The organism is Gilliamella sp. B3892 (assembly GCF_026536305.1).
Lineage (GTDB): Bacteria > Pseudomonadota > Gammaproteobacteria > Enterobacterales > Orbaceae > Gilliamella.
The window spans coordinates 1-115343 of record NZ_JAFNOK010000001.1 but is presented as its reverse complement, the minus strand read 5'-3'; the positions used below and the strand labels follow the sequence as shown (position 1 = coordinate 115343).

General features: G+C 36.5%; 95 protein-coding genes and 1 tRNA gene (1 of these 96 running past the window's edge). 30 read left to right on the top strand and 66 right to left on the bottom strand.

Annotated features, from left to right (window positions below):
- The 3 genes in view from mukB to mukF are tightly spaced (at most 43 nt apart) and all read right to left on the bottom strand, a layout consistent with a single transcriptional unit that may run on beyond the window.
- Positions 1-2954 carry the 5' portion of a chromosome partition protein MukB gene (gene mukB, locus J3U74_RS00480; RefSeq protein WP_267329909.1) on the bottom strand. 1465 nt of this gene lie to the left of the window's left edge, so 2954 of the gene's 4419 nt are visible here — the first part of the coding sequence; its start codon is at positions 2952-2954; its stop codon lies off the left edge, out of view.
- 2 nt (positions 2955-2956) lie between these two features.
- Positions 2957-3685: a chromosome partition protein MukE gene (gene mukE, locus J3U74_RS00475; protein ID WP_366518671.1), complete on the bottom strand. Its 729-nt coding sequence runs from the start codon at positions 3683-3685 to the stop codon at positions 2957-2959.
- A 43-nt stretch (positions 3686-3728) separates the two neighbouring features.
- Complete coding sequence (gene mukF / locus J3U74_RS00470; RefSeq protein ID WP_220218069.1) at positions 3729-5051, bottom strand: chromosome partition protein MukF; 1323 nt, start codon at positions 5049-5051, stop codon at positions 3729-3731.
- A gap of 394 nt (positions 5052-5445) precedes the next feature.
- Between mukF and J3U74_RS00465 the strand changes: the two genes are divergently transcribed.
- Positions 5446-6168, top strand: coding sequence for a DUF4198 domain-containing protein (locus tag J3U74_RS00465; RefSeq protein WP_220218070.1), 723 nt, complete (start codon positions 5446-5448; stop codon positions 6166-6168).
- A 67-nt stretch (positions 6169-6235) separates the two neighbouring features.
- Here J3U74_RS00465 and J3U74_RS00460 read toward each other — a convergent pair whose 3' ends face one another.
- Genes J3U74_RS00460 through rbsK form a run of 3 tightly spaced genes read right to left on the bottom strand, consistent with a single transcriptional unit; the run spans position 6236 to position 9792 of the window.
- Complete coding sequence (locus J3U74_RS00460) at positions 6236-7624, bottom strand: MFS transporter (RefSeq protein WP_267329908.1); 1389 nt, start codon at positions 7622-7624, stop codon at positions 6236-6238.
- Positions 7621-8577: a nucleoside hydrolase gene (locus J3U74_RS00455; RefSeq protein ID WP_267329907.1), complete on the bottom strand. Its 957-nt coding sequence runs from the start codon at positions 8575-8577 to the stop codon at positions 7621-7623. Before J3U74_RS00455 ends, J3U74_RS00460 begins: the two co-directional genes overlap by 4 nt.
- 21 nt (positions 8578-8598) lie before the next feature.
- Positions 8599-9792: a ribokinase gene (gene rbsK, locus J3U74_RS00450; RefSeq protein ID WP_267329906.1), complete on the bottom strand. Its 1194-nt coding sequence runs from the start codon at positions 9790-9792 to the stop codon at positions 8599-8601.
- Between the two features lie 364 nt (positions 9793-10156).
- Between rbsK and J3U74_RS00445 the strand changes: the two genes are divergently transcribed.
- Together J3U74_RS00445 and pntB are read left to right on the top strand one after the other, a co-directional pair.
- Complete coding sequence (locus tag J3U74_RS00445; RefSeq protein ID WP_220218074.1) at positions 10157-11689, top strand: Re/Si-specific NAD(P)(+) transhydrogenase subunit alpha; 1533 nt, start codon at positions 10157-10159, stop codon at positions 11687-11689.
- 15 nt (positions 11690-11704) lie between these two features.
- Positions 11705-13093 (top strand): Re/Si-specific NAD(P)(+) transhydrogenase subunit beta, encoded by a 1389-nt coding sequence (gene pntB / locus J3U74_RS00440; RefSeq protein WP_220218075.1) that lies wholly within the window; start codon positions 11705-11707, stop codon positions 13091-13093.
- Positions 13094-13462: 369 nt separating this feature from the next.
- Here the strand turns inward: pntB and fabR are convergent, their stop codons facing one another.
- A complete protein-coding gene (gene fabR / locus J3U74_RS00435) occupies positions 13463-14107 on the bottom strand; it encodes an HTH-type transcriptional repressor FabR (RefSeq protein ID WP_220218076.1) in 645 nt (214 codons plus the stop codon).
- Between the two features lie 28 nt (positions 14108-14135).
- Positions 14136-15065 carry a DNA-binding transcriptional regulator OxyR gene (gene oxyR, locus J3U74_RS00430; RefSeq protein WP_220218077.1) on the bottom strand — a complete coding sequence of 310 codons (930 nt, stop codon included), beginning with the start codon at positions 15063-15065 and terminating at the stop codon, positions 14136-14138.
- A gap of 418 nt (positions 15066-15483) precedes the next feature.
- Here oxyR and pcnB point away from each other — a divergent pair, with 418 nt between their 5' ends.
- From pcnB to sppA, 6 genes are all read left to right on the top strand, one after another.
- Positions 15484-16812 (top strand): polynucleotide adenylyltransferase PcnB, encoded by a 1329-nt coding sequence (pcnB, locus tag J3U74_RS00425; protein WP_324099775.1) that lies wholly within the window; start codon positions 15484-15486, stop codon positions 16810-16812.
- A gap of 75 nt (positions 16813-16887) precedes the next feature.
- Complete coding sequence (gene lptD, locus J3U74_RS00420; RefSeq protein WP_267329977.1) at positions 16888-19236, top strand: LPS assembly protein LptD; 2349 nt, start codon at positions 16888-16890, stop codon at positions 19234-19236.
- A gap of 88 nt (positions 19237-19324) precedes the next feature.
- The gene (surA, locus tag J3U74_RS00415) at positions 19325-20638 is read left to right on the top strand and encodes a peptidylprolyl isomerase SurA (protein ID WP_220218079.1); all 1314 of its coding nucleotides are present in this window, start codon (positions 19325-19327) and stop codon (positions 20636-20638) included.
- Positions 20631-21428: a 16S rRNA (adenine(1518)-N(6)/adenine(1519)-N(6))-dimethyltransferase RsmA gene (gene rsmA, locus J3U74_RS00410; protein ID WP_267329905.1), complete on the top strand. Its 798-nt coding sequence runs from the start codon at positions 20631-20633 to the stop codon at positions 21426-21428. The genes surA and rsmA overlap by 8 nt, the downstream gene beginning before the upstream one ends.
- Positions 21429-21432: 4 nt before the next feature.
- Entirely contained in the window at positions 21433-22251 is an 819-nt protein-coding gene (apaH, locus tag J3U74_RS00405; RefSeq protein ID WP_220218081.1) for a bis(5'-nucleosyl)-tetraphosphatase (symmetrical) ApaH, read from the top strand.
- A gap of 29 nt (positions 22252-22280) precedes the next feature.
- Positions 22281-24098 carry a signal peptide peptidase SppA gene (gene sppA / locus J3U74_RS00400; protein WP_267329904.1) on the top strand — a complete coding sequence of 606 codons (1818 nt, stop codon included), beginning with the start codon at positions 22281-22283 and terminating at the stop codon, positions 24096-24098.
- 38 nt (positions 24099-24136) lie between these two features.
- Here the strand turns inward: sppA and J3U74_RS00395 are convergent, their stop codons facing one another.
- The 5 genes from J3U74_RS00395 to moaC form a co-directional block, all read right to left on the bottom strand.
- The gene (locus J3U74_RS00395; protein WP_267329903.1) at positions 24137-25966 is read right to left on the bottom strand and encodes a sulfatase-like hydrolase/transferase; all 1830 of its coding nucleotides are present in this window, start codon (positions 25964-25966) and stop codon (positions 24137-24139) included.
- Between the two features lie 179 nt (positions 25967-26145).
- On the bottom strand, positions 26146-26874 hold the full coding sequence (locus tag J3U74_RS00390; RefSeq protein WP_220218084.1) for a Bax inhibitor-1/YccA family protein: 729 nt from the start codon (positions 26872-26874) through the stop codon (positions 26146-26148).
- 56 nt (positions 26875-26930) lie between these two features.
- Positions 26931-27374 carry a molybdopterin synthase catalytic subunit MoaE gene (moaE, locus tag J3U74_RS00385; RefSeq protein WP_220218085.1) on the bottom strand — a complete coding sequence of 148 codons (444 nt, stop codon included), beginning with the start codon at positions 27372-27374 and terminating at the stop codon, positions 26931-26933.
- A 4-nt stretch (positions 27375-27378) separates the two neighbouring features.
- Entirely contained in the window at positions 27379-27624 is a 246-nt protein-coding gene (moaD, locus tag J3U74_RS00380; RefSeq protein ID WP_220218086.1) for a molybdopterin synthase sulfur carrier subunit, read from the bottom strand.
- Between the two features lie 17 nt (positions 27625-27641).
- Complete coding sequence (moaC, locus tag J3U74_RS00375; RefSeq protein ID WP_220218087.1) at positions 27642-28121, bottom strand: cyclic pyranopterin monophosphate synthase MoaC; 480 nt, start codon at positions 28119-28121, stop codon at positions 27642-27644.
- A 244-nt stretch (positions 28122-28365) separates the two neighbouring features.
- Here moaC and priA point away from each other — a divergent pair, with 244 nt between their 5' ends.
- The gene (priA, locus tag J3U74_RS00370) at positions 28366-30534 is read left to right on the top strand and encodes a primosomal protein N' (RefSeq protein WP_267329902.1); all 2169 of its coding nucleotides are present in this window, start codon (positions 28366-28368) and stop codon (positions 30532-30534) included.
- A 43-nt stretch (positions 30535-30577) separates the two neighbouring features.
- Here priA and J3U74_RS00365 read toward each other — a convergent pair whose 3' ends face one another.
- From J3U74_RS00365 to accD, 21 genes are all read right to left on the bottom strand, one after another.
- Positions 30578-30883, bottom strand: coding sequence for a ComEA family DNA-binding protein (locus J3U74_RS00365; protein ID WP_267329901.1), 306 nt, complete (start codon positions 30881-30883; stop codon positions 30578-30580).
- Between the two features lie 162 nt (positions 30884-31045).
- Positions 31046-32899, bottom strand: a complete 1854-nt coding sequence (locus tag J3U74_RS00360; protein ID WP_267329900.1) for a SurA N-terminal domain-containing protein — start codon at positions 32897-32899, stop codon at positions 31046-31048.
- A 136-nt stretch (positions 32900-33035) separates the two neighbouring features.
- The gene (gene lon / locus J3U74_RS00355; RefSeq protein ID WP_267329899.1) at positions 33036-35471 is read right to left on the bottom strand and encodes an endopeptidase La; all 2436 of its coding nucleotides are present in this window, start codon (positions 35469-35471) and stop codon (positions 33036-33038) included.
- Positions 35472-35657: 186 nt separating this feature from the next.
- Positions 35658-36932 carry an ATP-dependent protease ATP-binding subunit ClpX gene (gene clpX, locus J3U74_RS00350; RefSeq protein WP_267329898.1) on the bottom strand — a complete coding sequence of 425 codons (1275 nt, stop codon included), beginning with the start codon at positions 36930-36932 and terminating at the stop codon, positions 35658-35660.
- A gap of 10 nt (positions 36933-36942) precedes the next feature.
- Positions 36943-37545: an ATP-dependent Clp endopeptidase proteolytic subunit ClpP gene (gene clpP / locus J3U74_RS00345; protein ID WP_324099773.1), complete on the bottom strand. Its 603-nt coding sequence runs from the start codon at positions 37543-37545 to the stop codon at positions 36943-36945.
- A gap of 92 nt (positions 37546-37637) precedes the next feature.
- Entirely contained in the window at positions 37638-38939 is a 1302-nt protein-coding gene (gene tig, locus J3U74_RS00340) for a trigger factor (protein WP_267329897.1), read from the bottom strand.
- A gap of 108 nt (positions 38940-39047) precedes the next feature.
- Positions 39048-40076, bottom strand: coding sequence for a UDP-3-O-(3-hydroxymyristoyl)glucosamine N-acyltransferase (gene lpxD, locus J3U74_RS00335; protein WP_220218094.1), 1029 nt, complete (start codon positions 40074-40076; stop codon positions 39048-39050).
- Positions 40076-40564 carry an OmpH family outer membrane protein gene (locus J3U74_RS00330; RefSeq protein WP_220218095.1) on the bottom strand — a complete coding sequence of 163 codons (489 nt, stop codon included), beginning with the start codon at positions 40562-40564 and terminating at the stop codon, positions 40076-40078. The genes lpxD and J3U74_RS00330 overlap by 1 nt, the downstream gene beginning before the upstream one ends.
- Positions 40565-40605: 41 nt before the next feature.
- Positions 40606-43026 (bottom strand): outer membrane protein assembly factor BamA, encoded by a 2421-nt coding sequence (gene bamA, locus J3U74_RS00325; RefSeq protein WP_267329896.1) that lies wholly within the window; start codon positions 43024-43026, stop codon positions 40606-40608.
- 25 nt (positions 43027-43051) lie between these two features.
- A complete protein-coding gene (rseP, locus tag J3U74_RS00320) occupies positions 43052-44374 on the bottom strand; it encodes an RIP metalloprotease RseP (protein WP_267329895.1) in 1323 nt (440 codons plus the stop codon).
- A gap of 13 nt (positions 44375-44387) precedes the next feature.
- Positions 44388-45230 carry a phosphatidate cytidylyltransferase gene (locus J3U74_RS00315; RefSeq protein ID WP_267329894.1) on the bottom strand — a complete coding sequence of 281 codons (843 nt, stop codon included), beginning with the start codon at positions 45228-45230 and terminating at the stop codon, positions 44388-44390.
- Positions 45224-45955: an isoprenyl transferase gene (locus J3U74_RS00310; RefSeq protein ID WP_267329893.1), complete on the bottom strand. Its 732-nt coding sequence runs from the start codon at positions 45953-45955 to the stop codon at positions 45224-45226. The genes J3U74_RS00315 and J3U74_RS00310 overlap by 7 nt, the downstream gene beginning before the upstream one ends.
- 59 nt (positions 45956-46014) lie before the next feature.
- Positions 46015-46647 (bottom strand): cAMP-activated global transcriptional regulator CRP, encoded by a 633-nt coding sequence (gene crp / locus J3U74_RS00305; RefSeq protein WP_220219656.1) that lies wholly within the window; start codon positions 46645-46647, stop codon positions 46015-46017.
- A gap of 87 nt (positions 46648-46734) precedes the next feature.
- The gene (locus tag J3U74_RS00300; RefSeq protein ID WP_220219657.1) at positions 46735-46941 is read right to left on the bottom strand and encodes a YheU family protein; all 207 of its coding nucleotides are present in this window, start codon (positions 46939-46941) and stop codon (positions 46735-46737) included.
- Positions 46942-47197: 256 nt separating this feature from the next.
- Positions 47198-48232 (bottom strand): hypothetical protein, encoded by a 1035-nt coding sequence (locus tag J3U74_RS00295; protein WP_267329892.1) that lies wholly within the window; start codon positions 48230-48232, stop codon positions 47198-47200.
- A 118-nt stretch (positions 48233-48350) separates the two neighbouring features.
- Positions 48351-51041 carry an inverse autotransporter beta domain-containing protein gene (locus J3U74_RS00290; RefSeq protein WP_267329891.1) on the bottom strand — a complete coding sequence of 897 codons (2691 nt, stop codon included), beginning with the start codon at positions 51039-51041 and terminating at the stop codon, positions 48351-48353.
- Positions 51042-51502: 461 nt separating this feature from the next.
- Positions 51503-53020 (bottom strand): amidophosphoribosyltransferase, encoded by a 1518-nt coding sequence (gene purF, locus J3U74_RS00285; RefSeq protein WP_267329890.1) that lies wholly within the window; start codon positions 53018-53020, stop codon positions 51503-51505.
- Between the two features lie 17 nt (positions 53021-53037).
- Positions 53038-53523: a CvpA family protein gene (locus J3U74_RS00280; protein WP_366518669.1), complete on the bottom strand. Its 486-nt coding sequence runs from the start codon at positions 53521-53523 to the stop codon at positions 53038-53040.
- Between the two features lie 76 nt (positions 53524-53599).
- Complete coding sequence (locus tag J3U74_RS00275) at positions 53600-54175, bottom strand: SPOR domain-containing protein (protein ID WP_267329889.1); 576 nt, start codon at positions 54173-54175, stop codon at positions 53600-53602.
- Between the two features lie 12 nt (positions 54176-54187).
- The gene (gene folC / locus J3U74_RS00270; protein WP_267329888.1) at positions 54188-55462 is read right to left on the bottom strand and encodes a bifunctional tetrahydrofolate synthase/dihydrofolate synthase; all 1275 of its coding nucleotides are present in this window, start codon (positions 55460-55462) and stop codon (positions 54188-54190) included.
- A gap of 6 nt (positions 55463-55468) precedes the next feature.
- The gene (gene accD, locus J3U74_RS00265) at positions 55469-56359 is read right to left on the bottom strand and encodes an acetyl-CoA carboxylase, carboxyltransferase subunit beta (protein ID WP_220218106.1); all 891 of its coding nucleotides are present in this window, start codon (positions 56357-56359) and stop codon (positions 55469-55471) included.
- A 292-nt stretch (positions 56360-56651) separates the two neighbouring features.
- Here accD and tmaR point away from each other — a divergent pair, with 292 nt between their 5' ends.
- Positions 56652-56972, top strand: coding sequence for a PTS system regulator TmaR (gene tmaR, locus J3U74_RS00260; protein WP_220218107.1), 321 nt, complete (start codon positions 56652-56654; stop codon positions 56970-56972).
- Between the two features lie 61 nt (positions 56973-57033).
- On the opposite strand, the gene yciH is transcribed toward tmaR, so the two are convergent.
- Genes yciH through tmk form a run of 7 tightly spaced genes read right to left on the bottom strand, consistent with a single transcriptional unit; the run spans position 57034 to position 63897 of the window.
- Positions 57034-57354 (bottom strand): stress response translation initiation inhibitor YciH, encoded by a 321-nt coding sequence (gene yciH / locus J3U74_RS00255; protein WP_267329887.1) that lies wholly within the window; start codon positions 57352-57354, stop codon positions 57034-57036.
- 7 nt (positions 57355-57361) lie between these two features.
- Complete coding sequence (pyrF, locus tag J3U74_RS00250) at positions 57362-58066, bottom strand: orotidine-5'-phosphate decarboxylase (RefSeq protein WP_267329886.1); 705 nt, start codon at positions 58064-58066, stop codon at positions 57362-57364.
- Positions 58067-58094: 28 nt separating this feature from the next.
- Positions 58095-59270 carry an SGNH/GDSL hydrolase family protein gene (locus J3U74_RS00245; RefSeq protein WP_267329885.1) on the bottom strand — a complete coding sequence of 392 codons (1176 nt, stop codon included), beginning with the start codon at positions 59268-59270 and terminating at the stop codon, positions 58095-58097.
- A complete protein-coding gene (locus J3U74_RS00240) occupies positions 59263-60789 on the bottom strand; it encodes a GDSL-type esterase/lipase family protein (protein WP_267329884.1) in 1527 nt (508 codons plus the stop codon). The genes J3U74_RS00245 and J3U74_RS00240 overlap by 8 nt, the downstream gene beginning before the upstream one ends.
- A gap of 18 nt (positions 60790-60807) precedes the next feature.
- Positions 60808-62208 (bottom strand): MBOAT family O-acyltransferase, encoded by a 1401-nt coding sequence (locus tag J3U74_RS00235; protein ID WP_267329883.1) that lies wholly within the window; start codon positions 62206-62208, stop codon positions 60808-60810.
- Positions 62209-62260: 52 nt separating this feature from the next.
- Entirely contained in the window at positions 62261-63259 is a 999-nt protein-coding gene (gene holB / locus J3U74_RS00230; RefSeq protein WP_267329882.1) for a DNA polymerase III subunit delta', read from the bottom strand.
- Positions 63256-63897 carry a dTMP kinase gene (tmk, locus tag J3U74_RS00225; RefSeq protein WP_220218114.1) on the bottom strand — a complete coding sequence of 214 codons (642 nt, stop codon included), beginning with the start codon at positions 63895-63897 and terminating at the stop codon, positions 63256-63258. The genes holB and tmk overlap by 4 nt, the downstream gene beginning before the upstream one ends.
- Before the next feature lie 343 nt (positions 63898-64240).
- On the opposite strand from tmk, the gene J3U74_RS00220 reads away from it, so the two are divergent.
- Together J3U74_RS00220 and frdD are read left to right on the top strand one after the other, a co-directional pair.
- A complete protein-coding gene (locus J3U74_RS00220; protein ID WP_267329881.1) occupies positions 64241-64663 on the top strand; it encodes a hypothetical protein in 423 nt (140 codons plus the stop codon).
- Positions 64664-64678: 15 nt separating this feature from the next.
- On the top strand, positions 64679-65035 hold the full coding sequence (frdD, locus tag J3U74_RS00215) for a fumarate reductase subunit FrdD (RefSeq protein WP_267329880.1): 357 nt from the start codon (positions 64679-64681) through the stop codon (positions 65033-65035).
- Between the two features lie 67 nt (positions 65036-65102).
- Here the strand turns inward: frdD and J3U74_RS00210 are convergent, their stop codons facing one another.
- The 5 genes from J3U74_RS00210 to J3U74_RS00190 form a co-directional block, all read right to left on the bottom strand.
- Positions 65103-65942, bottom strand: coding sequence for a hypothetical protein (locus tag J3U74_RS00210; protein WP_267329879.1), 840 nt, complete (start codon positions 65940-65942; stop codon positions 65103-65105).
- 64 nt (positions 65943-66006) lie between these two features.
- Entirely contained in the window at positions 66007-67731 is a 1725-nt protein-coding gene (gene yejF / locus J3U74_RS00205) for a microcin C ABC transporter ATP-binding protein YejF (RefSeq protein WP_267329878.1), read from the bottom strand.
- On the bottom strand, positions 67731-68759 hold the full coding sequence (locus J3U74_RS00200) for an ABC transporter permease (protein ID WP_267329877.1): 1029 nt from the start codon (positions 68757-68759) through the stop codon (positions 67731-67733). Before J3U74_RS00200 ends, yejF begins: the two co-directional genes overlap by 1 nt.
- Entirely contained in the window at positions 68759-69847 is a 1089-nt protein-coding gene (locus J3U74_RS00195; RefSeq protein WP_267329876.1) for a microcin C ABC transporter permease YejB, read from the bottom strand. The genes J3U74_RS00200 and J3U74_RS00195 overlap by 1 nt, the downstream gene beginning before the upstream one ends.
- 1 nt (position 69848) lies before the next feature.
- Complete coding sequence (locus J3U74_RS00190) at positions 69849-71801, bottom strand: extracellular solute-binding protein (protein ID WP_267329875.1); 1953 nt, start codon at positions 71799-71801, stop codon at positions 69849-69851.
- Positions 71802-72727: 926 nt separating this feature from the next.
- On the opposite strand from J3U74_RS00190, the gene J3U74_RS00185 reads away from it, so the two are divergent.
- From J3U74_RS00185 to J3U74_RS00150, 8 genes are all read left to right on the top strand, one after another.
- Positions 72728-74209: a type VI secretion system Vgr family protein gene (locus J3U74_RS00185; RefSeq protein ID WP_267329874.1), complete on the top strand. Its 1482-nt coding sequence runs from the start codon at positions 72728-72730 to the stop codon at positions 74207-74209.
- An 18-nt stretch (positions 74210-74227) separates the two neighbouring features.
- Positions 74228-75154 (top strand): DUF2345 domain-containing protein, encoded by a 927-nt coding sequence (locus J3U74_RS00180; RefSeq protein ID WP_267329873.1) that lies wholly within the window; start codon positions 74228-74230, stop codon positions 75152-75154.
- A gap of 2 nt (positions 75155-75156) precedes the next feature.
- Positions 75157-76065, top strand: a complete 909-nt coding sequence (locus J3U74_RS00175) for a hypothetical protein (protein ID WP_267329872.1) — start codon at positions 75157-75159, stop codon at positions 76063-76065.
- Between the two features lie 20 nt (positions 76066-76085).
- Positions 76086-80132, top strand: a complete 4047-nt coding sequence (locus J3U74_RS00170; RefSeq protein ID WP_267337927.1) for a toxin VasX — start codon at positions 76086-76088, stop codon at positions 80130-80132.
- A gap of 27 nt (positions 80133-80159) precedes the next feature.
- Complete coding sequence (locus J3U74_RS00165) at positions 80160-80984, top strand: DUF6708 domain-containing protein (protein ID WP_267337926.1); 825 nt, start codon at positions 80160-80162, stop codon at positions 80982-80984.
- A 48-nt stretch (positions 80985-81032) separates the two neighbouring features.
- Positions 81033-81863: a DUF6708 domain-containing protein gene (locus J3U74_RS00160; RefSeq protein WP_267328900.1), complete on the top strand. Its 831-nt coding sequence runs from the start codon at positions 81033-81035 to the stop codon at positions 81861-81863.
- Positions 81864-81911: 48 nt separating this feature from the next.
- Positions 81912-82736 (top strand): DUF6708 domain-containing protein, encoded by an 825-nt coding sequence (locus J3U74_RS00155; RefSeq protein ID WP_267337925.1) that lies wholly within the window; start codon positions 81912-81914, stop codon positions 82734-82736.
- Positions 82737-82939: 203 nt separating this feature from the next.
- On the top strand, positions 82940-83083 hold the full coding sequence (locus J3U74_RS00150; RefSeq protein WP_267329869.1) for a hypothetical protein: 144 nt from the start codon (positions 82940-82942) through the stop codon (positions 83081-83083).
- Positions 83084-83148: 65 nt separating this feature from the next.
- Here J3U74_RS00150 and J3U74_RS00145 read toward each other — a convergent pair.
- The 9 genes from J3U74_RS00145 to J3U74_RS00105 all read right to left on the bottom strand — a co-directional run bounded on the left by J3U74_RS00145 (position 83149) and on the right by J3U74_RS00105 (position 92952).
- Positions 83149-83224, bottom strand: a tRNA-Ala gene (locus J3U74_RS00145).
- Between the two features lie 125 nt (positions 83225-83349).
- Positions 83350-84348 carry a protein translocase subunit SecF gene (gene secF / locus J3U74_RS00140; protein ID WP_220218136.1) on the bottom strand — a complete coding sequence of 333 codons (999 nt, stop codon included), beginning with the start codon at positions 84346-84348 and terminating at the stop codon, positions 83350-83352.
- A gap of 9 nt (positions 84349-84357) precedes the next feature.
- Positions 84358-86214, bottom strand: a complete 1857-nt coding sequence (gene secD, locus J3U74_RS00135) for a protein translocase subunit SecD (protein ID WP_267329868.1) — start codon at positions 86212-86214, stop codon at positions 84358-84360.
- A gap of 60 nt (positions 86215-86274) precedes the next feature.
- A complete protein-coding gene (gene yajC, locus J3U74_RS00130; RefSeq protein WP_220218138.1) occupies positions 86275-86607 on the bottom strand; it encodes a preprotein translocase subunit YajC in 333 nt (110 codons plus the stop codon).
- A gap of 190 nt (positions 86608-86797) precedes the next feature.
- Complete coding sequence (gene nuoN / locus J3U74_RS00125) at positions 86798-88744, bottom strand: NADH-quinone oxidoreductase subunit N (RefSeq protein WP_267329867.1); 1947 nt, start codon at positions 88742-88744, stop codon at positions 86798-86800.
- Positions 88745-88750: 6 nt separating this feature from the next.
- On the bottom strand, positions 88751-90295 hold the full coding sequence (locus J3U74_RS00120) for a complex I subunit 4 family protein (protein WP_267329866.1): 1545 nt from the start codon (positions 90293-90295) through the stop codon (positions 88751-88753).
- A 17-nt stretch (positions 90296-90312) separates the two neighbouring features.
- A complete protein-coding gene (locus tag J3U74_RS00115; protein ID WP_267329865.1) occupies positions 90313-92160 on the bottom strand; it encodes an NADH-quinone oxidoreductase subunit L in 1848 nt (615 codons plus the stop codon).
- Positions 92157-92459: an NADH-quinone oxidoreductase subunit NuoK gene (nuoK, locus tag J3U74_RS00110; RefSeq protein ID WP_220218142.1), complete on the bottom strand. Its 303-nt coding sequence runs from the start codon at positions 92457-92459 to the stop codon at positions 92157-92159. Before nuoK ends, J3U74_RS00115 begins: the two co-directional genes overlap by 4 nt.
- Before the next feature lies 1 nt (position 92460).
- On the bottom strand, positions 92461-92952 hold the full coding sequence (locus tag J3U74_RS00105) for an NADH-quinone oxidoreductase subunit J (protein ID WP_267329864.1): 492 nt from the start codon (positions 92950-92952) through the stop codon (positions 92461-92463).
- 349 nt (positions 92953-93301) lie between these two features.
- On the opposite strand from J3U74_RS00105, the gene ppc reads away from it, so the two are divergent.
- A complete protein-coding gene (ppc, locus tag J3U74_RS00100; RefSeq protein WP_220218144.1) occupies positions 93302-95944 on the top strand; it encodes a phosphoenolpyruvate carboxylase in 2643 nt (880 codons plus the stop codon).
- Positions 95945-95980: 36 nt separating this feature from the next.
- Here the strand turns inward: ppc and J3U74_RS00095 are convergent, their stop codons facing one another.
- The 5 genes from J3U74_RS00095 to aspS all read right to left on the bottom strand — a co-directional run bounded on the left by J3U74_RS00095 (position 95981) and on the right by aspS (position 101461).
- Positions 95981-97042 carry a tetratricopeptide repeat protein gene (locus J3U74_RS00095; RefSeq protein ID WP_220218145.1) on the bottom strand — a complete coding sequence of 354 codons (1062 nt, stop codon included), beginning with the start codon at positions 97040-97042 and terminating at the stop codon, positions 95981-95983.
- A gap of 227 nt (positions 97043-97269) precedes the next feature.
- Positions 97270-98733, bottom strand: coding sequence for a 4-hydroxy-3-polyprenylbenzoate decarboxylase (gene ubiD, locus J3U74_RS00090; protein ID WP_267329863.1), 1464 nt, complete (start codon positions 98731-98733; stop codon positions 97270-97272).
- A 77-nt stretch (positions 98734-98810) separates the two neighbouring features.
- Positions 98811-99230, bottom strand: a complete 420-nt coding sequence (locus J3U74_RS00085; RefSeq protein ID WP_267329862.1) for a hypothetical protein — start codon at positions 99228-99230, stop codon at positions 98811-98813.
- Entirely contained in the window at positions 99217-99693 is a 477-nt protein-coding gene (nudB, locus tag J3U74_RS00080) for a dihydroneopterin triphosphate diphosphatase (protein ID WP_267329861.1), read from the bottom strand. The genes J3U74_RS00085 and nudB overlap by 14 nt, the downstream gene beginning before the upstream one ends.
- 10 nt (positions 99694-99703) lie before the next feature.
- Entirely contained in the window at positions 99704-101461 is a 1758-nt protein-coding gene (gene aspS / locus J3U74_RS00075; RefSeq protein ID WP_267329860.1) for an aspartate--tRNA ligase, read from the bottom strand.
- Between the two features lie 286 nt (positions 101462-101747).
- Here aspS and J3U74_RS00070 point away from each other — a divergent pair, with 286 nt between their 5' ends.
- The 6 genes from J3U74_RS00070 (at position 101748) to dusC (ending at position 106732) form a co-directional block, all read left to right on the top strand.
- The gene (locus J3U74_RS00070) at positions 101748-102293 is read left to right on the top strand and encodes a cysteine hydrolase family protein (protein ID WP_220218149.1); all 546 of its coding nucleotides are present in this window, start codon (positions 101748-101750) and stop codon (positions 102291-102293) included.
- A gap of 52 nt (positions 102294-102345) precedes the next feature.
- A complete protein-coding gene (locus tag J3U74_RS00065; protein ID WP_267329859.1) occupies positions 102346-103131 on the top strand; it encodes a DUF3100 domain-containing protein in 786 nt (261 codons plus the stop codon).
- Positions 103132-103133: 2 nt separating this feature from the next.
- Entirely contained in the window at positions 103134-103583 is a 450-nt protein-coding gene (locus tag J3U74_RS00060; protein ID WP_220218151.1) for a hypothetical protein, read from the top strand.
- A 20-nt stretch (positions 103584-103603) separates the two neighbouring features.
- Positions 103604-104923: an amidohydrolase gene (locus J3U74_RS00055; protein WP_267329858.1), complete on the top strand. Its 1320-nt coding sequence runs from the start codon at positions 103604-103606 to the stop codon at positions 104921-104923.
- 76 nt (positions 104924-104999) lie between these two features.
- Positions 105000-105773, top strand: a complete 774-nt coding sequence (locus J3U74_RS00050) for a molybdopterin-synthase adenylyltransferase MoeB (RefSeq protein WP_267329857.1) — start codon at positions 105000-105002, stop codon at positions 105771-105773.
- Positions 105770-106732, top strand: coding sequence for a tRNA dihydrouridine(16) synthase DusC (gene dusC / locus J3U74_RS00045; protein WP_267329856.1), 963 nt, complete (start codon positions 105770-105772; stop codon positions 106730-106732). The genes J3U74_RS00050 and dusC overlap by 4 nt, the downstream gene beginning before the upstream one ends.
- Here dusC and J3U74_RS00040 read toward each other — a convergent pair.
- From J3U74_RS00040 to J3U74_RS00015, 6 genes are all read right to left on the bottom strand, one after another.
- The gene (locus tag J3U74_RS00040) at positions 106721-107716 is read right to left on the bottom strand and encodes a hypothetical protein (RefSeq protein ID WP_267329855.1); all 996 of its coding nucleotides are present in this window, start codon (positions 107714-107716) and stop codon (positions 106721-106723) included. The two genes, dusC and J3U74_RS00040, sit on opposite strands and share 12 nt — an antisense overlap.
- 320 nt (positions 107717-108036) lie before the next feature.
- Entirely contained in the window at positions 108037-108927 is an 891-nt protein-coding gene (locus J3U74_RS00035) for an L-ribulose-5-phosphate 3-epimerase (protein WP_267329854.1), read from the bottom strand.
- A gap of 68 nt (positions 108928-108995) precedes the next feature.
- Positions 108996-109640, bottom strand: a complete 645-nt coding sequence (locus J3U74_RS00030; RefSeq protein WP_267329853.1) for a 3-keto-L-gulonate-6-phosphate decarboxylase UlaD — start codon at positions 109638-109640, stop codon at positions 108996-108998.
- A 19-nt stretch (positions 109641-109659) separates the two neighbouring features.
- On the bottom strand, positions 109660-110352 hold the full coding sequence (locus J3U74_RS00025; protein ID WP_267329852.1) for an L-ribulose-5-phosphate 4-epimerase: 693 nt from the start codon (positions 110350-110352) through the stop codon (positions 109660-109662).
- A gap of 3 nt (positions 110353-110355) precedes the next feature.
- Positions 110356-110829 carry a PTS sugar transporter subunit IIA gene (locus J3U74_RS00020; protein ID WP_220218159.1) on the bottom strand — a complete coding sequence of 158 codons (474 nt, stop codon included), beginning with the start codon at positions 110827-110829 and terminating at the stop codon, positions 110356-110358.
- Between the two features lie 21 nt (positions 110830-110850).
- A complete protein-coding gene (locus tag J3U74_RS00015) occupies positions 110851-112617 on the bottom strand; it encodes a PTS ascorbate-specific subunit IIBC (RefSeq protein ID WP_220218160.1) in 1767 nt (588 codons plus the stop codon).
- Positions 112618-113065: 448 nt separating this feature from the next.
- Here J3U74_RS00015 and ulaR point away from each other — a divergent pair, with 448 nt between their 5' ends.
- Both ulaR and ulaG read left to right on the top strand, forming a co-directional pair.
- Complete coding sequence (gene ulaR / locus J3U74_RS00010) at positions 113066-113827, top strand: HTH-type transcriptional regulator UlaR (RefSeq protein ID WP_220218161.1); 762 nt, start codon at positions 113066-113068, stop codon at positions 113825-113827.
- A gap of 25 nt (positions 113828-113852) precedes the next feature.
- Complete coding sequence (gene ulaG, locus J3U74_RS00005; RefSeq protein WP_267329851.1) at positions 113853-114920, top strand: L-ascorbate 6-phosphate lactonase; 1068 nt, start codon at positions 113853-113855, stop codon at positions 114918-114920.
- The last annotated feature ends 423 nt before the right edge of the window (positions 114921-115343 follow it).

Sequence of the window (115343 nt, the reverse complement as noted above, 5' to 3'; positions counted from 1 at the left end):
TCATTTAACATTCCCGCTGAATCTTCGTAACTAAAATGCGCCCGGCGCTGCATCACTTCGGTTAATGCAAAGACTTGTTGGCGAAGAGTTTGTTGCTCAGCTTTAACAGTGTTGTATTGTTCACGTAAGGCATCATTTTGCTGCGGATCGCTTTGTAAAACAGCAACAATTGGCTCAAGCTCACTAATTGTATGTTGATGACGGCTAACGTATTGGGCGGCGTCTTGTGCTTCGGCTGCTTGTTCACGTAAATCATCGACCCTATCAGCTAAGTCATCATCAGCCAGTAAATGCATATGAGCAACTAACCGATTGACGGTTGCCAGTTGCTCTTTACAATTAGCCACTTGCTGTTGATTTTGTTTATCAATGGTTTCTTGTGATGATAATTGACGTTCAATATCATTACGTCTTGCCGCTAATTTTTGTGCTTGAGCTTCCGGATCAATATCAAAGGCGACTGATAGGTATTGTCCTATAAATTGACCTACGTTTTGCTCAATTCGTTGCAATTTTTGCAAATCAAATGAGATAGTCGCATAACGTTCATGCAGTTCGTCTCGTTCAGCGGATAGTTTTTCAAGGTGAACTTCTCGAGCCGCACGCCCAAATAATGGCACTTTTGGAAAACTTGAGAAACGCCATTGGCGATCACCCGTTTTGACCAATACGGCTTTGTTCATCTCTTCACTATCAAATACGCTATCATCGAACGATGACGGATCACCTTCAATAAAATAGATATCTTCAGGATAGTCTTCTTCACTTGCGGTTAAGTTTTCAAGTTGTGCTTTAACTTGTGATAAATCCGGCACCACAATAGCTTGTCGAGACGGACCATATAACGCTGAAAAGTAAGGTGCGTCATCAATGGTAACATCTTCATAAATTTCAGAAAGTAATACGCCATTAAATCGTTCTGCTAATGCCGATAAACGACCATCATCAACGCCACTTGGTTGATTTAGTTGCTCAATTTGGCTATCTAATTGCGTCCGTTTGAAATTGATTTGATCTCGCTCTGTCACTAACGCCCTTTCTTGTTCAAGCAGTTGTTGCATGTGTTGGGTGACAGCTTGGCTGTGTGTAAAACTTTGCCCGGTTTGTTCTTGCAAAGCAATTAGCGCATCTTGCGCTTTTAACCACATCGGTGCTTTTTGGCGATAGTCGGCAATCTTTGATTGGATTTGTTCAAGTTCTTGTCTAAATTCAATGCGTTTTTCACTCGATTCATTTGCCATTGCCGCATTTTCATCAAGTTGCATTTCAAGCTCTTGTTTCAACTCGTCAAGCTCATCATACTCAACCTGACGTCCAATACGTTTACAAAATTGGCTTAACAGTGACTCGGCTTCTTTTTGTTCAAAAAAGCGTTGTTCCAGTTCATCAAGTTGCAGTTGTAATTGTTCAGCTTGCTGAGCTTGGTAACATTGAGAAGGCCATTGTCTTAATGCTTCTTTAGCCGCACGCCATGCTTCACTACGTGCCACATCGCCGACCAGTTTAACAACTAATTGATAAGCACGGTCAAATTGATTAATCGCCGCATCAGAGACGCTTACTCGTTGTTCCAACTCTAAAACTTGCTCAGTAATCTGTTTTTGTTTCTCTTCAAAAATCGCAAAGTGATTTTCGATATTACTGATACCTAATTTAGGCAACTGACATAAAGACTGGGCGTTTTTCAATGCTTGTAAAGCTTGTTGATATTGAATGGCTCGAGTTTGCTGTACATCAAGCGCTTGCTGATAATCTGCTAACTGAGTTTTAATTTCATCAACTTCTTGTTCGGTATGTTCAGCCTGATCACGATAGGTTTGATATTGTTCATTTGCTTCAATGACAACTTCATTTTGCTCTTCAAGTTTAACATTCAAATCGTCTAAATCCGCTTGATAACGGTCGATCTTCTCTTGTTGGCGCAGCGCTGTTTGCGCTAAATTAAGGTGATCATTCGCCGCTTGTAAGTCGGTCTCTAAGTCGTTTTGTGCATCTTGATACTCTTTGAGTTCTTTTGCCATTTCAACTTGTCGGAACTGATTACTAATAAGCAAATCTTGTGTTTTAAACATATCACGACGCAAACCCAGTACCGATTCGATATGCACTCGACGTTCGTTAGCATGGCGCATATAATCGGCCGCAACATAATCGGTTGATTCAGTGATAAGATGTTTAAATAAGTCTCTGTCAGATTGTGTAACACGAATAGCTTCTAGCGTCATTCGGTTTTCACGTAGAGCGGCTTCCATATCCTGAAAAGCTTTACGAACACCACTGTTTTCCGGTAGTAAGTAATCACGTAAAGACCGGGTAATGGCACTAGAAATACCACCATAAAGCGATGCTTCAATCAATCGGTAATACTTGCTACGATCAGAAGATGAACGTAAACGCTTAGGCAGTACACCAAAGTCAAACATAACCGAATGATAATCAGTGATTGAGTTAAATTGTTTAAAGATAACGCCTTCCATTGATTCGACTTTATCTTTTAATTCCGGTAACGACAAAATTCTTGCCTGTTTGTCATTTAATCGCTCAGTGACCAGTTCAGTTGGGCTGATTCCTACCGGTAAACCTTGTATTAAAAAAGGTTTAATATCCACTTTTTTATCACGACCGGCAACTTGCTGTAAGCGGACGCCGCAAATAATTCGTTGGTTACGTGAATTAATCACATCCAGCATTGAATAACAAACACCCGGTTTTAATTTACCATGTAAACCTTTATCTCGTGAGCCGGATGTTGCACCAGCTTCGGTGGTGTTGCGAAAGTGTAATAACGTTAAATCCGGAATGAGCGCTGTGACAAAAGCTGCCATAGTGGTTGATTTACCTGCCCCATTCCCCCCCGATAGTGTGGTAACGAGCTGATCTAACTCAAATGTTCTGGCAAAAAAACCATTCCAGTTAATTAGGGTTAATGAGTGAAACTTACCGTGTCCAATCATAATTATTCAATCTCCTCATTAACATCGTCTTCTTGTTCTTCATTATTATCATCGAGCATAAGCGATGATTCGATTTTGATTGCTTCGCCATCTCGGATCAAGCGTAATTGCGCTTCTTGTGCATCATCACTACTGCGCACATCAGCACCAAAACGGAAAATCGATTCATTGATGCGAAAACGGCTACTGTCATTGCCCACAATAAAAAATATCATTCCTAATCGACGTAAACGATTAAGCGCCGTTTTAACTTTATCGAAAAGTTTTTGTCGATCTAAATCCGAACCGGTTGAACGTTGATTAACTAATTTAAGTAATTTACTTTCATCGGCTAACGAAACAAGCTCATCAAACAGTTCTTGTAAGGTAAAAATACCTTCATGCGCAAGCCGTTCAGGACTTAAATATAAATAGCAAAGTACTTTACCAACCAGCATATCGAGTTCAGATAAAACCGAACGTGGAATTAAGGTTGTTGAACGTGGGCGAAGATAGAAAAAACCTTCCGGCGCACGAATCAATTCAACATTATAGCGTTGATAAAATTGTTCAAGCTCGAGTTGAAAGTCCATTAAAAATGCATGATTATCAAGCTCATCTATGCCAATATGGCGCCCGGAACGTAATAAGCTATCAAGCTCTGGAAAAAGAGGATTAGCAATTGCTTGCGCCAATTTAACTGGCATATATTTATCGATAGCAGCTTGAGAGCTGGCCGCAATGCGCCCCATGACTTCATCAAGATGATGAGCAGTTTGTTCTATTTCTAAATCTTTAATATCTGTTGATGACATGTGCTTGTACCTTAGCTCCATAATCGTTAATAGGTTTCCATTCAGCAGGAATACCGAGCAAATCTTTTTCGGCAATACCTAGACGAATAGCCTGATCGATAAATAACCTCGCAATATCAAAATGTTGTTCGCGAGGAAACTGTGCTAAATAACTATGAATGGCAATACTCATATCGAGTGGTTTATTTTCTTGTTTAAAGATCAATAAGTTTTGTTCAATGTGAGCAATAATATGTTCTTGAATCTCTTCTATCATTTCAAATTCAAGTTCGGACGGCAATTCTCCGGTTACTTCAGCTTCGTGTAGTGCTAACTCTTCATCCCGCATATCAAGTAGCCGTTCAGCATTGGCAAAAGTGAGCGACCATGGTAAATCAAAATAGCTTTGTATCGATTTACGTAAACGCTGAGAAAAGACCCTATTTTTATCTAAATCGATTGCTGTACGGATAAATTTATGAACATGCCGATCGTAGCCTATCCAAAGGTCAATGGCTTTTTGCCCCCAACCAATAATTCGATCTAATTTACCTTGTAAATCAATAACCACATTGTTAATTTTATCCAGCTCCGGATTATCAAGCGTTGCATCTTGAATCAGTAACAAACTGGCTTGAAGTTTATCGCCGGCAGCAGCTAATGTATCTTGCAGTTCACGTAAGGTTTGTGATGTTTCAGTCAGTAGGCCTTCACAACTACTAATAGCCGCTTGCCAATCTTGACTTAGTAAGGCTGAGATATTTTGTTTTACATCAGCCTGCTGCTCATCCATTACCCGTTGGGTAATATCAATGCTATCAAAAATTTCCGCTACCGAATATTTTAAAGGTGCAAAAACATTGCGATGCCAATGAAGATCATCGCCACCCTCAAGCGCTGCATCGGCCGCTCGTTTTAACTCTTGAGCAACGATAGAGAGCTGTATTGATAAGCGTAATGTCGAAAATTCTCGCTGACGGATATAGTAATCTGAAATACCTATTCCTAAAGGCGTTAAACGATAGATAGAATAGCCGTCAGTCATCTCACTGGCAAAACGAGTAATCAAACGCTGGCGAACTAAGTCGTTAATCGCATTATTAGCACGCACCGAGATAGTATCTTCGCTTTGCTCGAATATTTGTGATACATGTCTGAAAGCATCTATTAGCTCAGATTCCGTCATTTCACCATCGAAACGTTCGCTATTTAATACGGCAATGGCTAATAAAAAAGCAAGACGTTCGACTGGTAAAGCGATCGAAAAATCATTCTTTTTTGCCCAAGAGACCAGTTCTGGCACTGATTGGGAAAAATCCATCATAAGGGTTCCTTATTTAAAGATATTAACGCAGCTGAAATATCTTAAAAACAATTTGATAAACACAATATATAGTGTTAAAAACAAAATATTTCCGATTATATAACAATTTGTAGTAGTTAAAAATAGCTAACTTTAACAATAGTTAGTCTATAATAGGGTGAATTTCATGAAAAAAGTTTTTAATCATTTAAAACTTTAGTTTTATTTTACAAGTTTAGTCATTTTTTCTGTAGGAAAGATTTTAAGTACCATAAAATTTAGCAAATGATACCTGATATAAACTTTAAATGATTTTCTCGTCTAAATAAATACCCGCTCAATAAATATACAAATTTCTTGACTTTTCTTTGGCATTCAAATAATAATGATTCTCATTTTCAAAAAGGAAGGTTATATGCGTAAATTAATATTCGTGGCATTATCAGGATGCCTAACTTTAATGGTTTCAAATTCCGTATTGGCGCATGGTATTTGGATTGCTAATCGTGTTGATCAAAAGCAGATTGTTTTAGGTGAAGGCCCTTTAGATAATGGTTATAACCCCCAAAATGTCCAAAAAGTTCGAGCTTACAATAGTAATTGGTCACCGCTGTCTATTTCACAAAAAGCCAATAAAAATTTTGTCACCATAACCCCGTCTGAAAAAACAGCCGTTGTGGCAGTTTGGTTTGATTATGGCTATTGGACTAAAAATTCGCAAGGAAAATATGTCAATCTTCCAATGAATAAAGTAAAAGGCGCAACTGCTGGCACACATGCAATCAAATACAGCGTTAATTATTTATCTTCAGTTGAACAGCCGAAAATGATTGAAGACATTCCGTTACAAATAGTTCCGGCTTTGGATCCGACCCAATTAAAACGGGGTGACAATTTACCGATAACTGTTTATAAAGATGGTAAACCGCTAACTAACACGCCTGTTATTGTCGATGTTATTAATAATTTAGATAAAACGGTCAATACCGATGATAAAGGTCAAGCAACAATCACCATTCCAAATCAAGGATTGAATGTCATTGGTGTGGAAATTGGTTTTCCACTTGAACCAAACAAGTTAGCCACTCAAGATAAGTTTTTCACAACCTTAACCTTTACCCTACAGCCGGAAGAGTAAAAAGCGTGTCTGTTTAGCATTAACCGCAAAAAAGCGGGATAAGTATTATCCCGCTTTTTGAGTTAAATTAAACCTCAGCATTCGTCGGTCTTGGAATCAGAAAACTACACAGTAATGCTAAAATAGTAATAATTAATCCTAACAACATACCATTGAAGTATCCATCCATTGAGTTTCCATTCATCATTTGAATTGCAGGCAATAACGCAAAACTCAAACCGGCACCTAAGTTAAATGCACCAGCATTCATACCCGGTAAGAATCCCGGGTTTTCTGCTGGAGATAAAACAACGCCTAATCCATTTAATATGATATTAGCCATTCCGGCATAGAAAATGCCTAGTACAATCACACCTACCGATAAAATAGGTAAAGAGTGAATACCATAAAACATAATTAGCAAAATACCGATAATACAACCGACTAAACCTAATTTAAGTACTTTGTTATAGCCCATTGTTGGTGCTAACCTTCCGGAAAATGGCCCGACAAACCAACCAATTAAAGCATAAGGGGTAAGAAAGATTAATGATGCCCAATCCGCTTCTAAGCCAAAACCTATCTCGTGATTTTGAGCAATTGACATGACTAAACCATTAACAATGGCAAAAACCCCTGTCATGGTTAATGTGGTGGTTAATAATAACGCCCAAGTGGCACGCTTTTTCAAGTGATTGGTGGTAACTAAAGGTTGTTTATTGCTTTTTTCCACCTGCCAAAACAGGAAAAAACAGAAGATAGCAAATAGTGTTAATCCACTAATAATCAACCAATTAGCATTACCGAGTTTACCCGCTTCATTAAGCGCAAGTAATAATGCTGCTATGGTTAAAACGATTAACAACACGCCTAACCAATCCATTTTGGTACCTTCAGATGGCTTAGATTCTGACGCAAAACGATGAACACATAAAGTTGAGATTGCGGCAACAACTGCAATAACCCAAAATACAGACCGAAAACCGAAATAAGTAGCAAGGAATCCGCCTGCAATAGCATCCACACCAGCAATACCGCCATTAACGGCTGTGATTATGCCCATTAACATACCGTATTGTTTTACATCTTTAACTTCATAACTTAGCATTATCAAACATAATGGCACAACTGGTCCCGATACCCCTTGAATGATACGTGCGGCATATAAAACTTCAATATTTGGCGCAATAGCGGCTAAAACCGTACCAATAGTCATGATAAGCAGCATGCCGGTTAGTACTTTTTTTCTTCCTTTTATATCACTTAATCGTGGCAAAAATAGCGAAAATAGCGCTGCTGCGGTAAAAAAAGAAGTTTGGGAGAGCCCTACCGCCGCATCATTTGTTCCTAATTCTTTGGCAATGGTAACTAATACGGGGCTTAACATACTTGCATTGAGTTGGAAAGCAACACATGCAGCCAGTAAAGCGAGCATTAGGGTAAATATATTTGATTTAGCTTTACTCTGTTCAATCATACATTTACCTCACCAATTCGTTTTAGGGAATCAACAATTAAATCCCAAAAACCGGTATGATCAAGTTCTGTTGCAACTTGTGTATGGCAACGCTCATCAGCAGGAAAACGAAAATCAGCAACTGTCATTCCCAACGTTAATGTCCCTGTCAATTCAATATCAACCGGTACTCGTTTAGTTTTGATTAATTCAGGATTAATGACATAAGCCACGGCACAAGGATCATGCACTGGAGGATAAGTAAAACCTTGAGCTTGTTTATACATTTTTCCGAAGAACTCTAACATCTCCAACACAAATTTAGCTGGTTTGGTTTTGATTGCAGCTATTTTCTCAATTACTTCAGGCGTGGCTAGTGCTTGATGAGTCAGATCTAATCCAACCATCGTCAATGGCCATTTTTCATTAAATACGATATGCGCTGCTTCAGGATCTATTTTGATATTAAATTCTGCTACGGCGCTCCAGTTACCGACATGGTACCCGCCTCCCATTAACACAACTTCTTTTACACGTTCAGCAATTTTAGGTTCTTTACGTACCGCCATTGCAATATTGGTTAAACCACCAGTTGGAACTAGCGTAACTGTTTTAGGCGGATGAGACATGATTGTGTCAATGATTAAATCAATAGCATGCCTGTTATCCAACTCAATGGTTGGTTCAGGTAATACCGGGCCATCAAGTCCAGAGTCGCCATGGATATCCGGTGCAATTTCAATATTTCTCACTAAAGGCCTTACTGCACCAGCCGCAAAAGGTACATTAGTGATATTTGCAATTCGTGCAACAGATAATGCATTACGTGTTACTTTATCTAATGTTTGATTACCAACAACTGTGGTTACCGCTAGCAATTCAATATTAGGATTGCCATGAGCTAACAATAGTGCGATAGCATCATCATGACCGGGATCGCAATCAAGAATAATTTTTTTTGGCTGATTTATCATAAATCGGTTCCTCTACTAAATTTATTTATTTGCCATTCGTTTGAGCACATTTTGATGAGATGGCATATTTGATGCACCTTCACGCTCAACAGCTAAAGATGCAAAAGCCGAAGCATATACTGCGGATTGATAAAGCGTCTCGCCTTTAGCCAATGAAGCACAAAAAGCCCCATTAAAAGCATCACCTGCACCGGTTGTGTCAACAGGAACAGCTAAGAAAGGCTTAATATGTTGATGTTGTTTACCATCAAATATGAGTGCGCCTTTACTCCCCAAAGTAATAATGACGGTTTGTATTCCAAATGAGTATATTTTTTCCGCTGCAAGCTTAGCTTTATCCAAATCATTAACTTCAATTCCAGACATTAAACTTGCTTCAGTTTCATTGGGCGTAATGATATCAATATAAGTTAATAGCTGTTGAATATCTTGAGAATAAGGGGCCGGGTTAAGCACAACTTTAACCCCGATAGCTTTAGCTAATTTCATCGCATTTAAAACAGCATCAATATTATTTTCAAGTTGCACTAATAGAATATCAGATTGTTTAAGATAACTTTCCAACATTACAATTTCTTTATCAGTAATTGTTAAATTTGCACCAGGATAGATAGCAATCATATTTTCGCCATTTTCTTCAGATACATAAATAACTGCACTGCCCGTTGGCTCTTTATCGGATTGATACAAAGTAAACGAATTAATTTTTGACGAGGATAGATGTTCATGGGCAAATTGACTAAATTGGTCAGTGCCAACTTTTGCAACAAAATGTACCTTAGCATCGGCGTAACTTGCGGCAAGCGCTTGATTTGCCCCTTTACCACCAGGACCAATCATACTTTTTTGCGCAAGGATTGACTCTCCCCCTTTTGGAAATCTTGCTACTTGAGCAACAATATCAATATTAAATGAGCCTAAAATACAAACGTTACCGTTCATTACTTCTCCTCGTATTTTACTTTTCTGTTTTTCATATCCCGTCAGTAACGAGGAAATACATTCTTTATCAGTAATATTACTCACTAATCTGTGCCTTTTAATAATGGCACCACCGTGACAACGAATAACGAACAATTGCTGAGCGAGCGTTGCAAGATCTTTTCTAATCGTCTCTTTAGATACTTTAAATATTTCTGAAAAATATTGGACACTACCTTTTTCATGTTTATCTAAATAAGCTAAGATAGCTTTTTGTCTTTCTTCTAAGAACATCAAGTAATCCTCTAAATGATTGATTCAAAGTATAGCTTGCTTGAATCATAAAAAGAGTGATGATAATCATATCTTATGAGATAAAACAGAAGCAAACGGAACCATGGCAGGTCACGATCGAGCGCTCTAAAAATAATAAAATTTAATAAAAAACCATTAATTTTATTACTGCCTAATCGATTATTAATCGTTATCAACAAAACAACGCTATTTTAAATTTAAATGATAAATGTGCAGCAAGTTATCATAAAAAATTATAATAAGATTTCGATAATAAAATATAAATTCCCTACTCGCACTGACGCTAATTTATGCTAAAATCGGAAAACATGAACAAACTCACTTAACATAAGGATGTAACGCAATGCATATCGGTATACCTAAAGAACGGTTAGCCAATGAAGCAAGAGTTGCAGCAACACCACAAACTGTTGGACAACTGTTAAAACTTGGATTTACAGTTTCAGTAGAACAAGGTGCTGGACATGCTGCCAATTTTGAAGACCAAGCTTTCATTGATGCAGGAGCCACAATCGAAAACACCCAAGATATTTGGAAAAATGATTTAATCTTAAAATTTCATGCACCTAATGATGATGAAATCGCTCTGATGAAAGAGGGTTCAACCCTTATCAGCTACATCTATCCTGCGCAACACAAAGATCTGTTAGAAAAATTAGCTAATAAAGATATTAACGTTATGGCAATGGATTGTGTTCCACGTATTTCCCGTGCGCAGTCTCTTGATGCTTTAAGTTCAATGTCTAATATTGCTGGCTATCGTTCTGTTATTGAAGCAGCTAACCAATTTGGTCGATTCTTTACCGGTCAAGTTACCGCTGCCGGTAAAGTACCACCAGCGAAAGTATTAGTCATTGGTGCCGGCGTAGCTGGACTTGCTGCTATTGGGGCAGCTGTGAGTTTAGGCGCTATTGTTAGAGCTTTTGATACTCGACCTGAAGTTGCCGAACAAATTAATAGTATGGGCGCTGACTTCCTCGAGCTCGATTTTGAAGAAGAAGCAGGCTCTGGGGACGGTTATGCTAAACAGATGTCAGCTGCTTTTATTGAAGCTGAAATGGCACTATTTGCTGAGCAAGCAAAAGATGTTGATATCATCATCACAACGGCTTTAATTCCGGGTAAACCTGCGCCAAAATTAATTTCTAAAGAAATGGTCGAATCAATGAAACCAGGCAGTGTTATCGTTGATTTAGCGGCTTTAACTGGCGGTAACTGTGAATTAACAAAACCAGGTGAAGTGTTTGAAACAGATAATAATGTGAAAATTGTTGGTTATACTGATTTAGCTAATCGCATGCCAGCACAAGCATCTCAATTATACGGTACTAACATTGTTAATCTTCTAAAACTGTTAACCAAAGAAAAAGACGGCAATATCGATATTAATTTTGATGATGTTGTTCTTCGTGGTGTGACGGTCGTGAAAGATAAAGAGATCACCTGGCCAGCGCCGCCAATTCAAGTATCTGCTCAACCGCAACAAAAAGCGGCTGCGCCTGTTGCTAAGCCTGAACCAAAACCAATGGATCCGCAAAAAAAATACGGCATTTTAGCCTTACTTATTTTTGCTTATTTTTGGCTGGCAGACTCAGTGCCTGAAAGCTTCTTAGGTCACTTTACTGTCTTTGCCCTGTCTTGCGTAGTTGGTTACTATGTTGTTTGGAATGTGACACACTCATTACATACACCACTTATGTCAGTAACAAATGCGATATCGGGTATTATTTTAGTCGGCGCTATATTGCAAGTCGGCGATGATAATGGCCTAACGACAGCGATTGCCTTCGTTGCTATTTTAATTGCTAGCATCAATATTTTTGGTGGTTTCTTTGTTACCCAAAGAATGCTGAAAATGTTCCAACGTGGCAAGTAAAGGAGGAGATCACTAATGTCAGGAATTATTCAAGCAGCTTATGTTATTGCTGCATTACTATTTATTTTCAGTTTACGCGGTCTTTCTAATCAAGAGTCAGCCAAATCGGGGAATATCTACGGTATGATTGGTATGGCAATTGCGCTTATTGCAGCAGTTGCAAGTATCAAAGGTGGATTACACTGGATCATTATTGCAATGATTATTGGTGCGGCAATTGGCTTATATCTTGCCAAAAAAGTTGAAATGACACAAATGCCGGAACTTGTGGCGTTACTGCACAGTTTTGTCGGTATGGCTGCGGTACTAGTCGGTTTCAATAGTTTCTTGGATCTCAATACCCATTTTATTCCAAAAAATGAATTAACCGTACATCTTGTTGAAATATTTGTTGGTGTCTTTATCGGTGCGGTAACTTTTTCCGGCTCGATTGTTGCCTTCGGTAAATTAAACGGTCGCATTAGTTCAAAGGCATTATCTATTCCAAATAAACACTACTGGAATTTAGCCGCTATTGTTGCTTCTGTTATTTTAATGTTTATTTTTATCAAACAAGAAAATGGCGCAGGTGCGAGTTTTTGCTTAATTGCAATGACGGTGATCGCCTTTGTGTTTGGTTTCCATTTGGTTGCATCTATCGGCGGTGCTGATATGCCGGTTGTTATATCAATGCTTAACTCATATTCTGGTTGGGCTGCTGCTGCTGCCGGCTTTATGTTAGAAAATGATCTGTTAATTGTGACCGGTGCTTTAGTTGGTTCTTCCGGTGCGATCCTTTCATACATTATGTGTAAAGCAATGAATCGTTCATTTATCAGTGTTATCGCTGGTGGATTTGGTAGCGACGGTACTTCAGCAAGCGCTTCTGATGAAGAGCAAGGTGAATATCGTGAAATGCAACCAGCTGAAGTTGCTCAAACATTAAAAGAAGCACGTTCAGTAATTATCGTACCGGGTTATGGTATGGCTGTTGCTCAAGCACAAGGTGCAGTAAGCAATATTACTGAAAAACTTCGTGGTATGGGTATAGAAGTCCGTTTTGGTATTCACCCGGTTGCAGGGCGTTTACCTGGGCATATGAATGTATTATTAGCCGAAGCTAAAGTACCTTACGATATTGTATTAGAAATGGATGAAATCAATGATGACTTCCCTGATACAGATGTTGTTTGGGTAATTGGTGCAAATGATACCGTTAACCCAGCGGCAGAAGAAGATCCAAATAGCCCTATCGCTGGTATGCCTGTTCTTGAAGTTTGGAAAGCAAAAACAGTTATTATTTCTAAACGTTCAATGAATACGGGCTATGCCGGAGTACAAAATCCACTATTCTTTAAAGAAAATAGCTATATGTTATTTGGTGATGCTAAAGATAGTGTTGAAAAAGTTCTACAAAATCTTTAATAACATTATATTGTTTATAGCAAAAATTACTGCGGTTTATCCGCAGTAATTTAATAAAAAGATAATTGTCTCAAGGCAAATTGTGCTCAGTTTAAAAATTCAAAATTAACTCTATTGCTTTGTAATATATCTCGTTTTTGCTTTTACTCGCATCAGCCTAATAAATAATGCCCTTTCCTTTCGATGCTTGCTTTAAATTCTCTATTGCTTCTGTTTTACCAACTTGTATAAAACCAAAGTGAATTACATCTGAAATAACAGGCTAAGATGATCACAACTTTCATAAAAATCGTTGTAAATAGTCTATCTTAATCAAGGTGATATAATGAGGTGATTGTAAATTAAGCTACCGATTTCAACTTATAATAATTATTCATTATCATTTTTGATTTTTTCTTTATGATAAAGATAAAACGCACCACGTGAAACCATACGAAGTTGGAATATCAGATCTTCAATCAGTTCTTGACGTTGTACAATGTCAAAATCAATTGCTTCCGCACCAGCATTAAATGCAATAGTTACCATTGCTTCGGCTTGAGCTTCATTATAATGATGTGGCATTTGATTAGCATTATCTAAATAATCAACAAGCTCGACAATAAAGTGCTGTATTTCACGTGCGATTGCCGATCTGAATGCGGAAGAAGTCCCGGCTTTTTCTCTAAGCAGTAATAAAAATACTTTAGGGTTTTTATCAATAAATTCAATAAATGTGGTTACTGAAGTTCGAAGAACACTTCCCCCTTTTTCAATACGCTTTCGAGCTTGTCGCAATAATTGACGAAGTGTTAAACCACTTTCGTCAACCATCGCTAAACCTAACTCATCCATATCACGAAAATGGCGATAAAAAGAAGTTGCGGCTATCCCCGCTTCTCGAGCAACTTCACGTAAACTTAAACTTGCAAAACCTTGCTCAGCATTGAGTTGGTTAAAGGCCGCATCAATCAACGATCGACGAGTCCTTTCTTTTTGCTGAGCTCGAACTCCACAGTTTTTTACATTTTTCATGCTGTTACTTTAACTTAAGTAGATTTAATTATTTGTTGGTTTGCTCTAATAATCGCTCTTTTTCGGCGAACACTTTTGGCATATGATCTCGAATTGTTTTGGCGATAGTTTCATAACGCGCACGTAATGGAGACCCAGGTCGATAGATAAGCGCTATACTACGGGTTGGCACAGGATCGGTACAAGGAATATAACAAATATTATCCCTAATACGTTCATTTGGTGCAGCAAGTTCAGGGAATAATGTAATACCTCTTCCTGCTGATATCATACTTCTTAAAGTTTCAAGACTGGTCGCTTTAAATTGCTTATCTTCATCAATGCCTACTTGGAAACAATATCCCATAGCATGTTCACGTAAACAGTGGCCGTCTTCTAACATTAAAAATTTCTGACCTTTTAGCGACGAAAGTTTAACTGTTTTTTGGTTAGCTAATTCACTGTTAGCCGGAACAGCTAAAAACATTGGCTCATCAAATAAAGGAAGTTCGATAAATTGTGATGTTTCTTTTACTTGAGCAACAATTGCACAATCGAGCTTACCGCTTTCTAATTGCGCAACAATATTGGCTGTTTGCGCTTCATGTAAATAGAGTTCTAATTGTGGAAAAGACTCATGTAATACAGTAATTACGTGAGGTAACAAATAAGGGGCGATTGTGGGTATTAATCCAATATGCATCGGACCAGACATCTCTTCACCTTGACGACTGGCCATCTCTTTTAATATTTGAATATTACGTAAAATTTCTTTAGCTTGTTCAACAAGCATCATTCCAGTTTGTGTAAATAATACCTTGCGACTAGTACGTTCTAATAGCATCACGCCTAGTTCATCTTCTAGCTTTCTAATTTGACCACTTAATGTTGGTTGACTTACATTACAAGCATCAGCTGCTTTACGAAAGTGCCGAAATTCAGCTAACGAAACAAAATATTCCAAATCTCGAATATTCATAATGTCCCCAATAAGTTATCGTTAATGGTATATACTTAAGTAACTTATATCTAAGATTAAAGTAATAAATAACATCAAATATTTTTAAACTAAGTGAGTTTTAAAAAAATTATCAAATAAGAATACTTAGAGTATATGTGTTGTTAATTTTTAATTAGCTAGTTAAATTACAGATAAAATATATGCAATATCGATTCTGTTACCTTAAAGCCAATATGGTCAATTGTACTATATAAATTGCTATTGTTGATAATTATGTTCAAAAAATCAAATAGAATATTTAAGTGATCTAACAAAAACTGACCATTGCAACCACCGCTTAAACGGCGGTTAACAAGAAAAATGGAAAGTTAAAAGTAATTGCGATATAATCCCGCGCTAGATTGCAATTAAGACAATTAAAATTCTGAGGTGAACTATTTTTAAACAAGTTTCTCGATTTTGTCGTAGAATTTTTCGCAATGAACAACAATCAGACTATGTTTCCATATCCCGTAAAGAACACAATATCTCTCGTAAAGACATAAGTGAAAACGCGCTAAAAGTTCTTTATCGATTAAATAAACAAGGATATGAAGCTTATCTAGTCGGAGGTTGTATTCGAGATCTTTTATTGGGTAAAACCCCCAAAGATTTTGATATTGCAACAAACGCTACGCCAGAACAAATTCAAAAAACATTTCGTAATTGCCGATTAGTTGGTCGACGTTTTCGTCTTGCCCACATTATGTTCGGAAAAGAAATTATTGAAGTAGCGACTTTTCGTGGTGATCATGGTGCTCAAAACGAGCAAACGAATGTATCTAAACGTTCGCAATCTGGAATGTTATTAAGAGATAATGTTTACGGAACAATTGAGCAAGATGCTATCCGTCGTGATTTTACGATGAATGCGCTTTATTATAGTATTAAAGACTTCACTATACGTGATTATTGTGGCGGTTTAAACGATTTAAAAAATGGCATAATCCGCTTAATTGGTGACCCTCAAACTCGCTACCGTGAAGATCCGGTGCGAATGCTCAGAACGATTCGTTTTGCCGCTAAACTCAACATGAAAATTGATAAAGCGACACTTGAACCAATCGAATCACTGGCACCATTACTCAAAAATATTCCTTCAGCACGACTTTTTGATGAATCGCTAAAATTATTACAGTCTGGAAACGGTTTCAAAACCTATGGCTTATTAAAAGCGCATCATCTGTTTGAGCAGCTATTTCCGGTGATTGAGCGATTCTCAACTCAAAATCAAAATAGTTATTTAGATAAAATCGTCGAACAGGTTTTAAAAAATACTGATTACCGTATAGCAAATAATCAAAGAGTGAATCCGGCCTTTTTATTTGCATCATTTTTCTGGTATCCAATTATCGAACAAGCGCAATTAACTTGCCTTGAAAGTGGCTTACAGTTTCATGACGCTTTTGCAATGGCAATCAATGATATTTTATCTGAACAGTGTCGTATCATTGCTATACCAAGACGTTTAACAACCATTATGGGTGATATTTGGCGTTTACAATTACGGATGAAAAGGCGAGAAGGTAAACGAGCTTTCACAATTTTAGAACACCCAAAATTCAGAGCAGCTTATGACTTACTGGAAATGCGAGCTTCCATTGAGAAAGGTGAACTGCTTGATCTGGCTAAATGGTGGGATGAATTTCAACATACATCGGTTGAAAAAAGAATAACAATGGTTAAACATTTAAACAAAACAAACAAGCGAAGAGTCAAACGTTAATTTTTCATTCGCACTTTTATAAATAACCGCTATAATATCGTAATTAAAATAATCATAAAGACATTTTAATCATTGATGAAAAAACTAGCGCCTTCACTTATTGCTATAGCGGTTACATTTTCTTTATATGCTTATAACCATCCCAGCTATGCAATAGGCTTACCTAAAAATGATACCACTAACCCTAAGTGTCTAATCAATATACCTCGATTTGAAGGGGCTTTAGCCAATGGCGACATCAATTCCCTACCCGTCAATGCCGAAGCCGATCGTTTTGAAGGAATTTATCCGGATATGGCAATTTATGAGGGTGATGTGTCTGTAATACAAGGCAATCGTACCGTCCTTGCTAATAAAGTTACCATTGATACTAAAGATAAAAATAATCGCATCGTCACCATACACGGCAATGTTACTTATCAAGATAATTTGATTAAAATGAAAGGTGAAGATGCATCAATGAATTTAAATAACAATGATGCCAATATCAAACCGAGTGAATATCATCTTGTCAATCGACTTGGACGTGGTAATGCCGATGAAGTAAAACTGGAGAAAAGCCGGTATATTATTTTAAAAAATGGCAGTTTCACCGCTTGCCCGGTAGATGATAGTAGTTGGAGTATACGAGGAACAACAGTTATTCACGATAATCAAGAAGAGCTTTTAGAAGTTTGGAATGCAATATTTAAAGTGGGTAACATTCCGGTATTATACTCCCCTTACCTACAATTACCGACAGGTGATAAAAGGCGTTCAGGTTTGTTGATGCCAAATTTTGGGTATGACAGTGTTGATGGCGTGGATTTTTCTTTGCCGGTATATTGGAACATTGCACCGAATTACGATGCGACGATTACCCCAAGATTACTACAACATCGAGGATTACAGCTACAAACTGAATTTCGCTACTTAAACGAATTAGGCTTAGGTACGTTAGCATTTGATTGGTTACAAAATGATAGTCGGTATCGTCATGATAGAAAAAAACATTTAAACGGTTACAATTATGACAATAACAGTAATCGATGGTTATTCTATTGGAAAAATGATGAGTTAATTAACTACAATTGGCGTTTTTACACAGATGTTACAAGGGTAAGTGATAATAAATATTTAACCGACTTAAACTCTCGTTATGCTTCGCAAACGGCTGGATATTTAACACAATTTTATAAAGTTGGTTACAATGATGAAAATTGGGATATCGCCTTAGGTTATCGACACTTCCAATCATTTTATACTGGCGCCATGCTGTATCAAACTGAGCCTCAGTTAGATATCAATTACTATAATTATGATTTTGGACCATTTAAATTTAAAACTTTTTCTCAAATTTCGCATTTTATCAGTTCAGAAAAAGGCCTTCCAAAAGCTTGGCGGGTACATTTGGAACCAACCTTAAATTATACTTATACAAATTCCTGGACAACCTTATCGACGGAAGCCGGTTTTATGGCTACGCACTATAATCAGGATAATATCAAAAAATTCCATGAATTAGATAAAACGGTAAACCGATTTTTACCTAAATTTAGTATTGACGGTAAAGTGGTTTTCGAACGTGATACCCACATCAATGGCTACACTCAGACATTAGAACCTAGGGTGAAATATATTTACATCCCTTACCGGGATCAATCGAATATAGAAATCTATGATTCTACATTGCTACAATCAGATTATATAGGGCTATTTAGAGATCTACCTTATAGTGGTTTAGATCGCATTGCTTCAACGAATAAAATAGCCGCAGGTATTACAACTCGCCTATACGATAGCAATAAAGTCGAAAAATTCAATTTGTCAATCGGGCAAATTAACTATTTCTCTAAATCAAAATCAACAGCGAATAACTCCGAATTAGATAAAAATTCAGATACAGGTAGCATTACTTGGGCTGCTGATAATTTTTGGCGTATATCTGATGACATTATCTTCCGAAGTGGTATCCAATACGATACTCGGATTAATACCGTTTCTTTAGCTAATACCGCATTAGAATATCGCCCGACAGGCAACAAATTATTACAATTGTCCTATCGCTATGCTAATCATAAATATATTAACACCGTTGATTATCGACCATTAGACAAACGCTATAAACAAGATATTTCACAAGCGGGAATTACTGTTGCTTGGCCTATTTCTGATACGCTTAGTGCAGTAGGTACCTATTATCACGACGTCAAATTAGGGCAAATGGCTGATAGTTCAGTTGGCTTGCATTACAGTGATTGTTGTTGGGGTGTGTCTGTGCAATATGGTAGAAAATTAACCGATTGGAATACTATTTCAAATGAAAGTAAATTTAAAAATAAACTTTCAATCAATTTTGAATTACGGGGCTTAGGATCGAATCGTGATGCCCAAGCAAAAATGCTCAATTTTGGTAAATTACCCTATAACACCATTTTTGAATAAAATATAATAATAATAACTTACTATTACATTTAATGTACATTTAATACAGCCAGTTTGATGCTGTAATAACACAATGAGTTGATCAAATATGAAATTATTAAAACTTTTTATTGCTTTAAACTTAAGTGTAAGTATAGGACTTATTACACCTTTATCAGCGACTGCGGCGCCTAGAGTTGTCGAACAAGTTGCGGCAGTTGTTAATAATAACGTTATTTTAGAAAGTGACGTTAATGACATGCTCAAAACGATTAAAGCAAGCACCGATCCCAGTAATCTACCTAATGATAAAGTGCTTAGACAACAAATTATCGATCGATTAATTACTGAAAATTTAATCTTGCAAAAAGCAGCAAAAGCCAAAATCACAATTAGTGATGAAGATGTAACTAATGCTATTGGTAGAATCGCTGCCGAAAATGGTATGACCATTGATGAGCTAAGAAGTAGACTATCAACAATGGGGATAAGTTATGCTAACTACCGTGAACGTATTCATAAAGATATGTTGATTGAACAAGCTCGCATGAATGAAGTGAGACCAAGAATCAAAGTATCTGAAAAAGAAGTTGAAAATTTAACTAAGACAATTGCAAAACAACCAACCAATAATATTGATGTCAAAATCAGCCATATTTTGATTTCAATCCCGGAAAAAGCAACTAAACAACAAGTTGATAATGCAACTAGCAAAGCCAGAGATATTATTAACCGTGCGAAAAAAGGGGAAAATTTTGCTAAACTTGCAACTTCTTTTTCAAATGATGATCTCGCTTTAAAAGGTGGCTCCATGGGCTGGAATAAACTGAGTGAGTTACCAACTATTTTTGAAGAGCGACTTTTGCGTGCACCTAAAGGAAGTGTTATTGGACCAATTCGTTCAGGTGTTGGCTTACATATCATAAAAGTTGATGATTCCCGAACTGAAGCACCGAAAAAAATTACACTCCAAGAAGTTAATGCTCGCCACATTCTAATCAAAACAAATGTATTAGTGACTGACCAAGTTGCAAAACAAAAATTAACTGATATTCGAAAAGCGATTACCAGCAAAGCCACAACATTTGCAGCCGCTGCTAAAGCAAACTCAGACGATCCCGGTTCAAAAGATAAAGGCGGAGAATTAGGTTGGAGCAGACCCGAAATGTACGACCCAGGATTTAGAAATGGCTTAATGCAACTGAAAAAAGGGGAAATCAGCCAACCAGTGAAATCTTCTTATGGCTGGCATTTAATTCAGCTAATCGATTCAAGACAAACTGACGGCACGGAATTAGTTCAAAAAGATCAAGCATACCGACTTATTTTTAATCGTAAATTTGCTGAAGAAGCGCAAGTGTGGATCCAAGAAATAAAAGGCGATGCATATATTAAAATTACAGGTGAAAACAAAAATGAATAACCGTGTTCACCAAGGACATTTTGCCCGTAAACGTTTCGGGCAAAATTTTTTACATGATGATTACATTATCGAAAGTATTGTTGCAGCAATACAGCCTAAACCAGACCAAGCGCTTGTTGAGATAGGACCCGGTCTTGCAGCCTTAACCATTCCGGTAAGTAAACATGTTGATCATCTTACCGTCGTTGAAATTGACCGTGATTTAGCGAGTCGATTAATTGAAAACCCATTTTTGAAAGATAAAGTCACTGTCATTGAACAAGATGCTTTAACATTTGATTTCAATCAACTTTCTGAGCAATTGGGAAAACTGTTACGGGTTTTTGGTAATTTACCTTATAACATATCAACCCCGTTAATGTTTCATCTGTTTGAATTTGCCAATACCATTACAGATATGCATTTTATGTTACAAAAAGAAGTTGTCACTCGATTAGTGGCCGCTCCAAATAGTAAAGATTACGGCAGGCTTAGTGTCATGGCTCAATACTATTGTCAGATTATTCCTGTGCTTGAAGTGCCACCGACATCATTTAAACCAGCTCCTAAAGTAGATTCAGCTGTTGTTAAACTTATACCATACCAACAAAAGCCTTATCCTGTTAATGATGTAAAAATACTTTCACGTGTTACCACAGAAGCATTTAATCAACGCCGTAAAACAATTCGAAACAGCTTAAGCAATATGTTTACTGCTGAACAATTAGTTCAATTAAATATCGATCCTAATTTACGTGCTGAAAACTTAACAGTCGAGCAGTACTGCCAACTGGCAAACGCATGGAAATAGTGTTATGGCAAACCTACTTATCGGAGATATTCATGGTTGCTATGATGAGTTTATGCGCTTACTTGAAAAAGCTAAATTCTCATCATCTGATACATTGTGGCTTACTGGCGATCTTGTCGCCAGGGGTCCAAAATCATTACAAGTGCTTAGATTTGTAAAAGAAAATATCAACCAAATCAGATTGGTATTAGGCAATCACGACCTTCATTTGCTCTCGATTTATGCCCGTGTTACGCCACCCAAAAAGAAAGATAATCTTGAAGAAATTATTCAAGCACCGGACTATGATGAATTGATGAATTGGCTGCGTAAGCAACCTCTTGTTCAAATAGATGATGAATTAAAATTGATTATGACCCATGCGGGGATTTCCCCACAATGGGACTTGCCAACCCTAAAAAAATGTGCGCATGACTTACATGTGATGCTGGCCAGTGATTCTTACCCGCTCTTTCTTGATAAAATGTATGGTAATTTCCCTGATGAATGGTCACCCCAATTACAAGGTTTAGACCGTTTACGCTATATCGCCAATGCATTAACTCGTATGCGTTTTTGCTATGAAGACGGCAGGCTGGATTTTTATTATAAAAAACCACCCGATCAAGTGCCTACAAAACTTAAACCTTGGTTTTTACTACCAAGTAAGATCCCGGCAGAATATAGTGTCGCTTTTGGTCATTGGGCAGCGTTAAATGGAAAAGGTACCCCAGAAAATATTTATGCCCTTGATACAGGATGTTGCTGGGGAGGAAAGTTGACATGTTTAAGATTTGAAGACAAAAAATATTTTAAAAAACGAAATAATGCGGCTAAAAATTAGAAAATCAAAACTTATAAGGACTATTTATTATGTCTGTACTTAACGTTATAAAATCAATTTGGAAAATCATTAATCTGATAAGAGAAATATTTCTCAATCTAATATTCTTAATCATTATTATTTTAATTTTCAGCGTCATTGCATTAATTAAAGAAGCACAAACTGAAGAGATTACTCCGCAACAAGGCGCTTTACTTGTCGATCTTGAAGGGGTAATTGTTGATAATACATTCTATAGCGATGAAATTTACGCCTTACAAAACAAAATTTATGGCAAAAAGGTGAATACGTCTCGCGAAAATAGTTTATTTGAATTAACCGAAAAAATAGCACAAGCAACAACTGACCCCAACATTGACAGTATAATTCTTAAACTGGATAATTTTGTGGGGACTGACATGAGTTCGCTTCAATATATTGGAAAATATTTATCCAAATTTAAAGAAGCTAAAAAACCTATCTACGCTATTGGTTCTAACTTTAATCAGAGTCAATATTATTTAGCAAGTTATGCTGACAAAATCTATTTAACCCCTCTAGGGGCGGTGAATGTATATGGTTTATCCGCTAACAATTTATACTATAAAACGTTACTGGATAATTTAAAGGTTAACACTCATGTTTTCCGTGTTGGCACCTATAAATCAGCAATAGAACCATTTATTCGTAATGATATGTCGGATGAAGCAAAAAGCAATACCAGCCGTTGGCTTAATTTAATGTGGGATAACTACCTAGCTGATATCTCAACATTAAGAAAAAAAGCGGCTTCACAATTAGTGCCTGAGCCTGAAGTTATGTTGTCACAAATAAAAGCAGCTGGTGGCAGTATGACAAATTATGCTTTATCTAATGGCTTAATCGATAACATTGCAAGTTATTACGAGTTTGAGGGTGAAGTCGATAGCCAAGACACAGTAAGCATTTATGATTATAAACTTAAAAACAATCAACAACAGACAGCTAAAAAACCACGCATAGCCGTTGTATTTGTTAATGGTACGATTACTGATAGTGGCAATAGTAGTGGTGTTGCAGGTAGTCAAGATATTGTTGAACAACTCAGATATATTCGTCAAGATTTGAATAAAAACAACATACAAGCTGTCATTTTACGGGTAAATAGTCCGGGCGGTAGTGTCGATGCGTCAGAAGCGATTCGTAGTGAACTCGAAGCATTACAGGATTATGAAATTCCTATCGTTGTTTCAATGGGTGGCATGGCTGCTTCCGGAGGGTATTGGATTTCTACAGCGTCGAATTACATTGTCGCAAGCCCAAATACGATTACCGGCTCTATTGGTATTTTTGGTATTATCCCAACATTTGAAAACTCGTTATCACATATTGGTGTTTACAGCGACGGGGTATCAACATCACCTTTAGCTAACCAAAATATGGCTCAAAATCTTCCTGATGAATTAAATCAACTTATGCAACTCAATATCGATAATGGCTATAACTCATTTATTTCTTTGGTTGCTAAAGCACGAAATATGACAACCGAACAAGTCGATAAAATTGCTCAAGGACAAGTTTGGTTAGGTGTTGAAGCCAGCAAAAATGGACTAGTTGATAAATTAGGTGATTTTGATGATGCCGTTGAAATGGCAGCTACATTGGCGAATTTAACCGATTATGAAATAGATTGGCAAAAACCGGAAGGGAGCTGGTTTAGTGATTTCTATACAGGCTTAATAGCAATGTTACCTAAATCGACAGCAGAAGTAGTATTTGAACAATTGCCACAAGCTAAACAGCTACGAGAACAAATTTCTTTATGGGATAAGTTCCACGATACTCAAAACCGTTATATTTATTGTTTAAATTGTGCCGATGTGCGCTAATGGTTGTTTGAATATATCCACCCTATTGGGTGGATATATTAGTCACGCTTTTCGGAAGATCGGAAAAAATAACGCATACTTTTCATCGCTTCTTGAATATAATGATAATTAGGTGTTTGATCCACCTCATTATTATGCACATCCATATAATGGCTTACACCAATGCGGTTGACAAAATAGATATTATCGGGCGTTCGAACTGCATAAGAGCTGTAGTTTGACATCAATAGCCAATTACGATTGAGTATAGGGCTAAACAGATCATATCCAGTTGAGTAATCACTGATATCATTTTTTACATGCAGATAATGCTTCATTAATGTTGGCACCACATCTTCATGACTCGTCAGTTTATTGGCATTATTTTTAAGATTTTCCAGTTCATTAGCACCTATAATAATAAACGGCACTTTTGTTTGTGCATCGGTGTAGTTACCATTATGCCCCCAAAAACCCAGTTTATTATCATTCATTTCCTGCGAATGGTCACCGGTAATGATTATAAGTGTATCATCTAAAGTTCCCGACTTTTCTAATTCTTCATAGATGTTTTGCAATAAGAAATCAACATAATATACACTTTGTTTATAACGATTAAAAATAGGTAAAGGATCGGTCTCATTATTTAGCGTCATATAATTTAGATCGCCTATTGGTTTAAATTTAACCGGGAAGTCATCCGGAAAATCATAAGCATGTGGCGCATCATAAAATAAGAATGAAAAGCTTGGTTTAGATGCATCACGATTTTTATACCAAGCCAACCAATCATCGGTAATTTGTTGGTCACGACTTGCAGCTGTCCCATCTTTACTACTAATTCTTAAGTTTTTAATTGTGACAAAAGCCGTTCTATCAAATTCCGGCGCAGTAATTTTAGCTGAAGTAAAAATGCCAATATTATAATTTTCTTTTTGCAATGTTGTGACAAATAATGATGGTATACTATTACGTAAAAATGCATCCCAATACGTACCAGCTATACCATAAAATAAACCAAAAATACCGGTACGTGTTGCATTACCCGTTGAGTAATGATTATCAAAAATAACACCATTATGTTTTAACGCAAAACGATAACTATTTGGAGAAATAGTTTCATTGAACGTATCATACCGCCAAGAATCAAGCACAATAAACACAATGTTCTTCAATTTTTGATTTTCAGGATTGATAACCAGCGTCTTTTTTGGATAGCTGATGCTATCATGTTTGTTATCTATTTCGAAAATAACTTTACGCTGACCTTGCTTATCAAAAAAACCCATTATTTTTTTGGAAGTAAATGGACGATACAACGGAATATACTCTTTTACCACCATAATTGGAGAATAAGCATAATAAAAAGCTACCATATGAACAAGATGGCTAATAATTAATGAACTCGATAGGAAAAGAGTAAAAAACAAAACGGCTTTCGATCGCCTTTTTTGGCGTGTTGTTTTTTTATCAAGCAAGTAAAGAAGAAAGTATTCAAGACTAAAAGAGACAATGATCAAGCTAAACATCAGCAAGTAAGTAACTAATGAAAAATCGACAACCTGACCAGAAAACACCATAGATAATACCGACTCATTGACATGAAATCGGTATTGCTCAAAGACAATAGTATCAATGTATAACCCTATCTGAAACAGACCAAACAATATAGCAAGTAGGATATTTGCAAAAAATTTCTTTAACTTAACTAAAGGCAGGCAAATAATGAAAAGTAACAGGTAGGCTAAGAAAAAATGACCAAATACGGCAAATATTGAAAAAACGCTACTTATTACGGAAAGTGATGCTCCCGGCACTAAAAAGAACCGAACAGAAATCAGCGATGAAATAAATACATTTATTAAAACAAAACAATAGAGTTTTTTCATTATTATTCTCTAATAGAGAGAGCGGCAATGGATATATCATAAAATGATATAATATTTTATATTGAAACATAGTGCTTTTCTGAAACTTTTTAACAAAATAACACTATATTGTGATGATGCTTAAATAATTAATAAAAAGGGCTCATAAAAAGAGCCCTTCAAGTCATTTATAAATCAATTTATCGTCTATCAGCAAAGATTCTTAATAGCAAAATAAATAAATTGATAAAATCAAGATATAGCGATAACGCACCTAAAATAACATAGCGTCTAAATACATTTGCATCATCCTGTGATAGATGTTCGCCAAACTCTTTTAACTTTTGGGTGTCATATGCAGTTAAACCTGCAAAAATAAATACACCAATATAGGTAATTGCCCACATTAATGCCTGGTTACCCATAAAGAAATTAACAATCGAGGCAATAATAATTCCAATTAACCCCATATATAAAAAACTACCCCAACTCGTTAAGTCACGTTTAGTGGTATAACCGTAAAAAGCTAAAGCAGCAAACATTCCTGCTGTAATAAAAAATACACTTGCAATAGAAGAGTGTGTATAACAAATAAAAATCGAACTTAATGTTATACCATTTAATACTGAATATAGCATAAATAGGGTCGTGGCGGTTTTTCCTGAAAAACGATCAATCATAGGTGATAAGCAAAATACTATGGCCAATTCTGCAACTATTAACGCTATAGATAAAAATGAAAGAGAGACTTGCCCTCGGCTATTAATATCAAATAGTAGATTTAATAAAGATGAATTGGCTGTATACCAACTAACTAAACCAGTTAATAATATACCTACTGCCATCCAACCATATACATGACTCAAATATGTTTGTATTTTGCTATTTGATTTTTCAATAATTGAGCCATTTGGCGTAAAACTTGTCATTTTTACCTCTCATCAAAAAATTAGACAATTCGTAACTATTATATAGTAAATAGTTATTAATACCATTTTTTCAACAATTCTGTATCAGATTTTTTAACTTCAACCCATTTTTCACCATTAATCGTTCGCTCTTTCTTCCAAAAAGGCGCTTGATTTTTTAATATATCCATGATGAATTCAGCCGCGGCAAAGGCATCTGAACGATGCGAACAACTCACACCAACAAATACAATTTTTTCATTAGTTTTGATATCGCCAACCCGATGAATAACGGCAACCTTGCCAAGTTGCCATTTACTGCGTGCTTGAGCAATAATATTGGTTAATACCTTTTCGGTCATACCAGCGTAGTGCTCTAAATAAAGCCCAATTGTCGGTTGTTCTAAACAACGAACTTTACCCATAAATGTCACTACAGCACCGTCTTGGGAGCGCTCACTAAGCCAATCGATATATCTTTCGACATCAATAGAATCTTGACTAACTTCAATAATGTTCATCAAGTTAACCTCCTGTCACGGGTGGAAAAAATGCCACCTCATCACCCGGTTGAATAAGATAATTAAAATCAACCAGTGATTGGTTAACCGCACAAAGCACCACTTTTTCTTTTAATGCTAAAGACCATTTATCACCCCGTTTGCTTAGTTGTTCAAGAAGATCTGCAACCGTTAGTTGTTGAGCATCTAAAAGAAGGGAATCAGTATCAATTAACTCTCGAATTTGAGCAAAAAACATAATTTTATTCATTTTGTCACAACTATTATTTATTTAGCAGAATAATCACCCGATTTACCACCGACTTTGGTCAGCAATCTTACTTGTGTAATAACCATATCTTTTTGAACCGCTTTACACATATCATATATTGTTAATGCCGCTACCGATGCGGCAACTAAGGCTTCCATTTCAACACCGGTTTGCCCATTTAACCGACATAGGGACTTAACCCTTACACAATGGTTATCAATGTCTGCTGTGATATCCACCTCTATTTTACTCAAAAGTAGTGGATGACATAGGGGAATAAGTTCCGAAGTTTTTTTTGCGGCTTGAATGCCGGCAATTCTCGCTGTTGCAAACACATCACCCTTATGATGTTTACCTTCAAGAATCATGTTAAGTGTTTGAGCATTCATTAATACCAATGATTCAGCACTTGCTTCACGAGTGGTAATTTGTTTATCTGAAACATCTACCATGTGCGCATCACCATGTTGATTAATATGCGTGAATGAATCTGACATCTTAAGTTCCTATGAAAAATGATAATTTATTTTCAATATTCAAGATAACAAATTTTGCATTGGGATACTACCGCCAGTCAATAAAGTTATGCAATGTAATTAACCTTGAAGATTGAGTTTAACAAAACCAATTTTCAAAGCTCAATCTATCTAAAAATACCACAATAATTAGGTAAGATTTTGCGAGTTAGTAAAAAACTGCGTACAATAGAGATAATATGTTAACTGCAATTGTGACCGTTTAATGCTTATTGCTCATATCGCTTTACCTGTTCCACTTTATCAACTTTATGATTACCGTTTAACACAACCTGCCGAAGTAGGTATGCGGGTAAAGGTGCCTTTTGGTAAACGTGATGCTATAGGCGTTATTGTTAGTATTGATCAACAAACCGATGTCCCAATTGAATGCCTAAAAGATATTAGTGAAATCATTGATAATGAGCCACTATTTACACCGGCTGTTTGGCAGCTGCTTAATTGGGCTGTAAGTTATTATCATTTTCCAATTGGTGAAGTCATATTTCACGCTATGCCTGTATTAGTTAGACAAGGAAAACAAGCAAGCAAAGCTGAGATCAAACAATGGCAATTAACCGAGCTTGGTAAGAATTGTGATTTGAAATCATTGTCTCGATCATATAAACAACAATTACTGTTAACTTCATTGAAAAACAATATGTTTTCTGAAAATGATTTCAGCGCCAATATTTTTCATCAATTAGAAAAGAAACAATTAATAAAACAAGTCAGTGTCACTCCTGATACAGTTGAATGGCAAAGTCATTTTTCAACCAATCCAACATCAATTAGACTAAACGAAGAACAAACCAAAGCCATAGCTTCGGTTAATCAACAAAATCAACAGTTTAACGTATTTCTACTAGAAGGTATAACCGGTTCAGGTAAAACCGAAGTCTATTTAAATATCCTTTCCGATATATTATCTGCTGGCAAACAAGCATTGATACTTGTGCCGGAAATAGGTTTAACACCCCAAACAATCAAACGTTTTAAACAGCGTTTTAATGCGCCAATAGATATTTTGCATTCCGGGCTAACCGATAAACAACGGTTTGAAGTCTGGCTTAGAAGCCGGTCTGGAGAAAACGCCATTGTTGTCGGCACTCGTTCTGCGCTTTTCACGCCATTTAAACATTTAGGCATGATTATTATTGATGAAGAGCATGATAATTCTTATAAGCAACAAGAAGGCTGGCGTTACCATGCCCGTGATCTTGCTATTATCCGGGCGAAAATTGAAAATATTCCCATTATATTAGGTTCAGCAACGCCATCACTTGAAACGTTAAATAATGCACAAAATCAAAAATATCAGTTATTACAGCTAACCCAAAGAGCTGGTGATGCTTCGCTTGCTCAACAATCTATTTTAGATATTCGTGGGTTAGTGCTTTGTGCTGGTCTATCTCAACCACTCATTGATCAGATAAAAAAACATCTATCAAACAACAATCAGGTCATGCTATTTTTAAATCGACGTGGTTTTTCACCGTCTATCATTTGTCATGATTGTGGATGGATTGCCGAATGCCCTCGCTGTGATATGCCTTATACTTATCACCAAAAACAGCATAAACTGATATGTCACTATTGTGATACACCAAGAGCCCTGCCTCATCAATGCCCAAAATGTGGGTCGACACATTTGATTCCAATTGGGTTTGGTACCGAACAACTTGAAAAGCAACTTGAAATTCTGTTTCCTAATATCAAAATTAGCCGTATTGATCGTGATACTGTGAGTAAAAAAGGCGCATTGGATAATTACTTAAAAGAAATACAACAAGGCGGCGCTCATATTCTAGTTGGCACACAAATTTTAGCGAAAGGTCACCATTTTCCCGATGTCACATTAGTCGGTATTGTCGATGTTGACGGTGCATTATTTTCCAGTGATTTTAGAGCGACAGAGCGGTTTGCTCAGATTTATACACAAGTATCAGGTAGAGCGGGTCGGGAAGCGAAAACCGGCGAGGTGATTTTACAAACTTATCATCCCGATCATCCTTTGCTTAATGTCTTACTGTCGAAAGGCTACCAAGAATTTGCTAAATTTACACTTCAAGAGCGCAGGCAGACACATTTACCACCTTTCAGTTATCAAGTTATGATAAGGGCTGCAGATCGCAATAATCACCATGCGCCAAATTTTTTACAACAAATCCATGATTGGTTAAAAAGTTTAGATGATCATCGCTTATGGCAACTAGGCCCAATGCCATCAAATCAACCCAAAAAAGCGGGGTATTATCGCTGGCAACTACTTTTACAACATACGCATCGCCAGCAATTACAACAAATTTTAGACCAATTAATCATATCTATCGACAAATGGAGTGAGACATCTAAAGTCCGATGGAGCATAGATGTTGATCCTATAGATAATTAGATGCAGGTAATATCCACCAATATTTATTGGCGGATAACACTTACTATAAAGTTATTTTTCCTGCATTTTTATCTAATATTGCTTGCCCGATGCCAGAAACTTCCTTCAATTGTTCAATTGATACAAAAGGTCCAAATTTTTCCCGATATTCGACAATTTTTTGCGCTTTATTTGCGCCAATTCCATTTAATGCTTTTGTTAGCTCTTCTGCTGTTGCAGTGTTAATATTGACTTGATCTAGCTGCTTTTGTTGTTGCTGTGCAGTAGCGGGAGGAGCAGATTGAGCATAACTAAAACCGGAAAAGGTAAAGCTTAATAATAAAATACTTAAAATTGATAATAATTTCATATATTTAACCTCAAAAGTTGTTTAAAATAAATAGGCAAGTAAGTTTGCGCTATCACTATCTCACTTCATCAGTTAAAAATGTTTTATGACTTACAGAAATGCGAAAAGCCACCTAAGTGGCTTTTCATTTTTACTTAAATTACAGTAATTTTTCGAAATTCATCACAAATTAGAATCTGGCATGATTTCAATTTTCGCCTTGGAACGAATATCAGCTGTAAGATAATAATAAGTATTGTTAATAAATAACGGTGTTAATTCCGATGAAATATCTTGGCGCTCCGGCGTATCAACTTTGATTAGCGAGACAATATAAGCTTGATTTTTTTTGAAAATTTCAGCACCAAATTCATTTTTATTTTTCTGTGGCGGCTCTAATGAGAAAATCATATCAATGACAGCCGGCTCAAAATCGGTTGAATTTCGTGTTACAGTATAGCGTTGGCCAAATGAGACCTTATCTGAACGACCAGATTTTCTTAAATCATCTAATACATTATCCACTGTTGATTTAAAGCGATTATCTACAATTTCATTGACCATTTTTTGATGAATATCATCTTTGACTTCTTCAAATGGCGCTATACCTTCCGGACGATAATCAGTCACTTGAACAACAAATTCATACGTACCATAATTTCGTTCAACCGGAATTAACTCAGATATGTTATTTGTTGCATGATCATCAACAATCATTTCATTACTAAAAACAACATCCCTAACTTCAGGATGAGAAAGAATTGTGGACGGTTGATTATAGTAAGTCCAATCAGTTGTAAATACCTCAAGACCTGTCTCCTCAGCTATCTCTTCGATAGATTTAGGAGAATGACTTAAAGCTGCTTTGATTTTATCTTCGATAGCCTCAAAATCTTGTTGTACTTTCTGATTTATAAGTTTTTCATATATTTTAACTTTAGCGAAGTCAAAATCCATCACTTCTGATTTCTTCATACCATCAAGTTTGATAAAAACATAACCGCCATCAGCTGCAATTGGCGCAGAAACTTGACCAATTTGTGTTAAATGAGCTTCTTTAAACACTTCTGGTAGTGAATCATCTTCAACAAGCCAACCAATAGAACCATTTTTACCATATGGCGAAACTTTATTATCTTGATTCATCTTTTTGGCAATCGTATCAAAATCGACAGAAGAAGCAAGATCACTCGCTATTTTATCTGCCTGTTCCTTATCGGTCACGTAAATTACACTATAGGCATTTTTAGCAGGATATGTATAGGTTTTGATCTCTTTTTCATATTCTTGTTTAACTTCATCATCACTCACTTTAACACTTTTTCTAACTGCCTCTAAAGTATTACGAATGAACTTAAGTTTTACGCGTTCTTTTTTGAAAAATTCTTTTGAGTGTTCATCATAATATTTTTGCTCATCTTCTGATGTTATGTTTATATCATCAACATTATCTATAGATGAATCAACTAACGTTGCGTAAACCGTACGAGTTTGATTTTTAAGTGAGGATATATCAGAATCAACAGGCAATACAAAACTGGTTTTAACTAATGCCTCGATAACTTGCTCTTGCTGTAATGCCGATCTCAAGACTTCTGCATAACTTTCCGGTGTGAATTTATTTTCAGCAAGTAAAGCTAAATATTTTTCTTTATCAAACTTACCGTTAGTAAAAAATACTTTTTGTTGCTGGATATATTTTTTAATATGTGAATTGCTAACAGCTGATTTAATTTTTTGCGAAAACTGATAAGCTAAGTAATTATCAATCTGTTTTGTTAGGACATTACGACGTACTGTTTTAATAAACGAACTATCGCCTAAAGAATTCGCTGTTGCCATTTTTGCTTCTGCTTCAAATTGTTCTCGGCTAATACCTTCACCATCAACTTTGGCAATGTATAGTTGCGCATCACTCGCACTATTACTACCAAAGCCTAAAAAACCAACGCCTGTAAAAATGAAGCTTACCATAATTATTGCAAAAATAATTTTAACAACAATATTGTTTGCAGCTGTTCGGATTGTCTCCATCATTGTTTAAGATTCTCCATATACCTAATGTTGAATCACGCAAGTATAGCATATTTAGCTAAATTGGCTATTGCCTGAGTGTGACGTATAAAAAAAAAGATCAACATAGTTATGTTGATCTTTTAAATAAAATTGAAATTTAATTTAAGCTGGTTGGTATTTCAACACTTGTTTTTACTTTTTTTAGCGCTTTTTTGGTAGGTTGTTTTAAAGCAACTTCTCCGGTAATAACTTCCATACCAAACGGATTATTCTGTAAAGCAATAGCAATCACTTCATCAATCCATTTGACCGGCCGAATGTCCAGTTCAGCTTTTACATTATCCGGAATATCTTCCAGATCCTTCACATTATCTTTCGGTATTAGTACCGTTTTAATTCCACCTCTATGAGCAGCTAACAGTTTTTCTTTTAAACCACCAATCGGTAGGACTTCGCCTCGTAATGTAATTTCACCTGTCATTGCGACATCAGAACGTACAGCATTACCGGTTAAAGTCGATATTAAAGAGGTACACATTGCAATGCCGGCACTAGGACCATCTTTTGGTGTGGCACCGTCTGGAACATGCACATGAATATCTCGTTTTTCATAAAAATCACTATTAATACCTAGCTTTTCCGCACGAGAGCGTACGACTGTTAAAGCTGTTTGGATAGATTCTTGCATGACATCACCAAGCGAGCCGGTATAAGTCAATTTACCTTTGCCCGGTACACTTACCGACTCAATTGTAAGTAAATCACCACCAACTTCTGTCCAAGCCAAACCGATAACTTGCCCTATGCGGTTTTCATTATCTGTTTTACCATAGTCAAAACGTTGTATACCTAAATAATCTTTTAAATTATCTTGATTAACAGTCACTTTTTTCAATTTAGGATCTAAAGCCAATTGTTTGACAACTTTACGGCAAATTTTGGCAATTTCTCGCTCTAAACTACGAACACCTGCTTCACGGGTGTAATAACGGATAATTCCGATGATTGCAGAATCATCAATGCTTATTTCTTTGGCTTTTAAGCCGTTATTTTCGATCTGCTTAGTGATTAAATGTTGCTTAGCTATATTCAATTTTTCATCTTCGGTATAGCCAGAAAGCCGAATCACTTCCATTCTGTCTAATAATGGCGCAGGTATATTCATCGAATTTGCAGTCGCAACAAACATGACATCCGATAAATCATAATCAACTTCTAAATAATGATCACTAAATGCATTATTTTGTTCCGGATCAAGCACTTCTAATAATGCTGATGCAGGGTCGCCACGCATATCAGATGCCATTTTATCAATTTCATCTAATAAAAATAATGGATTTTTAACGCCAACTTTTACCATACGTTGGATTAATTTACCCGGCATTGATCCAATATAAGTCCGTCTATGGCCACGAATTTCAGCCTCGTCACGCACGCCACCAAGTGCCATACGCACATATTGGCGACCGGTTGCTTTAGCAATAGACTGACCTAGTGATGTTTTACCAACACCCGGTGGCCCAACCAAACATAAAATAGGCCCTTTAACTTTATTAACTCGACCTTGTACGGCGAGATATTCTAAAATACGGTCTTTTACCCGCTCAAGCCCATAATGGTCTTTATCCAAAATCTTTTGCGCTGCACCAATATCTTTTTTAACTTTACTGCGCTTATGCCAAGGTACCTGTAACATCCAATCAATGTAACCACGAACTACCGTTGCTTCCGCCGACATTGCTGGCATCATTTTTAATTTATTAAGTTCTGCTAATGCTTTTTCGGTAGCCTCTTGAGGCATTTTAGCTTTAGTAATTTTTTCTTTTAACTCTTCATACTCATCAGGTTTATTATCGATATCACCTAATTCTTTATGAATGGCTTTAATCTGCTCATTAAGATAATACTCTTTTTGAGCTTTTTCCATTTGCTGTTTAACACGTTGTCGAATATTTTTTTCAACTTGCAGTAAATCAATTTCTGCTTCCATCAACGAAATAAGCAGTTCAAAACGCTTTTCCAGATTCGTTGTAAACAAAATTTCCTGCTTTTGATCAACTTTTAAAAATAGCGTTGCTGCTATTGAATCGGCTAATTGTGATGGTTCTTTAATTAAGTGAATTGAATCAACAACTTCTTGTGTGACTTTTTTATTCAGCTTTGCATACTCATCAAAATTAGATAAAACAACCCGAATCATTGCTTGACTAACGTCATTGGTTCTTTTCGATTCCTTTGACGGTGCAATATTTGCAATTAAAAAATCATCTTCTTTACGTTCAACAATATCGACAATTTTTGCTCTCTCTACGCCTTCAACCAGCACTTTTACCGTTCCGTCAGGCAATTGAAGCAGTTGTAAAATGTTCGCAATCGTACCCACTTTATATAAATCATTCACATCTGGTTCATCTTGAGAAGGATTTTTTTGCGTAACAAGAAAAACTTGCTTATCCATTTCCATTGCGCTTTCAAGGCAACGAATCGATTTATTTCGACCTACGAAGAGAGGAATTACCATGTGCGGAAAGACAACAACATCACGTAATGGCAAAATAGGCATAATTAATTGGTTAGTTTGTTTTGTTTTCATTTTATTCTCTCTACTAGTACAAACCCATTAAATAAATATGAGGGTCATTTTTAGATATTCAAGCCTATTTTTTCAGTTAAACATGCACTATTACTAAAACATGACAATATTTATGAGAGCTTTTATTTTTATATTAATATGGGGCAGTGCAACTTGCCATCTTACTACAGATGGCAAGGTAATTTATCAAGCAGAAAGTTCCGCATTTTGCCGATGAATCAACTTCGGTGCTTGATTTTTATCAACAGTATTTTTTCGAACAATAACTTTTTCAACATTATCCATTGATGGTAAATCATACATTGTGTCTAATAGTATATTTTCAACAATTGAGCGTAATCCTCTGGCACCGGTTTTACGCTGCATCGCTTTTATCGCTATCGCTTCAAGCGCTTGTTTGTCAAACTCTAATTGAACGCCATCAAGTTCAAACAATGCTTCGAATTGTTTAGTTAATGCATTTTTCGGTTCAGTTAAGATATTAATTAAAGCATCTTTATCAAGTTCAGATAACGTACCAATTACTGGTAATCGACCGATAAATTCAGGTATTAAACCAAATTTAACTAAATCCTCAGCTTCAATTTGCGCCAATAATTCAGATTCTGTCGCTTTATTTTTAGCGCTTTTTACATTAGCACCAAAACCAATTCCTGTATTAGTTGAAATACGGTTTTCAATCACTTTATTCAGACCACTAAATGCACCACCACAGATGAAAAGGATTTTAGAGGTATCAACCTGTAAAAACTCTTGTTGTGGCAGTTTTCGTCCACCTTTTGGTGGAACTGAAGCAATTGTGCCTTCAATAATTTTTAATAAAGCTTGCTGCACTCCCTCTCCCGAAACATCTCGAGTTATAGAAGGATTGTCCGATTTTCGTGAAATTTTATCGATTTCATCAATATAGATGATACCACGTTGAGCTTTTTCAACATCGTAATCACAATTTTGCAATAATTTTAGAATGATGTTTTCTACATCTTCGCCAACATAGCCCGCTTCAGTTAAGGTTGTGGCATCAGCCATTGCAAAAGGTACATCTAAGAATCTAGCCAAAGTTTCGGCTAATAATGTTTTACCACTTCCTGTAGGGCCAATTAATAAAATATTACTTTTACCTAACTCAACATTATTACGACTGGCATAATTGCGTAAGCGTTTATAGTGATTATATACTGCAACAGATAATACTTTTTTTGCTCGATCTTGACCTATTACATATTCATCAAGGTGTTGTCGAATTTCATGTGGGGTTGGTAATGGTTTTCCCATAAACTCTTCATGAGAAAGGAAGTTTTTTGACTCTTCTTTCAAAATATCATTACATAATCCAATGCATTCGTTGCAGATATAACTAGATGACGGTCCCGCAATGAGTTTATGAACTTCACGCTCACTTTTACCACAAAAAGTACAATAGTGTAATTTTTCTGAATTTTCATTATTCACTTTTATCACCTACCTAAATTTAAGATCGTTTATCATATATGGCATCAACTAATCCATATTCAACCGCTCTTTCCGCTGACATAAAATTATCACGATCTGTATCTTTTTCAATTACACTAATATCTTGCCCAGTATGGAATGCCAAAATATTATTTAATCGACTTTTAACTTGTAAAATCTCTTGAGCATGAATTTGGATATCAGAAGCTTGCCCTTGGAAACCACCTAAAGGCTGATGAATCATAACTCTAGCATTAGGTAAACAATAACGCTTGCCTTTTGCTCCAGCGGTTAAAAGCAAAGATCCCATAGAACAGGCTTGTCCTAAGCAGATTGTACTTACATCCGGTTTAATAAATTGCATTGTGTCATAAATTGCCATACCGGCCGTTACCACACCACCAGGAGAATTAATATACAAATAAATGTCTTTTTCGGGATTTTCAGCTTCTAGAAATAACATTTGAGCAATAATAAGATTAGCCATATTATCTTCAACCTGACCGGTCAAAAATATAACACGCTCTTTTAATAGTCGAGAGTAAATATCGTAAGCTCGTTCGCCACGAGAATTCTGCTCAACAACCATTGGAATAACACCCATGTATGGTTCTAAAGGCATTTTCATCTCCTAATTAAATAAAACAGCCCAAACAATTAATCCTTATTTGGGCTTTAATAACAATATTTTGATTAATTAAAACAGCGAGTGAACTAAGATGCTTGCTGGTTCATTAATTCAGAAAACGAATAGTTTTTATCTGTTACTTTAGCACTCTCTAATAAAAGATCGACAACTTGATCTTCTAACGCAACAGACCGAATATTATCCATTGCTTTTTTATCGTTACGATAATATTCAGAAACTTCATTCGGGTCTTCGTATGCAGTTGCAATGTCATCAATTAATGATTGAACACGTGCATCATCGGCTTTAAGTTTATTGCTTTCAATGATTTCACTAAATAATAAACCAACTGATACACGACGTTTAGCTTCTGCTTCAAATAACTCTTTAGGAAGATCCATAGATTGCTTCACATTACCGCCAAAGCGTGACACTGCTTGCTGACGTAATACATCAACTTCACGGTCAACTAATGCTGAAGGAATATCGATTTCGTTGTTTTTAATTAGACCGTCGATAACTTGCGCTTTAATTTTATTACGAATAGTTGCTTTAAGTTCACGAGCCATATTTTTACGAACTTCGTTACGTAAGCTGTCAATTGTACCGTCTGCAATACCAAATCTTTTAATGACTTCTTCAGTCAATTCCGGAAGTTCTAACTCTTCTACTTTTTTCAACGTTGCTGCAAATACTGCTGGTTTACCTTTTAAATTCTCAGCATGGTAATCTTCCGGGAAGGTAACGTTAATATCAAACTGATCTGAAGCTTTGTGCCCGATAATAGCATCTTCAAAACCAGGAATCATTCGACCTTGACCTAACACTAAAACAAAATCGTTTGCTTTGCCGCCTTCGAATTCTTCGCCATCTACTTTACCAACAAAATCCAATGTTACTCGATATTGTTCTTTAGCTGGTTCATTAACTTCTTTCCAAGTGCCTTGTTGTTTACGTAATGTTTCAATCATAGTATCAACATCGGCATCAACAACTTCAGCAACTGGTTTCTCAACTTCGATTTTATCTAAATCTTTAACTTTTATTTCAGGATAAACTTCAAACTCAACAGTAAAAGTGTAATCTTCTCCATTTTTATATTCTTTTGGAGTATAAACAGGTGCACCTGCCGGGTTTAATTTTTCTTGAATAATTGCTTCAACGAAATTTCGTTGCATTAAATCACTTAATGCATCTTGTAAAATAGAAGCGCCATAACGTTGTTCAACAATTTTTAAAGGTACTTTTCCTTTACGGAAACCATCAATACGCACTTTTTTGGCGGTATTAATAAGCTCTTTATCAACCGCTTTTGTAATGTCTTCTGATTTAATTGTAATTGATAAACGACGACCTAAACCTTGTGTTGTTTCAACCGAAACTTGCATCTTTATACCTCGAAATTATTGAATAATATCTGCTCATAATTATTTTAGAATGATAATTGAGCTAAAAAAATTTATAAAATAGGCAAGCATTATACTCACCGTTAACGCCTACGTCGAGACATTTAATAGTTTCTTCTCAAGCGCCTTCAAGCGTTTATTCATTTGATCAATATGTAATACTAACGAAGCCGTTTTTCGCCATACTTTATTTTCTTGCAGTGGAATACCTGAAGAGTAAACACCCGGCTCTGTTATCGGTCGCATTACCATTCCCATACCGGTCACAGTAACTTGATCACATATTTCCATATGCCCGTTAATCACACTCGCTCCACCGATTAAGCAATGGCGGCCAATGGTTAGACTACCGGCCATAATAACGCCACCAGCAACTGCTGTATGGTCACCAATGATATCGTTGTGAGCAATTTGACATTGATTATCGATAATAACCCCATTACCGATAATGGTGTCATCTAATGCCCCGCGATCGATAGTTGTCGATGCACCAATTTCAACATCGTTGCCAATCACAACTCGACCTAATTGAGGTATTTTAATCCATTTACCTTTATCATTAGCATAGCCAAATCCATCAGCACCAATTACTGTAGAGGATTGAATCAGGCAGTTATCACCTATCACACAGTTATGATAAACGGTGACATTAGCCCATAATTTTGTATTGGCACCAATTACAGTATTTTTACCAATAAAACAACCCGCACCAATAATACAATTATCGCCTAGCACTACACCGCTTTCGATAACTGCATTTGCACCAATAGAAACATTGCGACCTAACTTAGCCGTAGAATCAATAACAGCCGATACAGCTATATCTTCAGCCGGCTTGGGCGTGGTATCAAGAAGTTGAGCTAATTTTGCATAAGTAAGATAAGGATTTTTTACAACCAGTGCAGCGCCGTGCCAATGGTTAAGACTGTCTTCAGTCATGACAACAGCAGAAGCGTTACATTGTGATAATTGATTTTGTAATTTTTTATCAGACAAAAAAGTAATTTGTCCGGGTGCGGCACTTTTCATTGATGCAATACCAGTGATGGTTAAATTACCATCACCATGTAACGTTGCATCAAGTTGCTTAGCTAGTTGCTCTAAACGAAAAGCAAACATTATTTTTTAACCTTTTCCAATACTTTATCTGTAATATCAACAGCATCTGAAGCAGATAATGTCGCTTCAGCTTTTAATACAAGATCGTATTTTTCTGTTTCAACAATCTCTTTGACGGCATCTTGAATTTTTTTCAACAATTTGTTAGCTTCTTCGGCTTCAACTTTACGATACTCTTCAGTAAATGCTTTAGCTTTATTTTCAAAATCAGAAACAACTTTGTTTAGTTTTGTTTTTTCAGAAGCTGACAATGTTAAACCGTCTTTTTTAAGACGTGCTAATGCATCATTAGCTTTCTTTTCTTCTTCCGCTAATGCCTTGGCTCTTGATTCAAATTTCTTGTTCAGATCATTGCTAACTTGTTCACGCTGCGGCATTTTTTGCAAGACAGTCATTACATCAATTACGCCAATTTTAATTTCAGCATTTGCCATACCAGTAAAGAGTAATGCAAAACTAATCCCCAAAATACTAATAATTTTTTTCACTTTTTTCACCTATGTGTATTTTATTTACTTATAACATGGAATTACCATGTTGAACCTATATTAAATTGAAATTGTTGTGCTGAATCACCATTATATTTCTTCAATGGTTGAGCATATGAGAACACCAATGGCCCTAATGGAGACATCCACTGAACAGCAACACCTGCTGACATTCTAATATCAGAAGGAGAACTATAGTCAGGAAGATTACGTCCTTTCAAGTCCCATTGAGTATCCCACACAGTGCCAGCATCAAAGAAAACTGATGTTCTTAAACTATCCGAATACTTCTCGCCTGCAAATGGAGTCGGCACAATTAATTCCGTACTTAAAAATGCAATCGCATTACCGCCTACGGCATCTTTTGAGCTTTCACACCCTTTGGTATCACCTAAATTACGACAACCATTGCGATTCAAGTAAACAGCTTTAGGACCAACTGTATTGGACTTAAATCCACGTAAAACGGTTGAACCACCAGCATAGAAGTTTTCGTAGAATGGTAACTCTTTACCACCGAATCCACCACCATAACCTAATCGACCACGAGTTAAAAATATCCAATTATGATCATTATCAAGTGGATAATAGTAAGATGCATCACTTATGAATTTATAGAATCGGTTGTCGAAAACTGGCACAGTCACTTTAGCACTTGCCGTCATTTTCAAACCTTCCGTAGGGAAAAAGCCACGATCTAATGAATTATATGTCCAATAAGCATTTAATAATAAATCGTTGGTATCAAAAGATAATGAATTTTTATCTTTGGTTTTTTCGCCCATTTTATCGAAATAACGCCACATACCATACTGAGGTCTCATATCAGATAATTTATGGTTAGCATATTCAGTACCAAAGCGAAGGAAATTATTTTCACTGATTGGAAAACCTAAGTTTGCTGAAGCGCCCCAGGTTTTACTTGAATATTCAGATTCATCATCATCATCATCGGCTTTATAAGTGTTATAATAAACACTTCCACCTAAGCTAACGCCATCGATAGTAAAGAATGGATCAACAATAGATAATGATGCTGTTTTATCACTACTGGTGGTATTTATATCGAATGAAACGCTATTACCTGTTCCTAACCAGTTGTCTTGAGTGATACCGGCATTAAAACTAATACCACTGTCTGAACCAATACCGACACCTAATTTGATACTACCGGTATTACGCTCCGAGACTTTATAAATGACATCTACTTGATCATCGATGCCTGGTACACGTTCAGTACTTGCTTCAACACTATCGAAAAAGCCTAAACGATTTAACCGATCTTTACCCAGTTCAACTAAACCATTACTTAACCAAGAACCTTCCATTTGGCGCAGTTCTCGCCGAATTACCGTTTCGCTCGATATGTTGTTTCCGCTAATTTTAATATTACGCACATAATAACGTTGACCAACATCAACCATAACGATTAAATTAACCGTATGGTTCTCATCATTCATTTCCGGTTGAATGGAAACATGAGGATAAGCGTAACCAAAGTTAGCAAGTAAGCGTTTGATACTATCTTCAATTTCAGTGATTTTTTTACCATTATACAGTTCACCGATTGATACCTTATCTTGCGCTATTTTGGCAATCGCATCTTTATGGCCGGCAAAATTACCCTTAAAATCCAATTCGGATAGTTTATATTGTTCACCTTCATGAATATTTATTGTAACGTAAATGCCTTTTTTATCCGGCGTTAAACTGACTTGAGTCGATTCAATATTAAAACGTGCATAACCACGATTTAAATAAAAACTTTGTAATTCATCTAAATCAGATGCTAATTTTTGTTTTTGATATTTGCGATCACCAAGCATGTTCCACCAAGGCACTTCATCTCTTAAAGAGAAACGTGAAATTAACTCTTCAGATGAGAAAGCTTTGGCGCCAACAATATTAATTTGATCAATCAAAGCTGATTTGCCTTCAGCAATCTCTAGCTTTAAATCAACGCGATTACGAGATAACGGTGTGACAACAGCCTTAATTCGGGCATTATATTTACCCACACTGTAATAAAAATCTTCTAGCCCTTTTTCGATAGCGGAAAGCATTGTACGATCTAATGCATCCCCTTCCCGAATTCCTGTGCTATCAAGATTTTTCTTGAGCATGTCATCTTTAACAGATTTGTTACCCACGAATGTTATACTTGAAATTGTTGGACGCTCTTCAACAGTAATAATTAATCTATCTCCATCACGAGATACAGTAATATTGTCGAAGTTACCACTTGAGTAAAGTGACTTAATAATATGCCCTAAATCGGATTCGTTAACATAGTCACCAATTTGGATTGGCATTTCAAGCATTGCAGCGCCGACAGTAACACGCTGTAATCCTTCAAATTTAATATCTTTTACAACAAAATCATCCATACAAAATGCATTGGAACTATACACAGCTGTTGTACTAAACAGCAAAGATGCTATAAGTAATTTATTTATTTTCATCGTAAATGTTTATAACCTCATCCCATCACAATCGTAAAAAATCATTAAATAGTGCAATTCCCATTATTACCATTAATAAAACCAAACCAGCACGAAGAAAACGCTCTTGTGCTTTATCTGATAGGGCTTTTCCTCTTATCTTTTCAAAAAACAGAAACATAAGATGCCCACCATCTAACATTGGTAATGGAACAAGATTGATAACCCCTAAGCTTATACTAATAAATGCTAGAAAATATAAGTAAGGAGTAAATCCATAACTTGCTGTTTGCCCTGCGCTTTTTGCTATTGTTATTGGTCCGGATAGATGTTTTAAACCAATAACACCTGTTACTAATTGATAAAGTGAACGTACAGTTAACTGGGTTGTTAATGCTGTTTGTCCTAATGCTTTATCAAATCCTTCTAAAAAACCATACTGCGTTATAACTGCATCAGATGTTGGATAAAACCCTGCAACACCTTCACCATTTTTTTGAACTTTTGGTACAAGCTTTAGATAAATATCTTCATTATTTCGATTTACTTTTAAATCAATAGTACCCGCTTTTTTTATTGTATTTGTAAAATCAACCCAATTTGTACATGGATGCTGATTATAGCTGATAATCATATCGCCTACTTTTAAGCCGGCTTGTTCAGCAGCGGAACCAGGTATAATTTTACTCACAATTGGATAAATTTCCAATGTTTTAGGTATAAACCCAAAAGCTGTTATGGCTGAATCTTTTTCAATATCAAAATGCCAATTGCTAATGTTAACCATTTTATGCACTTCCTGATGATTATCATCATTAACTGCATTATCAATATAAGAAAAATCAACCTGAGATTTTCCCATAGCTGAAATCAACGCTAGGTTAACATCATTCCAGCTTTCAACCTTCACATTATTAACTGTTTTTAACTCTGCTCCAGCGGGTACGCCAACTGTCGCCACAGGAGTAGAAGGTATTATATCTCTTATTTTAACAGGATAAGTTGCTACGCCCATTAAAAATATAATCCAATAAATTATCAGCGCTAATATAAAATTAGCGAAAGGCCCGGCAAATACAATTGCTGCTCGTTGCCAAATCTTTTTTTTATCAAAAGCAAATTTTTCACTATTTTCTGATAATTGAGCTGTTCTTCCGTCGAGCATTCTAACATAACCACCAAGCGGAATCATAGCAATTACCAATTCTGTTCCACTTGAAAATTTATGTGACCATAGTTTTTTGCCAAAACCAATGGAAAAACACTCTACTTGAACACCACACATACGGGCAACCAGAAAATGCCCATATTCATGTATGGTCACCAATATACTGATAGTTACAATAAATAACAACAATGACCAAAGCAAAATCAATAACCCTTTATAACAGATACAAAGATAAAGTAGCAAATACAGGAACGGCAGCAGTTAAACTATCTATACGGTCTAAAATTCCACCATGGCCAGGTATAAGGTGCCCACTATCTTTTATTCCCGCTTCTCTTTTAAACATGCTTTCAGTTAAGTCACCCAAAACGGAGACTAGAATGGCGCATAAAGAACTAATCAAAAATAAACTGAATGAAATTTTAAAGAAAAATGAAAAGTAAGCTATAACACAAATTATTGTGGACAAAACTACGCCACCAATGAAGCCTTCGATAGTTTTTCCGGGTGATACTTTTGCCGCTAATTTTCGTTTACCAAAAGTACGACCTGCAAAATAAGCACCAGTATCAGTTGCCCATACTAGCACAAATACATACAGCAACCAAATAGCCCCATGATAAGAGTTAAAAACATAATTAATCGATCGTAATTGAATCATGCCTATAAAAAACGGAACTAAAGTGAAAAACGCAAATAATAACTTTATGACATTACAATCAGACCAATATTGGGTACTTTTAGGGTATGTAGCAACCAGGCATAATGCAACTAGCCACCAAATAATCGATAAATACAATATCACTTTATATAGACTCGCTTTAAATGTTAATGAGTCAGGCATAAAATAAAGTACACTGAGCAAAACAATAGCAATTAACGTAAAGATTAACTTTGATTGTTTTTGATTAATATGCAGAAATTGAGTCCACTCCCATGCAGCAAGCCCACAAACCAAAATGATTATGCAGGAAAATACCGATAGTGGTGCAAAAAATAAAATAATGATTACAAGTGGGATAAGCACAAGTGCCGCTAAAATACGGTGAATTAGCATGTATGATCCTCATTACGAACGCCACCAAAACGCCGTTCTCTATTGTTAAATTTGTTGATCGCCTCATCAAATAAGGTCTGACTAAAGTCAGGCCATAATACATCTGTAAAATAGAATTCAGAATAAGCAATCTGCCATAATAAGAAATTACTTATTCGATATTCGCCACCGGTACGTATAACTAAATCGACATCAGGAAACTCACTCATGCTCATAGCAGAATTAAAATGATCTTCTGTAATATCATCGACACTGATTTTACCTTCTACCACTTGCGTTGCCATTTTTTTAGCTGATTGCAGTATATCCCACCGGCCGCCATAGTTAGCTGCGATATTAAGTACCAAACCGGAGTTATCTTTGGTTAACTGCTGAGCTTTAATAATCATATTTTGTAGCTCATCATTAAAACGTGAGATATCACCAATGATATTCAACCGCACATTATGACTATTGAGTTTTTTGATTTCTCGATTTAAAGCATAGATAAAAAGCGCAAGTAACGCCGAAACTTCTTTTTCCGGGCGTTTCCAATTTTCACTGCTAAAAGCATACAAAGTCAGTACTTTTATATTGATACTTGCCGCATACATAACAATTTTTCGCACCGCTTTTAAGCCTGCTCGATGACCAATAGTTCGTAATTGATTACGTTGTTGAGCCCAGCGACCATTACCATCCATAATTATAGCCACATGACTTGGAATACATCGTTCTTTTGTCATGTAATATCTCGTAATATATCATTCATTGTTCAAATTATGTTTTATTAATGTCGATTCGACTAACGGGTACCATAAACGACAATTGTTTTGCCATGGGCAGATATTAAGTGCTGATCTTCCAGCATTTTCAATATTCGCCCAACGGTTTCACGGGAACAACCAACAATTTGCCCAATTTCCTGACGGGTAATTTTAATCTGCATTCCATCGGGATGAGTCATTGCATCCGGTTGCTTAGCTAAGTTTAATAAAGTCTGTGCTATGCGTCCAGCAACATCTAAAAAAGCTAAGTTACTTACTTTTTCAGAGGTCACCTGCAATCGGCTGGCCATTTGGCTGGCTAAACGCATAAGGATATCGGGATTGACTTGAACAAGTTGTTTAAACTTTTTGTATGAAATTTCGGCAACCTCACAGCTGGTTTTTGCTTTCACCCAAGCTGTTCGCTCAGTTCCTTCTTCAAAGAGACCAAGTTCACCAAGAAATTGATTTTGGTTTAAATAAGACAAAATCATTTCATTGCCGTCATCATCTTTAATTAATACAGCAACAGATCCTTTTAAAATATAATAGAGAGTTTCGGCTTTTTCTCCTTGATGAATGAGGGTGCTTTTAGCAGGATATTTATGAATATGGCAATGAGATAAAAACCATTCTAATGTCGTATCCGTTTGCTGTTTACCAATCATTATGCCATCCTCTCCATTTTACTGACTTCTTGCACACTATAACAAAGTTACACAATAAATTATATAATAATATACAATCATTTTAAGTCGTTATCTGACAAGTTTGATATCAATTGTTTGATGAAGTTCAGACCAAAAGATTGCCGCTCTGCCATCTACCAATTGTTGCTTAACATCATTAACTTTATCTTGTAGGGATTTTTCTTCTAACCCATAATCAGTCCCTTCACGTAACACAAAGTATTGTATAAGATTATTTAGAGTTTCAGGTTCAAGATCCTGCCAAGAAATTTTCATCATTGATTGAATTAAGTTAAATTTTCTCTATTTTATAACATAAGGTGAGCAATAAAAAGGGTGAGTTTACGTTGAATAATCAGACAGAAATAACAAATGTAAAATTTACGATCAAATATAGGTTTAAGGGTTAAAATAATAAAAGGCTCATTATTTAAGTTAAACAAGATACCTTAACACTAATACTCATTAAAAAGCATAATTATAAAAAAACCACTCTTTCGAGTGGTTTTTAATTTCACAACATGATTTAAAATTATAAACCAGTAGCTTTAAGATTAAATCCTTGCGCACCAGCTTCATAACCATTAGTTGATGTTGTATAAATGGTGTTGTGCTTACCACCATTAACATCACCTAAGTAGATTGTATCGCCATTAGCTCCTGATACACCTTGAGCTGTAGTTAATGCGTCATTAGATGCAGTTACACCAGCATAAGTACCGCTTAATGTCCATGTTATAGTATAGTTAGCTGTTTTTTCTGATTCGCCATTATTTGGTAAGCCGTCACCATTATCATCGTTCCATATTATAGCAGCAAATGTTTCGCCGTATTTAGGTGCTGGAGCGCCAGCAGCGGTATAGTTAACACTTCTATCTATAGTACCACTACCATTGGTTTTAAAGATACCTAACTTAGTATCATTGCCTTCGATAGGACCTGTACCGTTACCGCCGTTAGTATCACCCGGACCGAATGGACCACCGGTAACAGTGTCTAACTCTACTTTATTACCTTGGTGATCAGGAACTGTATTGGCCCAAATATCGTTTACATATAACCATTCGTTTTCAGCTGGTAAACCATAGGTAGTTTTTTCTTGAAGTCGGTAACCAACTACTTCAGCACCGGCAAAGTCATTAGTAATTTGGAAAGAAATTATACCTTCTTCATCAGTATTGGTGGCAGTAAAAGTTACATTATTAACTTTATCCCAAGTAGCGCTAGTTCTATCTTTTTTGATATAAACTTCAAGTGTATCTTTTACAACTTGAGTGCTATCTGTATCACCATCGGCATCTCTTAAATCATATTTAAGATGAATCCAGTCGCCCACTTTAACTTTATTTTTAACGCCATTAGTATCACCAACAAGGTTATTACCAGCTTGGTCAGTAGTTACAGTAAGGGTCATGGTATGTTCAGTATTAACGTTTTTAGAAAACATTACAGGCTTATTACCTTGGATTGGGCTTGATGCAGTACCATCTACGGCATAAGCACTACTTGCTGTAAAACCAGCGATAAATAAGCCTAATGCCACTTTTTTAATTGTTAGATTTTTCATGTTTAACTTCCTATTTTTCTTTAAATTAACATGTTGTATTTATATAAATACACCATTTTCGGGTGTTCCCTATTAGGTTACCTAAGTATTTGATGTACCAGGTAACCGAAACTTATTATTAATTAACGCTAACTTGCAACTTAAACCCTTGGTCGCCAGCGCATGCCGGTAGCGAGGTATTAATTGGAGTCCAATCTATGTATGATGGCGCCCCATTAACTGCACTAATACTTGTTCCGGATGAAGCATAACTATTCATGTTAAGGCTTCTAATTGTATAGTGAGCATTTATCCCCATACCTACGTTAAACCATGGACCGGTAGGATTATCAATTGCGTTTGGTAGTGCAGCTGTTGTTGCATTCCCCGGACAAGCGGAACTATTATCATCAACCAAAGACCACACTACAAAAGGATCAGTGATTTCAGTTGTACCATCTACACTATAAGCTTTGACATAGTACTCATTGCCAACTTTCCATTCGTTTGGACCACTTGGTTCAAATTGAAGGGTATTACCAACGGTGCTCGCAACTAATACGCCGTCACTACGATAAACTTTAATTAAACCAGCTTGGCCACCAGCAAAGTCTACAGACGCTTTATTAAATGATGTACCATATTGATCCAATGCAACTGTAAAATCTACGACGCCAACAAAATTGGATGCAACGTCAATGGTGTAAGTATCACCTAATGCTTCAGCACCTGCGGCAGTCGAAGCTTTATCAGAAATCTTACCGCCCTTCTTAACTTGTTCAAATGATTTAACAATAATACAAGGCTCTTTTGACGGGCAAGAATTTACATTGCCTGAAGTACCATCAATCAAGTTTACTTTCGTACCGTTACTTGTAGCTGTCCATAAATTTAAAACTGATGACTGGAATGTTTTACCAATTTTTTGCATCAGTAAAGCATCACTGAAACCGTCAAAATCATCTGCTAAGCTCCAACTTCTTGTCGCACCTGATTTAGGTTTTACTAAGCTAGCTAATAACGTTACGCTATTATGTCCATCAGCATCTTGATTAATTAGTGAAGTTGGATTACCTGTTTGATCTATCGCCCATACACCAACTTTACGAAGCTCAGGGTTAGGTAATACTTCAAACGAAACTGAATTAGATGTTGCTGTTTTACCACGGTTATCCGTTACCGTTACCGATAATGAATATCTACCATTAGTTCTAACTGGATGACGGTCACCATTGTCATCTAAATAGTTAGGGGCAATAATTTTCCAGTTATTGAGTTCAGCCGGTGGATTTGCCCATGTAGAAGTTGTACAAATTCCTATATTAGAACATAAGAAACCGCCTCCGGCATCAATATCTAACATATCGCCTGACCATGTTAATTTAGATAAGCCTTTAACATTATGAGCACCAATTGTGACACCATAGCTGTGTCCTTCAATCAATTGAACTGCTTCAAGCCCTAAATCAACTGTCATTTTCTTGTCTTTATATTCAAGAACAATGAAGTTATTACGATCTACGAAATCCGTACGGCTACCTTTTAAGGAGCGTGCAAGTTGAACCATATCAGGATCAAGTTGGTCTTTCAGTGGCACGCCAATACGATAATCAAGTGTTAACTGCGCATTAGTAGCTTTTTTACTATCTTGACCATGCTTGTGTTCCGCTTTAATTGTAATAAGAGGAACTGGCGTATAATCAACACCAAAAGTTAAAGCACTCGGATTTTTTTGTAGATTATCTTTACCAAATAGCGCAACTTTATCACCAAAGTATTTTTCATACATAAGTGAACCACCTAAATGTGGATACTGAGGTAAATAGCCTTGGAAACGGACATCATAACCTTTCGCTGCTCTTTCTAAGTAATCATCAAAATCTTTGGAATCTTTCCAATCAGATAGTGGATGATAATAGTTCACCGCTAACTTCATGTAATCACTCCAAGCTTCAGCACCAATACCTAAACGGTTGTGCGAACGTTGGAAATCATGATCTAAAAATACGTTATAGCCAAGTAACCATTTATTATCTGCCACATCCCAACGTTGACCGATACCAAAGTTACCTATACGTCGATTGTGTTCATATTCCTGAAATGACAATTGAGTAAAGATTAATGTACTGTCAGTATCATACCAAGGACTAAACAATTTAAGATTAACGTTATCGAAGCTGCCTTTATCACTTAAGTTAAATTGTAATTGAGCTTTACCAAAACGACCTAAGAAGTCTTGTACAGTATTGCGTACCGGATCGACAACTTGATTTTTAACGCCATTACGAATGTAATCTTCGGCGTATTGTTTACCTTTATTTCTTAAATGGCCTGATAAACCACCATTTTCTGCAGAAGTAATTGATTTCCAATCTTGTGATGCTAACGTTTGTAACGTTGAAGCGATTTGAGTTGCAAGCGCATCTTTATTTTGCTTAGGATCATAGTTATCATCAGAACCTAGACTAGGTAGATTTTCATACTTATCTGTTTTATTACTGTTTGTAGTAAGTGCAGGTAAAACTTGTGAGTTTTCAGGTAGAACTAAAAGTTCACCAACATCAACAACATCTTTTTTATCAAATCGACCAGCATTCATTTCTCGCAACTCAGAAACAGAAATGCCACTCACAAGTGCGATTTGATATAAGCTACGCCGTTCATTATTGATCATCTCACGAGCTTTTACGCCGTTTTTCAATTCAAACACTTTATTACTATCAACAGTATTTGACGACACTTTGGTATCCACTGCATTAGCAACTGATTGCCAACCCAACGCGGCAATAACAAGTGCTGATACTACTGTAAAATTAAGATTCTTTCTCATCTTAATTATTCCTTATATTCCACTGACAAGCGTATGAAACAAAACTTTTAATTCTGATACCGCATCGTCGTTATTAGTTGTGATTTTTAAAAATATTACCAAAATAGTTTATTGTTTTTAATATTACTATTTTTTGTTCTTTAAATTTCTTTACAAAAGTAATTAAAGTTACGGGAATTTTATTACAAAAAAGTCATTTAGCAAAATATTTTATTAGTTTTTTTTAACATTTTTGTAAAGATATTTTTTATCTTTAATTATCAATATGTTATAAAACAGAAAAAAACAAAAAAAGTAACAGTTTTGAGTAATTTATTGAAAATAATGACATTAACAATAACATCAAAAGAGAAAAAATTGAAAAAAATGTCATGTTAATTGTGATTTAGGTAAAAAAAAACTTGAAATTGATACTTCAAGTTTTTTTCTATGTTTGCTGTCCGATATCAAGACAATTAAAATCATTGTTCTTCGTTATAAATTTCCAGATTTTCAGACTCTTTAAAGGTAGGCGAATTTTTGATTGTACTTCTTTGCTGTTCTAAAGAAGAAAAATAACGGCTATCAATTCCTTCCGTAATATATTTACCGTCAAATACTGAACACTCAAAATGTTCAATTTTCGGGTTTTCTTGTCTAATTGCATCAATTAAATCAGTGAGATCTTGAAAAATAAGTTTATCAGCACCAATGTCATGAGCGATTTCATCAACTGTTCGATTATAGGCAATGAGTTCACTTGCTATTGGCATATCAATACCATAAACATTTGGATGTCTGATTTCCGGCGCAGCGGAAGCTAAATAAACTTTTTTGGCACCCACTGAACGCACCATTTCTAAAATTTTTTCCGAAGTAGTTCCCCGCACAATGGAATCATCGACTAACAGAACATTTTTACCTTCAAACTCAATACGATTAGCATTGAGTTTTCTTCTAACCGATAGTTTGCGGGCGCTTTGACCCGGCATAATAAATGTTCGACCAATATAACGATTTTTAACAAATCCTTGCCGATAAGGTTTATTTAATATTCTTGCGATTTCTAAAGCTGCATCACAGGAAGTTTCGGGAATAGGAATAACAACATCGATATCAATATCTTTCCACTCTCTGGCAATTTTTTGTCCCAGCTTTTGCCCCATTGAAATGCGAGATTGGTAAACCGATACCCCATTCATTAATGAATCAGGTCTGGCAAAATAGACATATTCAAATATACATGGATAGTTTTGAGGATTATCAGCACATTGTTGAGCGTAAAGTTGGCCATCTTGAGTAATGTAAATCGCCTCACCGGGCTCGACATCTCGCATAAACTCAAAGTCAAGAATATCGAGTGCAACACTTTCCGATGCAACCATATATTCAACCTTTTGATTTTCAACCACCCGTTTACCAATCACTAATGGGCGGATGCCATATGGATCACGAAATGCGACTAAACCATGTCCAATAATCATTGCAACACATGCATAAGCACCTTTTATAATATTATGCAAATTATGTATTGCTGTGAAAATATTATCTGCACTGAGTGGATAAGTGGGAAACTTATCTAGCTCGCTGGCAAAAACATTAAGTAAAACTTCAGAATCTGAATTGGTATTGATATGACGTCTGGCAAGTTCGAATACTTTATCACGCAGTTGATCTGTATTAGTTAAATTACCATTGTGAGCCAGTGCAATGCCGTAAGGGGAGTTGACATAAAATGGCTGGGCTTCAGAAGGACTGGAGCTACCAGCAGTCGGATAACGAATATGCCCAATACCTAATTTGCCTTGTAAACGCTGCATATGATGTTCTTGAAACACATCTTTAACTAAACCATTTGCTTTGCGCAGGCGAAAACGATTTTGCTCATCGATAGTCACAATACCGGCCGCATCTTGCCCCCGATGTTGTAAAACCGTCAGGGCATCATAAATTGATTGATTAACAGTGCTACATCCTACAATACCTACCACACCACACATACGATGCTCCCTAAGACTTACTGTACTAAAAATGAAGACGATTGTTGGATAAAATCAAAAAACCACCGAATAATAAAATGGAAGTGTGGAATTAATTGTGATTGAGTCCAATATGGTGATTGGGATAAAGGCGTAAAGGTATCGACAAAAAAGAGTACTGCCGCTACCACTAAAATGCCACGCAAAACCCCAAAACAGATACCTAACACACGATCAGTTCCCGACAGCCCGGTTTTTTGAACTAATTGAGCGATGATATAAGAAACAATCCCACATACAATTAATGTCGCAACAAAGAGAATAGCAATTGCCACCGCAATACGGATAATATCGCTTTCAAAAAAGGTTAGATAGCCAGTAATATAGACATAAAAACGGCTAGCAATAAAAAACGCTAAAACCCAACTGATTAATGATAATGCTTCACGAACAAAGCCCCGCACTATACTAATCAAAGCGGAAAAAACAATCACACCGATAATCGTAAAATCAACCCAATTCATCATAATAACTCACAATTTTATTTAAATAATTTTTATTTTAATTACAGTCAATACCCATAATGGGTATCAGAAAATTTTAATTAGGGATAATAATACCTTTTAACTTTGTTAAATTATTTAAGCTACTAATGACTTGCTCTGCTTGTTCTTTTTTAGCATAAGGCCCCACTTGTAGTTTAATCAACTGATTTGGTTCGGGATTTTTAGGTATTACTATTACGTTATAATTATTAAGTCTTAATAAAGCAACTAACTCTTCAATTTTTTGTCTATTTTTAAGCGCAGTTAGTTGTATCATGTACGGTTTAACTTCTTGCTCAGTCGAAGTTGTAGTCGATGTTGCTGTAGAAGAATCGGTATTATCATCGGTAATATCAGACGGCGGTATTGAGTTGAGATTTTGGTCTGAATCCGGCGTGTATGACACATCATAATTATTAGTCACATTATTATCGGTAAATGTCACTTCTTGATTCTGCTGATTGACAACTTCGGGCTGTAATATTGGGATAGTTGAAGTGTGTTGATTCGATTTATCTGTAATAATTAACGGCGCAACCGCTGCAATTATAAGCAGTAATGTTGCAAAACCCACAAGCTGATTTCTAATTGTATTTTGATTGCTGTTATTGTTTTTTTGATTTTTAGTCATAATAAAAGTCACTTAACAGTCAAATTCAGCTAAAACATCTGATACAGTATAAAATGAACCACAAACAACAATAATATCATCTTCTTGTGCATCTTGCACCGCCTTTTGATAAGCATCAATGACGGTATCAAACGTCAAAATATTGTGCTCATGATTGTTTAATAAATATTGTTTCAATACTTCAGCCTTACAACCTCGCTCACCATAAAGTGATGCACAATACCAGTTATCACCATTTAATACCGCTAAAGTACTTTTAATATCTTTATCTTTAAGCATACCAATAACAAACCGTACTTTACCTGCTATTGCTCGCTCTTTTTTCAAATTTGCTAACTGTTTAGCTAAGTAACTTGCGGCATGTGGATTGTGGGCGACATCTACAATCACAAGTGGTGAATTTTGGATAATCTGAAATCGCCCCGTTAAACTAGCATCAGCAAGACCTTGTGATATTGCTTCTTGAGTAATGTTGATAGAGGAATAAGTTAATGCCGCCACCGCTGTTGCAGCGTTTGCTAAAGGAACGTTGGGCATAGGGAGATGTTGATATTGTTTGACTGGGGAGTCAAATTGCCACAAGTTTTTATCGATCTGCTTGTAACGCCACTCTTGATTTACTCGATAATATGGACAGTTTACTGATTTTGCAACATCTAAAATTGATGCCGGTATATCCGGCTCGCCAATAATAGCAATGCTATTTGATTTAAAGATCCCTGCTTTCTCACGCCCGATACTTTCACGATTGTCACCTAAATAATCGGTGTGATCAATATCGATTGAGGTGATAACAGCCACATTCGCATCAACAATGTTGGTTGCATCAAGTCGACCACCAAGGCCAACTTCTAAAATGGCAACATCGAGTTTAGCTTGTTTAAACTGATAAAGTGCCGCTAACGTACCATATTCAAAGTAAGTTAACGAAATATCCCCACGTGCTTTTTCAATTTCAATAAATGCATTAATGGTATCTTGATCTTTTGACTCGTGATTATTTATCCGAACTCGTTCAGTAAAACGCAACAAATGCGGTGAGCTATAAACACCAACTTTTAAATTAGCGTTTAGCAGCATCATTTCAAGCGTGCGACAGGTCGTCCCTTTGCCATTGGTGCCGGCAACGGTAAATACATAAGGAGCAGGTTGCAACAATTCAAGCCGCTTTGCGACAGTTTTAACCCGTTCAAGTCCAAGTTCAATCGTTGCCGGATGCAATTGCTCTAAATAACAAAGCCATGTCTTAAGATCTGACATGGCATCTGGTTTTTTATGTTGTTGCATGCTCAATTAATCTGTCTCGTAATTGCTGACATCGTTAAAAGGATTAGGCAATTTCATTAATTTTGCCAGTAAGCTAGCAATTTTCGGTCGCATATCTTTGCGATGAATAATCATATCAATTGCGCCTTTTTCAAGCAAAAACTCACTGCGTTGAAAGCCTTCTGGTAACGTTTCACGAACAGTTTGTTGAATAACTCGAGGACCAGCAAAACCGATTAACGCTTTAGGCTCGGCAATATTGATATCACCAAGCATAGCAAGGCTTGCTGAAACCCCACCCATGGTAGGGTCAGTCATTACTGAAATATAAGGTAACCCTTCATCTTGCATTTTGGCCAAAATAGCACTGGTTTTTGCCATTTGCATTAAAGAAAATAGCGCTTCTTGCATTCTTGCCCCACCACTGGTGGAAAAACAAATTAACGGACATTTATCTTCAATTGCCTGCTCAGCCGCTCGAGTAAATAATGCCCCCACAACAGATGACATTGAACCGCCAATAAAAGCAAATTCAAAACAAGCAACAACAACCGGAATACCGTGTAATGTACCTTTCATTACGACCATCGCTTCTTTTTCGTGTGTCTCTTTTTGAGCGGCAGTTAAGCGATCTTTATATTTTTTAGTATCTTTAAATTTTAAGATATCTTTTGGTGAAAGTTCAGAACCGATTTCAACATCAGACCCTTCATCTAAAAATCGATACAACCGCACACGGGCAGGTATATGCATATGGTGATCACATTTAGGGCATACTTCTAAATTACGGTCTAATTCCGCTTGATAAATAATTTGTTCACAATTACTACATTTAGTCCAAACACCACCTGGAATATTCGCCTTCTTATGATCTGACGATATGTTATTTTTACTTAGAATTTTTTCAATCCAGCTCATTATGATTCTCTCATTCTGGTACGCTTTATAAATATCAGCGTATTGTATAATAATTTGTACTAATTCTTAATAGTTGTTTTTGTTTTTATCCCATTTTGTCAAAAACTTTCAGAAATAGTATACGTTTAAGCAAAAAAATATTTTAAATTTACTAAAATAATAAGGATTTATAAATAATTTAAAATCCCACTTTGGTAAATAATAAAATATAATTAATATGACCTTAAAAAATTATTGGTATATAATTAGTTTAAATTATTTTTTCCATTTTTTTAGAAATAAGGGGTTATAGATGGACAAGGAAAAATCAGCCGCACCTACGTTTCAAGATGTACTTGAATACATTCGTTTATCACGTCGTTTAAATAAATTAAAACGTGAAATTTCCGATAACGAGAAAAAAATACGTGACAACCAAAAACGAGTGTTATTACTTGAAAACTTAAGTGATTATATTAAACCTGATATGACTTACGACGAACTTCAAGCGATTATTGCCAATATGAAAAGCGATTATGATGATCGTGTTGATGATTATATTATCAAAAATGCTGAAATTTCTAAAGAACGCCGCGATATCAGCAAAAAAATGCGCAGTTACCGATCAAACTAATTTGATCAAGTTAACTCCCACTTTCAAATTAAATAGTGGGAGTTTTTAATATAAAATCTTATCAGCCCCCGGCTAACTTCACTTTAAATCCTTTATCTTCAAGTAGTGTCTTTAATAATTCCCGTTTATCGCCTTGAATTTCTATCGCGCCTTCCTTTACCGATCCACCGCATCCGCAACGCTTTTTGAGTTCAGCAGCCAACTGCATTAATTGGCTATCGTCTAAATCAAAGCCTGATATGACACACACACCTTTACCTTTGCGACCAGAGGTTTGGCGTTGAATTCGAATAACACCATCGCCTTTTGGTCGAGTCGGAGCTGCTTTACTGGGGGTAACTCTACCTTGCTCGGTTGAATAAACAATTGGATTTTCAGACATAATTAACTTAACTCTTACTTAAATCAAGTGTTGATAAAATAGCATGTAATGCTTTAGTTGGATCTTCAGCTTGAGTGATAGGGCGTCCAATCACTAAATAATCAGAGCCGGCAGCCTGCGCACGCTGTGGCGTCATGATTCGGCGTTGATCATCGGGATTAGAGCCTGCTGGTCTGATACCGGGTGTGACGAGTTTGAAATCACTGCCCAAGCGAGTCCTAAAACTTTGCACTTCTTTAGCTGAACATACAACGCCATCGAGCCCACAATTTTTAGCCAGAGACGCTAATCTTGTCGCTTGCTCTAATGGAGATACATTAATCCCTATCTCTTGAAGATCGGCAGATTCCATACTGGTTAATACCGTTACAGCGATTAGCAATGGCGCATCTTTACCATAGGAATAAAGCGCATCTTTTGCTGCCGTCATCATTCTTGAACCACCGCTAGCATGAACATTAGTCATCCAAACGCCTAAATCAGCCGCTGCTGCAACTGCTTTTGCAACAGTATTTGGAATATCATGAAATTTGAGATCTAAGAAAATATCAAAACCTTTATGTTTAATCTGTCTGATAAAATCGGGACCGGCATGAGTAAACAGCTCTTTACCGATTTTAAGACGACAATCTTTTGGATCTACTTGATCAATAAAATTCCATGCCGATTTAACATCTGAAAAATCTACCGCAACGATAATTGGAGATGACATAACCTATATTTTCCTTCTTAAGCTTAAATTACTTATTCTTTCTAACAAATTCATTTAAATCAGTATAAAAAATCTGGGCGCTCTTTTTATACCCTTTTAAGGTTTGATGAACTAAATCCGGACGAGCAAGCCCCTGCTGGCGCCACTTCTTAACAGCATTTTCACCGCCCATAGCGAGTTGCCAATTCCAAAATAGTGTCTTTTCCGATTTAGCAACCTGTTTTTGAATATCCATGACCGTTTTAAACGATTTTGGATAATCATTATCATTCACCATGGTGTCCGGAGGAGACATTAATAAGATTGCAGCGCCTGGAAGCGATTTGCGAATTTGGCGAATACTGCTTATCAAGTTTTGGCGATAAGCATCGGCATCTAATGTTTCATCAAAACTCTCATTAGTGCCGTACTCAATGATGACTAAATCACTATTAGAAGAGGCTAATTGTTTTAACCAATTTGCTCCCCATTTTTGCCAAATTGTCTGTTTGGCACCATTCGAGGCTATCGCCGAAACAACAACGCCGGATTGTTTATTGCGAGTTAACCATATTCCAGCCAATTCTACATTATGTTGGCCTTTAATGACTATTGGCAGTTTAGAAATTATTGACGAAGTTTGCCACACATTGATTTTTGGTGAATCAGTCAAATTGATTTTCTTATCATTCACATCATAAATACTTAGCGTATTGTCCGTATTTTTGGTCTTTTTAAATGTTAATTTAACCTGCCAATCTGAATTGGTTGCCGTTTTTGGGGTAATTTTAATCGTTGCGGAATCTTTTGTTGGTACGGCAATAAAACCGCCGATTGGAAAATCAGGGTTACTCATAGTACGGCTATTTAAAACTTCCCAATTTTTAGTATTCCAACTGACTGCGACATGATTTTGACCTTTTATAGCAACAGGCGGTATCCAACCAATACCGGCATTTCCATATTTTTTTTGCATCAACGTTCTAAATTCACCGGTAAAAAAGTCAGCAGCAGTATGTGAATCGCCGATTTGGGTGATGTTAACGACCTGATTACTTTTCTTATTTTTTATTAATGAATTTAATCGCATCGACAATTTTTTCGCATTAGGATCACCAAAATCAACAACGCTCGATACAGTACTAGTCTTGCTTTCTGCCACACTACAACCAACGGCGATAGTGACAGCAATAACTGTAATAATAAATTTAAAAAATCTAATCACTATGGTTATCCTCTAATAATTTGAAAGTGATTTTATCCATAATTGCCTTGGCCAGAATTTTTTGGCCTGTCGGAGTAAAATGAATTCCGTCATCAGTCCTGACTTTAATTTTTTTATTTTCAGACTCAATAAAACTATTGTAATTTGTATAGGTACAACCCAATAAATTATTAGTAGTTAAAAAATGTTGCTGTGCTTTTTTAAGTTCAGATATATATAACGTATTAAGGTAAACCATACCATCATTTAATTTTGATTTACTCATACAAGGTGCTGCAAGCCAAAGCACTTGAACATCATGCTCTCTGGCGCTATTGAGAATGCTGGCAATACGTAAACGATATTGCTCTTCCCATAATTCAGATTTGAATTTAGCATATTTACTGTAACCTTTAACCGGAAAGTCCCAAGAATCATTGGCACCTAAAAAAACCACAAGTAATTTGATAGAAGGATCGTTAGCTAAATTATTTTTGATTGTTTCGGGCCAATCAAAGGCCTTAGGGTAAGAAAGTCCTGTACTTTGTTTACTCAAATTAATGCTTTCTATTTTATATTCTTTAAAAAGCATTTTTTTAACATATGGTGCAACCCCTTGCATTAATGAATCACCAGCAAAAAATACTTTATCATTTTCAGTCAATACAATGGGTAACGGCTCATTATTTAAAGCACTAGTGTGCAAATGAGTTACCGGCACTTTTGGTGAATCGAGTTGCTTAATCTCATCTAAAGTAAAAAATTGCTCTAACGGGTCTAATTTATTAGGATTCTGATTCTTTAATGACGAGCCTGATGATGACTCATCTTTAGATTGATTGACCTCTTCAACTTTCACTGCTTGTAAAGGGGTATTGCCCAATTTTGCATTAGATTGAGATTTATTGAGCGACGATAAATCAATTTTAGACGATTTAGCCGTTCCGATATCGACATCAGGTTGCTGGATGACTGGTAGATTGCCGTCACTTTGGTTAACCCCTTGAATATTCGATTTTTCTGATACCCCATTTTGTATCATTTGTTCTGATTTTTCTCGTCTATGTGCTGCTTGTTGCTGTAATTCCTTTTCCCGTAATTCTTTTTCCCGCAACTCTTGTTCTCGTAACTCTTGTTTCCGTAATTCCTGTTCCCGTAATTCTTGTTCCCGTAACTCTTGTTGCCGTAATTCCTGTTCCCGTAACTCTTGTCCCAGTAATTCTTGTTCCGGTTTTAGTTCTTCCGGATCGATTTCCTGAACAAGGCTTTGTGAATTGACTAAATCAAAATGATATGTTTGCTGCCAATAAATAAGCACTGATTTATAATAAATGATTATTAATGCTATAGCAGTCACCAATAGCAATACAAAAACATACCAAGCGGACAATGTTCTTTGGATATATGCAGTAGCATAATCGAGTTGGCTTGTGTTTTTATTTTGAACAAAAACGTCGTCTGCCAACGAGTCATGACATTGCTGTAAAATATTTAACTCATCTTCCGGGTCATTTTTTGAAATTAATTTTTTACATTTCATATTAATTAAACGTCATACTCAAAAGTTAGCATAAATGAAGTTTGGTACACCAGAAGGTGCAAAATAAATAATTAGCCACAATACATAAATAATCACGAAAGGCAAAAAGTACTTATTGATATTGCTAATGTTCCATGCAAACCAATTGGGAATATCTTTAACTATCGGATAGATTAAAAATAATATACAGAAGCATAAAAATGGTTCCACATAATGTGATTCAATCAAAAAATTTTGAGATAATGCTGTCAAATAATCTGATGCATCAAGCAGACTTTCACAATTAAAAAATATCCAAGCGAAGCATACATAATGAAAGGTAAATAGCCTTGCTATTATCGGTAAGCGCTGCGATAACCAATTTCGTCCAAATAAACGGTCCCCAATATTAAGCGCCACAATACCCAGCCCATGGCATCCACCCCAAATGATAAAATTAATCCCGGCACCATGCCATAAACCTGATAATAACATAGCTAACATGACATTAATTTGAGTACGACTAAAACCTCGACGACTGCCACCTAGTGGAATATAAATATAATCCCGAATCCAATGAGATAAACTAATATGCCAGCGATCCCAAAAATCCCTCAAATTTAGCGCCAGATAAGGAAAATTAAAATTAATGGGTAAGCGAAAGCCCAATAACAACGCAATGCCCGTCACTAGATCCGTATAGCCCGAAAAATTGAGATAGATTTGCACGGCATAAGCATAAAGCCCGACTAACAAATCAATGAAGCTAAATTCTAACGGATTGGCAAATATAGGATTGACCCAATGTTCACTTATTAAACCACCTAAACAATAGACTTTTAGTACCGCTAGCATGATCAACGTAAATGCTCGATAAGGCTCTAATATTTCACGAGGATGAGTAATCGCAATTTGCGGCAAAAAGTCTTTAGCTCGATTAATCGGACCGGCAATCACACTAGGGAAAAAAGATAAAAATAAGGCAAAATCCCAGAATTTAGCGATCGGAATCTCTTTACGTTTTACTGAAACCAAATAGCTTATTGAATGAAAAGTATAAAACGAGATACCGATAGGGATTACGACAGTTATAACCGGTAATAATACGGTTAAATCAAGGAAATTTAACAGTGCTTGTAGTTCATAGCGAAAGAAATCAAAATATTTAAATAACGCCAGATTAATAATCGATACGCATAATCCCAATATTAACCAAAATTTGGCATGGCGTTTTGAGGCGTTTATCAGCAAAGCGAATAGATAGATAACACAAGTATAACTAAATAAAATCAGTGCAAATTGCCAACTATAACTAGCAACAATAACGTAACTAAAGACCAATAGCAGCATATTTTGTACTTTAGGTAATAAGCGGCAAGCCCAATAAAAGGCAAAAAAAGCGACAAACAATATCCCGAATTCAATAGATAAATAACTCACCGCTATTCCTTTTTACTTAAACATAGTCTATTTCTGAAACTTTTTCACAGCATTATTTGTTATCACCACTGCAAATAAGTTCAGATTGTGCCAACACATTGTAGATTATTAATTCTTTATTTAGCCCGGTTATTGTCAACAACTGGTTTCTTGCTTGTAACCAAATTTGATAGAGTGCAGATATCTCTTGATGACTTTTGGTTGCTAACAATCTGACGAGTGGAACTTGATCACGATTAACAATAAACCGTCCTACTTTTTGTTTTGCTTTTAATGCATCACTTAATAAGGCACAAAACCAGATAATTCTCTCTAAAAAAGCTTCGTTATCAATAGTTTTTGCTAATTGCCAAAAATCGTTTTGTGCAATGACTGCTGATAAATTTTCACAAAACGCTTTCCGTTGTAGCCACTTCTCTTGATCGAGTAAAGCTAAGGCTGTTAACGGCGCATTTTCGCTCAATAAAAGCGCAGAGGCAAGCTCATTATCGCTATAATGTTGACAATGCTGCTTTTTTAACCATTTAACTGAATCATCTAATTCCGGTACCGGTAAAAAGTAGGAAAAACAACGACTATATATGGTCGGTAACAAGTGACTGTTATGATCATCACTCAAGATAAAATAAGTGTTTTGCGGTGGCTCTTCTAATGTTTTGAGTAAAGCATTAGCCGCCGCTTCTGTCATCAAAGCAGCGTGTTTAACCCAAATCACTTTATTACCACCTTGCTGTGATTTTTCGTAAACTTTGGATGTGATACTACGAACTTGATCAATACCAATTGACTGTTTACCTTGCTCATTAGTCAAAACATAATAATCCGGGTGATGATGCGATAAAAACAGTTGGCAACTATGGCATTTTAAACAGGGTTCAAGTTGCGATGAAGCTTGACACAACAAACAGTTAGCCAACATTTGTACAAGTTCATCTTCGCCACTTCCTTGAATATAATTGATGAGTAAAGCATGGTGGGCACGGTTATGCAAAATCGCTTGAGCCAATTGCTGATAAGGCGATATTAACCATGGATAATCATTGAAAATCATTGCGTAATAACCTGCGTTGCTAACCATGAAGTTAAAATAGTTTGAATTTGCATAGTGACATCATCAATCGATTTAGTCGCATCGATAACAGCAATGGTACTATCTTGCTGTGCAAGCGCTAAGTAGCGATCTCGTATTCGCTCAAAAAATGGCAAAGATTGCTGTTCAATACGATCAAGTTCACCTCGTGATCTTGCCCGCATTAAACCAATTTGCGGCTCCACATCTAAATATAAAGTAAGATCAGGTTTGAAATCACCTAGCACTTGTGTTTTTAACGTTTCAATAAATACCTTATCTAACTGACGACCACCACCTTGATAAGCTTGAGTTGATAAATCGTGCCGATCACCAATCACCCACCGCCCGGCTTTCAGTGCAGGTTTAATTACATTATCAATCAGTTGGATTCGAGCAGCATATAACATGAGTAATTCAGCCTTATCCGTTAATGGCTCATGATCTAAACCATTTTTGATAATATTGCGCAGCGCTTCAGCAATTGGCGTTCCGCCAGGCTCGCGTGTGAACTGCAAATCACAAATATTATTTTGATTTAAAATAGTTGCTACCGTCCTAATTGCGGTTGTTTTACCTGCACCTTCAAGACCTTCGATGACAATAAATTTTCCTGTCATACTTATTTCCTAAACTGTTGATGATGAATCTACGTTGAATATCGCAATATTGTACGCTATTTTTCCCTATTATTTTAGCCAGTAATGTAATTACTTTTATCCAGCAAAAGATAACATCAATTAAAAAGCAAAAAAGCACATACCAGCCTTAACATTATTTGATTATACTCATCCATGCCATGGTTAACGCTTGACGCACATTATGCCAATCCTTAGATCACTAAAACCCCTATCATGTACTGCTTTAGATTAGCGACAAAAACATGCTTTACCTCTATAATGAGATTTAAAATAAATTCAATAAGCAAAACTATTGCCATAACCAATACCAATTGAGAAATTTATGAATCAAACCAATAATAATCAAAATTTAAATAATCAAAGTAGCGATACTTATTTTGGTGAACTGCAATCAAACACAAAACCACCATTGTTAATTTCGATTCTAATAAAACTTAGGCCGTTTTCAATGATTTGGGTAAGTATGGTGTTAATGTATGGGGTAATTTGTATGTATACCAATGGCCTTGGACAAGACGAGTTTTACCGTTTTATCTTTTTTTTACGTAGCCCATTAGCCGTTATAATAAATTGCCTTGCTCTTTTCGTTATGCTCTTTCATTGTTTAAGCTGGTTTAACTTGTTACCCAATGCTATTTTTTCGCCAAGTCGTCATAATAAAGCTAAAATCTATCTAATAACATTGGGTTTATGGTTAATAATGATTGCGATATCGGCCGGCCTATTATGGTTAGTTTTAAAATAAAGTGGTATTAAATCAATGACAACAAAAAAAGATCATTCAAAACAAAAAACGGGTAAAGTAATAAAAGGGTTATATATTGTAGGTAGTACTTGGGCAGCGATTTTTTCACCAGTTGTACTGGTCATTTTAGCCTTTATCATTCCATTTGGTGATGCAATTACCCGCTCCTATATTCTTAAATTGGCAAATACTCAAGCGGGTAAAATATTTCTATTTCTAACCATTTCATTACCAATTTGGTTTGCATTACAACAGATTTTAACGCTATTACATCAATATAATATCTACCCTAAACGAGAAAAAGGATTAACTTACCTCTTAGCCTTAGCATGGACAATACATGCTATTTACGTTTTGTTTGTGCGATTATAGTTAGCACATTTAAGTTTGATAAAGACTAAAGCGTTAACTTTATGTTAACGCTTGTTTTAAAACATGATTAATAATAAGTAATTGTTCTGACAGTAGTGAGTTGGTTTACATTTTGAAGACTTACCGTTGCGTGGAGCCAATCATTTTTATCATTAAGCCCTGAAAATTCAGTTATTACAGTACCGTATTTGGCGTCAGCTGATGATGTATTTATTTTTATTTCTTTTAACCGCTGAAGATGATCAAAGAGATATGAATAGTGATCCATACGGCTTGTTCTACCGGTACTGTTATAGGAAACGTCTCTTAGATGTTGGTTTTCATAAGTAAAAGTATAAGTAGAATCGCCTTTTGGGCTGTCCACGTTATTGTTATGTTTTATTTCAACGTCTTCAATTTTCCATGTTATTTGTTTTCTCACTAAGCAGTTATTATTATCAAATTGGTAACTATCATTTTGGCTAAAAACAAAATCATCCGATTTTTTAATTTGTTCAGACTCAATAATTTTACCTTGTGCATCAACTTTAAAATTGATAATCGTATGTGTCTTATCAGATTGGTTTTCGATAATAGTTTGCCAACCAAAATCCTTTTTTTGTAAACTTTCAGTATAATCAAGCTGATTGTTTTTTAAATAGAGGTCATATTGGCTTTGAGTGAATAAACCCTTTTCATCATAATCAATGATTTGTTTAGCCATTAATCCATTATTATATTGCAAAGTTCGAGTCTCTTGCTTAATGCCTTTAGCTGGAGTATCGATAAAATCATCGACTTTTAAAATATAGTTGTTTGCTAGAACCACATTTTGTGAAGGATTATCAGTACACATCAACGCCAAAACATCCATTGATGTTATAGATAAACATGTTGCGAATAAAATAGATTTTATTTTTTTTTGCATACTAACCTACTTAGTTGATCGTTATATTAACTTTATAGAACTAACCCTTTATCATTATTTAACATTACTGCTTTCTCATTAACAGTGCATCGGCCCAGTTAATGGCTGAGACTTTCGTTGATTCTTTTTTGTTATCATCTGATTGATCATCATTTTCAATCTTATCTCCATGAATTAGGGTTTTACTCACTTTTCGTGGCGGCTTGTCCAAAAATGAATGCAGCATCTTGGTATAGTCAGATTCTGGCGAAGAGAAGATCTGCTCACGCGATCCTTGTTCAATAATTTCGCCATCTTTCATCACCACCACTTGATGACATATTGAGTAAACTAAGGCTAAATCATGACTAATAAACAAGTAGCTTAGCTGGTACTTTTCTTGCAATGATTTGAGCAAATTAATAATTTGCTTTTGTATAGAATGATCTAATGATGACGTTGGTTCATCTAAAATTAATAATTCCGGTTGTAAAATCAGTGCTCTGGCAATAGCAATACGTTGCCGCTGCCCTCCTGAGAACTCCGTTGGGTAACGAAAACGCATCTGCGGATCTAGCCCAACTTCTTGCATAATATCAATCACGGCTTGTTCAATTTCACTTTTAGTTAATTTCTTATGAGCCGTTAACCCTTCGCTAATTATTTGCTCAACATTAAACCGAGGATTGAGAGACGAGAACGGGTCTTGAAAAACAACTTGAATACGACTGCGAAAAGGCAGTAATTTTTTACCGGTCAAATTATGAATAGGGTAACTATCAAATAAAATATCACCTTGAGATTTAATCAGTCGCAACACGGCCAAAGCTGTCGTGGTTTTTCCGGAGCCAGACTCACCGACAATTCCAACTGTTTCGCCTTGATGTACCGCAAAACCGATGTTGTTGACAATTTTCTTTTTTTGACTGGTAAATAACTGTTTCTTGGTAACAACTTCAACATCCAAATGGTTGACATTAAGCAAGATACCCGGCGTTTCAGGCAACGGAACGGGGTCACCACTTGGCTGAGAATTTAGCAATGTTTGAGTATATTCATGTTTAGGTCGTAAAAAGATACGATGCTTATTGTTATATTCAACAATTTCACCATGTTGCATCACAGCAACTTTATCTGCTAATTTTTTAACAATGCCTAGATTATGTGAAATAAACAACATGCTCATGTTGAGTTCATTTTTTAGATCTTTAAGTAGCTGAATAATTTGCGCCTGTACTGAAACATCTAATGCAGTTGTTGGCTCATCGGCAATTAACAATTTAGGATGAGTTAATATTGCCATTGCAATCATGACACGTTGTCTTTCGCCACCGGATAGCTGATGAGGATAAGATGAAAGTTTACTTTTAGCATCTTTAATACCTACCCTGTCAAGATATTGTAATATTTCCGAACGAGCGACATTTCGACTCATTCCACGATGTAACGCCAGCACCTCATAAAGCTGCTTCTCAACAGTATGTAATGGATTGAGTGAGACCATAGGCTCCTGAAAAATCATACTGATTTGATTACCACGAATTTTACGTAGCTGTTTTTCTGGCGCGTTCAACAATGATTGCGCTTCAAATCTGATATCGCCGGTTGGATAAGTCACCTGCTCTTTACGCAATAAACGTAATATCGACAATGCGGTAACACTTTTACCGGAGCCGGACTCGCCAACTAATGCTAATGTTTCTTGCTCATGAATATCAAAACTTACCCTTTTGACGACTTCAGATTCAATGCGTGAACCACGTTTGAAGGCAATGCTTAAATCATGGACGGATAATAAAGGAGAACTCATTAGCACACTCCTTTGTTTGGATCGAACGCATCTCTTACTGCTTCACCAATAAAGATTAATAGTGAAAGCAAAGTTGCAATAATTAAAAAAGAACTGATACCTAACCACGGAGCTTGTAGGTTATTTTTGCCTTGTAACAGTAATCGCCCTAGTGACGGTGAATCGATAGGTAAACCAAAGCCTAAAAAATCGAGCGAAGTTAACGTCGTAATCGCCCCACATAAAATAAACGGTAAATATGTTAATGTTGCCACCATAGCATTAGGTAAAATATGGCGAAACATAATTTTTCTATCGCTTACGCCCAATGCTTTAGCCGCACGGACATAATCAAAATTACGCGTCCGTAAAAATTCAGTACGCACCACGCCCGATAATGACATCCAACCAAATAAAACGGTTATGCCTAATAACCACCAGAAATTAAGGGGTAAAATACTGGCCAATAAAATAATCATAAACATTTGTGGCAATCCACTCCAGATCTCAATAAATCTTTGTCCGAGTAAATCAATCTTACCCCCGTAATAACCTTGAATGGCGCCAATCACAATTGCAATAATTGAGGTTATCGCCGTTAAAAAAATGGCAAACAGCATTGAGAGGCGAAAACCGTATAACATATTAGCAAACACATCAAAACCGGCATCTGTCGTTCCCAGTAAATGAGCGCTGGAAGGCGGTGTTGGGAATGTCCTTTGTGTATCATAAATTAAGGTATTGTAGCTAAAACGAAAAGGCGGCCACAAAATCCAACCGTTATCCTCAATTCGTTTTTGGACAGTCGGATCTAAGTAATTAGTTTGTGTCTCAAATTGCCCCCCGAATGTGGTTTCGGGATAAAAATGAAAAATTGGCGAATAATAGTTATTTTGATATTTAATGAAAATCGGCCGATCATTCACAATAAAATCTGAAAATAAACTGACTAAAAATAACAGGGAAAATAACAAAAATGAGTAATAACCACGACGATTTTGTTTAAATCGTTGCCAACGTTGTCGATTAATAGAATAGTTGTTGGTCATTAGTTGCGTGCCTCAAAATCAATACGGGGATCAATAATCATATAAGATAAATCAGATATTAATTTAGTAAGAAGTCCAATTAAGGTAAAAATATAGAGTGAACCAAAGATCACCGGATAATCACGCTGTAAAATGGCTTCATAACCTAATAACCCAAGCCCATTAAGCGAGAAAATAATCTCAATTAATAACGAACCGGTAAATAAAATTCCAACAAAAGTAGCCGGAAAACTCGAAACAATCAGTAAAGTTGCATTACGAAAAACATGACGGTATAAAATTTTCCTTTCAGTTAATCCTTTTGCCCGAGCAGTAAGCACATACTGTTTGCGTATTTCATCTAAGAATGAATTTTTGGTCAACATGGTCAAAGAAGCAAATCCTCCGACAACCATGGCAACCGTCGGTAAACAGATATGCCATGCGTAATCTTTCACTTTGCCCCAAAAATCAAGTTGATCAAAATTGGTTGAAATCAGCCCTCTTAGTGGGAATATATCCCAATAACTGCCACCGGCAAAAAGCACAATCAATAAAATCGCCAATAAAAAAGAGGGAATAGCATAACCAATAATAATTAATGTACTAGACCAAAAATCAAACGCCGAGCCATCTTTTACCGCTTTACGTATACCTAAAGGAATTGAAATAATATAAACAATTATCGTACTCCAAAGCCCAAGTGAAATAGAAACAGGTAAGCTTTTAATAATCAAACCAACCACAGATTCACTTTTAAAAAAACTATCACCAAAATCGAATAAGATATATTTTTTCAACGTCTCAATATAGCGTTCTAATATCGGTTTATCAAAGCCATATTGCTTTTCAATCATCGCAATCACTTGCGGATCAAGCCCACGAGCACCGCGATAATTCGATTCGTTTTTAGGTTGCTGTGATTGAATCGACGCACTATTACCGGAAGATAGTAACCCTTGTCCGGACTGTGGTCCCATTTCGATTAAGGCTAAAGCTTGATCAACCGGCCCACCCGGCGCAATTTGTACAATAAAAAAGTTAATTGTTAAAATAACAAACAGTGTTGGAATAATCAGTAATAATCTTCGGATTAAATAATTTAGCATATCAATGTTCCCGATTTTTTGGCAGGCTGGCTGCTTTATCTGCATCATACCACCAACTATCAATCCCTATCGCATATGTAGGCTCAATCGCTGGTTTCCCAAATTTGTTCCAATATGCATAATAAGTTTTACTGTTATACCACATTGGGATCATAGGATATTCTTGGGTTAAAATACGATCGAGCGCTCTGCCCAAAGGAATTAATGTTTTCTCATCATCGATGTTTTCGTTAATTGCATCAATAAGGTTATCAATTGCTTGATTATGTAACCCCGAACCATTCCAGGATGAATTGAGATATTGGCTACCCCAATAAACTGATAAATTAGAGTTAGGATAATTCATTGCATAATAAACTTGCGGCATCATATCATAATCACGCTTACGCAAACGGCGTAAATGCTGTGACGAATCTAACAAACTAATTTTCATGGTAATCCCTAAACGGGCTAAATTTTGTTGAAAAGGAATTGCATATTTAACATCATCACCCACATAAGCGGTGAGTTCAAATTCAAATGGCTGGTTGGTCTTTTCATTAATTAGTTTGCCTTCTTTTATTACCCAGCCAGCCTGTTTTAATAGCTCCGCTGCTTTTAACAAATTCTCACGGTTAAAACCTTGTCCATCACTTTTCGCGACAAAATAGGCATCATCAAAAGCTTGCTCCGGAATGATATCTTTATACGGCATTAACCATGTCAATTCTTGCTCTGTTGGTTTACCAATTGCTGCATAAATGGTGTTTTCAAAAAAACTATAAGGGCGTTTATAGCTGTCATAATAAAAAGCATGATTTAGCCATTCAAAATCAAAAGCTAATGTTATTGCCTGCCGAACTCTAATATCTTTAAACAGATCTTTTTGCAAGTTAAATGCCAGCCATTTGGTATTGGTAGCCGTGGTAACCGGGCGTTCTTGCTTGATAATATTTTTAGCATCAAAGTGTTGCCCTTGATATTGAGTAAACCAATTTTTAGGCTCTGACTCTTCACGTATATCATATTCACCAGCTTTAAAAGCTTCTAAGGCAATACTATTATCCATATAGTATTCAATACGTTTTTCATCAAAATTATTTAACCCTTTATTAATTGGCAAATCTTTTGCCCAATAATCAGGATTAAGTTTATAAACAACATATTGCCCGAGTTTATAATCACTTATATAGTATGGACCACTGGCTAATGGCGGAGTACTCAATGGCTCAGAAAAGTCATGGTCTTGCCAAAAGTGTTTAGGAATAACTTTCATCGAACCGGCGAACGACAACAATTTAGTACGGTCTTTTTCCGGTAATTCAATGCGCACAAGATAAGTGTCAATTGCTTGCACAGTTACTCCTTCATAAAAAACCCGATAGGACGGCACACCTTCAGTCATAAATTTATGAAAGGTGAATTCAACATCTTGCGCAGTTATTGGCCGACCGTCTTGAAAGCGAGCGTTAGGGTTAATTGTCACTTCAGCCCAGCGGTAACTATCTGAATAGGTAATGGAGGTGGCAATTAAAGGATAAAAACTTTGAATATCATCTGAAGAGTTAGTAAAAAGCGTATCGTATAGCGCTCCCGAATTTCGCTCAGGCGCTCCACGGCTTGCAAAGCGGTTAAGATTATCAAATGAACCTATTTCAGCAAACTTAATTACTCCACCTTTGGGCGCATTAGGATTAACATAATCTAGGTGTTCAAAATTATCAGGGTATTTAGGCTCACCAGAAAGTGAAAAAATCGTTTTGTGATAAATTATTTCACTGGGTTGGCTTGTATCAGTCGCATCAATCTGATCATCTTGTGTTAATGGCTCCACTGAATCAACTTCCGTTTGCGTTTCAGTTGAAATCGTATCGGGTTTAGTGTCTGCATAAATTGGCACAGAACATATGACTAATCCACTCAGGCAACATGAGATAAGTGTTGTTTTTATATTTTGTTTAATTTGCCCAATCATCCTAATTTAGTTCCTACTTGAATTAACAAAAGATTGTGTATCTTATTAACGGGTTATCAAACTACCCCAACCACTTAATAAGAGCATAATACTTGTTTGTTAAGCTCACTATTTTGCCAAACTTAAAACCAATGAGCAAAACCTAATTAATCACCACGAAAGTAAAAATTATTATAACACTAATCATATCGTTATTGATTTGGTCTTTAATCATTTTCAATTAAACAATCTCATTTCGTCAATAAAATCTTGTCAAGAACTTTCAGAAAATATATACGTTTTAGTATAAAACAGATCGCCATATTACTAATAACATCGATTCAAAACGCCATAAAACAACGTTTTATTTTTGGCTCATCATTATTTTTATACCTTTGATAAAAATTTATGACTAAATCAGATCAATTGACTAAAGGCTTATGAGCTTAAAAATGACTTTTCGCTATCAAAGCGAACTTTTAGACTATAAAACTCATCTTAAACAGTCAATGTCTGAATTTAACATAACCCATTATTTTTATTTATTTTCATCGCATTTGTTAAGTTAGTGTATAGAAATTGCAAATTTGATTAAAAATGGTCTTTTTTATATACTCTTTTGATTATCATTACTGATTAAAAAAGTGTTGAAAAGAATTTAATAAAATTAAAAAATTTTAGTTACTCGTAAGAGTAAGGAAATAGAAATCACCGAATGGCAATTACCCACATGATGTAATTGCCTATCGATAAGATTAATAAAAATAAGCGTTATTATTTCCTGCCATGATTAAGTTTAGCCATTGATACCACTGATATTATATCAATGCCTCCAAATCACCTCAATTTTATTAGCTATCTAGTCAACAACACGCTAAAGGAATAATCGATAATTATTCATAACTCATAGTAACTTGAGTTAAAAAAAGGAATTTGTAGGAGAACACATGGCTAGTGGTTTAAATAAGATCATCAATCAAGTTGGTGAGTACTTAATTAATGGATTATCGGGGGCGGTTGCACAAAATCGCTATATTCTCACCATAGAAGAACTTAATTCACCGATCTCTATATTAAAGGTAAAAAGCGAAGAACAATTAAATCAACCATGGCGCTATACGATTACATTTACCAGTGCTGATAAAACACTATCGAATGAAACTTTTTTGAACAAGAATGCCTCATTCTCATTTAATCCTGCGACTAACAATACGATTAATTCGACAATTCAATCTCTGATCGATTTAACCTACGGTAACGATAGCAACCAACGCAAAATTTTTGGCATTATCACCGAGTTTAACCAATTATCGTTCAATAAAGATGAAGCTCACTATCAAGTTGTATTATCACCAAGATTAGCCAAACTAGCCTTAAATCACAATTACGCAATATTCCAAAATCAAAGCATTGTTAGTGTTGTCGAGGAAGTTCTTAGAAATCATGGGTTACGAGGCATAGATTACCGGTTAGAACTTAAAGAACAATACCCAGTAAGGGAGTTTATTACCCAATGGCAAGAAAGTGATCTTGAATTTATCCAAAGGCTAATGGCTGATGTAGGTATTTGGTTTCGTTTTGAAACACATGCCGAACACGGCTGCGATGTACTAATCATGAGCGATTATGAACAAGGCTATGAAAAAGTAGCCGATATTGAATACCAACGACCAAGCGGAACTCAAGATAGCATGCAAGAAAGCATATGGGATATAAGCATGCACAGTAAAATTGTTGAATCTTCGGTGAATGTGCAAGATTACAACTACCGTAAAGCAAAAAACAATTTACACGGTGAAAGTAATACCCAACTGAAAGACATGACCACTTATGGGACAGATTATCGCTATGGTGAACATTATAACGATCTCAATACAAATCAATTAGATGATGGTGAAGAAATCAGTGAGGATAACAAAACTGAAAGTGGTAACTGGTATGCAAGTATTCGCCACCAACATGCAATCAGTCAACAAATTATTATCCACGGAAAAACAAACTGTTATCACTTAGTACCCGGGCAACTGATTTGTATTAACAATAATCCGCTAACAAACATTGATGAAGGTATCTTAATTACCAGCGTGACAGGTAGCGGCTCTCGCAGTGATGCCTATGAACAAAGCTTTACAGCTATTCCATATAATATTTCTAAACCTTATCGCCCAACACCACTTGATTGGCCACAAGTCGCCGGTACGCTACCGGCGCGGGTAACCAGCCCGGATAACGATACTTATGGATATATCGATACCCAAGGGCGTTACCGAGTAAAATTCAATTTTGACCTTAAAAAATGGCGAAATGGTAAAGAAAGCTTATGGGTTAGACTGGCAAAACCTTATGCAGGAAACACTTATGGTTTCCACTTTCCACTTATTGACGGTACAGAAGTGTCCATTGCCTTTATGAACAGCGATCCGGATTGACCATATATTGCAAACGTCATGCATAACAGTACTCATCATGACCATGTGGCTACAATCAATAAACATCGCAATGTCATTCGCACCCCAACCAATAATAAATTACGCATGGATGACAAACGGGGGCAAGAACATATCAAACTTGCCACCGAATATGGCAAGACCCAACTCAATTTGGGGCATTTAGTGGATCAGCAAAAACAACAGCGAGGAGAAGGCTTTGAACTTCGAACTGATGAATGGGGAGCAATTGCTGCCAATCGAGGATTGTATCTCACTACACAAACCGAACCCAATGCGCAAGGTAAACAGCTTGATATGCAAGGGGCAATTACCGAACTAGAAAATGCTTTATCGATTGCTAAAGCACTTGAAAATGTGGCCGAACAAGCACAAAGCCATGCAGCGGATATAGATTCACAACAACAATTACAAAGTGCAGTAACCAACCTGTCACAACCGGGAATTCTTACTTATGCACAAGAAGGTATTGCATTAACCAGCCCAGAAAATATTCAACTCACTACTGCTCATAGCCTAACCACCACATCGGCAAATCAAACTAATATTACTGCTTTAAAAAATATAACCCTTTCCACCCCTGAAGCTATTAGCCTTTTGGCACAAAAATCGGGGATGAAAGTATTTGCTAATCAAGGTGATATAGATGTACAAGCCCAAACCGACCAAATAGCGATAGCGGCAAAACAAGATATTCAAATTGATAGTGTTAACAGTCATGTCGATTTTTCTGCAGCAAAAGAGATCAAGCTTATTTGCTGTGGTTCGTATATCAAAATAAGTGAAGCAGGTATTGAGTTAGGCACCCAAGATAATATCTATCTTAAATGTAATGCGATGCAAAAAATGTCACCAGCGACTGAAACCAAAACAATTCAATTAAAATCAAGTGATTTAGATGTTAAACGCTGTTCCGAAATGGATTAAATATGCTTACAGAATTAAATAAAAGAGCCAGTTTCAACAAATATCGCTATCTTCTAGTTGATAATTTAGTCGTTCTAAATTCGGTCAGTCCATTATCACATAAAGGGTTGCAGAGTTTATACGGTGAAGAAAAATCATTTGGCGAAAGAAAACTTACAACGGTTTTGCGCACGGATTTAGATTATGATCCAAGTGTATGTCCGACACTGGTTATGCTTGCTGAACCTTATCAATTTTTAGAACAGGCAATAATTGACAAAATTACGATGCAAGCTACAGTCGAATGTTTTTGGTCTAAACGTTATATCTGTGCATTTATCGTCACTGACCTTAAACCATCAATACTGGCAAAACAAATTATTAATATTGGTAATAACATCGCTAAAACATTGCGACAACGTTATTATCCCTTCTTTGAGCCTTTTCGAATGCAATTTTTACATGAATCCGGTTCAGATCAAGATAACGCATGGTTAAAAGCCCAATTTTCACAAATTGAAAACTATTACTATCCTTCAATTCACAACGGCGAATTTATTCGCTATACAAACGACGACAAACCAATAATAGAAAAAAAATGGAACACTCAATACTGTGAGCGTTTAAAAAAAATAAGGGTCATTCGCACCCTTGTTAATGCATGGGCAAATAACCGCACACAATTTGAAGAACAAAAAAATGTGCCACTTGAAAAGCAGGTAATCATACAAGCAACACAACTGATTGAGCAAGCTGACAAATTAGGCTTAACCGATGTTGCCGATATTCTGTTTTGGGGGTTGAATGGATTACGCTACCAGCATGTATTTACAACACATCCACAAGTTCTTGAACAAATCCCTAAAGCACAACAGTCACCCAGTACATTGTCTAAACATGTCATTGACGCCAATATTAACCTTGAAATCTAAATCCACCCATTAACAGAATAATGGAAAAAGAAAGAATTAAAGAGTATAAGATGAAAAGAACAGAAAACATCGCCATAGAAAATAAAAATGAAGCCAGTGGTAATTGCCTTGCGTGTGGTCGTACAGGAATACCGGTATTTTTGCTGCGTCAAGCAGTAATAAAAATGAAAGAACATAAAACGCTCAAGGCGAATGTTGATTATCAAGATTTGGCGAATTATGCAAAAAAATTAAATTTTAAATCCCGTATGCCAAATGAAGAATTGCAAGATTATGGTTATATTTTACGGACTTTACGAAACGGTTACATCTATGTTATGCAACAACAAGGTGAAGATATAAATAGTCGAATAATGCATACTTATGAATGTATTGAAGGGGCGTTAAGATTAAAAAACAACCATGAACTTGCTCATACCGAGCCAAGACCGATATCAAAGGCCTGTAAAAACGCCTGTCACACTATTCCGGCAGCATTTATCAATCTACAACAACACTATACTCAAGCATGGGTGGCGTACTGTTCGCAACCGTGGAGTAAAACCGTGATTGAAAATTATTTAAAAGAGCAAGATAATCAAGTATTATCCCGTTTTACACGAATTGATATAACTAACCTAGCGCACTCACCGTCAGAAGCAACTGGTAACCGCGCCGTCCCGTTTACAGATATCTTTGGGCAGGTAAGTAATACCGAAACGCCCAGCAAAGTATTAGAATTTCGCTTTGATGATAATAAATTACCTTTCTTTGAATCGGCGCATCCCTTTAATAGTTTTAAACAACAAAAACAGCAATTTGCAAGGCATACTAGCCTGTTATATAAAGGATCGAAACCAATATCGTGTGGAGTCGTATTAGAAGACACGTTTGGCATTGCCGAAGAACTCAACACGCAGCGAATTGTTCATCTGAATATATTTAATGAACAACCACTGACTGACAATGAAATCAATTTAGCAGAAGAAACAATAAACGGTTTTGAAGATGTTGATAGGCTGAATAAAATTTATGAACAACGTGCGAAAAACATGTTCAAAACCTTTAATCCTGAGTTACAGCGAAAATTTAACTATTATAAACCGGTGATGTTAAAAAAACGCATGATATTGCAATTAATAGAACAATATCGATCATCTATCGTATCCGTTTATGATCAAGAAATAGCAAGAGCATTGGAAAGCATTGAAAATTTAAAAAATTCGGGTGATGACAAAGAAGGTTATAATGGAATTCCACAATCGACAAGAATGCATTATAAAATAGGTCATTTGAGTTCAGAAAAGAAAGAAAAGCTTAAGGATTTTGATGATTTCATCAATCAAAAAGAAATTGACGACTTCAAAGATGAATTAGAAGAAGCGTATACAGAAGTAGTGAATTACCACAAAGAGTGGTCGATAGACTACTTTACGTATGCACGTTGGTTATTCGGCAAGGACGGCTTTACCTCAAAATTTAGTAAAAAACAACCGCTCAGCCTCAACACCAACCATTTTTGGCAACGTGAATTTGATTTTAGCACTCAAGAAACGCAACTAGTTTATTTATCGCAAGTAACAAATATGTTACTCGATACCACCCATTCTGAAATAAAATTGGATGAAGATAGCGCATTATGGGACGAATTACTCAGTAACCCCGAAAGTATTTACTATATCAGTGAATACGATAACCCTAAAGGAATCGATCATGATAAAGAAATTTATGTTGATCTGACGGATAATAGCCTGTTAAAACCTCGTGAACTTATTCAACATCTGACTAAAACTGTTTCGGTTATTAATAATGTTATTGAAGGAAAGCTTGATAACAATGTAGAAAATAAAATAAAAGTATTACATGAAAATAAGCAGCAAGCAGAGGTTGAAATCAAGCAAAACCAACAAAAAATAGCCAATCTGGAAAAGCAAAAGCAAAACATTCCAGACAGCGATTCTATAACACGTGAACGGCTTAGAAAACAAAAACAAGGTTATAAAATCCAAATTCAGCAACTAAATAAAGAACTTAAAGCCATTGAACAACAATTATCTAACATTACCCAAACCTCTGATGCGGCAGCTTCACTTGAAAGCAAACCGCTAGCGAGTACAGCACTTAAAAAACAGGCAATTCTGGCAAAAGATACCTTACGTTTCCCAATTAAAACTAAGTGGATGCGATTAAATGCGTTTGATCAACTTGCCAAACTTGGGGCAATAGCGGTTGAGATTAATGTCGAGGTTAAACCCAAAAATATTACTAAAATTCAAAATTTATTTACACAAATGCATCGGTCTTTTTTTAACAGGGGAATTTATCACCCACACGAACTTGCCTTTCTTGAAAATTTTGATATCGATGAAAAGCCAGTCAAAAACGGGTCGGGCAAAGTACAAAAGGTCAAATTTACTTTATGTTTTCCTGACGTACAAACTAAAATTTTGTTTGTTAACTTTATAAATAGTATCAACAGCAAATTGAGTCCTTATAATTTAAAAAAATTTATGGAACAAGCCTATAAAGATTATTTCAAATTAATATATCAGAAAAAAATACATCTTGAGAGCTTAGAACATGCCAATCGAGGCAAAGCAACTACTACTCAAATATTGAACGAAACCAGTGACAAAAACACAAATCGAGCCAGAAATAAAATCGATGAAAAAATTGGAAAAATGCATGATATTGTAGTGCTCAATGAGAATTTGAAAACAAAGATTGATCAACAAATTAAGATAGATCCTGCTGAAAATCAAATTAAAAAAGGGAAAATTACCTTTAATGCTAATCTTAATGTTGCAGGGGTATTAGGATGTATTAATTTAATGAATATTAACGATATCATTAAAGACTGGAATAAAGTTAAAGAAGGTGATGGTGACCAAATAACCAAAAGAAAACTATCAATGGAATTGTTATCGTTAGGACTGATTACTGTTGATATCACCAGCCAATATAAAAATGTGAAACTGAATATGCAACTAAAAGATGCGCTTAATGTAGGTAAAAATGTGAATCTGCTTAATGCAAAAATCAACCTAAATAGTATGATATCTAACACGGTCAATAAAGTATTTGGGGTAATATCTGTAATCGAGGCTAGTGGAGAGTTGATTAGTGCATTAGAGATGATGAATATGGAAGATAAAAGTTACATGGCTCTTCGTGTTATGGGTTCGCTTATGTCAGGAGTTGGTTCTTTAATACTTTTATTTGCAGGGGGGTGGATACTTATACTTGTTGGTGTCATTATGGTGATTGCAGGGGCAATTATGATTATGTTTAGTAAAAAATACGATAATTTAACCCCTATTCAACACTGGTTAAACCGCTGCTGTTTTGGCAACCAAAAGGAGTTTGATTTTTTGGGCTATAACGCTTATAAAGAAGACGATTATAGTGACCACGGAGGTTTTGGATTAGCATTAAATGATTATGCGATAGCAACTTATAATATTCAAACCTTTTTACATAACAAAATATTGAATATTAATGCACCAACCAAACCAGGTCAAACTTCTGCTAATATAAATCAAAATCATATCTATTTTTATTTAAATATTCCTCAATTTGCAAGCTTTAACGAAAAGGAAAACTTAACTGTTTATATTAGGTTTTTTATCAATAATTTTGGTAAAAAAACTGATTATATAGATGTAAAATATCAAGCTAGCTTAGATAATGGGGTTAAATTAACTAATGTGAATGACCCTTTAGGTGTAAATGGAAACAAAATAATATTAGATAAAAAACAATTTTTTGAACTATATGCTAATGCTGCATTAGAAAATAAGCGCAGAAGTTATTCACAAGGTCAAATGTATATCTCAGAACCATATGAATTTGTATTTATTAAAACATTACCTGATGGCACCAAAAATGTGCTAACTAAAATCACAAACACTGATATAAAACATATTGCTTACGAAAAACCAAGCGATCTAGACATGGATGGACTAACCATTGACATATGGTCAGCAGGAAGTAAGTCTGGGTATAGCATTCATAAATACCAAATAATTATTCAATACAATAATCGTGAAGAAATACCCTTAATTATTACTAAAAAAGGGAAATTTTAAGAAAACCATTAAAGCAAGGAGAATATAATGGCTTCAAAATATCGCCCACAAATACCCGGTTGTATTGGCGATTTAAATAAAGGTCCCACTTACATAACGGGGGCCGATAATCGACTTCTTTATACTAATGATAATTATTGTGCTTTTATTAGGAAACCGAAATCAGAACAGATTGTTTATATATTCGTTTTTTTATTAGCAACTATTTGTTTGATTCCAACAATTGTTTTATCGATATTTTTAGTCTTTGTATTCAATATTTCACATGATTTGAAAATTGAAATTTTGGGCATATTTTGTTTTTTGTGTTGTTGCCTGGGGTTCTATGCTGTTTTACCTGAATTATACCAAAACTTATTTACTCGTCGTGGTGCACCAATCATTTTTAACCGTAAAACAAATAAAGTATATGTTAATGAAAGTTATTTTTTTAATCTTAAATTTTTAAAAAACCCACTTACCTATATACACCCAAATAAAAAACGTATTAAAGAATATGATTGGGCGAATTTACACGGGGTAGTGGTGCATAACTTTTCCCGATATTCACGCAATAGCACCATTTTAATGGTATGCAAACCCAATACCAATAAAACCATTGATCATATTATGTTAGATCCGCTACGCAATGGCATTGGTAGTTATCTGGTCTGGGGTTGGGTCAATAATTTTATGTGTGCGAACGATTTAATCAGCTTAAACGACGGTAAATACAAATGGGAACAAGAAACCCAATTCAAAAAAGAGATTATTAAAGGACAAGGTTGGCCTGAATGGATGATTGAAGCGTTTAATGCTACAACGCTAGATGAGTTAGCCGAAATCAAACAAAAACACCATGTTAATGCGTGATAATAAGCTAGGATATAAAACAAATAAAAGAAGGAATCAGAAGTTAACATGCCATCAAAATACCAACCCCAAATCCTTGGCTGGATAGGCGATTTAGATAAAGGCGGTAATTATTTAACAGGAGCCGATCAACGTTTATTGTATGCCAATGATAACTACTGTGCTTTTAGAAGACAGGTATTGTCTGATAAAATTTTTTATATAGTTATCTATACAATAGCAGTAATTTTGGGAATTGTAATAATAATCCTATGTTTAGACTTGATTATTCATTTCAATTCAGATACAGATACAGAACAAAACATATTGAATTTAGGAATATTTATTCTTTTTGCAACTTGGTTTGCACTGTATATCGTTATTCCATTATTATACCAAACGATATTTACTCACAAAGGAAGCCCCATTATTTTCAACCGTAAAACCGGTAAGGTGTATGTCAATGAAAGTTATTTTTTCAATTTTAAGGTATTACGCAATCCACTAACTTTTTTACACCCCAATAAAAAGCGTATTAAAGAATACGATTGGGCGGATTTACACGGGGTGGTTGTGCATAACTTTTCCCGATATTCCCTCAATTCCACCATTTTAATGGTGTGCAAACCCAATACCCATAAAACCATTGACCATATTATGTTAGATCCGATACGCAATGGCATTGGTAGTTATCAGGTCTGGGGTTGGGTCAATAATTTTATGTGTGCGAACGATTTAATCAGCTTTAATGACGGCAAATATAAATGGGAACAAGAAACCCAATTCAAAAAAGAGATTATTCAAGGACAAGGTTGGCCTGAATGGATGGTTGAAGCATTCAATGCTTCAACGCTAGATGAGTTAGCCGAAATCAAACAAAAGCACCATGTTAATGCGTGATAACAAGCTAGGATGTAAAACAAATAAAAGAAGGAATCAGAAGTTAACATGCCATCAAAATATCAACCCCAAATCCCTGGTTGGATAGGTGATTTAGTTAAAGGCGGTAATTATTTAACCGGAGCCGATGAACGTTTATTGTATGCTAATGATAATTTTTGTGCTTTTATTCGTAAGACATTATCTAATCAGTTTTTATATTTATGTATTTTTTTAATAGTATTTGTTTGTTTGATACCTGTTATTTATGTCTGTATTTTACTTATGATAGATTTCTATACTGAAAAAGAAGATTCAATACTGTTTTTAATTATTTTCATACAGATTATTTCGTTATTTGCAATCTATGTATCTATTCCTGAAATTTATCAGAATCTATTTACACGTCGGGGAAGCCCCATTATTTTCAACCGTAAAACCGGTAAAGTGTATATCAATGAAAGTTATTTTTTCAATTTTAAGGTATTACGCAATCCATTAACTTTTTTACACCCCAATAAAAAGCGTATTAAAGAATACGATTGGGCGGATTTACACGGGGTGGTAGTGCATAACTTTTCCCGATATTCCCTCAACTCCACCATTTTAATGGTTTGCAAACCTAATACCCATAAAACCATTGATCATATTATGTTAGATCCGCTACGCAATGGAATTGGTAGTTATCTGGTCTGGGGTTGGGTCAATAATTTTATGTGTGCGAACGATTTAATCAGCTTAAACGACGGTAAATACAAATGGGAACAAGAAACCCAATTCAAAAAAGAGATTATTAAAGGACAAGGTTGGCCTGAATGGATGATTGAAGCGTTTAATGCCACTTCATTAGAAGAGTTAGCCAATATCAAACAAAAATTTAATATTAATGAATAATTACAAAATTACATATCATCATTCAATAATGAGGAGGATCATCATTTTTTTAGCCAAGATCTTATATGCGATAAATTTGACGATTCAATCGAAGTACTAATTGAATGGATGCAGGTATTAATAGACACTTTTTAATATTTATATTCGTAAGTTTTAAAGTAATTTAGAACTACAAGAAAATTTTAAACACGGAAAAGTTAAACATGAGCAATATTAATACCGGAGTAAAATGGGTTGCCTTCTACCGTGAAGCGCCAACAATTCCCGATTATATCACCGTGATCCATACCGAAATAGAAAAAAATAAACCCACACCTGCAATAGGTAATACCACGGAATGGGGGTAAAAATAAGTTTTGCGCGCTGAGAGCTTTTGACTAAGTAGAATTTAAAAGATGATTAAATCTTAAATTGGTGGAGCCAAGGGGGATCGAACCCCTGACCTCAACGCTGCCAGCGTTGCGCTCTCCCAGCTGAGCTATGGCCCCAAAATGAAATGAATAAAACTGCGGCTAATAATATGCAACTAAATGGTAGGTGTCAATCGGTTTGATGTTGTTTGTTTGAAAAACAACCGAATTAAACGCTACCGATAAACGGTAGCGTTCAGATATTAACGCAGAATAGCTGGTTGATCTGCACCTTCTACTTCTACTTTTGGTGGCATAAAGTGTTCACGTTTAACGCCTAATTTAAGTGACATATAAGCCGCCACATAAATTGAAGAGATTGTACCAAGAACAATACCAACCCCTAACGTTTCTGAGAATCCTTTTAACATCGATCCGCCAAAAATATACAGAATGATAACAACCGCAAGTGTAGTACCTGAAGTCATTAACGTACGATGTAATGTTTGAGTTAACGAGATGTTAATCACATCGTAAGGGGATGCACGACGAATTTTTCTGAAGTTTTCACGAATTCGATCAAATACCACGATAGTATCATTTAGCGAGTAACCAATTATCGATAACATCGCCGCAATAATGGTTAAATCTAGTTCACGTTCAAATAATGAAAGATAACCGGCTGTGATAATAACATCGTGCGCTAAAGCCACAACAGCACCGGTACCAAATCGCCATTCAAAACGAAATGCAATATAGATTAGGATACAGACTAAAGCGGCGCAAATGGCTAAAATACCGTCTTGTGCAAGCTCAGCCCCGACGGTTGGTCCAACAAATTCAATGCGTTTGATTTGAGCATTTTCATCGATGCTTTTATGTATCAAATTAGAGATTTGTGAACCTAACGCATTATCAATCGCCGCTGAAGCGCCATCTTCTTGTTTAGCAGTAGCTAAACGAATAATGATGTCTTTACTACTGCCATAATATTGCACCACTGGCTCATGATAACCAGCTTGACGCAAACTATTACGCAGATCATCAAGGTTAACCGATTTAGTTACCGTCAGCTCAATGGTTGTACCACCAGTAAAATCTTGCCCAAGATTAAAGCCTTTGACAAAGATAACAACAATAGAGGCAACAACCAATAGCATTGAAATGACAAAAGCAATAAAGCCGTATTTTAAAAAGTCGAGGACTCTGCGGCCATGATTGAGCTCTCTAACATCATGATTTTCTTTTTTATCAACACTCACAATAAACCTCTAAATTGATAACTTATCAACACGGCGTCCGCCATAAACAAGATTGGCTAATGCTCGAGTTCCGACAATGGATGTAAACATCGATGTTAAAATACCGATTCCTAATGTAATGGCAAAGCCTTTAATCGATCCTGTACCAACGGCATAAAGAATAATAGCAGTAATTAATGTGGTGATGTTGGCATCAAAAATACTACTCCAAGCGCCAGCATATCCTTCATTAATTGCATGTTGTACCCCTCGCCCGTTACTGAGCTCTTCTTTTATCCGCTCATTAATCAGCACATTGGCATCAACCGCCATGCCCACCGTTAAAACGATACCGGCTATACCTGGCATACTTAACGTTGCTCCCGGCAATAAGGACATCGCCCCAACAATAAGAATTAAGTTAGCCACTAACGCTAAACTTGCAAACACACCAAATAGGCGATAGACCACTAACATGAAGATAACGGAAATGAGCAATCCCCATATACACGATTCTAAACCTTGAGTGATATTTTCTTGCCCCATTGACGGCCCAACTGTGCGCTCTTCAATAATTTGAATTGGCGCAATGAGTGCACCCGCTCGTAGTAATAGCGACAAATTTTTTGCTTCATCAATACTTTTAATATTAGTCACCTGAAAACGATCGCTGAATATACCTTGAATAGTTGCAACATTAATAACTCGCTCTTGTTTTTCAAGAACTGGTTTATCATTTTCATCGCGTTTGCCGGTATCTTTATATTCAACAAATAGCGTTGCCATTGCTTTTCCCAAATTCTTTTGGGTGAAATCAAGCATCGTTTTGCCGCCCGCACTGTCTAAATTGATACTCACCTCTGGTCGGCCATATTCACTAACTCTGGATGAAGAATCAGTAATATGATCACCGGTTAATACAATTCGTTTAAACAGTAGCACCGGGTAACCGTCTTCCATATATTTCAATTCCGATCCATATGGCACACGCATATCACCATTGATAATAGCGGCAAGGTTTTTTGATCCTTCTTCATTAACTTGTCTAAATTCTAATGTAGCTGTGGCACCTAAAATACGTTTTGCTAATGCCGTATCTTGAATTCCCGGTAACTCGACCACAATACGATCTGCACCTTGACGTTGCACTATTGGTTCAGCAACGCCCAATTGGTTAACACGGTTACGTAAAATAGTGGTATTTTGCTGAACAGCATCATTTTTTGCTTGTTGTAAACGCTGGTCGCTGACATTGATTACGATACTGTCATCAGTTTGGGAAGTTAATTTAAAATCTGGTAATACGTTAAGCTTTGTAATCGCTTTATTGCGATCGTCAGTATTATCAAATTGCATAACAATTTGTTGATTGTTATTTTTATTAAGAGATTTGTACTTTAAATTGCTATTTTTAAACTCAGTTCTTATATTTTCAACCGATTGCTCAGTGAGTTTACTTAATGCAGTTGTCATATCCACTTCCATTAAAAAGTGAACACCGCCTCGTAAATCTAAGCCGAGTTTCATTGGTTCGGCACCTAATACCCTTAGCCAAGCAGGTGTTGCAGGTGCTAAGTTTAAAGCGACGACATAATTATCACCTAAGGCTTGAGAAATTAATTCTTTAGCTTTAAGTTGAGTATCATTATCACCAACACGAATTAAGATAGATTTATTTTCAAACACCAATGATTTGGGTTCGATTTGATTATCACTTAAAAGCTTTTTGATATTATCTTGTGTGGTAACATTAATTTCAGCACCATTAGACGCTGAAATCTGTATAGCGGGGTCTTCACCATAAATATTTGGAAGCGCATAAAGTAGGCCGGCGCAAATTACGACGACCAACATAATGTACTTCCACAAAGGATAGCGGTTTAACACGACATATTCTCTTGTGGGTTTAGGTAATAAACACAATGAACTATAATAGCTAACACACTATTATAATGATTTCATTGTTCCTTTTGGTAAAACAGATGTGATAAAGTCACGTTTGATAACAACTTCAGTTGTATCGTTTAACTCTAACGCAATATAACCATTGTCATTCACTTTTGATACACGACCAATAAGTCCACCATTGGTTAATACTTCATCACCTTTAGAAATTGATGCCATTAACTCACGATGCGCTTTAGCACGTTTTTGTTGTGGGCGCATAATCATAAAATAGAAAAATAACCCAAACACAACAAGCATTATAGGTAAGAAATAAGGATTGTTTTCGCCTGCTGCCCCTTCAACGGCATACGCATTAGAAATAAAAAAGTCCATATTTGTCCTCTTGATATAAATAAAATATTAAAGGTCAGAATTATAACACAATAAATAAATCTGTTATTAACTATTTCTTGTCAAGGTCTTTCAGAAATTACCTACGTTTGAGCAAAAAACATACACCGCTTAATAAAGATCTAGGTGCAAAATATTCCGCCTATCAAATGATGAAGGCGGAAAATGGTGGTTATGTGGTTAAATATTGAGCCATGCTAACTAAGTTAAACATCCATTTAGGATATACGCCACAAATTATGGTTAGCAGTGCTGATAAAACAATAAATAACTCACTAAATTTAATATCACGCCATGTTGATTTGCTAACGTTTTGATTGCTATTGAGATCATCACGTCCTACTGGTCTGATATATAAGTTGATAATAAGTCGGGCATAAAAATATAAGCCTAATGTACTACCAAGAACAATAGCGGCATTTAACCACCATAATTCTGCGGTCACACCTAACATTAATAGTAGAAAACGACCAATAAACCCTGCGGTAAGCGGCACGCCAGCTAAAGACAATAACCCCACACCCATAGCAAGTGCAAGAATTGGACGGCGCCAGAATAAGCCGGAAAGATCTATTTCGTTTTCGTGATCTTGGAGTTCATCAGAATGTGATTCCAAACTAATCACACCCAATACACAAATGTTAGCTAAAATATATCCAATTAAATAAACGCCAATGGTTTCTAATGCCAACACTTGATATTGCACTGCAATTAATGCAACAAGTAAATAACCAAAATGGGCAATCGATGAGTATGCTAATAAGCGTTTTAAGCTAGTTTGCATTAAGGCAAATAAGTTACCCCATAAGATTGAGCAAAATGCCATACAAACTAAGATAATACGGATCGTTTCATTATTCACAATCGGCGCCAACAAAAATAGTCTGGCAATGGCACAAAATACTGCCACTTTTCCAACGGTTGATAATAGCAACGCAACTACGGTTGGCGCACCTTGATAAACATCAGGTAACCATAGTTGAAAAGGAACTAAAGAGAGTTTAAATCCAATACCGACCAACATCAAACACACGCCCATGAGTAATAATGTACTTGGGTAAGACATTGTTGAGAGTTGATAACTTAAACCACTAAAAGTTAGTTCACCGGTTGTAGCATAATAAAAAGCAATCCCCATGATTAAAAATGCACTGGCTATCGATGATAAAATCATATATTTAACCGCCGCTTCTAACGAGTGCGTCTGAGAATATTGATAACCGATTAAACCAACAAACGGTATTGAAAGCAGTTCAATACCAATAAAAAAGGCGATTAAATGACTGGCGTAGACTAATGTCACTCCGCCTAATGCCATGAAAAGTAAAATGACATAAAATACCCCATGATGAATTTTCTCATGAATAAACCAGCGATAAGCTAAGCAAGCAACCACAATAGCAACAATTAAAATCAAGCTGCTATATAGCAATCCATATCCGTCACAGGTAAAAAGTGCAGTAATTTGACGGGCTTTCCATCCGTCATCTGAATCATCTGCCGCCGATTGCTCCTGCGTTGATGTGGCTTGTGCCGGATTGTTGCTATCTTGAATATTTTCTTGAGTGCTTTCTTGGGTATTATTTTGAGTACTCTCTTGAGTATTGTTTTGAGTACTTTCTTGAGTATTGTCTTGATTGTTATTTTGATTAGCAACGTCATTAGCATTTTGGTTGCTATTTCCGTTACTGTTTACATCACTATTTTCATTAGTATTGGTTTCATTAGTATTGGTTTCATTAGTATTTGTTTCATTGGTATTCGTTTGGTTAGCATCACTTTCCTCAGTACTGCTATTTTCACCATTATCTGACGGTTGGTTGGCGTCCTCAGTAGAGTCAGCATCAACGGCAATTGTCTCTTCGCTTGACGGTGGCTGATCTTGAGCTGGTGCAGGCGGTGCAACCGATAATTGCATGTTATCATTACTAATATCAGTAATGGCTTGAGTATTGAACGAAATTTTATAGCCGATGATTGACGAACAAAGCAGCGCACAGCTAAGCGCTAACACCGTTAAAATTGTACATAATTTGGTGCCAATCTTGAAATAAAAGAGAGCAATGAGCAAAACAATGATGGCAAAGCTTAATACAAATATTGGCGATAAAGCTATCATAAGTTATTACTCTCCTACTCGTTCTGATGTTATATACTGCTGGGTTTGATTGACAATAGAATAAGACATATCTAACACCACTTGCGGATATAAACCAATAAAAATAAGCACTAACAACACACTCGATAACAATAAAATATCAATTTTACTGAGCAGATGTTTAGTTACCCCGGCTTTATCCACAACGCCATAAAATATCGGTTGCATACGGATAATAAACGAAATAGACAGTAATAATAAGCCAATCACTAACATAATAGTATAGTAAGAAAATGATGAAGAACTGCCTAATAACATCATATAATTACCAATAAAATTGGCAGTACCGGGGATACCTAACACCGCCAAAATAAAAAATAGCGTAAATGATGATAGATATTGCACTTGTTCTTTTAAGCCGGTGAACTGATTGATGTTTCTTGTCGAATAACATTCAGCTAATAAACCACTGACCATAAACATGCCTACGATAGCAAGATTAATGGCTATCATTTGAATCACCACACCTTGATAAGCAACGACCGAGCCACTGTAAATAATTGCGGTAACAAAACTCATTAAGGCAATATGAATATAAGCAATGAGTTTTTTAATATCTGTTTGATTAAAGGCGAGTAAAGCGGCATAAACAACAGTAAAGAGCGCTAAAGCCAATATAAATGGCATAATGACCAGCGTTGCATTTGGGAACAGTGGCACCACAAAGCGTAATAATCCAAATGTTGCGGTATTAAGTAGTAAACCGCTAATCATCATCGAACCGGTGGTTGATGATTCAATATGCGCATCAATAAGCCAGCTATGGAATGGCACAAATGGGATTCGTACGATAAAGGCCGCTAAAAAACCTAGCATAATTAAAAATTCGGTATGGCTCGAAATGGGTGTTTTAGTCAGTATTTGATAATCAAAAGTCCAATGCCCAGTCAAATTCCAGTTAATTAAAGCTAATGACACAATCGAGATTAACATCATTAAACTACTTACTTGGGTATAAATTAAAAATTTACTGGCACCATTAAAGCGTAATTGTGAACTTGAATCCCGTCGACCCCATAAAGAGATGATAAAGTAAATCGGAATGGCAACCGCTTCCCAGAAAAAGAACATTAAAAACAGATCGGTAATGACAAACAACATCATAACCGCTGACGCCATAAATAATAGGCATAGATAAAATAAACCACTGTTAGTCAGGTTTTCTTTACAAGAATAGACAATAGTGAGCAAAACGATGAATAGCGAGGAGGTAATAACAATCATCGATAAACCGTCTAACACTAAATGGAAATGAATGCCCAATAATGGGATCCATTCAAGATTGACTTCCTCAGCCCAATTAGCACCTTGCTCAATGGTATTTATCGCATGTGACCATAAAGTAATTGCCAATATTAAAGTTATTAATATGGTAGTGAAAGCAACCATCATAGGCAATTTTTGCCAACGTACTTGTAGCTGGTTAGTGTTGACAGTTCTTTGCAAAAACATATGGCATAACCAGCCAACAAATCCGCCTAATACCGGTAAAAAAACAAGCCATAACAACATGAAAGTTCACACCTTTATCAAATAAAAATCAGTAACATTAAAATCATAATGCTACCTATGACAATTGACACCATATACCATCTAATATGCCCATTTTCTAAGCTGACAATATATGCATTTATTTTTTTAATTCCCAACATGATCCAATTGTCCCATATGGCTAATGGATCAAGTTTTAACAAGTTAGCTAAATAGATATAAGGTTTAACAAATAGCGTGTGTAATAAATAGTCAAAGTGCCAATCGCTTTTACATAATCTGCCAAAGAATTTAACCATTGGCGTATTAAGCACTTCCTGCACTTCACTATTAGGATGCGCATAAAAGAAGTAAGCGATCACAAAACTCAATAACGTTACAGCGGCGAGTAACAACTGGAATGTTATTCGACCTTTTGTGTCAATATCGGCAATAGGAATAATGCCTTGAATCGGAAATGGAAAATAGATAAATAGCGCTGTAGGAAATATCAGTAAGATAAAAATAGGCAAATAATATATCCAGCTAGTTTTAGTTAACTTGCGATGTTTAGATTTATGGTAAAACACCATAAAAATTAAGCGCCAAATACAAAGACTAGACAATAAGATACCAATCAGACCAATCGTACCGGACATTAGACTATCTTGCGCCATAAGTCCCCAAATAATATCCCCTTTGATATAAAATGACGCTGACACCCATGGCATGGCACTTAACGACAGCATAATTAACAAAAATACAACAAATAAGGTTGGGTTAGTCTTGTGTAGACCACCTAATTTAGTGATATCACGCTCGCCTTGACAATTTCGAATTAAAATTGCTGACGCAAGTATTAACAGCGTGCTGGTAACAGCATAGTTGATTAAGCAATTAAGTGATAAGTCCCAGCTTTTGGTAGAAAATGCATAGAACAGGTAACTTATCTGAGCCAAATTAATATAAGTCACGATTCGTTTGATATCATTTTGTACCAACGCTATTGAGCTGGCAAATAACACCGTGAGGGAAGATATCAACATCATGATAGAAAGCGTATCAGATGACATCATAAACAAGTTACTTAATCTTAAAACCAGATAAACGCCAGCAAAAATAACGGTAGAACATTGCATTAAAGCAATTGCCGGCATTGGTGCAAGTGTGGTTTGGGCAAACCATGAATGCATAGGGAAAAGGGCTGATTTACTCATCGCACCCAAAAATAGCATAAAGGTTATCCAAAAGATGATATCAGAATCAATAGCTAAATTTTCGTGCGCTTGGGTTAAAATATCATGAATATTTAAAGTTTCGACAGTCTGATAAAGTAAAAAGATACCAATTATCAAAAAGATATCCGTTAAATGCATCATCACAAATGCTTTAACCGCCGCATAACCGTTTCGAGCTTGTTGGTAATAGATCCCAATTAGCAAGTAAGTACTGATACTCACCCCTTCCCAACCGAGTAACATAACAAATAGATTATCCACCAGTACCACAGTTAAAATACTTGCAACTAATAAGTTACTGTAGGCATAGAAGGTATAGATATCTTGTCTTGATTTTAGATAACAAGCGGCAAAAAAGTAGATTAATATACCAAAAAAAGAGGTTAAAACTAAAAAGATTAACGATAACCCATCTAAAGTTAATGAGAGAGGCACAACAAAATCACCGACCGAAAACCACGTCCATAAAGATCGGGTATAGACTAAGGTCATATCCGGCACTGTATTGGAATTAAAATCAATACATGAAAAAACGGTAATTAATGCTATAAGCAACATGGTACTGTTACCAAAAATAATAACATCAATTGAACGAATATGCCTTCCCATAAAAACCAGAATTAAGAAAGATATTAAGGGAATAATGATTGCTAAATAAAGTAAATTCATCCTTTCATTTCACTCAGTGAGTCAATATTAGAGATTTTGCGACGGTAAATTAATTTCATAAGTAGAGCAAGACCAACGCAAGCTTGAGCAATAACAGTTATTACAGCTAATAAAGCGAGCACTCGCCCGTCTGATTGTTGCCATGAACTACTTGCAGCAAATAAGGCAACGATTACGCCATTATTCATAATCATCAGGCTGAGTAATAAAAAATATAAATTACGTCGAATCATCACGCCTAACAGTCCGATCACAAATAAAATAGACGCAAGAATAAGACAATGCATAAGTGGTATCATATTATTTCTCCAACAAAAGTCGATGCATAAAATGATAAGCAATTACACCGGCACCTAATAACAGAAAAATAGCTAATTCGACCATTAAAATGTAAGCATATACTGACATTTCATGCATCAATTCGTGCGATTCTCGAAGTTGAGAATAGTCAGTGCTTACAACACCATAAATGAGTATAACCAGTAAAATAAACGCTAAAATGAGTGGGCCTAACCAAATTTTAGGGCTAATACCACGCTGACCATTTTCGACATTATCAACCTTTATTTTAAGGAGACTTGCAACCGACATAAACAGCACGATTGCACCACCAATAAAAAAGATCATATATAAAATAGCCGAAAGATAGATTTTAAGCAGAATAAATATCGATGCTGTAGCAAAAAGTGAAATAGCTAGGTACAAAATAGCTTTATCAACACGTAAGCAAATAATCACTTTCATACTGGCAATAACAGCAATAATTGACGCAATATAAAAAATAGCGTTCATTTAATAACCCAATATACATTCACAATTCCCTTAGTATATACCCAAATGCTTATAAGATACAGTTTACTGACAATCTGTTCATGGAAAAACAGACATAAAATGAACAAAAAGGTAAAAAAAACGAAATTATTAGCAGGGTTTGATTAGCTTAACATGGGTATCAACTATAATAAAAACAGTAAAATTAATAAAGTCCATAAAATTTTATTATTTAAATTCAAAGAAACATTGTTATAAAGTATATAACCTGAGCATATTAACTCATATTTAAACCTAATTCTTTAAATTGTCATTTTGGTCATACAGCTTAAAGGCGCTTAGGCAAAATATACATAAAAACGAGAATAGAATGAATAGTAAATACTCATCAATGCGAAGCAACGTCAACATGTTAGGCACATTATTGGGTGATGCAATTAAACGTGCCACCGGTAATCAGACATTTGATTTAGTTGAACAAATAAGACAACTATCTAAATCAGCTCAACAAGGAAATAAGCAAGCGCATAGCGAATTGCTTAAATTAATTGAGAATCTTAATGATCATGATTTACTGCATGTTGCACGGGCATTCAATCAGTTCTTAAATTTGGTTAATACTGCTGCCGAATATTATGGCATTTCACCGCATGGGGAAGCATCGAGCAGTCCTAAAAAAATGACAGAGTTGTTTAATTCGCTCAAAAACTTAAATTTTTCCAATGAAACCATAACGCAAGCAATTAACGATCTGTCTATTGAATTGGTATTAACCGCTCATCCAACTGAAATTAATCGCCGTACTATGATTAATACTTACACGGCGATTAACAGCTGTTTATCACAACTGGATCATAATGATTTAGCCGATTATGAAGTAGAACGCATTATGCGTCGATTAAAACAGTTAGTTTGCCAAGCATGGTATACCGATGAAATTCGCAAAAAACGCCCAACGCCGCTAGATGAAGCAAAATGGGGATTTTCCGTTATCGAAGACAGTTTATGGGAAGGTGTGCCACTGTTTTTACGGGAATTTAATGACCAGCTGGTTGATGCCTTTAATCAAGAATTATCGGTTGAACATGTACCTATCAAATTTACGTCATGGATGGGGGGGGACCGGGACGGTAACCCGAATGTTACGGCCAATGTGACCGAAAGAGTCATGTTACAAGCCAGATTAAAGGCGATCGAACTATTTTTAGCTGATATCCAAATACTAGTGCGTGAATTATCCATGACTGAATGTAGCCAATCGGTGATTGATCTATTAGATGAACCGAATAAATCAGCCTCAGAACCCTATCGCATGGTGATGAAGCAACTACGTTCACGCTTAGTAAAAACCCATAGCTATATTGTTTCATTATTAAATAATGAACAAGTCTTAGCTCCCCATGATATCTTGCTTAAAAATGAACAATTATGGACACCGCTTTATACCTGTTATCAATCTTTGATTGAAAACGGAATGTCAACCATTGCGCATGGTCCACTGCTTGATACGCTACGCCGTATTAAAAGTTTTGGTCTTCAATTGGTAAGATTAGATATTCGTCAAGATAGCTCAGTGCACACAGAAGCACTCGATGCATTAACCAAAGAGCTGAATTTAGGCAGCTATGCGCAGTGGTCGGAAGATGAAAAGCAGGCATTTTTATTAACCGAATTGCAATCCAATCGCCCACTACTTCCATACAACTGGCAACCTGATGAAATGGTGCAAGAAGTATTAGATACTTGTCGGGTAATTAAAAAAGCAGGCGAAGAATCGATTGCATCTTACGTCATCTCAATGGCCAAAGCACCTTCAGATATTTTAGCGGTCTACCTATTATTAAAGATAGTTGACTGCCAAAAAAATATCCCTGTTGCCCCGCTATTTGAAACCCTTGAAGATCTAAACAATGCCAAATCTGTCATGCAAAAGCTGTTAGATATTCCTTGGTATCGCCAACAGATCAAAGGTAAACAAATGGTCATGATCGGCTATTCTGATTCCGCCAAAGATGCCGGCTCACTGGCTGCCTCCTGGGCACAATATCGCTCACAAGAAGAGCTGGTCAATTTGTTTGAAAAATACCATGTCAACTTAGTCCTATTTCACGGGCGAGGTGGTTCAATTGGACGAGGTGGCGCACCAGCGCACGCCGCCTTACTTTCTCAACCACCGGGATCATTAAAAGGTGGACTTCGAGTTACAGAACAAGGCGAGATGATCCGTTTTAAACTTGGTTTACCCGAAGTGGCGTTAAGTAGCTTAATGCTCTACGCTTCAGCAATATTACAAGCCAACTTATTGCCACCACCTCAGCCAAAACAAGCATGGCGAGATATTATGGATGAAATGTCCGACGTTTCCTGCCAATGTTACCGAAGCTACGTTCGTGAACGTGCTGAATTTGTTGACTACTTTCGCGCGGTCACGCCTGAAGCAGAATTAGGCAGATTACCATTAGGTTCAAGACCACAAAAACGGCGAACTGGCGGTGGTATTGAAAGCTTGCGCGCCATTCCTTGGATTTTCGCATGGACACAAAACCGCCTAATGGTACCTTCATGGCTCGGTGCAGGTAGTGCGTTAAGATTAGTGATTAATGCCGGTAAAAAAGATCTGCTACAAGATATGTATCACAACTGGCCATTTTTTAATGCCCGATTAGGGATGCTGGAAATGGTATACGCCAAAGCCGCACCAAATATTCATGAATATTATGAACAAAGGCTAGTCGACCCTATCTTATGGCCGTTAGGCGAAGAGTTACGGACTTTATTAACCGAAGATATCAACACCGTATTAACTATTACTGATGATATTAGTTTAATGGCAGATTTACCATGGATTGCCGAATCAGTCGCTTTACGCAATATCTATATTGAGCCGCTGAATTTATTACAAGCGGAGCTATTGAATCGTTCACGCAAACATAGTGATGAAAATAGTGTTGTAGAGCAAGGGTTGATGATAACGATATCGGGTATTGCCGCAGGTATGCGTAATTCCGGATAAATCACATAAATAAAAAAAGGGCGTTGCGCCCTTTTTTTATTTTTCTACAGTAAGCTCTTCTAAATAATTTTTTGCATCCGGATCACCTTGTTCACTTGCTTTAGTGAACCAGTATATAGCTTTCTTTTTATCTTTCTCTAAACCTTGACCCTGTAAATATTTAACGGCTAAATTATATTGTGCATCGACACTACCTTGCTCGGCAGCTTTGAAATACCACTCAACCGCTTTTTTCTCGTCTTTTTCAACGCCACTACCGACGTCATACATCACAGCGATATTATACTGCGCTTCGGCATTGCCCGCTTCGGCAGCTTGAGTAAACCAATAAGCAGCTTGTTCATTATCAGGGCGAGTACCGCTACCGGTTGCATAGATAATCCCTAAATTAAACATCGCTAATACGTGGCCATGTTGAGCTGCTTGAGTAAAAAAGTAAGTGGCAGCCACATCGTCTTTCGTTAACCCATCACCTTTTTGAGACATTAACCCCAGATAATATTGTGCTTCAGCGTTGTTATCTTTAGCGGCTTGACTAAACCAGTCAGCAGCCGTTATCCGATTTTCCTCTACCCCGTCACCAAAATAGTACATAATACCTAAATTAAGATAGGCATCATACACTCCGCCATCACCGGCTTGGGTCAGATAGTCGATAGCCGTTTGGATGTTTTTTTCGACCCCTTCACCATTTTTATACATCATCGCTAAATTATACTTTGCTAAAGCATAATTTTGATCAGCAGCCATTTTAAAATACTTAATTGCTTGAGGTAAGTTGCGTTTGGTACCTAAGCCATTGAGATACATATAAGCTAAATTATTTTGCGCTTTAGCTAACCCTTGTTCAGCCGCTTTTCCATACCAAAACAGCGCTTTTAAATCACTACTTTGATCACCGGAAGCTTGTTTATAAATAGTGGCAAGTGAGTATTGCGATTCGGCATTACCTTTTTCCGCAGAAAGTTGTAAAGAAGGAATTAATGCATTAGGATCGCTTACCTTTATTTCGGTATCGGTCTGCACTTTGGCTTCATTTGCTGTTACCGTAAAAGTTATCGATAATAGCAAAGCTAATAAAGTTTGTATTTTTCTCATAATTTTCTATTTACCATAACATGGCAGTGATTATACATAATTGCGTCACAAGGCAATAGTTTTTGTTTATAAAACAATAAAGATAACTCAGTTATATCAATTAACTGGATAAAAACCCGTATCATTGTATATACAACTTAAAGCTATCTTTAACTCTCTAGCAACACTTTTTTAACTAACCCAAATGGCATTGAGGTAATAACTAAAAACAGTATTGATAAAACAGACTAAAGACCAAGTTCATCCCAAATATCGTCAATATGCGCAATTATTTTAGGATCTTTTTTAATTATTTTTCCCCATTCACGATGGCTTTCACCCGCCCATTTATTGGTCGCATCTAACCCCATTTTAGAGCCTAATCCCGAGACAGGCGAGGCAAAATCGAGATAATCAATCGGTGTATTATCAATAAATGTAGTATCACGATGCGGATCCATACGGGTAGAAATTGCCCACATCACATCTTTCCAGTCCCGGGCATTAATATCATCATCACACACAATAACAAACTTAGTATACATAAATTGACGGAGATAAGACCAAACCCCCATCATAATTCGTTTGGCATGACCGGGATACTGCTTTTTGATCGTAACGATAGCAATACGATAAGAGCACCCTTCTGGCGGTAAGTAAAAATCAACAATTTCGGGAAACTGTTTTTGTAATATGGGAATAAACACTTCATTTAATGCCAATCCCATAACCGCAGGTTCATCCGGTGGTCTGCCGGTGTAAGTGGAGTGATATATCGCATCTTGACGACGAGTCAAATGGGTAACGGTAAATACAGCAAATTGCTCAACTTCGTTATAATAACCGGTATGATCACCAAACGGACCTTCCGGCGCCATTTCATTTGGATCAATATACCCTTCTAAAATAATTTCAGCGCTGGCAGGGACATCCAGTTCATTGGATAAAGATTTGACAACTTCCGTTCGCCCGCCTCGTAGTAATCCAGCAAAAGCGTATTCTGATAAGGTATCAGGTACCGGGGTTACCGCCCCTAATATCGTTGCCGGATCGGCACCAATTGCGACACTAACCGGAAACTTTTCATTAGGGTATGCTTGTTGCCATTCGGCAAAATCAAGGGCGCCACCACGATGTGACAACCAACGCATAATTAACTTATTTTTTCCTAATAACTGTAAACGATATATCCCTAAGTTTTGCCGATCTTTATAGGGGCCTTTGGTAATCGTCAGTCCCCAGGAAAGCAGTGGCGCCACATCTTCCGGCCAGCAATGCATAATAGGTAAACGATTTAGATCAACTTCGTCATCTTTAAAAATCACTTCCTGACAAGGTGCAGATGATCGGCGTTTAACCGGCATATTTAACACTTGCTTATATTTAGGTAATACATTGAAAAATTGACGAATGCCTTTAGGCGGATCCGGCTCACGTAAAAAAGCTAATAGTTCGCCAATTTCACGCAGTGCGGTGGTATCTTCCCGCCCCATTCCCATAGCAACACGTTTGGCAGTACCAAATAAATTACAAAGTACCGGCATATCGTAACCGATAGGGTTTTCAAATAATAGCGCCGGACCTTGCTGACGTAATACCCGATCAGCAATTTCCGTCATTTCAAGATAAGGATTAATAGGGTAAGTTATTCTTTTTAACTCACCTTGCTGCTCAAGATAAGTTAAAAATTCACGAAAAGTAGAAAAATGCATGATTACTCCCTATTAGTCCCGACACTTTTTTTAATTATATTCAAAGTTGATGTGAATAATCCAATTTTGACTATTGATTAATCAACATCGAAATTCAAACTGTAAATAGGCTGTTGTTTATCAGCATTACACTTAACTATTTTGGCTAAAAGAAATTGATATTGATTTTGGTCAAGCTCAGTAAACTCATCTTTATCAACTTGATACAATAGATAGCTTTTATGTTTATCTTCAAATGTAAATGAAGCTATCCAATCATTACGATCTTCATAATAATCGTTAGTATAGATTTCCACAATCGTGTCATCTTTCAGATCCGGATTGTTGGCCAATTGGTGATCTACAATATTTTCAGAAATGATATTATCGGACTCATTAAACACTAAATAATTATGCGGATATGTCCTACACTCTTTAATGATGATGGTATCGGCATGGCTATTAAAACTAAAAAAGAACAAACTGCTTAAAACAATAGCGAACTTACTTAATTTCATTGTTGACCTCTTCATTATGTTTCATGATGCTATCAATTTTACCGATCGCCTCAGCATTGTTTGGCGATAAAGTAAGATTTGCAGCGTTTTTTATTGTCATCCATTGATAAGATAAATGTTCAGATAATATTGGGGTTACCTCAGAGGAAATTGGCAGATAAAACCAATGTTCTTTATTTATTTTAACATTTGGAGCATATCTATGTATAAATTGCGGGAAAATCTCAAATTCAACACTATAATTAGCGTCAATTAACTTTAGCTTTTGACCGATTATATCGATACCTGTTTCTTCCATAACTTCACGAATTGCCGTATCTTGCGGCAATTCGTCATCTTCCATACTACCTGTGACCGACTGCCAAAAATTCGGATCGTCTTTGCGTTGCAACATCAAACAGCGTTTGGTTGTTTGACAAAAAATAACAACTAAGACAGATTCCGGTTTTTTAAACATTCGCATCAAATTATCGCTATTTTTTACTGACTTCAATGCCAAGTTCGACCAATGCGGCAGGATTAGCCGGGCTTGGTGCATCAGTTAATAAACAGGTTGCCGCTGTAGTTTTAGGGAAGGCAATAACATCACGAATATTATCAGTGCCCGATAACAGCATAGTTAATCTATCTAACCCAAATGCTAAGCCTGCGTGTGGTGGAGTACCATATTTTAATGCATCAAGTAAGAAGCCAAACTTTTCACGTTGATCATGTTCATCAATCCCCAAAATAGAGAATACGGCTTGCTGCATTTCACTACGATAAATACGCACCGATCCACCACCAACTTCATAACCATTAATCACCATATCATACGCATTTGCCACCGCCGCTTGTGGATTATTGATAAGTTGCTCCGGTGTAAAATCTTTCGGTGAGGTAAATGGATGATGCATTGCACTAAGTCCGTCATCCGTCTCTTCAAACATCGGAAAATCAACCACCCAAAGCACCGCCCATTTACTTTCGTCGGTTAAAGCTAAATCTTTACCAATTTTTAAACGTAAAGCGCCAAGTGCATCACTGACCACTTTATAGCTATCAGCACCAAATAATAAGATATCACCGTCTTTGGCATTAGCACGATCAAGTAACGCTTCCATTTGCGATTGATTGAAGAATTTCGCAATCGGGCTTTGTACCCCGTCTAAACCTTTGCTACGCTCATTAACTTTGATCCAAGCCATACCTTTAGCGCCGTAAACTGAAATAAATTGCGTATAATCATCTAACTGTTTACGTGTTAACTGCGCACCATTAGGTACACACAGCAAAGCAACCCGACCTTTGGCATCATTGGCTGGCGCAGAAAATACTTTAAAATCGACATCTTTAACCAAATCTGCCACATCAATAATTTCCAGCGGATTACGTAAATCCGGCTTATCACTGCCGTAACGGCGCATTGCTTCGGCATAAGTCATTACCGGGAATTTACCCAGATCGACATTTTTGACATGTAGCCAAAGTTCGCGGATCATCTGTTCCATGATTTCACGAACTTGTTCAGCAGTCATAAACGATGTTTCAACGTCAATTTGAGTAAATTCTGGCTGGCGGTCAGCACGAAGATCCTCATCACGAAAACATTTAACAATTTGATAATAACGATCAAAACCTGACATCATTAACAGTTGTTTAAACAGTTGTGGCGATTGTGGCAGCGCATAAAACTCACCATGATGAATACGACTAGGTACTAAATAGTCACGAGCGCCTTCCGGCGTTGCTTTGGTTAACATCGGTGTTTCGATATCTAAAAAGCCGTGCTCATTCATAAAAGCGCGCACAAAAGCCGTGATCTTCGCTCGAGTTTTAAAAATGGTAGACATTTCCGGGCGACGCAGATCGATATAGCGATATTTCAAGCGCTGCTCTTCACTGTTATTTTGATTAAAATCGAGTGGTAAAACATCGCTGCGATTAAATATTGTCAATTCTGTCGCCAATACCTCAACTTCACCGGTAGCCATATCTTTATTGATTTGTCCTTCCGGTCTGGCTCGCACTTTACCTTTAATTTGAATACAAAATTCATTACGAAGTTCGCCAGCAAGTTGATATGCTTGTTGATAATCGGGATCAAAAAAGACTTGCACAATCCCTTCACGATCACGCATATCAATAAAAATCATACCACCTAAGTCTCGACGTTTATTAACCCAACCGCATAAAGTGACTTCTTGATTAATATAATTTGCATTGAGTTGCCCGCAATAAATTGTTCTCATTAAAATATCCTGTGTACTATTGCCAAAAATGCTAGTTATTATAGAGCAATTTATCCGGGTATAAAGACTATGATAAAAATAATCATCATTTAATTTACTTATACTCAGTTTTTGATAATAAATTTACTTTATAAATAAGTTATATAAAGTAAATGAAATTCAAAAAGATACCAATTATTCCTTTATAGTACTGACAAATCTCATCAAAACGGTTAATGAAAATCACTTGTCATATCATATATTTATTAATAAGCTTTAACTTTCTTAGCTAATTTGTTTACTTTATATGAAAGCTTTAATTTCAATTGATTACACTAACGATTTCGTTGCAGACAATGGTGCTTTAACGACCGGGTCAGTTGGTCAACATATTGAGTCTGAAATAGTAAAAGTAACGCAATCATTTATTAAAGATAACCATTTTGTCGTTTTCGCCATTGATGCGCATGATCCTTCAGATAGCTATCATCCGGAAAATAAACTCTTTCCACCACATAATCTTATTGGCACTAGTGGGCAACAATTATTTGGCCGTTTAGATTCGCTATATCAAAAACATAAAAATAGTGATCACCTCTATTGGATCAATAAACGTCACTACTCTGCCTTTTGTGGCACAGATCTCGATTTACGCTTACGTGAAAGACACATTAGTGAAATCCATTTAACCGGCGTTTGTACTGATATTTGCATATTACATACCGCCGTCGATGCCTACAATTTAGGTTATAACATCGTGATTCATCAAAATGCGGTAGCTAGCTTCGATCCCGTTGGTCATCAATGGGCTTTGAATCATTTTAAAAATACGTTGGGAGCAACAATAGTTTAAGATAGATAGTTTAAAAAAATTAGACTAATAGCAATAAAAATAAGGAGTTAGGATGGAGGTTTTAAAAGACTATAGAGTGCATTTTCTTGCACTGCTTGTTGTTTTATTATGTGAGTTTATTGGTAAGCAATCAATTTGGACAATTGTGGTTTACCCAATGCTGTTTGCCATGATAATTGGCGGCATTATTAGTTTACCGAAATTGAAGATACTGAAAATTAAAAATATGAATCATGCCAGCACCGTGATGATTATTACCTTAATGCTACTGGTTGCCAAACTTGGAGTATCAGTGGGTCCCAAAATTGATATGATTTTACACGACGCAAAACTCGCTTTGATTTTTCAAGAGCTGGGACATTTTGCCGGTACCATTTTATTAGGCTTACCGCTGGCAATGATGCTAGGGATGAAACGAGAGGCGGTTGGCGCCACTTACTCGGTTGCGCGTGAACCCAATATTGCGATTGTTGCCGACAAATATGGCCTTGAATCGCCGGAAGGACGTGGTGTGATGGCAATGTATGTTTGTGGCACACTTTATGGCGCAATATGGATGAGTATTCTTGCCACTTTAATGGCTAAATTTAATATTTTGCATCCCTATGCTTTAGCCATGGGCGCTGGAGTTGGAAGTGGCAGCATGATGGCCGCCTCCCTTGCACCAATCAGCGATCTTTACCCGCAAATGGCGAACGAAATTAAAGCTTATGCCACAACCGCTAACCTAATGTCGAGCATTGTTGGCATCTATATTTATACTTTATTTTCTCTACCATTTGCATCATTTTTGTATAACACACTTGCCCGTTTTCGACGCAATAAAGAGGGCGCATAATTATGAAGATTTTAGAAACACTCTTTTTACTTATTTTAGTTGCAATTATCATGGCCGCTGGCAACTCAGTCGGTTATCACATTGATTTTATGCTTTCACTACAAGCCATGGCTATTTTAGTCGCGATATCCATTGTCGGCTTTTTTATCAGCAAAATTCCGGTGCTCAATAAACTACCGGTTATTTTATGGGTATCGGTTGCCGCTGCGGTGGCGTCCTCCCCAATCTTTCCATTTAATGAGCAAGTGGTATCGATAACCAATGAGGTCTCTTTGCTAGCGGTTTGTACACCGGTGCTTGCCTATGCAGGATTAGCAATCGGTAAAGATCTTGCTTTATTTAAAAGTATATCGTGGCGAATCATTCCGGTATCGCTAGCGGTATTTTCGGGCACCTTTATTTTTGCGGCAATTATTGCTCAAATCACATTACAATGGGAAGGCGTTATCTAATTTAGATAAGGATGATATTGATGACAAAAGAAGAACTTAAAAAACAGGTTTGCCAAGCGATTGCCAACCGTAAAACAGATATAAAAACCCTTGCTGAAGCGATTTGGGCTGAACCGGAGCTGGGCTATAAAGAGCATAAAACCGCCAAAAAAGTTGAACAAGCGTTTGATGCGCTCGGCGTACCATATGAAAATAAACTGGCGGTAACTGGCGTTAAAGGCCGCTTAAAAGGGGGTAAAGGTAGCCAATACAGCGTTGCAGTCATTGGCGAACTCGATGCGATTATTTGCGCTGACCACCCGTCCGCAGATGAAACATCCGGTGCTGCGCATTGTTGTGGTCATAATGCCCAAATTGCCAACATGATGGCGGTCACTATGGGATTAATTGACGCCGGCGCCATGCAGTTTTTAGCCGGCGATGTGGTGCCATTTGCTGTACCGGCCGAAGAGTATGTTGAAATTACTTACCGAAATAGCCTTATTGAAGAAGGCAAAATTAAATATATCGGCGGTAAACCGGAACTGATTTCACGAGGTGAATTTGATGATGTTGATATGGCATTACAAATCCATTTAACCAGTGTACCGACCGAACAACAAGACGGATTTATCGAAATCTCAACAACCAGTAATGGTTTTATTGGTAAATTAATCCGCTACAAAGGGGAAGCAGCTCATGCGGCAGCCGCACCACATGCCGGCGTCAATGCATTAAATGCCGCTATGATGGGCATGATGGGCGTTCATGCGATTCGTGAAACATTTCAGGAAAAAGACTATATTCGTTTTCACCCAATCATTACTCAAGGCGGCGATTTGGTCAATGTGGTACCCAGTGATGTGCGTATGGAAAGCTATGTAAGGGCTGGTAACGTTCCGGCGATGATTGATGCCAATGAGCGAATTAATCAAGCCTTAAAAGCCGGCGCAATGGCGGTAGGAGCAACGTGTGAAATTAAAGATCTACCCGGTTATCTACCTTTGCATAATAACCCAACATTAAATACGCTTTTAAAAGCCAATGCTGAAGCATTAATTGGCGAAGAAAATGTATCTGTTGCGCCGCATATGACGGGTAGCACTGACACCGGCGATTTATCACATATCATGCCGGTTAGTCATCCATGGATTGGCTCAGTCAGAGGCGTACTGCACGGTAAAGACTACACGGTATTTGATGAAGATATGGCCTACATCCGCCCCGCTCAAATGATGGCATGTACCATTATCGATCTGCTTTATGATGACGCCAAAACGGCACAAACATTATTATCCAACTATAAACCACTGATGAGTAAAGAAGAGTATTTAAGCTTCTTGTCGAAATTCGATAAATAATGTTTTTCACTTGGCACAATGTTTGTGCCAAGTTTCTGCTATAATAGCGATTTTTTAATAACCAACACAACTTCCTATGCAAGCGCTAACCAATCAAGAACTCTATCGTTATGACAGACAAATCACTTTACGTGGTTTTGATATTGATAAACAGCAGATCTTAAAAAATAGCGCTGTTTTAATAATTGGTCTGGGCGGATTAGGTTGTGCCGCTTCACTCTATTTAGCCAGTGCCGGTATCGGTAAATTAACTTTAGTCGATTTTGATACCGTGTCCGCATCTAACTTAAACCGGCAAATTTTATATACTGCACAGTCAATCAACAAATTTAAAGTGGATGAAGCCAAACAAGCATTACTTAACATCTATGCGGATATCGAAATAACTGCAATCAATGATAAAATTGAAGATGAGAAGTTAATGGCATTAATTCAACAACACGACATTGTCATCGACTGCACCGATAACTTATCCACCCGGGAACAGATTAATGGCAACTGTTATCAGCTTAAAAAACCGCTAGTTTCTGCTGCGGCTATACGAATGGAAGGGCTATTAACAACCTTTACTTATCAAGCTAATACGCCATGTTACCACTGTTTAAGCCGACTGTTTGGGCAAGATCAACTAAGTTGCGTTGAAGCCGGTGTCATGGCGCCATTAGTTGGCATGTTTGGGTCGATGCAAGCACTCGAAGCTATTAAAGTTTTAACCGATTATGGCAAGCCATTAGTGGGTCGGGTGCTGATGATTGATACCATGAGTATGCAATTTAATCAGGTTGGACTTTCAAAGCAGCCCGATTGTCCGATCTGTGGTGAAAGCGATAAAAATCGGGTAACACAATGAATATTAATCGAATTATATTAGCACCAATGGAAGGTGTATTGGATTATCATGTCCGACAAATCTTAACTGAAATAAATAAATTTGATTATTGCGTGACGGAGTTTGTGCGCGTCACGCATCATAAATTATCCAATCGAACCTTTTATCGACTTTGCCCGGAGCTTAACCATAGCGGAAAAACCACATCGGGCACACCTGTTCGTGTCCAAATACTGGGACAATCACCGCAATGGATGGCAGAAAATGCGCTCAAAGCGATCGAATTAGGCTCCTATGGCGTGGATATTAATTTTGGTTGCCCGGCTAAAACCGTGGTTGGCAGTCATGGCGGCGCCTATCTATTACAATATCCACAGCAGATCTTCGATATTGTTCAACACGTCCGACAAGCGATTGGTAACGAGCAAATATTATCGGTTAAAATTCGTCTCGGTTGGCATGATAAATCCCTTTGCTATGAGATTGCGCAAGCCATTGCCAGCGCTGGAGCCACTGAATTGGTGGTTCATGGTCGAACAAAACAGGACGGTTATCAAGCGGACAAAATCGATTGGCAGACCATAGGCCAGATAAAACAAAAAGTGACCATTCCGGTCATAGCCAATGGTGAAATCTTTGCTATTGAAGATGCCCAAAATTGTTTGAATCAGAGCCTAAGTTGCGATCTAATGCTGGGTCGGGGAATATTAACCATACCTAATTTAGCCAATATGATACGCTTTAAACAAGCACCGTTAAGCTGGCAAGACGTTTTACAAATATTAAGTCGCTACGCAAGCAGTCATGTAGCCGATGCCAAACCGTTTTACCATTCTGCTCGAATCAAACAATGGCTGGCATATCTACGACAACATTATCAACCGGCAGCTTCATTATTGCGCAATATTCGAACGCTTAAATCACAACAAGAGATCATTGGTTTTTTAGAAAGTGAACAACAACAATCATTACTTAAATAACATATGCGCTTTAGTTGAACCGGCAAAGTAATAACGGGTAATTGAAGAGACAATAAAGCACGGGCAAATCATCGATATCAATAACGTTATTAAAGGTAGAATATAGCTAAAATGCGATCGCAAGTTATTTGCCCAATAAATTAATCTAGTATTATTAAACAATAACGCCAGACAAAGCAGATTGAAAATCACCGTAAATAGATTAATTAACAGCGCACTTTTAATAATTCTATCGGTCTGTAGCACTACAAAAGTTTGTTTGAACTGTTTTCGACTAATTAATATAACCAGCAATAAATTAATCAAAAAAACCATAAGTGGGAAGATCTCATTTAACTCACTTGCATGATAATAGTTAGAAATGGTTAGGGTGGTGAACAATAATAAAGCGGTAAACACAACAAACAAGAACATATATAGCGCAATAAACAACACAAAGTGAATACGAGTGCTATTTTGTTGGTTAAGCTCAAAAACCTGTTTACTTTTATCAAACCATGGACTCATCAGTTTAATATAAAAATAGATAATCAGACCGATTAAGGTCAGCTTAAGCACATTATAGCTGATAGCCGCCGTCACAATCCCGCCACTTGAATTAGGCGCGATAAACCTTGCCAATAAGTCACTGTTAACAAAAATGTGATCAAATATTAAGTCAAATATTTTGACAATCACGACATTGATTTCTAACAAAAGGAGATTTTTCAGCGTGAAAATATGAATATTACATCGATTTAAAGCGAAAGCCGAAACAATAAAGCTTAATAAAGCAACCGGAATTAAATTATAAAATTCATTATGCAAGTAGAAAATATAATCGCTAATAATTGACCATAATAGATAAAAATGGTCAATTACCCCAATAAAAGGGTATAAAAATAACCATAGAATAATAAGCACACTGAAAATAAAAAACAGTGCAACAAAAGTAAGAGGTAATGTAAAAAAAGATAATTTTTTTGAATCAATGCTTAAAGTCATTTAACACCTTATTTTTATTTCAATTTGGAAATTTAAAATCTGGTTAAAACACGACCTTGAAACATATAATATAGATTAGACAGCATAACCAAAACCGATAAATAAAATACCACAAGCGCAAACAATCACCAATAATATTTTTAATATCTGCCTTGTTTATTAAGGGTTAAATAGTGAAAAACAGTTTATGAATCAATTGGTTAAAAATAATCGTTAGCTGTTTAGCCTTAGTGTTAATAATAAGCGTGTAAACACGCTTCACCAGCTTGAAGGGGGTGAAGCAGTGTAAAAAATGAGTGGAACAATTAACCTAAACCCGATTAACTAAATAGTGGAAAATCGGCTTGCTGAGCAATACCCATTAAGCGCTGTTTAGCCGTCACGATATTTTGTTTCCAGTTTTGATCTTGTGCCCACATTTCAATTACCAGTGGTGCGGTATAATTCATCTGTTTGAGCGTTGTGAAGATCGCATCAAAATCGACTTCACCTTCACCGATCACTAAATCACGAAACTGTCCAGCGTAATTGGGTTTAACTTTGTAAGTATCTTTTAGATGTATTTGCACAATATGTTCACTGCTGAGTAATAGCTCGGTGCACACATCATAGTTCCAACCGGTAATATTACCCACATCCGGATAAGCCATAAAATAAGGGGAGTTGACTGATTTTCGTAAAATCTCAAATTTACTGAGCGAATTGAGATAGTTGGTATCCATAATCTCAACCGCTAACATCACGCCCCTTCGCTCAGCTTGTTTGGCGCTCCATTGCATTCCTTCAATAAAACGCTGATGAGTTTCTAAATTAGCCGGTTCGTAATAAACATCATAGCCCGCTAACTGAATCACTCTCACGCCTAACTTATAAGCAAGCAAAATGGCTTTATTCATAATGATTTTAGCTTGTTGTCGGATACTCTCCTGCGCTGAGCCAAACGGGTATTTACGGTGAGCGCTTAAACAAATGGAATGAAAATAGATGCCGGTTTGTTCACATAATCGCTTTAAGCTGAAAATCTCTTCATCTGACCAATCGAGCCTTGCTTGTCGTTCATCAGTTTCGTCAATCGACAGTTCGATAAAGTCGAATCCTAATGATTTCGCTTGGTTAAATTTTTCTTGCCATGAAAGCGTATTAGGAAGTGCTTTTTCATAAAGACCGATCAAAGGCGATGATTTGATGATATTGATTGAACTTTCTGTCATAGTTTAAACCTAATAGTGATTAAATAAAGCTTGATGCAGTCACCAATTAAGTGGCTGCATCAATCCGCTTACCAATATTTAGCAATTTGATCTCTCAACGCTTGCGCCGTTTGTTGACCGTTTTCATTGGCTAGTGCTCGACCAGCGATAAATGCTTTGGTTTTAATTCCTTTGAACAGATGTATATCTTCCGGCACAATGCCACCGGTAATGGATAACTCTAACCCCAGATCAGAAAGTTGGCGCATTTTAACCAGATCTTCTTCGCCCCAACCAACCCCTGCCAATTCGGCATCTCGTGAGCGATGATAGATCGCTTGTTTGATGCCTAATTTACGCCACGCTTTGGCATCTTCAAGCGTCCAATGACCATACAGCTCAATTTGAATTTCACCGTTATACTCATCAGCTACTTTTTTACAAGCTTCAATGGTTGCAATATGCGCCGCTGCTGAAACCGTGAGCCAATTTGCGCCAGCAGAAAACGCCATTTTCGCCAAAATAGCACCGCCATCGGTGGTTTTTAAATCACACACTAAAATATGATTAGGGTGCTTTTCTCTTAAGGTTTTCACACCAATAATGCCGGCACCAAATGCCAGAATCGTTCCGACTTCGATAATATCGACAAATCCGGCAACATTCTCTGCTACCTCTAAAGCCGGCTTTAATTCTGTTTGATCTAAGGCTATTTGTAACTTAGGTTTTGTCATTTTACTTCCCCTTTAAATTCTATTTTTGACCATAATAAGCATTGGCACCATGCTTACGGAAATAGTGTTTATCTGATAAAGCTTGTTGAATATGAATGGTTGGATTGAGCTGACGAGTTGACAGCGCCATTTTAGCCACCTCTTCGAGTACCACTGCGTTATGTACTGCATCAATGGCATCTTTTCCCCAACAAAATGGCGCATGACCTGAAATTAATGCGCCTGGCATAGCAACCGGATCAAGACCACGGCGCTTGAACTCCTCTACAATCACTAATCCGGTGTTTTTTTCATAATCTGACGCAATTTCATTTTCAGTCAATCGCCTTGTACAAGGTACATCGCCATAAAAATAATCCGCATGCGTTGTGCCTAATGCCGGTACATCTAATTCTGCTTGCGCCCAAATGGTGGCAAAAGGTGAATGGGTATGCACTATGCCACCAATGTTGCTAAACGCTTTGTAAAGCTCAAGATGCGTTGCGGTATCGCTTGACGGGTTTAATCGTCCTTCGACTATCTCACCTTCTAGTGACAAGACAACAATGTCTTCGACCTTCATATTTTCATACTCTACGCCGGAGGGTTTAATCGCAATCACCCCTTTAGTACGATCAATTTGCGAAACGTTACCCCAAGTAAAGGTCACTAAGTGATGTTTGGGCAGGGTTAAATTAGCTTGTAATACTTTCTCTTTTAAAGCCTGATACATAAATCAACCTCCCATTAATGCCTTATCGATGACGGCATAAACATCTTCTTTGGTTTTACAAGCTCTTAACTTATCGAGATCAACACCTGTTTCACTGTTTTCATCATCGAGTACTTGTGTCACCTCCATTAACCCTTGCATATGCTCATCAGAAGTACTGCCCGCTAACGTGATAAGCACATCAACCGGCTCCGGTTCGCCGTCAAAGTAGACCGGTTTATTGAGTGTGACTAAAGCAAATGCTGTTCGATTCACACCGTCTTCGGGTCTGGCGTGTGGCATGGCAAAATTAGGGGCGATAATAATGTAAGGTCCCATGGTTTTCACGCAGTGAATAATCGCCTCATAATAAGAGGGTTTAATCGCTTGAGATGCAACAAGCATATCCGTTCCTAACTTGATAGCTTCCTGCCAAGTGGCTGCATCAGCTTTAAGTAAAATAGAGTTGTTTTCAATCAATGATTCTTTCAAAGCCATGTTGCGCTCCTTTTATATAATTTACTGGGCAAGAACTTTTTTAATCAGTTCAATAAGTTCATCACCAAATGTGTTTGGATTAAGCATATTTTGTACACCTAAAGCATGTTGTCCTTCGTTCACTTCAATCTCGTGGATCAGATGCTTAGAGGCAACGATGATATCGACATTAGGTAAACGGGATTTGTAATCGGTAACTGCACATGAATCCATAACATTGGCTATGCCTTTCTTATCTAAATAATTGGCAATTTTCATTTTCATCATCATTGAAGAGCCTTGACCACTGCCGCATACCGCTAAAATGCGCACCGGTTTACCTTCACTAATTGCCACTTCTTCCATTTTTTCAACGACCGCTTCGTTAACATCTTCAGTTGGATCATCGACCAGCGGTCTGTTTTTTTGTTCTGCTTCTTCTTGACGTAACTGTTTAGCCGCAAAGAACATATAGACTAAAGCTAAAGCGATAAGTACATAGATGAATAAGTAAGAGAAAGATAATCCTTGTAAAATAGGCGGGAACAAGATAGCCCAGTCAGCCATACCCATCCAAGAATCGATTGGTGTACCATTTTGCGCAAAGATATGAATCACCCAGGCAGAGCCAAATACTTCAATCATGCCCATAACAAAACAGATCTTCATCACCGCTTTCCAGCCACCAAAATGGTTAGAAAATACGCCAATGGTCGCATTAGAGAAGAACATCGGGATAAAGCCCGGAATGATCATAATCGGCGATTTAAAGACCAGTAATAAAGCGATAGCTAAAAATTGCCCTAATGCACCCCAGATAAAACCAAACACCATTGCATTAGGTGAAAACGCATAAATCGCCGCACAGTCAATGGCGAGTACCGCATTAGGAATTAATTTTTCAGAAATACCTTTAAAAGCTTCAGATAATTCGGCAACAAACATTCTCACGCCGCCAACAATAACTTGAATTGCCACCGCAAATTTAAGCCCGGTCTCTAAAATATAGATTGTCCAATGGGTTGAACCGGCCATTGTTTGTAAATTATCTAAACCGAAAGAAAGTAGAATAATGCCAAAAAAGATGGTCATGACAATTGCAGTTGCCGCAATGCTATCATGGAAAATATGCAACCATTTCGGAAGTTTTAGATTATCCACTGAATCATTTTTATCACCTAATTTCGGCGCTAATTTAACCGCAATCCACGACCCTAATTGTTGCTGATGACCAATTGAAAACCCAGCTCCACCGGTGACGGCCTCAGTTGGTTTAAACATCATATTGGAAAAAATTCCCCAATAGAGCGCCGTAATAACAGCTGAGTAGATGATTGTTTCCCACATGCTAAAACCAAATAGGAAATAAAATAGTGCAATTAAGCCCACTTGTTGGAACATGATATGTCCGGTAAGCATAATTGTCCGAATTCCGGTTATACGGCGGAAAATAACCAATAAAATATTAATCGCAAGCGCTAATAGTACCGCATAGCCTACCCATGAATAATACTCACCCATGCCTGTCTCAACCGCCACCATTGAGGCATAAGTATCGATAATTGATCCTTTGATGCCATGATATTCAGAAAGTTTGGCGATAACCGGTTTAAAGGTCGAAACCAAAACGCCCGAACCAACTTGCAATAACATGAAACCGACGATAGTTTTAATTGTTCCTTTTAAAATAGTGGTGATATCTTTTCTTAAAAGGCAATAGCCTAACATTGTCACTAACCCAAGTAACAAAGGCGCCTTTGTCATCACTTGGCTATAAAAAATATAAAATATGTTATAGATTACTTCCATAGACCCCTCTCAATGGTAATGGACACTACTGCTTCAATTATTCGAAGAACTGACAACAGATAGATGAATAAATCATCAAAATGTCTCTTATATGGTTGTTAATGATGAAGTTAATTTTGAGATAAATTTAAACTTCATGGGTTAATCAATCGCAAATGACTCAATTAACCGACATCATCTTTTCACAATCACAATTAATCACTCAATGATTATTTATGATTAATTTGACCAAGATCACCTTTCTAATTCATTCGACTTAATATCTGTGATTGTGATCACACTTTTGTTAAAAAAACCGATCTAAACAAATGCAAAAGTTATTTTTTTACAATATATTAAAGAAATATTACTGGAATAGGATTTTTAAAATAATTGACAATATTGTGAATGAAAACTATTATCACAAATAATCAAATTTAATCAAAAAATGGACAACTTGAGGCGATAAATGAACGAAATAACTCGACATAATGAAATTGTTGCTTTAGTGAGCGAAAAAGGGATGCTCAAAGTGACAGAATTGATCGAACTTTTTTCGATCTCACCGGCTACAGCCCGTCGTGATATCACAAAATTAGATCAAGAAGGGCGAGTAAAAAAAGTTCGTAATGGCATTATGCGATTAGAAGAACAAAAAGCGATTTGGGTGCCAATTGACATCAACAACACCGAAAACTATCACGAAAAAGCACGCATTGCGATACGAGCGGCAAAGCTATGCAGTAACGATGAAAATGTGGTGATTAATTGTGGATCAACCGCTTTTTTATTAGGACGTGAATTGTGTGGCAAGCAGGTTTCGATTATCACCAACTACTTTCCACTGGCTTGTTATTTAATTGAGCATGATCATGAAAATGTCATCATTATGGGTGGTTTATATAACAAAACACAAAATATCATCCTCAACCCAATTGCCAGTATCACAGATTCCTATGCCGGTAAATGGATGTTTACCAGTGGCAAAACCCTTACGCCAACAGGCCTTTATAAAAATGAAATATTAAGCGCTGTAGCTGAACAGCAAATATTAGAAAAAGCGGAAAAATTGGTAGTGGTGGTCGATAGTTCAAAAATCGATACCAAAGCAAATTCAGGCATGCTTTTTTGCCCAGTAAGTAAAATTGATATCTTAATTACCGGTAAGCAAGCAAACAAGGAAGTAATTGAGAGCATCAAAAAACAAGGTGTAGAAGTGATTTTAGTCTAATTATTATTGTTAAAAGGAACATAGTATGAGTAAAGTGAACGAAATTACCCGTGAATCGTGGATATTAAATACGTTTCCTGAGTGGGGAACTTGGCTTAATGAAGAGATTGAAACAACCGAGGTTAAACCCAATACGTTTACCATGTGGTGGCTTGCTTGTACCGGGATTTGGTTAAAATCGGCTGGTAATACAAATATCTCGGTGGATTTTTGGTGTGGAACAGGTAAAAAAACTCATGCCAACCCTTTCATGAACAAACAACATCAAATGATGCGTATGGGCGGCGTGCGTGAGTTACAACCCAATTTAAGAACCAGCCCTTTTGTGCTTGACCCTTTTGCGATAAAAGAGATCGACGCAGTAATGGCAACCCACGATCATGCTGATCACATTGACGTTAATGTGGCAGCGGCGGTAATCCAAAATTGTTCACCGAAAGTCAAATTTATTGGTCCTAAAGCTTGTGTCGAATTATGGAAAAGCTGGGGCGTGCCGGAAGATCGCTGCATTGTTGCCAAAGTGGGCGACACTATTGAAGTGGGTGATATCACCATTCGTGTGCTTGACTCATTTGACCGAACTTCTTTAGTAACGCTACCTAAAGGCGTCTCTTCAACCGATAAATCGATTTTAGACGGTATGGATGATAGAGCGGTTAACTATCTGTTTGAAACATCCGGCGGATCACTTTATCACTCTGGCGATTCTCACTATTCTAACTACTATGCGAAACATGGTAACGATTATAAGATTGACGTGGCGTTGCTCTCTTACGGTGAAAACCCTCGTGGTGTAACCGATAAAATGACCTCATCAGACATTTTACGTGCAGCCGAATCACTTAATACTAAAGTCGTGATTCCATTCCACCACGATATCTGGGCAAACTTCCAAAGTGATCCTCGTGAAATTGAAGTGTTATGGGAAATGAAAAAAGATCGCCTTGATTACCAATTCTCGCCATTCTTCTGGCAAGTCGGTGGGCGTTATACTTATCCAACTGATAAAGGTAAAATGCATTATCAGCACTATCGTGGCTTTAGAGATATCTTTACTGACGAACCGGAATTACCTTACCGTTCGTTTTTATAGTCGATGTAGCGGCCTGTCAATTTGACAGGCCAGTTTGTCAAATTTTGGTTAATGTCATTTGATTAAATAAGCTTTTATTTAGTCCTTTGGGTCGGTTAGTTTAACGGCCCCTTTTTGTTAATATCCTTTCTATTTAAGCGTTCGCTGGATTATTTAGTGTTTTGGGTTTTGGTTGAGGTTATTTAGATTTTATACTTAAACGTGGGTGTTTTCTGAAAGTTCTTGTCAGTGGTTTGTGTTTTTTTGCTTAAACGCCTATATTTTCTGAAACTTTTTGACAAGTTTTTTACTTTCTTTGAAAGTTGTAGGTTTTTTGTCTGCAGGTTTCGGACGCTGTGAATTAGTTGATATTTTCATTTCGGTGTCTGCGTCCGAATAGGGGGATTTTATGCGAAATCCCCCTATACCCCCTCGCAGCACCAC

Bases quoted from the DNA above. Each gene is read 5' to 3' on its own strand.
- mukE (WP_366518671.1), bottom strand. From the start codon at position 3,685: ATGGGGCGCATTGCGGCCAGCTCTCAAGCTGCTATCGATAAATATATG.
- mukF (WP_220218069.1), bottom strand. From the start codon at position 5,051: ATGATGGATTTTTCCCAATCAGTGCCAGAACTGGTCTCTTGGGCAAAA.
- J3U74_RS00465 (WP_220218070.1), top strand. From the start codon at position 5,446: ATGCGTAAATTAATATTCGTGGCATTATCAGGATGCCTAACTTTAATG.
- J3U74_RS00460 (WP_267329908.1), bottom strand. From the start codon at position 7,624: ATGATTGAACAGAGTAAAGCTAAATCAAATATATTTACCCTAATGCTC.
- J3U74_RS00455 (WP_267329907.1), bottom strand. From the start codon at position 8,577: ATGATAAATCAGCCAAAAAAAATTATTCTTGATTGCGATCCCGGTCAT.
- rbsK (WP_267329906.1), bottom strand. From the start codon at position 9,792: ATGTTCTTAGAAGAAAGACAAAAAGCTATCTTAGCTTATTTAGATAAA.
- J3U74_RS00445 (WP_220218074.1), top strand. From the start codon at position 10,157: ATGCATATCGGTATACCTAAAGAACGGTTAGCCAATGAAGCAAGAGTT.
- pntB (WP_220218075.1), top strand. From the start codon at position 11,705: ATGTCAGGAATTATTCAAGCAGCTTATGTTATTGCTGCATTACTATTT.
- fabR (WP_220218076.1), bottom strand. From the start codon at position 14,107: ATGAAAAATGTAAAAAACTGTGGAGTTCGAGCTCAGCAAAAAGAAAGG.
- oxyR (WP_220218077.1), bottom strand. From the start codon at position 15,065: ATGAATATTCGAGATTTGGAATATTTTGTTTCGTTAGCTGAATTTCGG.
- lptD (WP_267329977.1), top strand. From the start codon at position 16,888: ATGAAAAAACTAGCGCCTTCACTTATTGCTATAGCGGTTACATTTTCT.
- surA (WP_220218079.1), top strand. From the start codon at position 19,325: ATGAAATTATTAAAACTTTTTATTGCTTTAAACTTAAGTGTAAGTATA.
- rsmA (WP_267329905.1), top strand. From the start codon at position 20,631: ATGAATAACCGTGTTCACCAAGGACATTTTGCCCGTAAACGTTTCGGG.
- apaH (WP_220218081.1), top strand. From the start codon at position 21,433: ATGGCAAACCTACTTATCGGAGATATTCATGGTTGCTATGATGAGTTT.
- sppA (WP_267329904.1), top strand. From the start codon at position 22,281: ATGTCTGTACTTAACGTTATAAAATCAATTTGGAAAATCATTAATCTG.
- J3U74_RS00395 (WP_267329903.1), bottom strand. From the start codon at position 25,966: ATGAAAAAACTCTATTGTTTTGTTTTAATAAATGTATTTATTTCATCG.
- J3U74_RS00390 (WP_220218084.1), bottom strand. From the start codon at position 26,874: ATGACAAGTTTTACGCCAAATGGCTCAATTATTGAAAAATCAAATAGC.
- moaE (WP_220218085.1), bottom strand. From the start codon at position 27,374: ATGAACATTATTGAAGTTAGTCAAGATTCTATTGATGTCGAAAGATAT.
- moaD (WP_220218086.1), bottom strand. From the start codon at position 27,624: ATGAATAAAATTATGTTTTTTGCTCAAATTCGAGAGTTAATTGATACT.
- moaC (WP_220218087.1), bottom strand. From the start codon at position 28,121: ATGTCAGATTCATTCACGCATATTAATCAACATGGTGATGCGCACATG.
- priA (WP_267329902.1), top strand. From the start codon at position 28,366: ATGCTTATTGCTCATATCGCTTTACCTGTTCCACTTTATCAACTTTAT.
- J3U74_RS00365 (WP_267329901.1), bottom strand. From the start codon at position 30,883: ATGAAATTATTATCAATTTTAAGTATTTTATTATTAAGCTTTACCTTT.
- J3U74_RS00360 (WP_267329900.1), bottom strand. From the start codon at position 32,899: ATGATGGAGACAATCCGAACAGCTGCAAACAATATTGTTGTTAAAATT.
- lon (WP_267329899.1), bottom strand. From the start codon at position 35,471: ATGAAAACAAAACAAACTAACCAATTAATTATGCCTATTTTGCCATTA.
- clpP (WP_324099773.1), bottom strand. From the start codon at position 37,545: ATGCCTTTAGAACCATACATGGGTGTTATTCCAATGGTTGTTGAGCAG.
- tig (WP_267329897.1), bottom strand. From the start codon at position 38,939: ATGCAAGTTTCGGTTGAAACAACACAAGGTTTAGGTCGTCGTTTATCA.
- lpxD (WP_220218094.1), bottom strand. From the start codon at position 40,076: ATGTTTGCTTTTCGTTTAGAGCAACTAGCTAAGCAACTTGATGCAACG.
- bamA (WP_267329896.1), bottom strand. From the start codon at position 43,026: ATGAAAATAAATAAATTACTTATAGCATCTTTGCTGTTTAGTACAACA.
- J3U74_RS00315 (WP_267329894.1), bottom strand. From the start codon at position 45,230: ATGCTAATTCACCGTATTTTAGCGGCACTTGTGCTTATCCCACTTGTA.
- J3U74_RS00310 (WP_267329893.1), bottom strand. From the start codon at position 45,955: ATGACAAAAGAACGATGTATTCCAAGTCATGTGGCTATAATTATGGAT.
- J3U74_RS00300 (WP_220219657.1), bottom strand. From the start codon at position 46,941: ATGAAAATTTCTTGGCAGGATCTTGAACCTGAAACTCTAAATAATCTT.
- J3U74_RS00295 (WP_267329892.1), bottom strand. From the start codon at position 48,232: ATGAAAAATCTAACAATTAAAAAAGTGGCATTAGGCTTATTTATCGCT.
- J3U74_RS00290 (WP_267329891.1), bottom strand. From the start codon at position 51,041: ATGAGAAAGAATCTTAATTTTACAGTAGTATCAGCACTTGTTATTGCC.
- purF (WP_267329890.1), bottom strand. From the start codon at position 53,020: ATGTGTGGTGTGGTAGGTATTGTAGGATGTAGCACTGTTAATCAATCA.
- J3U74_RS00280 (WP_366518669.1), bottom strand. From the start codon at position 53,523: ATGAATTGGGTTGATTTTACGATTATCGGTGTGATTGTTTTTTCCGCT.
- J3U74_RS00275 (WP_267329889.1), bottom strand. From the start codon at position 54,175: ATGACTAAAAATCAAAAAAACAATAACAGCAATCAAAATACAATTAGA.
- folC (WP_267329888.1), bottom strand. From the start codon at position 55,462: ATGCAACAACATAAAAAACCAGATGCCATGTCAGATCTTAAGACATGG.
- accD (WP_220218106.1), bottom strand. From the start codon at position 56,359: ATGAGCTGGATTGAAAAAATTCTAAGTAAAAATAACATATCGTCAGAT.
- tmaR (WP_220218107.1), top strand. From the start codon at position 56,652: ATGGACAAGGAAAAATCAGCCGCACCTACGTTTCAAGATGTACTTGAA.
- yciH (WP_267329887.1), bottom strand. From the start codon at position 57,354: ATGTCTGAAAATCCAATTGTTTATTCAACCGAGCAAGGTAGAGTTACC.
- pyrF (WP_267329886.1), bottom strand. From the start codon at position 58,066: ATGTCATCTCCAATTATCGTTGCGGTAGATTTTTCAGATGTTAAATCG.
- J3U74_RS00240 (WP_267329884.1), bottom strand. From the start codon at position 60,789: ATGAAATGTAAAAAATTAATTTCAAAAAATGACCCGGAAGATGAGTTA.
- holB (WP_267329882.1), bottom strand. From the start codon at position 63,259: ATGATTTTCAATGATTATCCATGGTTAATATCGCCTTATCAGCAATTG.
- tmk (WP_220218114.1), bottom strand. From the start codon at position 63,897: ATGACAGGAAAATTTATTGTCATCGAAGGTCTTGAAGGTGCAGGTAAA.
- J3U74_RS00220 (WP_267329881.1), top strand. From the start codon at position 64,241: ATGAATCAAACCAATAATAATCAAAATTTAAATAATCAAAGTAGCGAT.
- frdD (WP_267329880.1), top strand. From the start codon at position 64,679: ATGACAACAAAAAAAGATCATTCAAAACAAAAAACGGGTAAAGTAATA.
- J3U74_RS00210 (WP_267329879.1), bottom strand. From the start codon at position 65,942: ATGCAAAAAAAAATAAAATCTATTTTATTCGCAACATGTTTATCTATA.
- yejF (WP_267329878.1), bottom strand. From the start codon at position 67,731: ATGAGTTCTCCTTTATTATCCGTCCATGATTTAAGCATTGCCTTCAAA.
- J3U74_RS00200 (WP_267329877.1), bottom strand. From the start codon at position 68,759: ATGACCAACAACTATTCTATTAATCGACAACGTTGGCAACGATTTAAA.
- J3U74_RS00195 (WP_267329876.1), bottom strand. From the start codon at position 69,847: ATGCTAAATTATTTAATCCGAAGATTATTACTGATTATTCCAACACTG.
- J3U74_RS00190 (WP_267329875.1), bottom strand. From the start codon at position 71,801: ATGATTGGGCAAATTAAACAAAATATAAAAACAACACTTATCTCATGT.
- J3U74_RS00185 (WP_267329874.1), top strand. From the start codon at position 72,728: ATGGCTAGTGGTTTAAATAAGATCATCAATCAAGTTGGTGAGTACTTA.
- J3U74_RS00180 (WP_267329873.1), top strand. From the start codon at position 74,228: ATGCATAACAGTACTCATCATGACCATGTGGCTACAATCAATAAACAT.
- J3U74_RS00175 (WP_267329872.1), top strand. From the start codon at position 75,157: ATGCTTACAGAATTAAATAAAAGAGCCAGTTTCAACAAATATCGCTAT.
- J3U74_RS00170 (WP_267337927.1), top strand. From the start codon at position 76,086: ATGGAAAAAGAAAGAATTAAAGAGTATAAGATGAAAAGAACAGAAAAC.
- J3U74_RS00165 (WP_267337926.1), top strand. From the start codon at position 80,160: ATGGCTTCAAAATATCGCCCACAAATACCCGGTTGTATTGGCGATTTA.
- J3U74_RS00160 (WP_267328900.1), top strand. From the start codon at position 81,033: ATGCCATCAAAATACCAACCCCAAATCCTTGGCTGGATAGGCGATTTA.
- J3U74_RS00155 (WP_267337925.1), top strand. From the start codon at position 81,912: ATGCCATCAAAATATCAACCCCAAATCCCTGGTTGGATAGGTGATTTA.
- J3U74_RS00150 (WP_267329869.1), top strand. From the start codon at position 82,940: ATGAGCAATATTAATACCGGAGTAAAATGGGTTGCCTTCTACCGTGAA.
- yajC (WP_220218138.1), bottom strand. From the start codon at position 86,607: ATGGACTTTTTTATTTCTAATGCGTATGCCGTTGAAGGGGCAGCAGGC.
- nuoN (WP_267329867.1), bottom strand. From the start codon at position 88,744: ATGATAGCTTTATCGCCAATATTTGTATTAAGCTTTGCCATCATTGTT.
- J3U74_RS00120 (WP_267329866.1), bottom strand. From the start codon at position 90,295: ATGTTGTTATGGCTTGTTTTTTTACCGGTATTAGGCGGATTTGTTGGC.
- J3U74_RS00115 (WP_267329865.1), bottom strand. From the start codon at position 92,160: ATGAATTTACTTTATTTAGCAATCATTATTCCCTTAATATCTTTCTTA.
- nuoK (WP_220218142.1), bottom strand. From the start codon at position 92,459: ATGATACCACTTATGCATTGTCTTATTCTTGCGTCTATTTTATTTGTG.
- J3U74_RS00105 (WP_267329864.1), bottom strand. From the start codon at position 92,952: ATGAACGCTATTTTTTATATTGCGTCAATTATTGCTGTTATTGCCAGT.
- ppc (WP_220218144.1), top strand. From the start codon at position 93,302: ATGAATAGTAAATACTCATCAATGCGAAGCAACGTCAACATGTTAGGC.
- J3U74_RS00095 (WP_220218145.1), bottom strand. From the start codon at position 97,042: ATGAGAAAAATACAAACTTTATTAGCTTTGCTATTATCGATAACTTTT.
- ubiD (WP_267329863.1), bottom strand. From the start codon at position 98,733: ATGCATTTTTCTACTTTTCGTGAATTTTTAACTTATCTTGAGCAGCAA.
- J3U74_RS00085 (WP_267329862.1), bottom strand. From the start codon at position 99,230: ATGAAATTAAGTAAGTTCGCTATTGTTTTAAGCAGTTTGTTCTTTTTT.
- nudB (WP_267329861.1), bottom strand. From the start codon at position 99,693: ATGCGAATGTTTAAAAAACCGGAATCTGTCTTAGTTGTTATTTTTTGT.
- aspS (WP_267329860.1), bottom strand. From the start codon at position 101,461: ATGAGAACAATTTATTGCGGGCAACTCAATGCAAATTATATTAATCAA.
- J3U74_RS00070 (WP_220218149.1), top strand. From the start codon at position 101,748: ATGAAAGCTTTAATTTCAATTGATTACACTAACGATTTCGTTGCAGAC.
- J3U74_RS00065 (WP_267329859.1), top strand. From the start codon at position 102,346: ATGGAGGTTTTAAAAGACTATAGAGTGCATTTTCTTGCACTGCTTGTT.
- J3U74_RS00060 (WP_220218151.1), top strand. From the start codon at position 103,134: ATGAAGATTTTAGAAACACTCTTTTTACTTATTTTAGTTGCAATTATC.
- J3U74_RS00055 (WP_267329858.1), top strand. From the start codon at position 103,604: ATGACAAAAGAAGAACTTAAAAAACAGGTTTGCCAAGCGATTGCCAAC.
- J3U74_RS00050 (WP_267329857.1), top strand. From the start codon at position 105,000: ATGCAAGCGCTAACCAATCAAGAACTCTATCGTTATGACAGACAAATC.
- dusC (WP_267329856.1), top strand. From the start codon at position 105,770: ATGAATATTAATCGAATTATATTAGCACCAATGGAAGGTGTATTGGAT.
- J3U74_RS00040 (WP_267329855.1), bottom strand. From the start codon at position 107,716: ATGACTTTAAGCATTGATTCAAAAAAATTATCTTTTTTTACATTACCT.
- J3U74_RS00035 (WP_267329854.1), bottom strand. From the start codon at position 108,927: ATGACAGAAAGTTCAATCAATATCATCAAATCATCGCCTTTGATCGGT.
- J3U74_RS00030 (WP_267329853.1), bottom strand. From the start codon at position 109,640: ATGACAAAACCTAAGTTACAAATAGCCTTAGATCAAACAGAATTAAAG.
- J3U74_RS00025 (WP_267329852.1), bottom strand. From the start codon at position 110,352: ATGTATCAGGCTTTAAAAGAGAAAGTATTACAAGCTAATTTAACCCTG.
- J3U74_RS00020 (WP_220218159.1), bottom strand. From the start codon at position 110,829: ATGGCTTTGAAAGAATCATTGATTGAAAACAACTCTATTTTACTTAAA.
- J3U74_RS00015 (WP_220218160.1), bottom strand. From the start codon at position 112,617: ATGGAAGTAATCTATAACATATTTTATATTTTTTATAGCCAAGTGATG.
- ulaR (WP_220218161.1), top strand. From the start codon at position 113,066: ATGAACGAAATAACTCGACATAATGAAATTGTTGCTTTAGTGAGCGAA.
- ulaG (WP_267329851.1), top strand. From the start codon at position 113,853: ATGAGTAAAGTGAACGAAATTACCCGTGAATCGTGGATATTAAATACG.